This is a genomic window from Sphingomonas radicis (assembly GCF_051400635.1).
Lineage (GTDB): Bacteria > Pseudomonadota > Alphaproteobacteria > Sphingomonadales > Sphingomonadaceae > Sphingomonas.
The window spans coordinates 1-109,410 of record NZ_JBLFFG010000003.1 but is presented as its reverse complement, the minus strand read 5'-3'; the positions used below and the strand labels follow the sequence as shown (position 1 = coordinate 109,410).

The following is a 109,410-nucleotide window of genomic DNA, read 5'->3' as shown; positions in this document are numbered from 1 at the left end:
GCCGGGTTCAGGCCTCGATAGTGTAGTTGAGGAAGTCGGGCATCGGCCCGTTCCAGCCGTCGTCGGGCCCGTCGTCGGAAGACTGCGAGGCACGGCGCCCGCCGCGGCGAGGCTCTTCTGCGGGCTTGCGGACAGGTTTTTCCGCCGCCGCCCGCGCTGGCTTCTCTGCGCGTTCCTCGGCGGGCCTTTCCTCGGCCCTCTTGCGGCCGCCGCGCTCGCGCTTCCTGGGTGCGGCTTCCTCGCCTGCGTCGCGCTCGCGCCGCTTGCGCGGTTCAGGCTTGGCGGCTTCGTCGCCCTCGGCAGCCGCGGGCTTGCCCACGCGCTCGATCTTCTGGCCGGTGAGCTTCTCGATCTGCGCGATGTTCTCGGCGTCCTCGGGAGTCACCAGCGTATAGGCGGTGCCCGTCGCGCCCGCGCGGCCGGTGCGGCCGATACGGTGGACATAGTCGTCGGGATGCCAGGGCGCATCGAAGTTGAAGACGTGGCTCACGCCCTTGATGTCGAGCCCGCGCGCCGCGACGTCGGAAGCGACGAGGATGTTGACGTCGCCCGCCTTGAACCGGTCGAGCTCGGCGATGCGCGCCGACTGATCCATGTCGCCATGGATCTCGGCCGAGCGGAACTTGTACTTCTTGAGGCTCTTGTTGAGCTCGCGCACCGTGGTCTTGCGGTTGCAGAAGATGATCGCGGTACGGACCTCCTCCTGCTCGAGCAACGCCCGCAGCGTCTTGCGCTTCTCGAAGCCGCTCGCGGGCACTTCGACGATCCGCTGGGTGATGTTGATATTGGTCGACGCGGGGCGTGCGACCTCGATCGTCTTGGGATCGTTCAGGAACTTGTCTGCCAACTTCTTGATCGGCGGCGGCATCGTCGCCGAGAAGAGCAGGGTCTGACGGTTCTTGGGCAGCCTGGTGCAGATTTCCTCGATGTCGGGGATGAACCCCATGTCGAGCATCCGGTCCGCCTCGTCGATCACCAGCAGGTTGCATCCGGTGAGCAGGATCTTGCCGCGGCCGTACAGGTCCATCAGCCGACCCGGCGTGGCGATGAGGACGTCGACGCCCTTCTCCAGCGCCTTTACCTGATCGCCCATCTGCACGCCGCCGATGAGCAGCGCCATCGAGAGCTTGTGGTGGACGCCGTACTTCTCGAAATTCTCGGAAACCTGCGCAGCGAGCTCGCGCGTCGGCTCGAGGATCAGCGAGCGCGGCATCAGCGCGCGGGTGCGCCCTTCGCCCAGGATGTCGATCATCGGCAGGACGAAAGCGGCGGTCTTGCCCGTGCCCGTCTGGGCGATGCCGATCAGATCGCGGCCCATCAGCACCGACGGGATCGCCTGCTTCTGGATCGGAGTCGGATCGGTATAGCCCGCGGTGGTCACCGCACGCAGAAGGTCGTCAGAAAGGCCGAGATCGGCAAAGCTCATGCGGTTTTCCGGAAAAGGGCGCAGTTTCCCACGCCGCCAAAGCCTTCACGCGCTTGCGGATTTGCTCGCCGATGTCAAGCCGCAGCGGCGATCAAGGAGCGGCCCAAGCCGATTTTGGGAAGCTGAAAAGCGCGCCTAATCATTCGGCTCCAGCGTCACCAGCTGATCGACGCCGCACGCGCGGCCCGAGCGCGAACGAATGTAATCGCGGCCCGCGCACATCTTCTTGTCCTCGGTCGCCTTCATGTAGAAGCCCGAATAAAAGCCCAGTGCGGGGCAGTTCTTGCCCAGCTTGGCCCGAAGCTGCGTTCCGTCCTTGAGCAGCAGGTCGACGCTGTCGAAGCGATTGACCGTGAAGCCGGCGACTCGCTCCATCTTCACGCAGTCCCAGCTCTTCTTTTCCTTCATCGCGGGGCGCGATTCCGAGCGGAGGATCACGGTGGTGGAGGTCACGCTCACCCGCGGCACATGCACGGTCACGCGCTGCTGCATCAGCCCGGCAGCCGTTTCCCAGTCGATCGGGTTCACGGCCGGAGTGGCCGGAGCAGCGAGCAACAGCAGGAAGCCGGAAGCGGCAGTCAGCGGATTCGGCATGGCGGGCTTTGCTTCTAGGGCACAGGTTTGAACGGTGGATGAACTGGCATGGAGCGTGCTAATTGCCCGCCACCATGACTCCAGCACAAGCCCGGCTCGTCGAGCAAGTCCGCGAACGCTTCGGCCCCAAGGTCGCGATCACCGATTCCCAGACCATCGAGCCCTGGCTGACCGACTGGCGCGGCCGCTTCCATGGACAGGCACCCGCGATGTTCGCGCCCGGCGACACCGGGGAAGTGGCGACGATCGTGCGGCTGGCGGGCGAGGCAGGCGTGCCGATCGTGCCGCAGGGCGGGAACACCGGTATGGTCGGCGGGGCGACTCCGCCCGCGGACGGGTCCGCGCTGCTCCTCAGCACGCGGCGGATGAACCGCATCCGATCGCTCTCGGCCGAGAACAACTTGGCGGTCGCCGAGGCGGGGGTGATCCTCGCCGATCTGCGCAGCGCCGCCGAGGCGGAGGGGCGTCGTTTTCCGATGGACCTCGGCGCGCGCGGCAGCGCCACGATCGGTGGCCTCGCTTCGACCAACGCGGGGGGAACGCAGGTGCTGCGCTTCGGCACGATGCGGAGCCTGATCGCGGGTGTCGAGGCCGTGCTGCCCGACGGATCGATCCACGACGGGCTGGCGGCGCTCAAGAAGGACAATCGCGGCTATGATCTGAACCAGCTGCTGATCGGCGCCGAAGGGACTTTGGGCATCGTGACCGCGGCGGCGCTGCGGCTGGTGCCCGGCGTCGCAGCGCGGGCGGTCGCCTGGGTGGGGCTCGAAAGCCCGGCGAGCGCGCTTGCGCTGCTGCGTGCGATGGAAGCGCGTACCCAGACGATCGAGAGCTTCGAGATCATTCCCGATGCAACGCTCGCGCTGGTGCTCGGCCATGTCCCCGGCAGCCGTGCGCCGCTCGACACCCGCCATCCCTGGCACGTGCTGATCGAAGCAGTCACCACCGATCCCGGCGACGAGGCGCCCGCCGCGCTGCTCGAACGGCTTCTTGGTACTGCACTCGAGCAGGGGCTGGCAGGGGACGCGGTGATCGCTGCCAGCGAAGCGCAGGCCGAAGCCTTCTGGCGCATCCGCCATTCGATCTCCGAGGCCGAGCGTGCGGCTGGCCCCGCACTCCAGCACGACATCTCGGTGCCCGTGGAGGATATGCCGCGCTTCATGGTGGAGGGCGGCGCGGCGGCCGAGGCGCGCTTCCCGGGTACGCACGCTGTTGCCTATGGCCATCTCGGCGACGGCAACGTCCATTTTCATGTCCGCGCGCCCGCGGGGATCGATCCCGCCCGCTGGTATTCCGAGGAGGGGCCGGCGATCACGCGATTCGTCCACGACATGGTGGTGGCCGCCGGCGGATCGATCTCCGCCGAGCACGGGATCGGCCAGATGAAACGTGCCGAATTGGAACGGCTTAGCTCGCCCGCACGGATCGCGGCGCTCAGGGCGATCAAGGGCGCGCTCGATCCGCGCGGGATTCTCAATCCCGGCAAGCTGGTGGCGCTTGCGCCCGACGGTCGCACGCCATAGACCTTCGCGGAATCATTTCACCTAATCTGCATTCATTCCAGGAGAGTATGATGGCCAGCGCGCCACAGCAGTCGCTTCCGCTTTTCTATAACCGCATCGAGCCGCTTTCGAGCCAGGTGCACAGCGAATTCCGCGTCCGCAGCACGGACAAGGCCCTGTTCCTGGCGAAGCAGCATGCGGTGCCGGTGACGGTGGAGGAATTTCCGCTGGTGCAGCGCTACATGCCGATCGTCTTCTCGGTGGGCGACGACCCCGTTCCGCTCGCGCTGATGGGCCTGAACGAAGGCGTGAACACCTTCTTCGACGAGGAAGGCAAGCTCATCGACCCGAACTTCTACGTTCCGGCCTATGTCCGCCGCTATCCCTACCTCCTCGCGCGGCTCCGTCCGGACAGCGACGAGCTGTCGCTGTGCTTCGATCCGACCTCGGAGACGATCGGCGCGTTCGAGGAAGGCGAGAAGCTGTTCGAGGATGGCGAACCGAGCCAGCTCACCAAGAACATCCTCCAGTTCAACGAGCAGTTCGAGCAGGCGGGTGCCCGCACCTCGCTGTTCATGAAGGAGCTCAAGGAGCTCGACCTGCTGATCGACGGCGAAGTCTCGATCCAGCCTGAGGGCGCGGCGCAGCCGTTCGTCTATCGCGGCTTCATGATGGTCGACGAGAAGAAGCTGAACGAACTGCGCGGCGACCAGCTGCGCAAGATCGTGCAGAACGGCATGCTGCCGCTCATCTATGCGCACCTCTTCTCGCTGTCGATGATGCGCGACATCTTCGGGCGCCAGATGCGCGCGGGCAAGATGCCCGAGCCGCAGCTCGTCAATCCGGCCTGACCTTCTTCCCTCTCCCCTCCCGAGGAGGGGAGAGGGCTGCGCAGCAGCCACGGGAGCTTCGCTCCGCTCTACCCCTCTCCAACCTCCGCTAGGCGCTGAAGCGCCAAGCTCCGGTATCCTTTTCCCTATCAAGGGAGAGGAAATTGTAGGCAGCGCTGGCGCGCTCCATGTAGCCGCCAAGCCGCCATTTATCCGCCGCGACAACGCACCGGTACGCATGGCCGCCGGTCGATTCACAACGGCTGATCGCTCCGCGGGCACGGCCGCCCGAACTCGTCGCTTGGCCCTTGAACTCCCTGGAGTCTCACTTATATTCGTCTTGTACGGCTTCGTGTCCCCCCTTTCGCGGGGTCGTACGGCACGCCCTCGGGCGTGTCTCCTCCCTGAACCTTGGCCACCTCGTGCCTAGTGCACGAGGTGGTTTTTTTATGCGCTCATTCGGCGGCGATGGCGCCGGGAAGCGCCTCGTCGGCGACGGCGTCGACGATGCTCCGCAGCAGCGCCGCCGTGGAGGGGAGGCCGGGGCCGGGGCCGTCCAGCGCTGGATCCAGATACAGCGTCCGATCGAACTCGAGCTGAATCGCGTGGATTCCGCCCTGCGGATCGGCGTGGCGCTCCAGGATATAGCCGCCCGAATAAGGCGCGTTGGCCGCAGTCGCCACGCCGTGCGCGCGCGCGACGGCTTCGATCCGTCCCAGGAAGCGCGCCCCTGCGGACTTGCCGAATCGATCGCCGAGCACGAGCCGGGGCGCCGTTGCCGCGGCGCCGAGCGGGGGCATCGAATGGACATCGAGCAGCACCGCGATGCCGAACCGCGCGCGCGCCGAGGCCAGCGCTGCGCCGAGCGCCGCGTGATAGGGGCGATGGTCCGCCGCGATCCGCGCTTCCACTTCCTCGCCACACAGCCGCCGCTGCCATATGTCCCCCGAATTGCCGGCCCGCCGCGGCACCAGCCCCAGGCCGCTGCGCAGCTTGGCCGAGAGCGGCTGGCCCGGGTACAGGGCGCCGTCGTCGAGACGGGGGTCGCGTTCGTGCTCCGCGCGGTTGAGATCGATCCAGGCGCGCGCGCGCTGCGCCAGCAGCAGCGTCTCGGCGCCGCGCGCATCGAGCGCCAGAGCGTCGGCATAGCGATCCTCGAGCACGCGGAGCGCCGTGAGCGGCACCCGGATCGCCGAGCGGAGCGGAAGCGGATAGTCGCGCCCCGCGTGCGGCACCGAAAGCACCACCGGCGTGATCGGCTCCAGCGGCCCGAATCGCGCGAAGGAAGGGGGCGGCGTCACGGCCCATGCCTATCACGAGACGCTGTTGCGGCAATGGTTTGCGGCCAAACGCGCTGGAAAATCTTAAGGCGTTGGCGCATAAGATGAGGCCCTGTGACTGGCTAGGTAGGTCGATGATCCGTATTCTGCTGGCCGAGGATGACCGCGTGATGCGGGAATACCTCACCCGTGCGCTCGAGCGCTCGGGATATGCGGTCAGCGCCGTCGATCGCGGCACCGAAGCGATTCCGCTGCTGGAGGCGGAGCGGTTCGATCTGCTGCTGACCGATATCGTGATGCCCGAGATGGACGGGATCGAGCTCGCCCAGCGCGCGAGCGAGATGGCGCCGGAGATGCGCGTGATGTTCATCACCGGCTTCGCCGCAGTGACGCTCAAGGCGGGCAAGCAGGTGCCCCAGGCGCGTGTTCTCTCGAAGCCGTTCCACCTGCGCGACCTGGTGCTCGAGGTCGATCGGCTGTTCGAAGCGGAGAATGTCGGGCTCAATTGATTTTTGGCGCATTCGAGTGCTTGCGCGCCGCACCAAGCCTCGCTAAAGGCCGCGCTCCCGGAGGGCGTGTAGCTCAGTGGTAGAGCACTGTGTTGACATCGCAGGGGTCGCAAGTTCAATCCTTGCCACGCCCACCATTCAAAAGGCTCGTCAGGCTAACGCCTGGCGGGCCTTTTTGCTGAAGCCGGCCGGATAGGCGGATTTGGGCGCCCCGCGCGGGCGCACGAATGCCGGCCCCCGGCCTTCGCCGGGGAACCGTCAGGGTAGCGACAGGCAGCGCGGCACGCCGGCCGCGCGCACCTCAGATGTGGAGCGCGCGTCCGTAGGCGCCGAGCACGGCCTCGTGCATCGTCTCGCTGATCGTCGGATGCGGGAACACCGTCTCCATCAGCTCGGCCTCGGTGGTCTCCAGCGTCTTGCCGATGGTGTAGCCCTGGATCATCTCGGTGACTTCGGCGCCGATCATGTGCGCGCCGAGCAGCTCGCCGGTCCTGGCGTCGAACACCGTCTTCACGAAGCCCTCGGGCTCGCCGAGCGCGATCGCCTTGCCGTTGCCGATGAAGGGGAAGTTGCCCACCTTCACCTCATAGCCGGCTTCCTTGGCCTTGGCCTCGGTGAGGCCGACGCTGGCGATCTGCGGGTGGCAATAGGTGCAGCCCGGGATGTTGCGCGGGTCCATCGCGTGCGGGTGCTTGCCGGCGATCGCCTCGGCAGCGATCACGCCCTCGTGGCTTGCCTTGTGCGCGAGCCAGGGCGGCGCGGTTACGTCGCCGATCGCATAGAGGCCGTCGACGTTGGTCTTGCACGCCGCATCGGTGACGATGTGGCCGCGCTCGGTCTTCACGCCCAGCGTTTCGAGGCCGATGTTCTCGGTGTTCGGCACGATGCCGATCGCGACGATCACATGGCTGAACTCGGACACGGTGACCTTGCCGTCCTTGTCCTTGATCGATGCCTTCACGCCGGTGCCGGTGACCTCGAGCTTGTCGACGCCGGTCGAGGTCAGGATGGTCATGCCTTGCTTCTTGAACGCCTTCTCGAGGTGCGCCGAAATATCCTTGTCCTCGACGGGTACGACTCGGTCGAGCATCTCGACGATGGTCACCTCGGCGCCCATGTCGTTGTAGAAGCTGGCGAACTCGACGCCGATCGCGCCCGATCCGATGACGAGCAGTTTCTTCGGCATCTGGGGCGGAGTCATCGCGGTGCGATAGGTCCAGATGCGCTTGCCGTCGGCCTTGGCGAAGGGCAGGTCGCGGGCGCGGGCGCCGGTGGCGACGATGATGTTCTTGGCAGTCAGCTCGGTCGTCTTGCCGTCCTCGGCGGTGACGGTGAGTTTGCCCTTCCCGGTCAGCTTGCCGGTGCCCATGTGCACCGCGACCTTGTTCTTCTTCATCAGGTGCGTGACGCCCTGATTGAGCTGCTTGGCCACCCCGCGCGAGCGCTTGACCACCGCTTCCAGGTCGGCGCTGATCTTCTCCGCGGCCAGCCCGTAATCCTTGGCGTGCTGCATATAATGGTAGATCTCGGCCGAGCGGAGCAGCGCCTTGGTGGGGATGCAGCCCCAGTTGAGGCAGATGCCGCCCAGCAGCTCGCGCTCGACGATCGCGGTCTTGAGCCCGAGCTGGCTCGCCCGGATCGCAGCAACATAGCCGCCGGGTCCCGATCCGAGCACGATCACGTCATAGGATTCAGCCATTGGGTCTTTCCAACTCTCTGCTTGTGTCTCAGCTTTCGGCCGCAACCGGCCGCGGCTTGCGGTTCTCGTCGATCGCGACGAACACGAACTGCGCCTGGGTGACCAGGCAGCTCTCCTCGGCGTGGCGGGCGCGGCGCCAGGCGGCGACGTCGATCGTCATCGAAGTGCGGCCGACGCGGACCAGATCGGCATAGACCGACACTTCGTCGCCCACCGCCACCGGCGCGTGGAATTTCATTCCCTCCACTGCGATCGTGACTGCGCGGCCCTTCGAATGGCGCGAGGCGACGAGCCCCGCGGCCATGTCCATCTGGCTCATCAGCCAGCCGCCGAAGATGTCGCCATAGGGATTGGCGTCGGCGGGCATGGTGGTCACCCGGATCGCAGGCTGGCCGTCGGGGCGTGTGAGCTCATCCATTCGCGTTGTTTCCCCTGCTGCGGGCGAGCCGCTTGCGATCGATCGCATAGGCGCGGCGCATCGGGCTCACGCCCATCAGCACCACCGCGACCATGCAGGCATAGGCGACCAGCCAGATATCGTCGGTCGCGCGCGGATAGGACCAGGCGGCCGCCCAAGCGATCAGCACCGCGGCGACCAGGCCGATCGCGATGTGGATCACTTCGATGAGGAGGCGCACGCCGCCGGGCCCCTCAGGCGATCATGCCCATCGGGGCTTCGACCAGCTCCTTGAACAGCTTCATCAGCGCCGCGCCGTCGGCGCCGTCGATCGCCCGATGATCGAAGCTGCCGGTCACGCTCATCACGGTCGCGATCTGCAGCGCGTCGTCGACTACATAGGGGCGCTTCTCGCCTGCGCCGATCGCCATGATCATGGCCTGCGGCGGATTGATCACCGCGTCGAACTGCTTGATCCCGAACATGCCCATGTTGGAGAGGCTGGCGGTGCCGCCCTGATACTGCTCGGGCTTGAGCTTGTTGTCCTTGGCCAGCGCCGCGAGCTCCTTCATCTCGGTCGAGATGGCGGAGACGCTCTTGTTGGCCGCGTCGCGGATGATCGGCGTGATCAGGCCCGAGGGCGTCGACACCGCGACCGAAACGTCGGCGCGGCTGTATTTGATCAGCTTGTCGCCGGCATAGGTGACGTTGCATTTGGGGCTCTGGATCAGCGCGACGCCCAGCGCCTTGATCAGCAGGTCGTTGACCGAGAGCTTCACGCCACGCGGATCGAGCGCCTTGTTGAGCTCGCTGCGCAGCTTGAGCAGCGCGTCCAGCCGGATGTCGACGGTCAGATAGATATGGGGGATCGTCTGCTTGGCCTCGGTCAGGCGGCGCGCGATCGTCTTGCGGATGTTCGAGAGCTTCTCTTCCTCGTGCGGGATGCTCTCGTCGTACCACACCGGCTTGTGCTCGGCGGGCGCGGCGGCAGCAGGTGCAGCGGCTGCGGCAGGCGCGGCGCCGGGCTGGGCGGCGGGGGCAGCGCCCGGCTTGGCGCCTTCGATATCGGCCTTGACGATGCGGCCGTTCGGTCCCGAGCCGGTCAGGCCCGACAGATCGACGCCCTTTTCGGCGGCGAGGCGCTTGGCAAGCGGGCTCGCCTTGACGCGGTCACCGCTCGCAGCGGCGGGAGCGGGCGAGGGGGCCGGCGCGGCGGCAGGCGCCGGAGTCGGTGCAGGCGCGGCTTCGGCCTTGGGCGCGGGCGCCGGAGTGGGTGCGGGGCTCGCAGCCGGAGCCGCAGCCGATACGTCCTCGCCTTCGCCGGCGATGATCGCGATCACCGTGCCGACCTTCACATTGTCGGTGCCCTCGGCGACCAGGATCTTGCCGATCGTACCTTCGTCGACTGCTTCGAACTCCATCGTCGCCTTGTCGGTCTCGATCTCGGCGAGCAAGTCGCCGGACTTGACCGTGTCGCCTTCCTTGACGAGCCACTTGGCGAGGGTGCCCTCTTCCATCGTGGGTGAAAGCGCCGGCATCTTGATTTCGATCGACATGGAGTTTCCCGTCGTTAGGTCCTGGGGATGAGGATGGCCCTCCTTTGCCGCGGCATTCCCTAGGGTCAAGGGGCTTGGGCTTGCGCGAGCGCCATTGGCGGGGCAGCTAACGCGTCGAACAGGGGATTTCTTACGATGCGTACCTATCTGGTGGTGATCGACGAGAGCACCGAATCCGAGATCGCGCTGCGCTTCGCCGCGCGCCGCGCCGTGAAGACGGGCGGCAACGTCGAGATTCTCGCGCTGATCCCCAAGCCAGACTTCGTCCAATGGGGCGGCGTGATGGCGACGATCGAGGAAGAAGCGCGCCAGCGCGCCGAGGCGCTGGTCGCGCGTGCCGCGGGCACCTTGTTCACCGAATCGGGGCTCAACCCTTCGATCACGGTGCGCGAGGGCGACGGCGCCAAGGTGGTGCGCGAGATGATCGCCGCGAATCCGGAGATCGCCGCGCTGGTGCTCGGCGCCGCACCCAGCGGCGCGCCGGGGCCGCTGGTGACGCACTTCACCGGCGCAGACGCGGGCAGCTTCAGCGTACCGGTGATGATCATCCCCGGCTCGCTCGACGTTGCGGCGATCGACCGGTTGAGCTGAGGGGGGCCTTCCTGCGAGGGAGTGGTGACGTTTTTACGCTCCCTTCGTCACCCCGGCCTTGTGCCGGGGTCCACTGCACAGCCGGATAATGGCGGCGCGGCTCCCCCAGAAACCTCATCGCCAGCACTGCTTGACCCTGTGGACCCCGGCACAAGGCCGGGGTGACGAGGTAGGTGGGATGAAGTCAGCATCCCCACGAACCGGCTTGAACCGCGCGCGCCGAGCCGCCACGCTCACGCAATGCGCATCCTCCTCCCGCTCCTCCTCCCGCTACTCCTTGCCACCCCCGCCGCCGCGCAGGACCGTCCCGACCCCGCCCGCCTCAAGGTCGATGTCGAGAAGCTGGTGAGCTTCGGCACGCGCCACACGCTCTCCTCGCCCGATCACCCGACGCGGGGGATCGGAGCGGCGCGGCGGTGGTTCGGGGCGGAACTTTCGCGGATCGGCGATGCGTGCGACTGCATCGAAATCGCCAACATCGCGCGCGGCTTCACCAACGCGCGTGCGCCGAACGGCGTCGGTGTCGTGAACGTGCTCGGCTTCCAGCGCGGCACCGATCCCAAGCGGGTCGTGATCGTGATGGGTCACATCGACAGCCGCGTGAGTGACGTCATGAATGCAACCGCCGATGCGCCGGGTGCGAACGACGATGCTTCGGGCGTGGCGCTGGTGCTGGAGGCAGCGCGTATCCTCTCGAAGGAGAAATTCTCCGCGACGATCGTCTATGCCGCGCTTTCGGGCGAGGAGCAGGGGCTGTTCGGCGGCCAGCTTCTGGCGGAAACTGCGAAGGAGAAGGGCTGGACCGTCTCCGCGGTGCTCAACAACGATATCGTCGGCAACACGATCGGCCAGAGCGGCGAACGCGTCGCGGACCGGGTACGGGTGTTTTCCGAAGGCATCCGCGAGGTCGAGCCGATCGAGGCGCAGCTAGCGCGCCGCGCAGACGGTGGCGAGGATGACGGGCCGTCACGCGCGCTCGCCAAGGCGATCGACAAGGTCGCGGGAACGGTGCCGGATGGGCTCGACGTGTTCCTCGTCCGCCGCACCGATCGCTTCGGCCGCGGCGGCGATCATTCGCCTTTCCTCAAGCTGGGCTACCCCGCGGTGCGCTTCACCGTGGGCGTCGAGAATTACGACCAGCAGCACCAGGACCTGCGCACCGAGAACGGCAAGGTCTATGGCGATACGGTCGACAAGATGGACTTCGAGTATCTGGCGAAGGTGACTGCGATCAACGTCGCTACGATTCGCCGGCTGGCCAAGGCCCCGGCCGCGCCCGCGAGCGTGACGATCGGCGGCGCGCTCTCGACCGACACGAGCGTCAAATGGGCAGCCGTGCCGGGCGCGGCCGGCTACCGCATCCACTGGCGCCGCGCCGACGCGCAGGACTGGACGAACCACTTAGACGTGCAAGGCACCGAAGCGGTGCTCGAGAAGGTGATCGTCGACGATCACTTCGTCGGCGTATCCGCGCTCGCCGCGGACGGATCGGAGAGCCTGGTGACCTTCGGCGGGCGGCGGTGATCTGACAGGGCATCTTCTCCCGTTCGCCCTGAGCCTGTCGAAGGGCGCTATCCAGACGGCTCGCCTAGAGTTTGATCCACCCGAGTTGAAGCAAGCGGTTCCCCGGCGAAGGCCGGGGCCCAGTTGCAACACCCCCAACGAAGCGCGGGGCGCTCTCCAGAGCGCGGCGATACTGGGCCCCGGCCTTCGCCGGGGAACCGCTCGAATCAAATGAATTTGACTTTAGCGTGCGCCCTTCGACAGGCTCAGGGCGAACGGGGTTTCCGTCCCCGATGACCGATCGGCTACCCGCCCAGCCGCGGCGCCAATATCCGCATCAATGCCTCGCACCCTGCGGCATCGCCATGGTCGAACCGCGCCGGAATCGGACTATCGAGATCAAGCACGCCGATCAGCTCGCCCTGGTGGACGATAGGCACCACTAGTTCGGACCGGCTCGCCGCATCACAGGCGATGTGCCCGGGAAAGGCGTGGACGTCCTCCACCAGCTGCGTCTCGCGCGTCGCGGCGGCGGCACCGCACACGCCCTTGCCGAAGGGAATCCGGATGCATGCCGCCTTGCCCTGGAACGGCCCGAGCACCAGCTCGCCGCCCAGGTTGCGATAGAAGCCGGCCCAGTTGAGATCGGGCAGATACTGCCAAATCAGCGCGGAGACGTTGGCCATGTTGGCAATCGCGTCCGGCTCGCCCGCGGTAAGCGAATCGAGCGCGGCGGCGAGGTCGCGGTAGAGATCGGACTTGCTGCCCGAAGCGATGTCGAAAGCGTACATGCACCCGCATGTAGGCGCAGCCGTGCGCTAGCGGGAGGGGTATCATGCAGCGTCATCCGGCTGCGGCCGAGGCCACTTGCAAAATAGGATTTCGCTTGCTCTGCTCAACTTGCCGGCTCGCCCGGCCGCTCTTTGATAGCTGCGCCACGGGCGCGAAATAATATTGCGAGATGAATCGCGTTTCCGCCAAAAGAGTCAAAACTGGAGGGGCGCGCCGGTCAATCCAGCCGCACCTTGCCGCGCCCGGCCTTCACCTCGCTGCGACCCTTCTTGGCGTCGACGCGCCGCGCCTTGGCGGCCTTGCTCGGCTTGGTCTTGATCCGCCTGGCCTGGCGCTCGTGCGCCTTGTCGATCAGCTCGGCCAGGCGCTCGCGGGCGTCGGCGCGGTTGGCCTCCTGCGTGCGGAATTTCCGGGCCGTGATCACCAGCTCGCCCGCTGACGTCAGCTTGGTGCCGGCAAGCACCTTGAGCTTCTGATAGGCATAGGGCGGCAGGCCGAGCTTGAAGACGTCGACGCGCAGCTGCACCGCAGTCGCGACCTTGTTGACGTTCTGCCCGCCCGGACCCGAGGCGGCGAGGAACTTCTCCTCGACGATCGCCTCGTCCGGGATTTCAGCCACGGCCGAAGCCGGCGTTGTGGAAGCGCACCGGCAGCGGCGCCTCGGCATGAACAGCGGGCTTGCCATCGCGCGGCACCGTCAGTTCCGCGGCATGGAGCATCACCGCGGGGCCGCCCTTGCCATAGACCGGGTCGCCCAGGATCGGCACGCCCAGCCCTTGGGCGGCATGGACGCGGATCTGGTGCGTCCGCCCGGTCTCGGGGAAGAAGGCGAGCATCGCCTTGCCGCCGACGCGCTCGACCACTTCCCAGCGGGTGCGCGCGGGCTTGCCCTTGGCGTCGCCGGTCATTCGCCAGCCGGTCTCGGCGGTGGAGACCTTGATCAGCGGCAGATCGATCTCGCCGCGGTCCTCGGCAGGCTCGCCGTCGAGGATGGCTAGGTAGCGCTTGACCACCGTCCCCGCTTCGAACGCCTGGGAGAAGCGCTTGTGCGCCTTGGGATTGCGCGCGAGCAGCAGGCAGCCGCTGGTGTCGCGGTCGAGCCGGTGGACGGGCAGGGGCAGGCGCTGGAAGCCGAAGGTCAGCTGGCCGAGCAGATCCTCGAGACTTTCGGAGCGATCGCGGGGGCGGTCGACCGGCAGGCCCGCGGGCTTGTCGATCACGATCGCTTCGCCGTCGATAAAGAGTACGCGGTCCTGGAACATGCCGCCCCCATGCCACCGCGCGCGTGCGAGCGCCAGCATGGGTCTGCCATATGCTGCCATCCGTTCGCGCTGAGCTTGTCGAAGCGCCGTTCTCCACTTTGCGCCGACGGTCCAGAGAAGAGCTGCCCTTCGACAAGGTTTGACAGGGCAGGAATGATGATCCTTTTGCTCGATGCCGCGTTTTCGCTGCCGATGCCCATTCCGGGAGCGTTATGAGGTTGCGCGTGCGTCGTTCGGCCCTGGCCCTTCTCCTCCTCTTCCCCTTTCCCTCCGCCGCGCCTGCCCAGGAACAGGCCGCGCCCCCCGCCAAGGTGGTGCGCCTCTACAATCACCTTCCCTATGGCCAGGCGAACCCCGCCATCCTGGTGCCGGTCACCAGCCTTCCCGGCTGCACGCTCGCCTATGATGCCGCCGCCGATCTCGAGCGCCTGCTCGCCGCCGCGCGGGGCGAGGGTATCGATCTGGGCGCTGTGTCGTGCTTCCGCTCGATCGAGCACCAGCGCCGCGTGTTCTGCGGCGGGGCGATCGACTGCGGCTCGATCGCGGCGCTGCGGGCGCGCTTCATCGCGCCGCCCGGGCACAGCGAGCATGCCACCGGCTATGCGATCGACTTTGTCCAGCGCAACACCGGCTGCCGCGCTGCCGAGCAATGTTTCGCCCTGACCCCCGCCGGCAAATGGCTGATGCGGCGCGGGCCCGATTTCGGGTTCGAGCTCTCCTTCCCTGCCGGCAACAAGCAGGGCGTCGGCTGGGAGCCGTGGCACTGGCGCTGGGTCGGCCGCAGCAGCGACATGGGGCTGCAGGCACAGGCCGCGCGCTCGCGGTTCGCGACGGCGCACGCCAGCTTCCCGGCCCAGCCTGCCGTCCCGCGCCCGCAAGCGAAAGCGGCGGCCGGGCATTCGCCTGACCGCCGCTCCGTCGATACCGCGCGGGGAGGGGGAGGTTACGCGGTTTCGAGCTCGCCGGCTGTGGACGCGGCGATCTTGTTGGCCAGCTCGGCGATGCGGCGGCCCTGATAGCGGGCGCCGGCAAGCTCGACTTCGCTCGGCAGGCGGCTGCCGTCGTTGTCGGTGATCGTCGTCGCGCCATAGGGTGAGCCGCCCTTGACCTCGTCGACGCCGTTCTGCTCGGCGAAGCCATAGTCGAGACCCACCACCGTCATGCCGAAGTGCAGCAGGTTGGTGAGGATCGAGAAGAGCGTCGTCTCCTGCCCGCCGTGCTGGGTGGCAGTCGAAGTGAAGGCGCCGCCGATCTTGCCGACGAGCTGCCCTTGGTACCAGACGCCTCCGGCGCGATCCCAGAACGCCGCCATCTGGCTCGCCATTCGCCCGAAGCGGGTCGGTGCCCCGACGATGATGCCGTCGTAGTTGGCGAGCTCGTTGACGTCCTCCAGCACCGGGTGGCTGGTGTCGGCGACGAAGCCTGCCGCGGCCACCACCTCGGCGGGAGCGGTTTCGGGAACGCGGCGAACATCGACCTCGGCGCCGGCACTGCGGGCGCCCTCGGCGACGGCATCCGCCATCTTCGCCAGATGGCCGTAGGAGGAATAGTAGAGAACGAGGATCTTCGACATGCGATGTCTCCCTTCAAAATGGAGCCGTCATCCCGGCGGAAGCCGGGATCTCATGCGGCCTGAGACCCCGGCTTTCGCCGGGGTGACGATTGGTGGTTATTCCGCGTCGACCAGGACGATCTCGGTGTCTTCCAGCGCCTTGATGGTGACGGTCTGCCCGCCCGAGAGCGCCGCGCCGTCGCGGGCTTCGAAGCGCTGGCCGTCGATCTCGATCGCACCCACGGCGGGGACGAGATAGGCATGCCGCCCGTCGCCTACTGTGTGCTCGACGCTCTCGCCGGCCTTGAGCGTCGCCCCGAGCACCCGGGCGTCGGCCCGGATCGGCAGCGCGTCGCTGTCGTCGGCAAAACCGCTGGCCAGTGTGACGAACTTGCCCGAGCGGTCGCCCTTGGGGAAAGGCTTGGCGCCCCAGCTGGGCTGGCCGCCGGTCTCGCGCGGCAGGATCCAGATCTGGAACAGCGTCGTCGTCTCGGGCTCCAGGTTGTATTCGGCGTGGCGGACCCCGGTGCCCGCGCTCATCACCTGGATGTCGCCGGCGCCGGTGCGACCCTTGTTGCCCATCGAGTCCTGGTGGGTGATCGCGCCCGAGCGGACATAGGTGATGATCTCCATGTCCTTGTGCGGGTGCGGCGGGAAGCCCGAGTTGGCGGCGATCTCGTCGTCGTTCCAAACCCGGATCGTCCCCCAGCCCATGCGGGCGGGATCATGGTAGTTGGCAAAGCTGAAATGGTGACGCGCGTTGAGCCAGCCATGGTCGGCGTGGCCCAGGCTTTCGAAGGAGCGTTTCTCGATCATCGCTGATCTCCCATCTGGTGTTGCCGCCAAGATAGGCGTTGCGATTGGTGCGTAAATGGAAACGTTGGAAACCGATCGTTTCCGATGTATGAAAGGCGTAGAAGGTGGGAGGTTGAATGAAGCTGCCGGATTTCGAAGCCTGGGCTGCCTTTGCCAGCGTGGTCGAGCATCGTTCGTTCAGCGGCGCCGCGGTTGCGCTCGGCGTTTCCAAGGCGACCGTCTCGAAGGCGATCAGCCGGCTGGAGCAGCGGCTGGGGACGACCTTATTCCACCGCACATCGCGCCGGCTGACGCTCACTGAAAGCGGACGGGCGCTATCCGAACGTGCGCAGCGGATTCTGGCCGAAGGTGTCGCGGCAGAGGAGGCTGCGCTCGAATCGGCGAGCGCCCCATCCGGGCTCGTCCGCGTCGCGGCGCCGCTCACTTTCGGGATCACCCATGTCGGGCCAGCAGTCGCCGATTTCCTTGCCGAAAATCCCGGGATCAAGATCGAGCTGTGCCTGTCCGACGCGCGCGTCGACATCGTCGCCGAGGGATTCGACATCGCGCTCCGTATCGCCAATCTGCCCGATAGTTCGCTGCGTGCGCGGCGGCTCGGGGCGATCCCGGGCCATATCGTCGCCTCGCCGGCCTATTTCGCGCGGCACGGGCGGCCCCGGCATCCCGCCGATCTCGCGAGCCATGCCTGCTTCGCCTACACCAATCTGGCCAACCCCGATGTCTGGCGCTTCCGCCGCCCGGGCGGCGAGGAAGCGGTGGTGCGGATAGAAGGACCACTCGCCACCGACAGCGGCGACGCGATGCTCCCGGCGCTGCGTGCCGGACTGGGCATAGCGTACCTGCCCGAGTTCCTGGTCGGCGAGGACCTGCGCGCCGGGACGCTCGAGGCGGTGCTGCAGGAATGGACTTCGGCGCCGGTGGCGCTCCACCTGCTGACGCCACCGGGTACGCTCCGGCCTGCGCGCGTCGAGACGCTGATCGACTTCTTTACCGAGCGCTTCCGCACGCTTTGCGAGACCGCCCAAAACCCTGCTCAGCGTTCGCACGTTCATACGTAATAGTCCGTGTAAGGAATTCCCCGCGACTCGTGGATTCAGGCCGGTTAGGACGAAATTAACCTTTTGCCTTCAGAGGTGCTTAGGTTAATGAATCGTCCAGCGCGTCGGCCACGGGGCTCCAACGCGTAGCTTAATGGACAGGGGATACCGGCGATGCGCGTGCTGCTGATCGAGGACGAGCCTTCGACTGCCAAGGCGATCGAGCTTATGCTCGCGGCCGAGGGATTCAACGTCTACACCACCGATCTGGGCGAGGAGGGCTTGGACCTCGCCAAACTCTATGATTACGACATCATCCTGCTCGATCTGAACCTTCCGGACATGCACGGCTATGACGTGCTCAAGAAGGTGCGTGTCGCCCGCGTGCAGACGCCGGTGCTGATCCTGTCGGGCATCAACGAAATGGATTCCAAGGTGCGTTCGTTCGGCTTCGGTGCCGACGATTACGTCACCAAGCCCTTTCATCGCGAAGAGCTGATCGCGCGCATCCACGCCGTGGTCCGCCGCTCGAAGGGCCATAGCCAGTCGGTCATCCGCACCGGCAAGCTCGCCGTGAACCTCGACGCCAAGACGGTCGAGGTCGATGGCGCCCGTGTGCACCTGACCGGCAAGGAATATGCGATGCTGGAGCTGCTCTCGCTCCGCAAGGGCACCACGCTCACCAAGGAAATGTTCCTCAACCACCTTTATGGCGGGATGGACGAGCCCGAGCTCAAGATCATCGACGTCTTCATCTGCAAGTTGCGCAAGAAGCTCAGCATGGCATGCGAAGGCGAGAACTATATCGAGACGGTCTGGGGCCGCGGCTATGTGCTGCGCGAGCTCGAAGGCGCCGAAGCCGAAGAGGCAGTTACCGCCGTCGCCTGATAGGAACCGAAGCGGGGGCTTTGCGAAGGCCGCGGCTGCCATAGGCGCCGCGGCCTTCTTGCATTCACGCGCCCTAGCGGCGACGCACCCGCCGTTCGAGCGCATGTTGCTCGGCACGGGCGAGCAGCGCCTGGAGATCTTCGCGGCTGACGTCGAAGCTCTCGTGCGCCTCGGCGAGCGCGGCGTCGATGTCCTCGGCGAGCAGGCTGGGCCGAACCGGCAGGCTGGCCGGACGATGCGGGTAGCTGTGGCCGGAGATGCGGTGAAAGGCCACGCCCATCACCGCGAGCGCCACGGCGTTGATGCCCACCGGCGCGAGCACGAAATCGGGGCCGAGCCCCGCGCCGAGCACGGGCAGCAGCGCACAGGCGCCGCCGGGCGGATGGAGGCAGCGGAGGAGGGACATGGCGGTGATCGCTAGTCCCACCGCTAAGCCGGCGACCCACGGGCCGTGGCCCAGCAGCGCAGCGCAGGCGAGGCCGACCGCGGCGGAGATCATGTTGCCACCGATCACCGGCCACGGCTGCGCAAGCGGGCTCGACGGCACGGCGAAGACGAGCACCGCCGAAGCCCCCATCGGCGCAACCAGGAAGGGGACGAGCGCATCCGGCGTCTGCGCCACCGAGCAGACGAGCGCAGTGATCGCGATGCCGGCGAACGCGCCTAGGCAGGCGAGCAGCCGGTCGCGCCAGTTGGCCCCGGCCAACAGGAGGTGGATCTTCTTCACGGGTTCAGCTGTGGGTCTTCGAAAGGTCCGCGGAGATCAGGAGGGTCGGCAGCGTGTGGCGGTCACTTGCGCTGCCACACGCGGTTCCCGCCGACCCAGGTCTCGAGCACCTGGGTGCCGCGCAGCTCGGCAGGCGAGGCGAGCAGCGGATCGCGATCGAGGATCAGGAAGTCGGCGCGCATCCCCACCGCGAGACGGCCGATCCGGTCCTCCGCAAAGCCCGCGAAGGCGGCGCCGGTGGTGAAGGCGGCCCATCCCTGCTCGCGCGTCACCGCTTCCTGCGCGCGCCAGCCGCCGAGGGGCTGGCCGTCGGCGTCCTGGCGCGTGAACGAAACTGCCCAGCCTGCCCACGGATCGGCGCTCTCGACCGGATAGTCCGATCCGAACGCCAGCTTCGCGCCGTTCTGGAGCAGCGAGCGCCACGCATAGGCGCCCGCGAGCCGCGCCTCGCCGAGCCGCGCTTCCGCCATCGCCCGGTCCGATGTCTGATGCACCGGCTGGACGGAAGCAATCACGCCCAGCCTGCCGAAACGCGCGAAATCCTTGGGATCGATCACCTGCGCATGCTCGATCCGCCAGCGGCGATTGTCCTTGTAGGTCTGCGAAAGCACTTCGATCGCGTCGAGCGCCTGCTGGTTGGCGCGGTCGCCGATCGCGTGGACGGCGATCTGGAAGCCGTCCATCGATCCGCGCGCCATCAGGTTGAGCAGCTGGTCGTCGGCCAGGAAGCCAAGCCCCTTCTCCCCGGGCGCGTCGGCGTAATCGGCCTTGAGCCACGCGCCGCGCGAGCCCAGCGCGCCGTCGGTGTAGAGCTTGATGCCGCCCATCCGCAGCCGATCGTCATAGAGCCAGGGGGTGGGTGCCTGGCCACCGATCGCCAGCGCAGTCTCCACGCCCGAGGCATAGCTCATGATGCGAACCTTGAGCAGGCCGAGGTCGCCCATGCGACGATAGGTCGTCCAGTCGTCGACCGATGTGCCCATGTCGGCGGTGGCGGTGATGCCGAGTGCGAGCAGCCGGTCCTGTGCCGCCAGGAAGGCGGCGTTGCGCTCGCGCGGCGTCGGCTGGGGCAGCACCTTCGTGACCAGCGCCATCGCCCCGTCGACCAGCACGCCCGTGGGCTTGCCGCCCGCGGCACGTTCGATCCGTCCGCCGCTCGGATCCTTGGTCGCCGTCGTGATTCCGGCGACCGCCAGCGCGCGGCTGTTCGCCCAACCCGCATGTCCGTCGATCCGTTCGAGCCACACCGGTCGGTCGCCGACTGCGGCGTCGAGTTCGGCGGCGGTCGGGAAGCGGCCGAGCTTCCATCGTTCCTGATTCCATCCGCCGCCGATGATCCATTTGGTCGGATTGGCGGCGGCATAGGCGCGGATCTTGGCCAGCGCTTCGTCGAGCGAATTGGTCGCCGAGAGGTCGAGCTGGAGCAGCTGGTAGCCGAGCCCCATCACATGGCCATGGGCGTCGATCATGCCGGGGACGAGCGTCTTGCCGCCCATGTCGATCCGCCATTCGAGCTTCTTGGGGCGCCGTTCCTTGCCCGTCAGGAACCGCGTGATCTTGCCGTCGCTCCGGAAGAGGATCGCCCTGAAGCGGACCACCTGGCCCTTTTCGTCCAGCGTCATGCCATTGACGTTGTCCACCATCCCCTCGGCGCGGGCGGCAGGAGTGAGGAACAGCGCCGCGATGGCCGCGAGCGGGGCCAGCAGACGGCCGGACAGGTTCGTTTTGCGCATAGACCCTTGCGCATAGGGCCTGTTCCCCCGTGGCGCCAGATGGTCTAGGCGGGACCAGTTATGGCAACCAAAGCAGCTCCGGCGGCCGCGCCGCTCCCCGTCACGATCGAAGACGTCCGTGCAGCGCAGGCGCGTATTGCGGGCCAGATCGTGCGGACGCCCACTTTGGTGAGCAAGACGCTGTCGGAGCTGACCGGCGCGACCGTCTATCTCAAGTTCGAGAATCTGCAGTTCACCGCCGCCTATAAGGAGCGCGGGGCGCTCAACACCCTGCTCCAGCTCGACGAGGCAGCGCGTGCCAAGGGCGTGATCGCGGCGTCGGCGGGCAATCACGCGCAGGGCCTTGCCTATCACGCGACGCGGCTCGGCATCCCGAGCACGATCGTGATGCCCAAGAACACCCCCACGGTGAAGGTCACCCAGACCGAGGGCCACGGCGCGAACGTGGTCCTCTACGGCGAGACCTTCGACGCCGCCTATGCGCACTCGCGCGAGCTCGAAGCGGAGATGGGGTTCACCTTCGTCCACCCGTTCGACGATCCGCGCGTGATCGCCGGGCAGGGGACTGCGACGCTCGAGATGATCGAGGATGTTCCCCATCTCGACACGCTGGTGGTGCCGATCGGTGGCGGTGGGCTGATTTCGGGCGCGGCGACCGTCGCCAAGTCCGAGGGCCGCAACATCGAAGTGATCGGCGTCCAGGCCGAGCTCTACCCGTCGATGTACAACCGCCTCCACCATACGGACATGCCCTGCGCGGGCGACACGCTGGCCGAGGGTATCGCGGTAAAGGAGCCGGGCGGCATCACCTCCAAGCTGGTCGAGGCGCTGGTCGACGACATCATCCTGGTCGGCGAGCGCCGGCTCGAGGAGGCGGTGAGCCTGCTTCTCCAGATCGAGAAGACCGTGGTCGAGGGGGCCGGCGCGGCGGGGCTGGCGGCGCTGCTCACCGAGCCCGAACGCTTCCGCGGGAAGACTGTCGGCACGATCCTGTGCGGCGGCAACATCGACACGCGGCTGCTCGCCAACGTGCTGCTGCGCGATCTCGCTCGCTCAGGCCGTCTCGCGCGCCTGCGCATCCGCCTCCAGGACCGTCCCGGAGCGCTGTTCCACGTCGCCCGGATCTTCCACGAGCAGGGCGTGAACATCATCGAAGTCTATCACCAGCGCGTGTTCACGACGCTGCCTGCCAAGGGGCTGATCACCGACATCGAGTGCGAGACGCGTGATCGCAATCACCTCGATCGGCTGATCACTGCGCTGCGCCGCGCGCAATATGAAGTGAGCCAGGTCGAACTCGCCTGAACGCGACGATCCGACGAAACGAATCGCTTCCGCGGTGAGTTGAGTCTGGCGGCGATTCACGGTGCCCGACGCCCAGTGTATTCTGCCTTGGAGATAGTCTGTCCGCGCGTTCCGGCGCTGCGGCTCGTTGACGGATGCGGTTAATGTCCCAGCTCCGCGCACATGCGCGTTCGCAGCTAAGTCTTTGTTTCGCTTCCGATCGTTCTACTTGCGGCATTAACCTTCTTTTATAGTAAACCCGCTTTTCATCATGCTCGCGGCGCTCCATAGTCGCAGCGACGGACCAATTCCGGGCCGGCTGAGAGGGGCGACAGAGCGGTGACTGCACTTTCCCGTTTTCCGCGTTTCTTCGTGACGAGCCCGAGTCCATGCCCCTATCTTCCGGGGCGCCAGGAGCGGAAGATCTTCACCGAGCTTTCGGGCCAGCACGCGACCGAGCTCAACGACGCGCTCGGCCGCATCGGTTTCCGCCGCAGCCAGTCGGTCGCCTATCGGCCGAGCTGCGCGGGCTGCACCGCCTGCGTCTCGGTGCGTGTCGTGGCCGACCAGTTCCGCCCTAACGCCAGCCAGCGCAAGCTCCTCAAGCGCCATGCCGATCTCGAGGTTACCGCCTGTAAGCCCTGGGCGACCGAGGAGCAGTTCGAGCTGCTCCACCGCTACCTGCAGACGCGCCATCCCGGCGGCGGCATGGCGGCGATGGACGAGAACGACTATGCCGACATGGTCGAGCAGTCGCCGGTCAGCTCCTATGTGATCGAATATCGCGAGCCGTCGATCGATGGCCGCGGGCGGCTGGTAGGTGCCTGCATCACCGATCAGCAGGCCGACGGCCTCTCGATGATCTACAGCTTTTTCGAGACCGGAGACGAGACGCGCCCCTCGATGGGCAACTTCATCATCCTCGATCACATCCTGCGCAGCCGCGCGGCGGGCCTGCCCTATGTCTATCTCGGCTATTGGGTGAAGGGATCGGAGCGGATGGCGTACAAGACGCGCTACCGCCCGATCGAAGTGCTGGGCCCCAACGGCTGGTCGCTGCTCGCCGACGAAGACGTGGCAACGGGGATGCCCGAGCCCAGCCGCGTAGCGGCGCTGGCCTGAGGGGCGGGCGCCCCGTTTAGGGATATCCTCCGTTCGCCCTGAGCCTGTCGAAGGGCGGGCTTCCACAAATTGGTTGCTTGCGGATGACGCCCTTCGACAAGCTCAGGGCGAACGGGTGGTCTTGCGGGCGATCCGCTCGACGTTAATCCGAGCTTTCAGGCCGCGTATTTCACCGAGCAGCCATAGGGGCGCGTCTCGGCCACCGAGACCGGCTTGCCTGCCTTCATCTCCCCCAGCGCCGCCAGCACATGGTTGCGCGCCTTGGCGATGTCGGCGGTATCCGCGGTCGCCCGATCGTCGATCCCGCCCTTGTAGACCAGCCTGCCGCTGCCATCGATGATGTACATGTGCGGTGTCGTCTTGGCGCCATAGACTTTGCCGATCAGCCCCTTGGGGTCGAGCACATAAGTCGTCGGGCTGGCCTTTTCGTCGGTAACGAATTTCTTCGCCTCGGGTCCGGTCATATAGCCCTGCTTGTCGGGCGCGCCCGAATTGACCGTCAGCCACACCACGCCCTGGCTTTTCGCCGCGGCCTGGGTCTTCTGCATGTTGCCGCTGTCGTAATGCTTCTGCACGAAGGGGCAGCCCGGGTTGTTCCATTCGAGCACCACGGTCTTGCCGCGATACTGCGAGAGCTCCACGACATTGCCGTTCATGTCATAGGCTTTGAAATTGGGCGCCGCTGCGGCAAGCTCCGGCTCGGCCGCAAGCGGTGCAGCAAGAATCGCGGCGCCGGCGGCAGCAAGGCCGGCCAACATCCATCTGCTCATCCAGCATCTCCTCTTTCAGCCCCGCTCGCGAGGTCGCGCAGCATTGCCTGCGTCAGGATCTGGGGCAGGACCTGCGGTGCGTCCTCGCTCGGCTTGTACCACAGATAGAGCGGAACGCCTGCACGATTGTGCTGCTCTATGAAGCGCCCGAGCGCAGGATCGCCGTTGGTCCAGTCGCCGACGAGCACCGCTACGTTGCGATCGGCAAAGGTCCTGGCGATGTCCGCGGTCTCGATCACGGCCTTCTCGTTGACCTTGCAGGTCACGCACCAGTCCGCGGTGAAATAGGCGAAGACGGGCCGCCCGCTCGCCCGCAGCTCGGCCAGCCGCGCTTCGCTGAAGGGTTCGGCGCCGGCGATCGCGGGGGCTGCGGTTCCCGGGGCAGCGGGGCGCACCAGCGCCAGCGAAGCGAGCGCGAGAAGCAGCAGCGGCACCGCCGGAAGCCAGGCATGGCCCGCCGCGCGCGTCTGCTGCCGCCCGGCCCACCAGAGCCCCAGCGTGGCGAGCATCGCGGCGCCCAGTCCGATCGTCATGCCGCTCACGCCTGCCTGCTGGCCGAGCACCCAGGCGAGCGCGAGCGCGGTGGCGAACATCGGGATCGACAGGATCCGGCGCAGCGTCACCATCCAGGCGCCGGGTCTCGGCAGCCGCCGGCGCAGCGCCGGCACGAAGCCGAGCAGCAGGAAGGGCAGCGCGATGCCCAGCCCAAGTCCGGCGAAAACGGCGAGCGCGGCGGGCCAGGGCAGCACCAGCGCGGCGCCCAGCGCAGCGCCCATGAACGGGCCGGTGCACGGCGTCGCGACGAAGGCGGCGAGCGCGCCGGTCGCGAAGGCGCCGCCGGTGCCCTTGGCCGCCGCACGGTTGACCAGCCCCGGCGCATTGATCTCGAACAACCCGGCAAGATTGAAGGCGATCGCCGTGACGAGCAGGAGGAGGAGCAGGATCACCCGCGGGTCCTGGAGCTGGAACGCCCAGCCGAGGCTCGCGCCGCCCGCCCGCAGCGCCAGCAGCGTGCCGCCGAGCGCCAGGCACACCAGCACCACGCCCCCGGTATAGGCCAGCGCCTCGCCGCGCGGATTGCCCTCGGCATCATTCGCCTTGGCGAGGCTCAGTGCCTTGAGGCTCAGGATCGGGAAGACGCAGGGCATGATGTTGAGCAGCAGCCCGCCCAGCACCGCGCTTGCGAATGCGATCAGCGCCGCACTCCAGGGCATCGCCGCGGGCGCTTCACGTGCGGGTGGTACGCTGCCAGGCACCGCGCGCACCGAAAAGCCCTGCGCTCCGAAGGCGAGCACGCCCTCGATCGGCCCCGGCGCGCGCTTGCCCACGGTCTCGATCACGATCCGGTCGCCGTCACGCGCGGCCTTCTGCGGCGCGGCATAGTCGAGCGCGCCATCCGTCACCGGGTAGAAATAGGGCTCGCCTTCGGTTCGGGCGCTGGCCGGCCACGGCACGGCGACGCGGAAGACCTTGTTCTCGACCTGATAGGTCGCCTGGCTGCCCAGCGGCCGGGGCAGTGCGGCGCGCCAGCCGTCGAACTGGCGCCGCCGCTCAGGGCTGACCGCGCCGTCGCCGATCTGAAGCGTGGTCGAAAGCTCGGCCTTCTCTGGCACGCAGATCTCGTCGGTGCAGACCAGATAGTCGAGTTTCACGCGCACAGGGAAAGCGCCGCTCGCGCCTGCCGGCACCTTGAGCGTCACCAGCGGCGCGAACGGGTGCTCGTAGACATAGTTCATCAGCCCCGCGATCAGCAGGCGCTGCGGAACCGGATAGCGGATCTCGCCTGCGCTGGCGCCCTGCGGGAGCGTCCATTCGGCGCGCGCGGGCAGGCCGGCGTCGCCGGGGTTGCGCCAATAGGCGTGCCAGCCCTTCTCGGGAGTCGAGGCGAAGGCGAGCGTGATTTCGCTGCCGGCTGCCGGGCGATCGGTCTCGGCAACCAACTCGATTTGAACATGGCGAGCGTTGCCGGGCGCCTGCGCGCGTGCAGACTGGCCCAGAACCAGCAACAGCAGCGCCATCAATCCGAAACCAAGCCTAGCCATGGAGCGACCTTGCCGAGGAATTGCTGTTCGCCCAATAGCAGTCCGGTTCCATTTGCACACGCCGGGAAGGGTCCCCGAAATGAAGTTGTTCCGCCCGATCGCCGCCGCTGCGGCGCTGCTCTCTGCCGCGCCCCTCGCTGCGCAGGAGGCCGCGTCTCCCGCCGGGCAGGCTGCGCCGGCCGCACCGCCCAAGCTCCTGGTGGTGATTTCGGTCGATCAGCTGTCCGCGGACCTCTTCGCACAATATCGCGGCCAGTTCACTTCGGGGCTCGCCCGGCTGCTGTCGGGTGCTGTTTTCCCGGAGGGCTATCAGACGCACGCTGCTACCGAGACTTGCCCGGGCCATTCGACGATCCTCACCGGCGCCCGGCCGTATCGCACCGGCATCGTCGCCAACGATTGGACCGACTTCAACGCACCGCGGGCGGACAAGACCGTCTATTGCGCCGAGGACGAGGGCGTGCCGGGCAGCGATTCCGGAAATTACGTCGTATCGGACAAGCATCTGAAGGTCTCGACGCTCGGCGAATGGATGAAGGCCGCCAACCCGGCGACTCGCGTGGTCTCGGTCGCGGGCAAGGATCGCGCGGCGGTGATGATGGGCGGCCACCAGATCGATCAGGCCTGGTGGTGGAAAGACAGCAAGTTCGTCTCGTTCGTCGGCCGCACCACGCCGACGCTGGTCGAGCGGATGAACGGCTATGTCGCCGCACGGATCGCCGAGGCGCAGGAGCCCATGGAACTTCCCGAATTCTGCCGCGCGCGCAGCCGGGCGGTCACGCTTCCCGGCGGGATGACCGTGGGTGACGGCCGCTTCGCGCGCGCCGCGGGCGACGCCAAGGCCTTTCGGATCTCGCCCGAATTCGACGAAGCCGTGCTCGCGCTGGGCGCAGGAATCGCTGCCGACATGCAACTGGGCCAGGGCGCCCAGACCGATCTGTTGATCCTCGGCGCCTCGGCCACGGATTATGTCGGCCATGCCTATGGGCCGGGCGGGGGCGAGATGTGCCTCCAGCTCTTCGCGCTCGACCAGGCGCTCGGCAAGCTCTTCGGCGTGCTCGACCAGACCGGCGTCGACTATGCCGTTGCGCTGACCGCCGACCACGGCGGCAACGACATCCCCGAGCGCGGGCCGGCGGCGGACGGAATCACGCCCTCGCGCGCCGATCCGGCGCTCCGCGCGAACGCCATCGGCGACGAGATCGCGAAGCAGCTCGGGCTTTCGGCTTCCCCGCTGACGGGAGGCGTGTTCGGCGACATCTATGTCGATCCCAAGCTGCCTGCCGGCCAGCGGGAGACCGTGCGTAAGCTGGCGATCCGCCGCTATGCCGCGCACCCCCAGGTCGAAGCCGTTTATACGCGCGAGCAGATCCAGGCGACGCCGCTCGCCACGAGCGCGCCGGAGAAGTGGTCGATTCTCGAGCGGCTGCGCGCCTCGTTCGATCCCGAGCGTTCGGGCGATTTCTACGTCGTGCTCAAGCCGCGCGTGACCCCGATCCCGGTTCCGCGTGCGGGCGGGGTTTCGACCCACGGCACCGTCTGGGACTATGACCGCCGCGTGCCGATCCTCTTCTGGCGCAAGGGGATGCAGGGTTTCGGGGCGCAGCGCTCGGCGGAGACGGTGGATATTGCGCCGACCCTCGCCGCACTGATCGGCCTCAAGGTGCCGGTGGAGGTCGACGGCAAATGCCTCGACCTGGACGCCGGCCCCGGCGACAGCTGCCGGAAGTAGTTTTTTCCCCTACAATCCTCCCCCGCCAGGGGGAGGTGTCAGCCGCGGGCTGACGGAGGGGGCGGATGCCAGAACGCATCAGCCGGCGTGCTTCCTCCCCCTCCGTCGCGCTTCGCGCGCCCCCTCCCCTGGCCGGGGAGGATAGGTTCAACGTCAGCCCTTCAGCATCTTGATGATGCCCGAGAAGTCGAGCGTCGCGCCTTCGCCGTTGACGAACTTCTCGTAGAGCTCGGCGGCACGCGCGCCCATCGGCGTCTCGGCGCCCGTGGCCTCAGCGGCCTCCATCGCCAGCTTCAGGTCCTTCAGCATCAGCGGCGCGGCGAAGCCGCCCTGATAGTCGCGATCGGCCGGACTCTCCGGGCCGACGCCGGGCACCGGGCAATAGCTGGTGATCGACCAGCTCTGCCCCGTGCTCACCGAAGCGATGTCATAGAAGCGCTGCGGGTCGAGCCCCAGCTTCTCCGCGAGCGCGAAGGCCTCGCAGGTCGCGATCATCGTCGCGCCCAGGATCAGGTTGTTGCAGATCTTGGCTGCCTGGCCCGCGCCGCTCGCGCCGGCGTGGATGACGGCCTTGCCCATGTCGGTGAGATAATGTTCGGCCTGCTCGAAGGCCGCCGCGCTGCCACCGACCATGAAGGTGAGCGTGCCGGCGTTGGCAGCGGCGATCCCGCCCGAAACCGGCGCGTCGACCGCCGCAAGCCCGTGGTCGCTCGCCGCCCGGGCGATGCGCCGAGCGGTTTCGACGTCGATCGTGGAGCAGTCGATCAGCACCGCGCCCGCGGCTGCGTTAGGCAGCACGCTCTCGCTATATACTTGATCGACGTGCTTGCCGGCGGGCAGCATCGTAATCACGGCCTCCGCGCCGTCCACCGCCTCGGCCGCGCTACCCGCGGGAAGGCACCCGGCCTTCTTCGCGCGATCGAGCGCCTCCGCCGAAAGGTCGAAGGCACGCACGTCGTGCCCCGCCTTGGCGAGGTTGGCGGCCATACCGCCGCCCATGTTGCCCAGCCCGATGAATGCTACGCGTGCCATGTCACTTCCCCGTCCATTTGCCCGGGCGCTTCTCGACGAACGCCGCCATTCCTTCCTTCTGGTCGGCGGTGCCGAACAGCGCGTGGAACAGCCGGCGCTCGAAGGCGACGCCCTGCGCGAGCGTGGTCTCGTACGCGGCGTTGACCATTTCCTTGTTCGCCAGCACCGCGAGCGGCGCCATCGACGCGATGCTCGCGGCGGTCTTGACCGCTTCGTCGACCAGCTCGGCGGCGGGGACGATGCGGCTGACCAGCCCGGCACGCTCGGCCTCGGCGGCGTCCATCATCCGGCCGGTGAGGCACATCTCCATCGCCTTGGCCTTGCCCACCGCGCGGGTGAGGCGCTGCGACCCGCCCATGCCGGGGGAGACGGCGAGCTTGATTTCGGGCTGGCCGAACTTCGCGCTGTCGGCGGCGAGGATGAAGTCGCACATCATCGCCAGCTCGCACCCGCCGCCCAGCGCATAGCCGGCGACCGCGGCGATGATCGGCTTGCGGGTGCGGGTGAACGCGTCCCAGCCGGCGAAGAAGTCGTGGCCGTACATGTCGGCAAAGCCCTGCGCCTGCATCTCCTTGATATCGGCGCCCGCGGCGAAGGCCTTCTCGCTGCCGGTGATCACCGCGCAGCCCTGCGAGGGATCGGCGTCGAATGCCTTCATCGCGGCCAGCAGCTCGTCGAGCACCTGGCTGTTGAGCGCGTTGAGCGCCTGCGGGCGATCGAGCGTCACCAAGGTGACGGCGGCGCGCTTCTCGACGCGGATGCTTCCGTACGACATCAATTCCTCCCTTCGTCATCCCGGCGGAAGCCGGGATCCGGAGCGCCCGGCGGTGGGACCGCCGACTCTGGGCCCCGGCTTCCGCCGAGGTGACGGTTAATTTTCATTCCGGCGTCCACGCTTCGCCTTCGGGCATCGGCGCGAAAATGCTGTCGAGCAAGGCGTCGCTCACACCCTCGGGCGTGGCGGGGTTCCATTTCGGCGCATTGTCCTTGTCGAGGATCACCGCACGCACGCCTTCGATGAAATCGGGGCGTTGCGAAACGCGCGATGCGACGGCGAATTCCTGTACCATCTCGCTGGCGAAGTCGGCCCTGCGCGCGCCTTCGCGCAGCAGCCGGAGCGAGACCTTGCACGCCTGCGGCGACTTGGTGCGCAGCGTCTCGAGCTCTTTCCTCGCCCATTCGTCCTCGCCCGCCTCGGCCTCGAGCGCAGCGATTATGTCCTCGAACCGGTCCGAGGCGAAGGTGCGGTTGATCGCCTGGTGGTTGCGCACGATCCGCGCATCGGGGGCCGGGGAGGAAAGCGCGGACAGCACGGCTTCCACCGACGCGGGATCGGCGGCGATGCGCGCCTTGGCCTCGTCGAGCTTGTCGGAATGGAGATAATGCGTCGCCAGCCCCAGCGCGACGCATTCGGCGCCGTCGAGCCGCGCGCCGGTGAGCGCGATGAACTGGCCGACGCGCCCGGGGAGGCGCGACAGGTACCAGCCGCCGCCGACGTCGGGGAACAGCCCGATCCCGGTCTCGGGCATCGCGAACTTGGTGTTCTCGGTCGCGACGCGGTACTTCGCCGGCAGCGAGATGCCCACGCCGCCGCCCATGGTGATGCCGTCCATGAACGCGACGATCGGCTTGGGCCAAGTGAACAGCCGGTGGTTCATCCGGTACTCGGTGCGGAAGAACTCGCGCGCCGCGCTGCCGTCGCCCGCGCCCGATTCGGCGATCAGGCGGATGTCGCCGCCGGCGCAGAAGCCGCGCCCCTCGGCGTGGTCGATCAGCACGATCTCGACCGAGTCGTCGCTCGCCCAGCCGGTGATTGCGTCGAGAATCGACGCGCACATGCCCGTATTGAGCGCGTGGAGCGCTTTCGGGCGATTGAGCCGGATGCGCCCGGCGCGGCCTTCGACCTGGGTCAGAACTTCATCGGTCATGTCCAAACTTCTCGAAACTCGCGCTTGTGAGGAAAGAAAATAGCGAAGTTCGTTCTTTCTATGTTCTAATGTTCCATGGCAGATTTGGCGTGTGTAGGACAGTCTTTCGTCACCCCGGCGAAAGCCGGCGCCCGGGGATTCTCTGCCGCACCGCTTTCGGCTCTGGATCCCGGCTTTCGCCGGGATGACGTACGATGCGGCACGCGGGCGCTCATTGCCGCGTGAGCTCGCGGCCGACGATCATCCGCATCACCTGGTTGGTGCCCTCCAGGATCGAATGGACGCGCAGGTCGCGCCAGAAGCGCTCGATCGGATAGTCCATCAGATAGCCGTAGCCGCCGTGGAGCTGGAGCGCGCGATCGACCACCGACGAGCCGGTGTCCGTCGCGAGGCGCTTGGCCATCGCCGCGAAACGCGTCTTGTCGGGCGCGTTGTCGGTCACCTTGGCGGCGGCGAGATAGAGCAGCGCGCGGGCCGCCTCGAGCTCGGTCGCCATGTCGGCGAGGGTGAACTGGGTGTTCTGGAAGTCGGCGATCTGCTTGCCGAACTGCTGGCGTTCCTTGGTGTAGCGGATCGCCTCGTCGAGGCAGCGCTGCGCGCCGCCGAGCGAGCAGGCGCCGATGTTGAGCCGGCCGCCGTCCAATCCCATCATCGCGAAGCGGAAGCCCTCGCCCTCGGCCCCGACGCGGTTCTCGACCGGCACGCGGACGTCCTCGAAGGTCACCTGGCGCGTCGGCTGCGAATGCCAGCCGAGCTTGCGCTCGTTGGCGCCGAAGCTGACGCCAGGCATATCCTTCTCGATGACGAGGCAGGAGATGCCCTTGGGGCCTTCCTCGCCCGTGCGGACCATGGTGACGTAGATCTCGTTCTCGCCCGCGCCCGAGATGAACTGCTTCGACCCGTTGACGACATAATGATCACCGTCCCGCACCGCGCGCGTCTTGAGCGCGGCGGCGTCCGAGCCCGAGCTGGGCTCGGTGAGGCAGTAGCTCGCCATCCGCTCCATGGTGATCAGGCTGGGGAGATACTTGGCCTTGAGCTCGGCGCTGCCGAACCGGTCGATCATCCAGCTCGCCATGTTGTGGATCGAGATGAACGCGCTAGTGGAGGGGCAGCCATAGGCCATCGCCTCCATGATCAGCGCCGCCTCGAGCCGCCCGAGCCCGATCCCGCCGCTCTCCTCCGAAACGTAGATCGAAGCGAAGCCGAGCTCGGCCGCGGCGCGGATCGTGTCGCGCGGAAAGATATGCTTCTCGTCCCATTCGGCGGCGTAGGGCGTGATCGCGTCGGCGGTGAACTGGCGCGCCATCTCCTGGATCTGGCGCTGCTCGTCGGTGAGATCGAATTGAGTGGTCATGGGGTCAACCGATTATGGGGTGGGCAGTGCGGCGTTGTCCAATCCTCCCCCGCCAGGGGGAGGTGGCGCCGAAGGCGACGGAGGGGGCGGATACCAGAAGGTACCGGCGTGCTTCCTCCCCCTCCGACGCGCTGCGCGCGCCACCTCCCCCTGGCGGGGGAGGATTGGGGGAGCGCCACCGACACCGTCACCCCATCGTCGGAATGACGAATGCGTTCTCGCCGGTCACCGATCCGTCGGGCCAGCGCTGGGTGACGGTCTTCACCTTGGTCCAGAAGCGCACGCCTTCCATGCCGTGCTGGTTGACGTCGCCGAACGCGCTGCGCTTCCAGCCGCCGAAGCTGTGATACGCCACCGGCACCGGGATCGGCACGTTGATGCCTACCATGCCCACATTCACGCGCGCCGCGAACTCGCGTGCGGCATGGCCGTTACGCGTGAAGATCGCGACGCCGTTGCCATACTGGTGCTCGCTCGGCAGGCGCACCGCAGTCTCGAAGTCGGGCGCGCGGACGATCTGGAGGACGGGGCCGAAAATCTCTTCCTTGTACGACTGCATCTCCGGCGTGACGCGGTCGAACAGCGACGGGCCGATGAAGAATCCCTTCTCATGCCCCTGGAGCGTGAAGCCGCGGCCGTCGACCACCAGCTCGGCGCCTTCGTCGACGCCGGTCTGGATCCAGTTCTCGACGCGCTGCTTGTGCGCGGCGTTCACCACCGGGCCGTAATGCGCGTCATTGTCGGTCGAGACGCCGACGCGCAGCTTTTCGATCGCCGGGATCAGCTTCTCGCGCAGCGCGTCCGCGGTCTTATCGCCCACCGGCACCACCACCGGCAGCGCCATGCAGCGCTCGCCCGCGGAGCCGAACGCCGCGCCGGAGAGGTCCGCCACCACCTGATCGAGGTCGGCATCGGGCATGACGATGCCGTGGTTCTTGGCGCCGCCCATCGCCTGGACGCGCTTCCCCGCCTCGACGCCGCGGCGATAAACATAATGCGCGATGTCGGATGAGCCGACGAAGCTCACCGCCGAGATCGCCGGATGATCGAGGATCGCGTCGACCATCTCCTTGTCGCCGTGGACGACCTGCAGGATTCCTTCGGGTAGACCGGCCTCGCGCATCAGCTCGGCGAGACGCACAGGCACCGACGGATCCCGCTCCGACGGCTTGAGGATGAAGGCATTGCCGCACGCGATCGCGACGCCGAACATCCACATCGGGATCATCGCCGGGAAGTTGAACGGCGTGATCCCCGCGCCGATGCCCAGCGGCTGGCGCATCGAATAGACGTCGATCCCGGGCCCGGCGCCCTGAGTATATTCGCCCTTCAAAGCATGCGGGATGCCACAGGCGAATTCGATCACTTCGAGGCCGCGCTGAATGTCGCCCTTGGCGTCGGCGATCACCTTGCCGTGTTCGGAGGAAAGCGTGTGGGCGAGCGAATCCATGTTCGCCTCGACCAGCTCCTTGAAACGGAACATCACGCGCGCCCGGCGCTGCGGGTTGGTCGCGGCCCACCCAGGCTGAGCGGCCTGCGCGGCGGCGATCGCCCGGTCGAGATCGGCCTGAGTGCCGAGCGGGACGCGGGCCTGGATCTCGCCGCTGTTGGGATCGAACACGTCGGACGTGCGCGAAGCGCCTCCGCCTGCATGCCCCGCGATGAAATGGTCGATCGTGCGCATCAAAACTCTCCTGCGGCGGGCGCCACGGCCCGACTCGTCGTGTAATTTTATTGCGCAATGGCACAGCCGAATTCGGCTGTCAGCCCCCCGGTCAGGACTTGGTGCGGCCGATCGGCACGGGGAGGAGCCGACCTTGCTCGTCGGGGACGACCATCACCTCGACGCCGAACGCGTCGCGGAGCGGCTGATGCGCGAGCGCCTCGTGCGCCGGGCCGAACGCGACGACGCGGCCTTCTTTCAGCAGCAGCACCTCGTCGGCGGCGCGCGCTGCCTGGACCAGATCGTGGAGCACGATCACCACGCCCATCCCGTCCGCCGCCAATGCGCGAAGCTGGTCGAGCAGGGCGAGCTGATGCACGGGATCGAGGCTGGCGAGCGGCTCGTCGGCGAGCAGCCAGGCGGGAGCGCCGGCGAGCACGCGCGCGAGCAGCACCCGCGCGCGCTCGCCCCCGGAGAGCTGGTGCGCGGTGCGCTCTGCGAGATGCACGGTGCCCGTCGCTTCGAGCGCCGACTCGACCGCCGCCCGATCCTCGGCTGACGCACTCGCGAAGGGCGAGCGATGCGGCAGCCGCCCCAGCGCCACCAGCTCGCGGACGCCGAGGTCCCAGTGAACCGAGGGGTCCTGCGGCAGATAGCCGACCAGCCGGGCGCGCTCGCGCGGATCGATCCGCGCGATCTGCCGCGCGCCGAGCCGGACATGACCCGAATCGGTGTCGAGCAGTCCGGCGAGCGCCTTGACGAGCGTCGACTTGCCCGATCCGTTGGGTCCCAGGATCGCGGTCACGCGGCCCGGCTGGAACGTGGCGCCGACGCCGTCGAGCACTCGCCGAGCGCCCAGGCTCACGCGCAGATCGGAGACGCTCAGCTCCATGCCGACCGCCTGAGCTTGAACAGCAGCGCGAAGAAGAAGGGCGTGCCGAGCAGCGCCATCGCTACGCCGAGCCGGATTTCGGCAGCGCCCGGGCTCAGGCGGACGAGGCTGTCGGCGGCGAGCACCAGCGCCGCGCCGCCCAGCGCGCTCGGGATCAGCAGCGCCGATGGCCTGGCGCCGACGATCGGGCGGAGCAGGTGCGGGACGATCAGCCCGACGAATCCGACGACGCCGGTCACCGCCACGCTGGCGCCGACCGCGAGTCCCGCGCCGAGCACGATCAGCATCTGCACGCGCGCGAGCCGCACGCCCATCGATCGCGCGGCCGATTCGCCCAGCGTGAGCGCGTCGAGCGCCCGCCCGGTGAACAGCAGCAGCAAGCACCCGGCGGCGATGAAGGGAAGGGCGAGCCGCACCTCGGCGAAGCTGCGGTCGGTCAGTGCCCCCATGATCCAGTCGATGACCTCGGCGGTCGCGAAGGGATTGGGAGCGATCGAGATGAGGAAGGCAGTGAGCGCCCCGCCCAGGCTGGCGAGCATCGTGCCCGCGAGTATGAAGGCGACGGCGCTGTCGGCGCGCCACGCCAGCCCGGCGAGCAGCAGCATCGACGCGCAGGCGGCGAGCATCGCGCTCGCGAAAACCGTCAGCGGTGCGCTCGCGGCGAAGACGACGATAGCCGCAACCGCACCGAGTGCTGCGCTCGACGAGACGCCTACTACTGCCGGATCGGCGAGCGGGTTGCGCAGATAGCCCTGCAGCACCGCCCCGGTGAGCCCCAGCGCCGCGCCGATCGCGAGACCCAGGATCGCGCGCGGCAGGCGGAGCTCGAGGATGATCCACCAGCGCGGATCGCTCGAGAACCAGGCGGAGAAAGGCACCCAGACCTTGCCTGCCGTCAGCGAGCCGGCGAAGAGCAGCGCGACGAGGGCCGTTAGCAGCGCAAGGAGGAGAGGGCGGTTCATTGCCCCACCTCGCGCCGCACTTCGGCCAGCCGGGTCATTGCCTTGGCGATCACCGGGCCGGCGCAATTGACGAGGCTGCGCGGGAAGCGCGCCTGATGCACCTGTGCGCCCGATCGGGCGAGCGCCCAGCTGCGCATCTGTGCTGCGCGCGAATCGGCGTCGCGGCCGGCGCCGTCGGGCACCAGCATCACGCGCGGCGGATCGGCCACGACATGCTCGATCGGAAGATAGCCGGTGTGCTGGAGCCCATAATGCGCAGCATGGTCGCTGAAGCCGGCCTTGACCATCATCTCGTCGAGCAGGGTGCCGCCGCCCGAGACGGTGTTGCCGCCGATCCAGAGCAATGCGGGAACCGCCGGGCCATCGGTCCGCGCGGCCGCGACTGCCCGGTCGATGCGGGAGACCATCGCTTCGCCCGCGGGCACGGCATCCACCGCGGCGGCAAGCTCGCGTACCTGCGCCCGGCCTTGCTCGATCGTGCTCGCCCAGCCCAGATCGAACGTCCGGATCCCGGCGCGGGCAAGCGCCTCGCGGGTGGAGGACGAAGTGAAGGCGTCGGCGATCACCAGATCGGGCCGCAGCGCGACGATCTCCTCGGCGGTGCCGTTGTTGACGCGGAAGCGGCGCGCCACCTCGGGCGCGATCGAGGAAGCGGCCAAGTCGCGCGAATAATGGCTGATCGCTGTGATCCGCCCGGCGGGCACGAGCTCGATCAGCATCGCGTCGGCGCACGGATTGAGCGAGACGATCCCGCCGCCGCCCGAAGGCGGCGCCGCGCACCCGGCGACGATCAGACACAGGAGCGCGGCGCAGCGCATCAGTCGAGCTTCACGCGCAGTCCGGCATAGGCCGCGCGGCCATAGGTGCCATAGGTCGCGACGGTCTGATATTTCTCGTCGGTCAGGTTCTCGACGCGGCCATAGATTGCGAAGCGGTCGCCGATCGGCATCTCGGCGCGGATGCTGCCCAGCGCGAAGCCGTCGAGCCGAACCGTGTTGCCGGCATTGTCGAAGCTGTCGCCCACCATCGTCACCGTGCCCCCCAGCGAAAGCCCGAACGGCAGGCGATAGTCGGCGGAAATGCTGGCGGTGTCCTGCGGACGGCGCGCAAGCACATTGCCTTCGAAGCCCGCCGAGCGGTTCTCGGTGTCGGTATAGGTGTAGTTGGCAGTGAGGGTGAAGGCCTCCACCGGCTTCAGCGCCAGCTCGATCTCGACCCCCTCAGCGCGGGCGCGTGCGATATTGGCATAGGTGAAGCTCACCATGTCGAAATCGATCTGGTTCTTCGTGTCGCGATGGAACCAGGTTACGCCCAGCTTCGCCGCGCCGCCCAGCGCGCTCTGCTCGATGCCGGCTTCCCAGCTTTCGGCTGTCTCGGGCTGGAGCGTGTCGGTGCCGTAGAAGGGCGCGAACAGCTGGTAGAGCGTCGGCGCCTTGAAGCCCTCGCCATAGCTGGCGCGCAGCAGCGTCGTCTCGAACGGCTTCACCGCGGCGTTGACGCCCCACGTCATGTGGCTGCCGAAGCGGCTGTGATCGTCGTTGCGCACGCCCGCAGTCACAGTCACCTGTTCGATCGGCGTGACGATCGCTTGGCCATAGACGCTGGTGATGTCGGCGCGGAACGTCTCGCTACCGTCGTAGAAGCGCAGATTCTCCTGCTCGGCGCCGAAGGTCAGGCGGAGCTGCTGGGTAAGCCGGGCGTCGCCGCGATATTCGTAGCGCTCGCTGCGCCCGCGATAGAGATAGAGCGGTTCGGCGCCGATGCCCGGATCGTAATTGTCGCGGTTGATGTCGGCGATGGTGAAGGCGAGACGGTTGGCGACGGGGCCGATGTTCGCGAATAGCCCGGCATAGCCGTACAGCTCCTCCGCTTCCGAATATTCGTCGGTGTCGGCGAAGGCGTAGGCCGGCGCGGGATAGCCGTCGAGCTCGGTGCGCGAATTGGCGTAATAGCCGCGCAGATCGACGCCGAAGCCGGGCGCGAACTCGAAGCGCAGCCGCCCGCTGGCATTATATTGGCGATATCCGTCCGCTTCGGTGCCATCTGCCGCCTGCGAGACGCCATCGGTGCGGAAATAGCCGCCGGTCAGCGCGCCCTGGAAGCGATCATTCCCGCCCGCGATCGCGGCGTTGGCGGAGATCTGATCGGCATAGCCATATTGGGCGTTGGCGCGCGCGGCGATGCCGTCGATCGGAGCCTGGGTTACGACATTGACCACGCCGCCGATCGCCTGGCTCCCCCAGATCACCGAATTGGGACCGCGCAACACCTCGACGCGCTCGATCGAGCCGGTCAGCAGATTGCCGAAGTCGAACGCGCCGGCAGGCGAGGAGGGATCGTTGGCGCGCACGCCGTCGATCAGCACCAGCGTCTGCGCATCCTCGGCGCCGCGGATGCGGACCGCGGTCACGCCGCCCGGGCCGCCGTTGCGCGTGGCAGTCACGCCCGGCGTGGTGGCGAGCAGGTCCGAAAGCGATACGGTCTGGCGTGTCTCGATCGTTTCGCGGTCGAGCACGGTGATCGAGCGGCCGGTGGTCTCGGCCTCCTGCTCGACGCCCGATGCGACGACCACGATCTGGTCGTCTTCGGACTGGGCATGCGCCACGGCCGGCAGCAGCGCGGCGGAGGCATAGAGAAACAGCTTCAACTTGGTCACGGCAAAGACACCTCGTCTGGGGTCGTCTTGCCGGAATTGGCGCGGCGACCCGGTTAAACGGTGTCGCTCACGCGAGGGGCATGCCCTCGTTCGCCCGGTGCACCCCGCCCGCGCAAAGGAATCGACTGTGACTGGCAGGTCTCCTGGCTCCCGGGTCACTACATGCGCGCCCGCCTTCCCGGATGTGCTCCAGTGGCATGATGGCGCGAATGCTCGCCGGTTACAGTTGCGGGGGCAGCCTCGGGTTCGAACCGAGTTCCCATTTTCATCCCCTCGCGGGGACACCTGTCACGGCGCGAGCTTCTAGATGCGCCGCGAACGGGCGGCAAGCGGAGAAAAATCCATTTTGTCTCGGTAGTGTAACCAACGGTCAAGACAGCCTTTACCATCGCCCGCCTAGGCCCGCCGCATGCGTCACACAGCGTTTGCCTTTGCCGACTCCTCCCCCGCACCGTCGCCAGCGCCCCTGGTCGGACTCACGTCCGAGGAGGCTGCGCCGCCGTCGTTGACGCTCAATGATCCGTTGCTGCACGCAGTCGACATCTTCAACGGCGATACCGAACTGCGCCTGATCCCCGTGGTCGACGCGCAGCAGCGCCCGATCGGTGCAATCTTCGAGAAGGACGTGCGGCGGCTGCTGCTCAATCCCTTCGGCCACGCGCTGATGCGCAACCCGAGCTACGGCGACGGCGTGCTGCGCCACCTGCGTTCGTGCCCGGTCGCGGAAGCGACACAGGGGATCGCGGCACTGATCGATGCCTATCGCGCCGCCAACGGCACCGAAGGCATGATCCTCACGCTCGGTGGAAGGCTTCACGGGCTGATCGGCAATCGCCGGCTCGTCCATCTGGCCGCCGAACGCGAGCAGCGCGCGAGCGCCGCCCGGATCGCGCGTGCCGAGCATATCGAGCGCGCCAGCGAGCGGTTCGAAGCGCAGATCGCGACGCTTGCGGGCGCGATGGACCAGCTTGCGGCCGAACTCCAGACGAGCGCCGGCGCAACTGCCGAGCGCGCGACCGACTTGGGCGACCGGGCAGTCGCAGTCGCCTCGGCCGCCGCCCAGACGAGCGGCAACATGACCGAGATCGCCGCGCGGGGCCACGATCTCGCCCTCTCGCTGGGGGCAATCGCCGAAAGCTCGAGCGAGGCGCAGGCCGCTGCTGCCACCGCATTGGACCGAGTCGCCACCGGCAGCGTGCGCACCCGCGAGCTGCTCCGCTCCGCCCAGTCGATCGACTCGGTGATCGGGCTGATCACCGAGATCGCCAGCCAGGTGAACTTGCTCGCGCTCAACGCCACGATCGAAGCGGCACGTGCGGGGGAGGCGGGGCGGGGATTCAGCGTCGTTGCCAATGAAGTGAAGCAGCTTTCGGCGCAGACCGGAACGGCGGCGGCGCGGATCGCGGCGCATGTCCACGAAATCCGCCAGAACGTGGACCATGTGGCCGAAGGCCATGAGCAGGTGGAGCGCGCGATCGAGGCGATGGCCGGTCTCGCCTCCGGCGTCCGCTCGGCGGTTGCCGCGCAGGAAGCCGCGACCCACACCATCGCCCGCAACGTCGGCGAGGCGGTGCAGGCGAGCACGGCGATCCAGCAGGACGTGGAGGCGATCGGCGACACCTCGCGCGCCGCATCGCACCAGGCCAACGACATGCGCGCGCTCGCCGAACGGCTGCGCGCCGACGCAGGCGTCCTGTCGGCGCAACTCGGAACTTTCCTTGCCGAACTCCATCGCGCTTGATCCTTCGTCGGCCGAAACGGAACGACCCGTGGCATGGGCGCGTTGAGCAGCCCCGAGGAGGACGCCTGCATGAAGCACTATCTGATTCTGGGGCTCGCCCCGGCGCTCGCGCTAGCCGCGTGCGGTGATTCGACCCCGAACACCGCCGACGGCATGGCCACCAACATGGACGACATGAACATGGCCGGCATGGACATGACCGGCGACAATATGGCGGGCATGGAAACCAACATGGCCGCCGAAGTCTCGCCGGCGCAGCGCTTCGCCAACGATGTCGGCGCAAGCGACTATTATGAAGTGGAGGCCGGCAAGCTCGCCCAGGAGAAGGCCCAGAACCAGGCGCTAAAGGACTTCGGCCGGATGATGGTCGACAACCACACCCAGTCGACCGAGAAGCTGAAGGCTGCGGGCGCCAAGGCCAATCCGGCGATCGTTCCCAATCCTGCCCTCACTGCGGAGCAGGAAACGAACCTCGCCGCGCTACGCGCCGCGGAGGGAGCCGCGTTCGACGAGGCGTACAAGACCCAGCAGGTCGCCGCGCACGAAAAGGCGCTCGCGCTCGTCCAGGGCTATGCCGCCGACGGCGATGTGCCCGAGCTCAAGAGCTTCGCGACCGACGCGCAGAAGGTGATCCAGGAGCATCTGACCAAAATCAGGGGCATGTAGGAGCCTGCCGGTCAGCCACGGTCACGCGCTGTTTCAGGCGGCCTGATCGGTGGCTGCGGCAAGGTTCACCGCAGCTACCGCACGCGGGCCCGGCTGCGCGGCCGCGTCCATCGCACCGACATGCTTCATGCGGCCGTCGATCGACCCGCCCGTCTCGATCGTGATGCTCTCATATTCGACGTCGCCGACGATGCGGGCGCTGTTCTCGATCGTGAGCGTGCGGACGCGAACCATGCCTTCGATCCGGCCGGCAAGGCGGGCAGTGTCGGCGGTCAGGTTGCCGCAGATCAGGCTGTCCTTGCCCTGGGTGACGTTGCCGCCGGTCACGTCGCCGTCGACTCGGCCTTCGATGTGGAGGTCGGCCGGCGTGGCGACGTTGCCGGTGACTGCCACCTCGGGCCCAAGCACCGAGAAGGGTCCGCGGGCGCGCCCGCGATCCTGCGACGGAACGGGAGCAGCCGGACGTTCCTTGCGCGCATTGCGGTTGTTCAACATGATGCTTGCTCCCCAGCTCGGAAAAACGAGTCCCCGCGGCCGATTAGCATAGCCGCGCGCCTCCCGCAGAGTCCAAATGCGGCGAATCGAGCTGCATCGCGCGCGCCTCCGGGCTATTCTGGAAGCATGAAGAAGCGGTTTCCGCCTCGTGGCGAACACCGTGGCGCCCATTGACCGGCTGCAGGACCATCGCTATAGGCGCCCCCGTTCCGCGAGGAGGGCAATGCGCCCATATCCCTTCGGAACAATGAGCTGAACGTTGCTGGAGACGCAATGGCCCGGGGGGTCGAAGAACACCCGGGGCCTTTTCGTATTCTCTCTTCAGGGCTCCAGCAAAGTAACCGCCGGATCATCCGGTAACGCAAAAGGTGAAGGGCTTCATGCCGACGATCAACCAGCTGGTCCGCAAGGGCCGCGAACCGCAGAAGGCCAAGTCGAAGGTCCCTGCGATGGAGCAGAACCCGCAGAAGCGCGGCGTCTGCACCCGTGTGTATACGACGACTCCGAAGAAGCCGAACTCGGCGCTCCGCAAGGTTGCCAAGGTCCGCCTGACCAACCAGCGCGAAGTCATCAGCTACATCCCCGGCGAGGGGCACAACCTGCAGGAACACTCGGTGGTCCTGATCCGCGGCGGCCGTGTGCGCGACCTTCCGGGTGTGCGCTACCACGTGCTGCGCGGCGTGCTCGACACGCAGGGCGTCAAGGATCGCAAGCAGAGCCGTTCGAAGTACGGCGCGAAGCGTCCGAAGTAAGCAGCCAAAGTAAGCCCCGGACGGGTTCCGGATCAGCTGAAGTTTGTAAAGGAAGTTCAAGATGGCTCGTCGTCGTCGTCCCGAAAAGCGGGAAATCCTGCCTGATCCCGTCTACGGGGATGAGGTTCTGTCCAAGTTCATGAACTCGGTGATGCTGGACGGCAAGAAGTCCGTCGCCGAGAACATCGTCTATTCGGCGCTGCAGACCGTCGAGCAGCGCGCCAAGCGCGAGCCGATCGGCGTGTTCCACGAGGCGCTGAACAACATCAAGCCGGGCATCGAGGTCCGCAGCCGCCGCGTCGGCGGTGCGACCTATCAGGTCCCCGTCGAGGTGCGCCCCGAGCGTGCCCAGGCGCTTGCGATCCGCTGGCTCATCGCCTCGGCCCGCAACCGCAGCGAGCACACCATGTCGGCCCGCCTCTCGGGCGAGCTGATGGACGCCGCCAACAACCGCGGCAACGCGGTGAAGAAGCGCGAAGACACCCACCGTATGGCCGAGGCGAACCGCGCCTTCAGCCACTACCGCTGGTAAAAATCGCACCTATATCCTGGGGAGCCGCCGAAAGCGGCTCCCCAAATCGCTAAGGAACCAACGATCATGGCCCGCAGCCATCCGCTCGAGCGTTACCGCAATATCGGTATCATGGCGCACATCGACGCCGGCAAGACGACGACGACCGAGCGCATCCTCTATTACACCGGCAAGTCCTACAAGATCGGCGAAGTGCACGAAGGCACTGCGACGATGGACTGGATGGAGCAGGAGCAGGAGCGCGGGATCACGATCACGTCCGCCGCTACGACGTGCAAGTGGCGCGCCGAAGAGGGCAAGGGCGAAGAGCATCTGATCAACATCATCGACACTCCCGGCCACGTCGACTTCACGATCGAAGTCGAGCGTTCGCTGCGGGTGCTCGACGGTGCGGTCGCGTGCTTCGACGGCGTTGCCGGCGTGGAGCCGCAGTCGGAGACCGTCTGGCGCCAGGCGGAGAAGTACAAGGTTCCGCGCATGTGCTTCGTCAACAAGCTCGATCGCACCGGCGCCAGCTTCGAGCGCTGCGTCGACATGATCAAGGATCGCCTGGGCGCCCGCCCGGCCGTGCTTTATCTCCCGATCGGCATCGAGGGCGGCTTCAAGGGCCTCGTCGATCTGGTCGAGAACCGCGCGATCATCTGGCTCGAGGAGTCGCTGGGCGCGAAGTTCGAATATCAGGACATCCCCGATGACCTGAAGGACGCCGCCGCCACTGCGCGCGCCGAGCTGATCGAGATGGCCGTCGAGCAGGACGACGATGTCATGGAAGCGTATCTGGAGGGCAACGAGCCCGACACGAAGACGCTCAAGAAGCTGATCCGCAAGGGTACGCTCAACTTCTCGTTCGTGCCGATCGTCTGCGGCTCGGCGTTCAAGAACAAGGGCGTCCAGCCCCTGCTCGACGCCGTGGTCGATTATCTGCCCAGCCCGCTCGACATTCCCGACGTGCAGGGCGTGAAGCTCGACGGCGAGACCCCGGACACGCGTCCTGCCTCGGACACCGCGCCGCTGTCGCTGCTCGCGTTCAAGATCATGAACGATCCGTTCGTCGGCACGCTCACCTTCGCCCGCATTTATTCGGGCACCCTCACCAAGGGTCAGTATCTGAACTCGGTGAAGGACAAGAAGGAGAAGATCGGCCGTATGCTCCTGATGCACGCGAACTCGCGTGAGGACATCGAAGAGGCACGCGCCGGCGACATCGTCGCGATCGCGGGTCTCAAGGAGACCACGACGGGCGACACGCTGTGCGATCCGCAGCACCCGATCATCCTCGAGCGGATGGAGTTCCCCGAGCCCGTGATCGAGCTGTCGGTGGAGCCGAAGACCAAGGCCGACCAGGAGAAGATGGGCCTCGCGCTCAACCGCCTGGCCGCCGAGGATCCCTCGTTCCGCGTTTCGACCGATCATGAGTCGGGCCAGACCATCATCAAGGGGATGGGCGAGCTCCACCTCGAGATCCTGGTCGATCGCATGAAGCGCGAGTTCAAGGTCGAGGCGAACGTCGGCGCACCTCAGGTGGCTTATCGTGAGTATCTCGCGAAGAAGGTCGACATCGACTACACCCACAAGAAGCAGTCGGGTGGCTCGGGTCAGTTCGGCCGCGTGAAGGTCACCGTCGTTCCCGGCGAGCGCGGTTCGGGCTTCCAGTTCTTCGACGAGATCAAGGGCGGCAACATCCCGCGCGAGTATATCCCGTCGGTCGAGAAGGGCTTCCGCGAGACCGCCGAGACGGGTTCGCTGATCGGCTTCCCGATCATCGACTTCGAAGTCCACCTGACGGACGGCGCGTACCACGACGTCGACTCGTCGGCGCTGGCGTTCGAAATCTGTGCCCGCGGCGCAATGCGCGAAGCGGCGCAGAAGGCCGGCATCAAGCTGCTCGAGCCGATCATGAAGGTCGAAGTCGTCACTCCGGAGGATTATCTGGGCGACGTCATCGGTGACATGAACTCGCGCCGTGGCCAGATCCAGGGTACCGACACGCGCGGCAACGCGCAGGCGGTGACTGCGATGGTGCCGCTCGCGAACATGTTCGGCTACGTGAATCAGCTCCGCTCTTTCACCCAGGGCCGCGCGAACTACTCGATGCAGTTCTCGCACTACGACGAGGTTCCCGCGAACGTCGCCGAAGAAGTGAAGGCCAAGCTGGCCTGAGGCTGGCGCAATCCAAAATGAACCGCTATGGGGCCGCGTTCTCGCGAATCCCCGTGGTGGTCCGGGAAATTTGATCAGAAGGTAGGAAACAATGGCGAAGGCAAAATTCGAGCGGAACAAGCCGCACCTCAACATCGGCACCATCGGTCACGTCGACCATGGCAAGACCTCGCTGACCGCGGCGATCACCAAGGTGCTGGCGGAAAACGTCGCGGGTAACGCGGCTGTCGACTTCGCCAACATCGACAAGGCTCCGGAAGAGCGCGAGCGCGGCATCACCATCTCGACCGCGCACGTCGAGTATGAGACCACCAACCGTCACTATGCGCACGTCGACTGCCCCGGCCACGCCGACTATGTGAAGAACATGATCACCGGCGCGGCGCAGATGGACGGCGCGATCCTCGTGGTCGCCGCCACCGACGGTCCGATGCCGCAGACCAAGGAGCACATCCTGCTCGCGCGTCAGGTCGGCGTGCCGACGATGGTCGTGTTCCTCAACAAGGTCGACCTGGTCGACGACGAGGAAATCCTCGAGCTGGTCGAGATGGAAATCCGTGAAGAGCTCAGCAAGCGCGAGTTCGACGGCGACAACATTCCGATCATCCGTGGTTCGGCGACTGCCGCTCTCTCGGGCTCGGACGACAAGCTCGGCAAGGACGCGATCCTCGCGCTCATGGCGGCGGTCGATGAGTCGATCCCGCAGCCGGAGCGTCCGCTCGACAAGCCGTTCATGATGCCGATCGAAGACGTGTTCTCGATCTCGGGTCGCGGCACCGTGGTGACCGGCCGCGTCGAGACCGGCATCGTCAAGGTTGGCGAGGAAGTCGAGATCGTCGGCATCCAGGAGACCGTCCGCAAGACCACCGTCACCGGCGTCGAGATGTTCCGCAAGCTGCTCGATCAGGGCGAGGCCGGCGACAACATCGGCGCGCTGATCCGCGGCGTGGGCCGTGACGAAGTCGAGCGTGGTCAGGTTCTGGCCAAGCCCGGTTCGATCAAGCCGCACACCGACTTCCAGTCGGAAGTGTACGTCCTGTCGAAGGACGAGGGCGGCCGTCACACGCCGTTCTTCGCGAACTATCGTCCGCAGTTCTACTTCCGCACGACCGACGTGACCGGCACGATCGAGCTGCCCGCGGGCACCGAGATGGTCATGCCGGGCGACAACGTCGCGCTGGGCGTCAAGCTCATCGCGCCGATCGCCATGGACGTCGGCCAGCGCTTCACGATCCGCGAAGGCGGCCGCACCGTCGGTGCAGGCGTCGTCGCCTCGATCGAAAAGTAAGCTGAACTAAAGGCACCGCCCGGCACCCTCGAAAAACAGGGTGCCGGGCGTTGCTTTTTTATGAGGGCGCCTGTAATGGCGCTCCTCCAGTTTTTGGGTTGAACAGCAAGAGCCTCGACTACGAGGCCCGCTCTTTCGCATTGGTAGGGACATGGAAACGCAGAATATCCGTATTCGCCTGAAGGCGTTCGATCACCGAGTGCTCGACCAGGCGACCGGCGACATCGCCGACACTGCGCGCCGCACCGGCGCTCTCATCCGTGGCCCGATCCCGCTTCCGACCAAGATCGAGAAGTTCACGGTCAACCGTGGCCCCCACATCGACAAGAAGTCGCGCGAGCAGTTCGAAGTGCGCACCTACAAGCGCATGCTCGACATCGTGCAGCCGACTCCGCAGACGGTCGATGCGCTGATGAAGCTCGACCTGGCTGCCGGCGTCGACGTGGAAATCAAACTGGCGTAAGCCGGTTCGTCGCATCTCTCTTGGTAGAGGGGTGGACAGGGAAGCGCTGCTGACGTAAAGGCGCGCCTCCACGAGATTCGCGCTTCCTCCCAGGGGGGATTCGCAGGAGTTCCTCGACCGGATCGTCCCGATCCAGCGCAAGGAACCGAGGGCGCCGCGGGCGCACTCAGAACGACATAGGGATACCGCCGGCCTCTTCGGAGTGTCCGGGCCTGCGTCCCCCGTCGCCCTTCCTCCTGAGGAAGGGTTCAGCCCGGACGGGGGCTCGCATCATTTTCGGGCTGAGGCACGCACCCGAGGGAATAGTCCCGAGGGTGCCTCTGTATAGGAGCATTGGATCATGCGCACTGGCGTGATCGCGAAGAAACTGGGGATGACCCGCCTGTTCCAGGACGACGGCCGCCACGTGCCGGTCACCGTTCTGGCGCTCGAAGGCGTGCAGGTCGTCTCCGTCCGCGAAAAGGATCGTGACGGTTACACGGCCGTCCAGCTCGGCGCCGGCAAGGCGAAGAGCAAGAATGTCGCCAAGCCGCAGCGCGGCCACTTCGGCAAGGCCGAAGTCGAGCCCAAGGCGGTTGTCGCCGAATTCCGCGTCGAGGAAGACGGTCTGCTCGAAGTGGGCGCCGAAATCTCGGCCGACCATTATGTCGCCGGCCAGTTCGTCGACATCCAGGGCCGTACGCAGGGCAAGGGCTTTGCGGGCGGCATGAAGCGCTGGGGCTTCGGCGGTCTGCGCGCCACCCACGGCGTCTCGGTCTCGCACCGTTCGCTCGGTTCGACCGGTCAGCGGCAGGATCCGGGCCGCGTCTTCAAGAACAAGAAGATGGCCGGCCACATGGGTGACAAGTATCGCACCCAGCAGAATCTGGAAGTTGTCGGCACCGACGTCGAGCGCGGCCTGATCTTCGTGAAGGGCTCGGTGCCGGGCTCGAAGGGCGGCTGGCTGTTCGTCAAGGACGCGGTGAAGGTCGCCCGTCATGCGGATGCGCCGTACCCCGCCGGCCTGAAGGCCGTCGCGAACAGCAACGAGGCTCCCGCCGAAGCGCCCGTCGAGGCCGCTCCGGAAGCCACCGAAGGCCAGGAGGGCTAAGTGAAGGTCAAGGTTCAAACCCTCGACGCCAAGGCATCGGGCGACATCGAGCTCAAGGACGAGATTTTCGGCCTCGAGCCCCGCGCCGACGTCCTGCATCGCGTCGTCACCTGGCAGCTCGAGAAGCGTCGCGGCACCGCCCGCGGCACTCGCGAGCGCGCTGATGTCGCTCGCACCGGCAAGAAGTTCGGTCGCCAGAAGGGCGGCGGTACTGCTCGTCACGGCGATCGCCGCGCACCGGTGTTCATCGGCGGTGGTAAGGCGCACGGCGCTCGCGTTCGCGACTTCAATCCGTCGCTGAACAAGAAGATCCGCGCGCTCGGCCTCAAGATGGCCCTGTCGAGCCACGCCAAGGCGGGCTCGCTGATCATCCTCGACACGTTCGAGGGCGAGAAGACCAAGGCCGTCAAGGATCAGTTCGCCAAGCTCGGCTTCGGCAAGTCGGCGCTGATCATCGACAACGAGCGCGGCAACGGCTTCCTCGCAGCGCGCAACCTGCCGGGCGTCAACGTGCTGCCGGCGATCGGCGCCAACGTCTACGACATCCTGAAGCACGACACGCTGGTTCTCACCCGCGCTGCCGTCGAGAGCCTGGAGGCGCGCTTCAATGGCTAAGAAGCAGAAAGCAGCGGTCGACAACCGTCACTATGACGTGATCGTCGCCCCGCACATCACCGAAAAGTCGACGCTCGTCTCCGAGCACAACGCAGTTGTGTTCAAGGTCGCCGGCGACGCCACCAAGCCCGAGATCAAGGCTGCCGTCGAGGCGCTGTTCTCGGTCAAGGTCACTGGCGTCAACACGATCGTCCAGAAGGGCAAGACCAAGCGCTGGAAGGGTGCTCCCTACCGCCGCTCCGACATCAAGAAGGCGATCGTCACCCTCGCCGAGGGTGATCAGATCGACGTGACGACGGGAATCTGAGGCAATGGCACTCAAGAATTATAATCCGACGTCGCCTGGCGTTCGTGGCCTCATCCTCGTCGACCGTTCGGGCCTCTACAAGGGGCGCCCGGTCAAGGCGCTGACCGAGGGCAAGACCAAGACCGGCGGCCGCAACAACAAGGGCCATGTGACTTCGCGCGGCATCGCGGGCGGTCACAAGCAGCGCTATCGCATCATCGACTTCAAGCGTCGCAAGTGGGATGTCGAGGGCACTGTGGAGCGGATCGAATATGATCCCAACCGCACCGCCTTCATCGCGCTCGTGGCTTATGCCGATGGCGAGCAGGCTTACATCATCGCTCCGCAGCGCCTCGCTGTTGGGGACAAGGTGATCGCCGGCCGCAAGACCGACGTGAAGCCGGGCAATGCCATGGAGCTGGGCCAGATGCCGGTCGGCACCATCGTCCACAATGTGGAGATGAAGCCGGGCAAGGGCGGCCAGATCGCGCGTTCGGCGGGCACCTATGTCCAGGTCGTCGGTCGTGACCGCGGCATGGTCATCGTCCGTCTGAACTCGGGCGAGCAGCGCTACATCCATGCGAATTGCATGGGCACGGTTGGTGCGGTGTCGAACCCCGACAACCAGAACCAGAACCTCGGCAAGGCCGGCCGCAATCGCTGGCTCGGCAAGCGCCCGCTGACCCGCGGCGTCGCCAAGAACCCGGTCGACCACCCGCACGGCGGTGGTGAGGGCCGGACCTCGGGCGGCCGTCATCCGGTCACGCCGTGGGGCAAGCCGACCAAGGGTGCGCGCACCCGCCACAACAAGGCGACGGACAAGATGATCATCCGTTCGCGTCACGCCAAGAAGAAGGGCTAACCGCTCATGGCTCGTTCCGTCTGGAAGGGTCCTTTCGTGGACCTCCACCTCCTGAAGAAGGCGCAGACCGCGCAGGAGACCAACGCGCGTGCGCCGATCAAGACCTGGTCGCGCCGCTCGACGATCCTGCCCGATTTCGTCGGCCTGACCTTCAGCGTCTACAACGGCCGCAAGTTCGTGCCGGTGTCGGTCAACGAGGACATGGTGGGCATGAAGCTGGGCGAGTTCGCTCCGACCCGCTTCTTCCCCGGTCACGCCGCCGACAAGAAGGGTAAGCGCTAATGTCCAAGCCTCAGGCACCCCGCAAGGTCGGCGACAAGGAAGCGCTGGCCGTCGCGACCCAGATCCGCGGCTCGGCGCAGAAGCTGAACCTCGTCGCGGGCCTCATCCGCGGCCGCAAGGCCGGCGATGCGCTCAACATCCTCGCCTTCTCCAAGAAGGCGATGGCGGTCGATGCGCGCAAGGTGCTGGCCTCGGCCATCGCCAACGCCGAGAACAACCATAACCTCGACGTCGACGCGCTCGTTGTCGCCGAGGCGTCGGTCGGCAAGTCGATCACGATGAAGCGCTTCGCGACCCGCGGCCGTGGCAAGTCCACCCGCATCCTGAAGCCGTTCAGCCGTCTTCGCATCGTCGTCCGCGAGCAGGAAGAAGCATAATGGGTCACAAGAGCAACCCGATCGGTCTGCGTCTCCAGATCAACCGCACCTGGGACAGCCGCTGGTTCGCCGAGGGCGCCGACTATGGCCGCCTGCTCCTCGAGGACCTCAAGATCCGCAAGTACATCGTCGAGACGCTGCCCCAGGCTGCGATCTCGAAGGTGGTGATCGAGCGTCCGGCCAAGCTGTGCCGCGTGTCGATCTACGCTGCCCGTCCCGGTGTCATCATCGGCAAGAAGGGCTCGGACATCGAGAAGCTGCGCAAGACGCTCGGCGCGATGACCTCGTCGGACGTGAGCCTGAACATCGTCGAGATCCGCAAGCCGGAAATCGATGCCAAGCTCGTCGCGCAGGGCATCGCTGACCAGCTCGAGCGCCGTATCGCGTTCCGCCGCGCCATGAAGCGCGCCGTCCAGTCGGCGATGCGCCTGGGTGCCGACGGCATCCGCGTCGCTTGCGGCGGCCGTCTCGGCGGCGCCGAGATCGCGCGTTCGGAAGGCTATCGCGAGGGCCGGGTGCCGCTGCACACGCTGCGCGCCAACCTCGATTACGCCACCGCCGAAGCCCACACCGCCTATGGCGTGTGCGGCGTCAAGGTTTGGATCTTCAAGGGCGAGATCCTGGGTCACGACCCGCTCGCTCAGGACCGTCTGATGCTCGAGGCGCAAACCTCGGGCGTGCGCCCTGCGCGCGACGACCGCCGCTAAGGGAGTAGAGAGAAATGCTGCAACCGAAGCGCACCAAGTTCCGCAAGGCGTTCAAGGGCCGCATCCATGGCGACGCCAAGGGCGGCACTGCGCTCAACTTCGGGTCCTATGGCCTGAAGGCGATGGAGCCGGAGCGGATCACCGCGCGCCAGATCGAGGCGGCTCGCCGCGCGATCACGCGTCACATCAAGCGTCAGGGCCGTTTGTGGATCCGCATCTTCCCGGACGTTCCCGTGTCGTCGAAGCCGGCCGAAGTCCGCATGGGCTCGGGCAAGGGTTCGCCGGAATTCTGGGTGGCCCGCGTCAAGCCCGGCCGCATCCTGTTCGAGCTGGACGGCGTTCCCGGCCCGCTCGCGGCGGAAGCGTTCGAGCGTGCCGCGATGAAGCTGCCGATCAAGGTCAAGGTCGTTGCCCGCCTCGGCGACACCTCGCACCTGGAGGGTTGATACAATGACCAAGGCTACCGATCTCCGGGCCAAGACCGACGACCAGCTCGCCGACGAGCTGGGCAACCTGAAGCGCGAGGCGTTCAACCTTCGCTTCCAGGCCGCGACTTCGCAGCTCGAAAAGCCGAGCCGCGTTCGCGAGGTCCGTCGCGACATCGCCCGCATCAAGACGCTGCAGTCCGAGCGCTCGCGCTCGGCTGCGAAGTAAGAGGACCGAGACCATGCCGAAGCGCGTGCTGACCGGGAACATTGTCTCGGACAAGGGCGACAAGACGGTCGTCGTGCTGGTGGAGCGGAAGGTTAAGCACCCCCTCTACGGCAAGATCATCCGTCGCTCGAAGAAGTACCACGCCCATGACGAGGGCAACGAATACAAGGCGGGCGAGACCGTGCGCATCGAAGAGACCGCACCGATCTCCAAGCTGAAGACTTGGAAGGTGATCGAGCGGGTGAATACCCACGCGACCCCCGCCAAGGCCGATAACGCCTAAGGTCTTCGGACCTGATTTTTAACCGGAACCACCGGGCCAAGGTCAAACTGGGTCCCGGCAGGCCAGACGAGAAGGAACCGGATCGATGATCCAGATGCAGTCCAATCTCGACGTCGCTGACAACAGCGGCGCGAAGCGGGTGCAGTGCATCAAGGTGCTGGGCGGCTCGAAGCGCCGCTTTGCCGGTGTTGGCGACGTCATCGTCGTCAGCATCAAGGAAGCTGCCCCCCGCGGCAAGGTGAAGAAGGGCGACGTTCACCGTGCGGTGATCGTTCGTACCGCCAAGGATGTCCGCCGCGCCGATGGCTCGGTGATCCGTTTCGACGGTAACGCCGCGGTGCTGGTCAACAAGAACGAGGAGCCGATCGGCACTCGTATCTTCGGGCCGGTGGTTCGCGAGCTGCGTTCGCGCGGCTTCATGAAGATCATTTCGCTCGCGCCCGAGGTGCTGTGATGGCTGCTGCCAAGATCAAGAAGGGCGATCAGGTCATCGTTCTGTCCGGCAAGGACAAGGGACGGACCGGTGAGGTCGTCAAGTCGCTGCCCAAGGACGGCAAGGTCGTCGTCTCGGGCATCAATGTCGCGGTGCGTCACCGCAAGCCGAGCCAGACCAACCCGCAGGGTGGCCTGGAGCGTTCGGAAGCGCCGATGCACGTCTCGAAGGTCGCGCATGTGACCGCCGACGGCAAGCCGACGCGCGTCCGCTTCGAAGAGCGCGACGGCAAGAAGGTCCGCGTCGCGGTCAAGACCGGGGAGGTCATCAATGGCTGATAGCTATACTCCGCGCCTCAAGAAGCTGTACGACGAGAGCATCGCCAAGGCGATGACCGAGAAGTTCGGCTACAAGAACGTCATGGAAGTTCCGCGGATCGAGAAGATCGTGCTGAACATGGGCGTTGGCGAGGCCACCCAGGACAAGAAGAAGGTCGAGCAGGCCGCTGGCGAGATGGAGCTGATCGCAGGTCAGAAGCCCGTCATCACCAAGGCGAAGAAGTCGATCGCACAGTTCAAGCTGCGCGAAGGCATGCCGATCGGCTGCAAGGTGACTCTGCGCCGCGAGCGGATGTACGAGTTCCTCGATCGTTTCGTCACGATCGCGCTGCCGCGCGTTCGCGACTTCCGTGGGCTGAACCCGAAGAGCTTCGACGGACGCGGCAACTATGCCTGCGGCCTCAAGGAGCAGCTCGTGTTCCCCGAGATCAACTATGACCGCATCGACAAGGTGCGCGGCATGGACGTGATCGTCACCACCACCGCCAAGACCGACGACGAGGCTCGCGAGCTTCTGCGTCTCTTCGGCTTCCCGTTCCCGCAGGAAAATGCGGACGGCGAAGCGAAGCAGGCAGCGTAAGGGAAAGAGAACTTAAGTCATGGCGAAACTGAGTTCGATCAATAAGAACGAGCGTCGCAAGCAGCTGGTGAAGAAGTACGCCGGCAAATATGCGAAGCTCAAGGCGATCGCGAACGATGAGAGCCTCGATGATACCGAGCGTCTCATCGCGCGCCTCAAGATGGCCGAGATCCCGCGGAATGGTAACCCCACCCGCATCCGCAATCGTTGCGAGCTGACCGGTCGTCCGCGCGCTTACTATCGCAAGTTCCGTCTCGCTCGTGTGATGCTGCGCGATCTGGCCAACAAGGGCCTGATCCCGGGTCTCACGAAGTCGAGCTGGTAAGGATCACGAAGATGGCAGTGACCGATCCCCTGGGTGATATGCTCACCCGCATCCGCAACGGCCAGCGCGCGCGCAAGGACTCCGTCCTGACGCCTGCGTCGAAGCTGCGCGCCCGCGTGCTCGACGTGCTCCAGCGCGAAGGCTATATCCGCGGATATTCCGAAGAGCAGATGGGCCCGGCTGCGGGCATCCGCATCGAGCTCAAGTATTTCGAGGGCCAGCCGGCGATCAAGCACGTCGCGCGCATCTCGAAGCCCGGCCGTCGCGTCTACTCGGGCAGCCAGGAGCTGCCGCGGGTCCGCAACGGCCTCGGCATCACGATCGTCTCGACGCCTCGCGGCGTTCTGTCCGACGCGGAAGCGCGCGAGCAGAATGTCGGCGGCGAAGTGCTGGCGGAGGTGTTCTGATGAGCCGCATCGGCAAGAAGCCGGTCACCGTACCGGCAGGCGTCACCGCCTCGATCGAAGGCAAGACGCTCAATGTGAAGGGCCCCAAGGGCGCCCTGAGCCTCGCGATGCGCGAAGAGATCAGCTACACGCTCGAGGACGGCGGCATTTCGGTGCAGCCGGCCAACGAGACCAAGCAGGCGCGTGCCTTCTGGGGCATGCAGCGCACGCTCGTGCAGAACCTGATCACCGGCGTGACCGAGGGTTTCTCGAAGAAGCTGCTCATCACCGGCGTCGGCTATCGTGCCAATTCGCAGGGCAAGGTGCTCAAGCTGCAGCTCGGCTACAGCCATGATGTCAACTTCCCGATCCCGGAAGGCATCGAGATCAAGACGCCCGATCAGACCACGGTCGAGATCTCGGGCATCGACAAGCAGAAGGTCGGCCAGGTGGCCGCGGAAATTCGTCGTTGGCGCAAGCCCGAGCCCTACAAGGGCAAGGGCATCAAGTACGACGGCGAGTTCATCTTCCGTAAGGAAGGGAAGAAGAAGTGATCAGCACCAAGGGTCTTTCGCTTTTCGCGAAGCGTCGCCGCCGCAATCGTACTGCGCTTCGGGCGCGTGCGGGTGGCCGTCCGCGGCTTTCGATCCATCGCTCGGGCAAGCACATCTATGCCCAGGTGATCGACGACACCCAGGGTCGCACCGTTGCCGCCGCCTCGACGCTCGACAAGGACGTCAAGGGCAAGACCGGCGCGACCATCGCGGCCGCTCAGGATGTCGGCAAGCGTGTTGCCGAGGCTGCCAAGGCCGCAGGCATCACCCAGGTCGTCTTCGACCGCGGTGGCTTCCTCTATCATGGCCGCGTCAAGGCGCTGGCCGATGCCGCTCGTGAGAGCGGACTGGAGTTCTGAGAATGGCTGACGAAACCAACCAGACGGCGCCGGAAGGCGTCGAGGTCCAGGAAGCCGGCGCTCCCCAGGAGCAGCAGGCTCGTGGCCGTGGTCGCGGTCGTGGCGGCGACAACCGTGGCGGTGGCCGCGGCGGCCGTGACGGCAACCGTGGCCGTCGCGACGATCGTCGCGGCCAGGGCGGCGACGACGGCGGCGAAGAGCTGATCGAGAAGCTGGTCCACATCAACCGCGTCTCGAAGACGGTGAAGGGCGGCAAGCGCTTCGGCTTCGCGGCGCTGGTCGTCGTGGGCGACGGCAAGGGCCGCGTCGGCTTCGGCCATGGCAAGGCGCGCGAAGTGCCGGAAGCCATCTCGAAGGCGACCGCGGCTGCCAAGAAGGCAATGATCCGCGTTCCGCTGCGCGAGGGTCGCACGCTGCATCATGACGGCAACGGCCATTTCGGCGCGGGCCGCGTGACGCTGCGCTCGGCCCCGCAGGGTACCGGCATCATTGCCGGCGGTCCGATGCGCGCCATCTTCGAGAGCCTCGGCGTTGCCGATGTCGTGACCAAGTCGGTCGGCACGTCGAACCCCTACAACATGATCCGCGCCACCTTCGAAGCGCTCGGCGAGCAGACCTCGCCCAAGAGCGTTGCGCAGCGTCGCGGCAAGAAGATCGCCGACCTGCTCGGCCGCGGCGGCGCCGACAAGGGCGTTGCCGAGGCGGAAGCCGCGGCAATCGCGGAGTAACGAGCATGGCGAAGATCAAGATCAAGCAGATCGGCTCGCCGATCCGCCGCACCAAGGATCAGCGCGCGACGCTGATCGGCCTGGGCCTGAACAAGATGCACAAGGTCAGCGAGCTCGAGGACAGCCCCGAGGTCCGCGGCATGATCCGCAAGCTGCCGCACATGGTCGAGATCGTGGAGGGCTGAGCCCTTCATCGATCCGGAATGAAATCGAGGGGCGGTAGGCGACTACCGCCCCTTTTTCGTGGTGCGAACCCGTAACGCCCGTCTCGCTTGCAATGTAGGATTTCGCCTGCTTGGTTCGCCGAGCTCTTTGAATCGTCGATCCAGCTCCATGCGCCCCGCCGGCACGTGCGTCGGGTCGCTTGCGCCGAGATCGCACCGCGTACCTACCTATAGCCTCCCGCCGCGTCGATGTCGCCGCGCGTGGGCGCGCCGGTGCCGCTTCGCAGGCGCGTCGTGGTGGTTTCGCAGGCGCATCCGGCGAAAACCCGCGGCAGTGTCAACCTTGTGTCAAGTTCGGCCCGAAGCGCAACATAAGGGGTGACAAATTCCGATCCCGCCGCTATGCGCCCCGCTTCCTTTCCATCAGCGCGACAAAAGCGAAAGCGAGTGCACGACATGAAACTCAACGATCTCCACGACAACGAAGGCGCCCGTCATCGCCGCATGCGCGTCGGACGCGGCATCGGTTCGGGCAAGGGCAAGACCGCGGGCCGTGGCCAGAAGGGCCAGAAGAGCCGCGAGGGCGTCTCGATCAATGGCTTCGAGGGCGGCCAGATGCCGCTCCACATGCGCATCCCGAAGCGCGGCTTCAACAACATCTTCGCCAAGGACTATGCCGAGGTGAACCTGGGCGCGATCCAGAAGGCGATCGACTCGGGCAAGCTCACCGCGACCGACATCGACCAGGCTGCCCTGAACGCAGCGGGCCTGACCCGTGGCGGCAAGGACGGCGTCCGCCTCCTCGCCAAGGGCGAGCTCAAGGCCAAGCTCAACTTCACCGTCGCCGGCGCGTCGAAGAGCGCGATCGAGGCGGTCGAGAAGGCCGGCGGCAAGGTGACGATCCCCGAGATCGTTCCGGCAGCCGACAAGCACAAGGCCAAGCACCGCTCGGTGCAGAAGGTCATTGCCGCTAAGAAGGCCGGCAAGCAGGGTTGAACTCTCGAAGGGGGAGCGTCGCTCCTCCTTCGTTCGTGCTTGGACGATCTCAGCACGAACGGATGAGGGGCCGGCGCCGCATTGCCCTTCAGGCCGTAGGACTTATATGAGCGGCGGGGGCGGCGAACGCTTACCCGCCGCTTTTGTTTCCGGGACGATAAACGCACATGGCATCCGCAGCCGATCAACTCGCCTCCAGCATCAGCCTCGCGAAATTCTCGCAGGCGACCGAACTCAAGAAGCGCCTGTGGTTCACGCTCGGTGCGCTGATCGTGTTCCGCATGCTGAGCTACGTGCCGCTCCCCGGCGTCGATCCCACTCAGCTCAACCTGCTCGCGCAGCAGACCTCGGGCGGCGTGCTCGACTTCTTCAACAATTTCACCGGCGGCGCATTGAATCGCATGTCGATCGTCGCGCTCGGCGTGATGCCTTACATCACTGCCTCGATCGTGGTGCAGCTCGCGACCTCGCTGAGCCCCACGCTCAACGCGATCAAGAAGGAAGGCGAGAGCGGCCGCAAGCGGCTCAACCAATATACCCGCTACGGCACGGTCGCGCTCACGGCGATCCAGGGCTGGTTCATCGCGGTCGGGCTCGAGAGCTTCGGCGCGAGCCAGGGGCTCCAGGCGGTGGTGGTCGACGGCATGGTCTTCCGCATCGGCGCAGTGATCTCGCTGGTCGGCGGCACCATGTTCCTGATGTGGCTGGGTGAGCAGATCACCAGCCGCGGCATCGGCAACGGCATCTCGCTGATCATCATGGCGGGCATCGTCGCCCATCTGCCGACCACGCTGGTCCAGCTCTTCGAATCGGGCCGCACCGGCGCGATCGATCCGCTGCGGATCGCGATGATCCTGGTTGCGGTCGCCGCGCTCGTGCTCCTGATCTGCTTCATGGAGCGGGCCCAGCGCCGTATCCTGATCCAATACCCCAAGCGCCAGACCGCGCGTGGCGTCCAGGCCGAGCGCAGCCACCTGCCGCTCAAGCTCAACACCGCCGGCGTGATCCCGCCGATCTTCGCTTCGTCGCTGCTGCTGCTGCCGCTGACGATCACCCAGTTCGCCGGCAACATGACCGCGGGCGAGAGCTGGTGGGGCGATTTCGTGATCAGCCTCAACACCTGGCTGCGCCACGGCTCGCCGATCTACATGGCGCTCTACGGCATCGGCATCGTGTTCTTCTCCTTCTTCTACACTGCCGTGGTGTTCAATCCGGAGGAGACCGCCGAGAACCTCAAGCGCTACGGCGGCTTCATCCCCGGCATCCGCCCGGGCAAGAACACCGAGACCTATTTCGATTATGTGCTGACGCGCATCACCGTGATCGGCGCGGCCTATCTCACCTTCATCTGCCTGGTGCCCGAATTCGCGATCTCGTCGCTCGGCGGCACCTTCCTGATGGGCGGCACTAGCCTTCTGATCGTGGTCAACGTAACGATGGACACGGTGACGCAGATCCAGTCGCACCTGCTGGCGCACCAGTATGGCGATCTGATCAAGAAGGCGAAGCTGAAGGGCCGCATGCGCTGAACGCGCAGCGACAGACAGGGGACAGTCTGACGTGAATATCATCCTGTTGGGCCCTCCGGGTGCGGGCAAGGGCACCCAGGCGAGTCGGCTCGAGGCCGAGCGCGGCATGGTGCAGCTCTCCACCGGCGACATGCTGCGCGCCGCCGTCAAGGCGGGCACGCCCACCGGCCTCAAGGCGAAAGCGGTGATGGAAGCCGGCGAGCTCGTTTCGGACGAGATCGTCTCGGGCATCATCGGCGAGCGGCTCGACATGGCCGATACCGAGAAGGGCGCGATCTTCGACGGCTATCCGCGCACCGCGGCCCAGGCGCAGTCGCTTGAGGCACTGCTTTCGGAGCGCGGCCGCAAGCTCGATTATGTGATCGAGCTGGTGGTCGACGAGGATGCGCTGGTCGAGCGGATCACCGGCCGCTTCACCTGCGCCCAGTGCGGCGAAGGCTATCACGACCGGTTCAAGCAGCCCAAGGCCGAAGGCACCTGCGACGTTTGCGGCGCGCACGAGTTCAAGCGCCGCCCCGACGACAATGCCGAGACGGTGCGCACGCGCATGGCCGAGTATCGCGCCAAGACCGCGCCGATCCTGCCCTTCTATGAAGCCAAGGGGCTCGTCCGCCGCGTCGACGGCATGGCCGACATCGAGGTTGTCGGTGAGCAGATCGACGCGATCCTCGACGGGAGAGGCTGACGGAACTAACCTCCTCTGCCGGGCAGCAGGGGGAGGGTTCGATGCGCAAGACAGGAATGGCGTTCGCCGCGCTGGCAGTGGCGGTACCGGCATCCGCTGATGTTGTCAGCTCCGGCGATTCCGGGTTCACCAGCCGCCACAGCCTGAGCATCGCCGCGCCGCCTGCGAAGGTCTGGGAAGCGCTCGTTCATCCCGAGCGCTGGTGGCAGGGCGATCACACGTACAGCGGCGACGCCGCCAACCTCAGCCTCGAACTCCGGCCCGGCGGCTGCTGGTGCGAGAAGCTTTCGAGCGGCGGCGTCGAGCATATGCGCGTCGTCTATGTCGCCACCGGCGACACGTTGCGCATGGTCGGCGGCCTCGGTCCGCTTCAGGCCATGCCCGTCACCGGGGTGATGACGATCATCCTGGAGCCGGGTGGCGGGGGGACCAAGCTCGTCGGCAGCTATGCGGTGGCGGGGCAGGGCCTCACCGGCATCGCGGCGCCGGTAGACAAGGTCCTCGCCACCCAATGGTCCCGGCTCAAGGCCGCGGCGGAGCGCTGAACGCCTTTGGCTTGGCGCGCCCGCAACGTTCGTGTATGTTGCGAGTTCCGGCAAAAACGCACGGGGCGCTTGACTCTGCCCCGGCGGCTGCATATGTCGCCCATCTTCCGAAACACCGGTTGTCCCGGCGGCGCTTGCATGCGCTCGTCGTGCCACTGCATTTTCGGAGCAACGCGACGAGATGGGACGCATAGCTGCCATGCTGCGTCCCGTGGAGCTGGGAGAATAAATTTCATGGCACGTATTGCGGGTGTCAACATCCCGACCAACAAGCGCGTTCTGATCGCGCTTCAGTACATCCACGGCATCGGTGCGACCAAGGCCAAGGAAATCACCGAGAAGCTGGGCATCGCACCAGAGCGCCGCGTGCAGGACCTGTCGGACCAGGAAGTGCTGCAGATCCGTGAGGCGATCGACGCCGGCTACACCGTCGAGGGCGATCTTCGTCGCGAAACTGCGATGAACATCAAGCGCCTGATGGACCTGGCCTGCTATCGCGGCCTGCGTCATCGCAAGGGCCTTCCGGTCCGCGGCCAGCGCACGCACACCAATGCGCGCACCCGCAAGGGCAAGGCCAAGCCGATCGCCGGCAAGAAGAAGTAAACCGTCCGGGGGACGGTTTACTCCGCAGGGCGCCCGCCGCCCCGCGAGTGACCACCCCATTTAGGGATAAAGGTCAAAGACATGGCACGTGAACCGCAGCGTATTCGCCGTCGCGAACGCAAGAACATCACCGCCGGCGTCGCGCATGTGAACGCCAGCTTCAACAACACCATGATCACCATCACCGACGCGCAGGGCAATGCGATCTCCTGGTCGTCGGCCGGCATGATGGGCTTCAAGGGCTCGCGCAAGTCGACTCCTTACGCCGCTCAGGTCGCCGCCGAGGACGCAGGCCGCAAGGCTGCCGAACATGGTGTTCGCACCCTCGAGGTCGAGGTCAAGGGTCCGGGTTCGGGCCGCGAGTCGGCGCTTCGTGCGCTGCAGGCGGTCGGCTTCCAGATCACTTCGATCCGCGACGTGACGCCGATCCCGCACAACGGCGTCCGCCCGTCGAAGCGCCGTCGCGTCTAAATCCTGCTTGTGCCGCGGGCCCTGAGGCGGGTCTGCGGTCTTGCAGCAGTTACCTGGCGGGATGGCCTCAAGTCCCGCCCAACATGAGGAAAGCCCGTGTCGGTCAACGCTAAGAACTGGCAGGAACTCAAGAAGCCCAACGGCCTCGAGAAGAAGCCCGGTGGCGATCCCAAGCGCAAGTCGACCTTCGTCGCCGAACCGCTCGAGCGCGGCTTCGGCCTGACGCTCGGCAACGCGCTGCGCCGCGTGCTGCTCTCGTCGCTCCAGGGTGCGGCGGTCACTTCGATCAAGATCGAGAACGTGCTCCACGAATTCTCGTCGCTGGCCGGCGTCCGCGAGGACGTGACGGACATCGTCCTGAACGTGAAGCAGATCGCGATCCGCATGCAGGGCGAAGGCCCGAAGCGCCTCCAGCTGTCGGCCACCGGCCCGGCGGAAGTGAAGGCGGGCGATATCGCGGTCTCGGGCGACATCGAAGTGATGAACCCCGAGCTGGTGATCTGCCACCTCGACGACGGCGCGACGCTCAACATGGAGCTCACTGCCGATACCGGTAAGGGCTATGTCCCGGCCGTCGCGAACCGCCCTGCGGACGCGCCGATCGGCCTGATCCCGATCGACGCGCTGTACAGCCCGGTCCGCCAGGTCTCGTACAAGGTCGAGAACACCCGCGTCGGCCAGGAGCTCGATTACGACAAGCTAACGCTGTCGATCGAGACCGACGGCACGATCACGCCGGAAGACGCGCTCGCCTATGCGGCGCGCATCCTGCAGGACCAGCTCGCGCTCTTCGTCCACTTCGACGATTCGGCACTCACCCGCGCGGCCGCTCCGGCGGCGGGCGGGGTTGCTGCGGCTCCCGAGGCTGGCGGCGACGCTGCGCAGATCAACCGCTATCTGCTCAAGAAGGTCGACGAGCTGGAGCTTTCGGTCCGCTCGGCCAACTGCCTCAAGAACGACAACATCATCTACATCGGCGATCTGGTTCAGAAGACCGAGGCCGAGATGCTGCGCACGCCGAACTTCGGCCGCAAGTCGCTCAACGAGATCAAGGAAGTCCTTTCGAGCATGGGTCTCCGCCTGGGCATGGAAATCCCCGGCTGGCCGCCCGAGAACATCGAAGAGATGGCCAAGAAGCTCGAGCAGGAAATCATGGGCTGAGCCGCACGGGATTAGCGCGAGCTAATCCCGAGACGGCGCAAGCCCGGCCGGCGGGCCGGCGAAGCCGAACCCGTCCGACGACGCGGGATTTATTCCCGCGTCGGGCCCTTCACGGGGTGAGTTTACGGGATCCCGGCTTCGCCGGGGTGACGGAATATTGGGTGGGCCACCGTCCCCACCTGGTCTGGGGTTCCGTGACACGGCCCCTTAACGAACGAAGGAAGAAATCATGCGCCATCGCGTAGGCGGCCGTAAGCTTCAGCGGACCTCGGCCCACCGCATCGCCCTGTTCCGCAACATGGCCGCGGCTCTGATCAAGCACGAGCAGATCACCACCACCGTCGCCAAGGCGAAGGAGCTTCGCCCCTATGTCGAGAAGCTGGTGACGCTGGCGAAGAAGGGCGGTCTTTCGAACCGCCGTCTGGCCCACGCCCGTCTGCTCGACGACGCGCAGCTCACCAAGCTGTTCGACGTGCTGGCCGCGCGCTACGCGGACCGCAACGGCGGCTACACCCGCATCATCAAGGCCGGCATCCGCAAGTCGGACGCGTCGCCGATGGCGATCATCGAGTTCGTCGACCGCGACGTCTCGGCAAAGGGCCAGGATTCGGGCCCGGTGCTGGGGGATGAGGATTTCGACGAAGCAGCCTGATCGCTTCTTCGTCCACGGACAAGAAAGGGCGGCGGCACTATGGTGCGGCCGCCCTTTTCCTTGCGAAGCCGTCCGAATCCCGCCATCTCCGCCCTCCACGTCGAGGCGCAACGATGGCTGTCTTCTATCACCTCCTCGCCAACAACCTTGTCGCGAGCATCACCAATTTCACGGTGTGGTTCGCGATCACCTTCTGGGTCTTCCTGGAAACCCGCTCGGTGTTCGCCACGGGGATGATCGCGGGCATCTATCTGGTGCTCACCGCGGGACTGGGCATCTGGTTCGGCAGCCTCGTCGATCATCACACCAAGAAGCGCGTTATGATGGCGTCCAGCGCGGCTTCCTTCGTGCTCTATGCCGTCGCGCTTGCGGCCCATGCGCTGGTTCCCGAGCGGCTTTTCGGGAAGGTGGCGAGCCCGATGCTCTGGGGCTTCGTGTTGCTGGTCATGTTCGGCGTGATCGCGGGCAACATCCGCAACATCGCGCTGCCCACCCTCGTCACCGCGCTCATTCCGGAGGATCGACGCGACAAGGCTAATGGGCTGGTCGGCATGGTCACCGGCATCGGCTTCCTCACCACCTCGGCGATCAGCGGCTTCCTCGTCGCCTGGGGCGGCATGGTCGCGACGCTGGGATTTGCGCTGGCGCTTTCTTTCCTGGCCTTCGCGCACCTGCTGTTCGTGCGCCTGCGCGAACCTGAGCGAGAAGCTTCGGTCGATACACACCGCGTTGATCTCGCCGGTACGATCCGCGTTGTCGCGGGCGTGCCGGGGCTCTTCGCACTGATCTTCTTCGCCGCGTTCAATAATCTCCTGGGCGGCGTCTTCATGGCGCTGATGGACGCCTATGGCCTTTCGCTCATGCCCGTTCAGCAATGGGGACTGCTCTGGGCGTTCATCTCCTGCGCTTTCATCCTCAGCGGCATCGTCATCGCGCGCACCGGGCTCGGCGCCAATCCACTGCGGACGCTGTTGCTGGTCAATTTGATCCTCTGGGCGGTGGCGAGCGTGTTCACGCTCCAGTCCTCGATCCCTCTGCTCGCGGCGGGCTGCTTTGTCTGGATGTTCCTCGGCCCCTATGCGGAGGCGGCCGAGCACACGACGCTGCAGAAAGTCGTGCCGTTCGAGCGCCAGGGGCGGGTGTTCGGTTTCGCCCAGTCGGTCGAGCAGGCCGCTTCGCCGCTGACCGCCTTCCTGATCGCCCCACTGGCCCAGTTCGTCTTCATTCCCTTCATGACCACCGGTGCGGGCGCCGACGCGATCGGCGACTGGTTCGGCCGCGGCCCCGAGCGCGGCATCGCGCTGGTCTTCACCATCGCAGGGCTGCTCGGTGTGCTGACGACGATCGTAGCGTTCAATTCGCGCTACTATCGCCAGCTCTCCGCCGCCTACGCCCGCGGCGCGGATCAATAGCGGGGATCGTCGCTTCCCGCTAAACCCCGCCCACTCGAATCCCGGAGAGTGCACTCATTATGTCCAAGCCCGCCTATCCCCACACCCGCCGTGACGATCTGATCGAAGAATTGTTCGGCGTGGCGGTCGCGGATCCCTATCGCTGGCTCGAGAATGATGTGCGCAATGACTCCGAGGTCGCCGCCTGGGTCGCCGCGCAGAATGAAGTGACCGACGCCTATCTGGCGAGCCTTCCCGGCCGCGAATGGTTCCGCACCCGGATCAAGCAGCTCTTCGACTATGAGCGTTTCGGCGTCCCGGTGAAGAAGGGCGGCCGCTATTTCTACATGCACAACAGCGGCCTGCAGAACCAGGCGGTGCTCTATGTGCGCGACAGTCTCGACGGCCCCGGACGCGTGCTCATCGATCCCAACGGCTGGTCCGAGGATGGGGCGACGGCGCTTTCGGAATGGATGCCGTCGGAAGACGGCCGTTACGTGCTCTACGCCGTGCAGGACGGCGGAACCGATTGGCGCACCGCGCGCGTGCTCGATGTCGAAACCGGCAAGGACACCGGGGATCTGGTTCATGGCATGAAGTTCACGCTCGCTGCCTCCTGGGCCAGGGACGGCAGCGGCTTCTTCTACTCGCGCTATCCCGAAGTCGCCGAGGCCGAGAAGTTCCAGGCGCTCAACGAGAACCACAAGGTCTATTTCCACCAGCTCGGCAATCCGCAGTCCGCTGATCGGCTGATCTACGAGACGCCGTCGACCCCCAGCCGCAGCCACTATGCCCAGGTCACCGACGACGGCGAGTGGCTGGTGATCACCACCAGCGAAGGCACCGACGACCGCTACGAGATCACGCTGGCCGATCTGCGCGACCCGGCGTGGCCGACGCGCACGATCATCCATGGGCTGAACCATCATTGGTCGCTGGCGGGCAACAACGGCACGCGCTTCTACTGGACCACCAACCAGCGCGCGCCGCGGATGCGCGTCGTCACGATGGACGTCGAGACGAACGACCATCCGGAGGCGCACGAACTGGTGCCGCAGGACTCCGCGACGCTCGAAGGCGCGACGATCATCGGCCGCGTGCTGGTCGCCAGCTATCTGGTGGATGCGCACACCGAGGTGCGCCGCTTCGCGCTCGATGGCTCGCCGCTCGAGCCCGTCGCGCTGCCCGGTATCGGCACCGCCTCGGGCTTCGGCGGCGAACAGGGCGATCCGGAGACCTTCTTCGCCTTCACCAGCTTCAATGCGCCGACGACGATCTACCGTCACAATGTCGCGACCGGCGAGAGCACCGCCTGGGCCACGCCCAGGCTATTGTTCGATCCCGCCGATTATATCGTCGAGCAGCGCTTTTACGCCTCGAAGGATGGCACCCGCGTCCCGATGTTCGTGGTGCACCACAAACGCGTGACCGGCGCCGCACCGACGCTGCTCTACGCTTATGGTGGGTTCAACATTCCGGTGACGCCGGCCTTCTCGGCCTCGCGTATCGCCTGGATGGAGCAGGGCGGTGTGCTTGCGGTCGCCAACATCCGCGGCGGCGGCGAATATGGCAAGGCGTGGCACGACGGTGGCCGCCTCGCCAACAAGCAGAACAGCTTCGACGATTTCATTGCGGCGGGCGAATATCTGATCGCGCAGGGGATCACCGGCAAGGGTCAGCTTGCGATCCAGGGCGGCTCCAACGGCGGGTTGCTCGTGGGCGCGGTGGTCAACCAGCGCCCCGATCTCTTCGCCGCCGCCCTGCCTGCGGTGGGGGTGATGGACATGCTCCGCTTCGATCGCTGGACGGCCGGTCGCTATTGGGTCGACGATTATGGCCATCCATCGAAGGAGGAGGACTTCCACCGCCTCCGCACCTATTCGCCCTACCACAACGTCCGCGGCGGGCGCGCCTATCCGGCGATCCTCGTGACGACCGCCGACACCGACGACCGGGTCGTGCCCGGACACAGCTTCAAATATACCGCAGCGCTCCAGGCAGCGGAGATCGGCGACAAGCCGCACCTTGCCCGGATCGAGACGCGCGCGGGCCACGGCGCGGGCAAACCCACCGACAAGATCATCGAGGAGGCTGCCGACGTCTGGGCCTTCGCGGCGGAGTGGACCGGGCTGGAGGTCAAGTCGCGCTGATCGGCGCGGCAGTGGGGAACGGGCGCGGGCCGGGGCGCGTTGGCGCTGGCATGCTCGACCTGCGCCTCGCCTGCGCCGTTCCGCTGCTGCTCGCAGCCTGTTCGGATCCAGCTCCCACCTCGGCCTCGCAGAATACGACGGTGACCGGCCCTGCGCCGCCCCTGGTCGAGAATACGGCGGTACCGGAAGCGGAAGCCACACCCGAGGTCCAGCCGACGCCCGGCAACGGATCGGTAGAGACGGTCGGCGGCGACGGGTCGCAGATCGTGCTCGCTCCGCTCGATGCCGGCGATTCCGAGGGGCTCGACGGCGAACTCGGCTGCAGCTTCGCAGAACGGAAAGATGCACCCTCGCTGCTGATCGCCCGCGCAGATGTCGGTAAGGAGGCGCGCCCCTTCGCGGCGGTCCGCAACGCGGGTGTCCTCGAAAGGCTCGCAGCCACCGCGGCCGGAGGGTTCGGCGCGATGGAAAAGGGACTCACCTTCGGCGGCAAGGGCCTCACGGTGCGAGTAACGCCGGAGGCGCGCGTGCCGACGGGCGATGAGAGCGTCGCGCAGCGTGCCACCCTGCTCGTCCAGCGCGCCGACGGCGCCGAGCGCCGTATCGCGGGCCTTTGGACCTGCGGACCCTGACCGCAGCGGCTTTACAGCGCGGGCGTCGCTCCTTATCGGCCAGCCATGACGCGAGAGCACACCGACTCCATCCTCATCGTCGATTTCGGAAGCCAGGTCACCCAGCTGATCGCGCGCCGCGTGCGCGAGGCGGGGGTCTATAGCGAGATCGCGCCCTTCACCTCCGCGGCCGAGGCATTCGAGCGGATGAAGCCCAAGGGGATCATCCTCTCGGGCTCGCCGGCCTCGGTGCTCGACGAGGGCAGCCCGCGCGTTCCGCAGGAGATTTTCGACAGCGGCTTGCCGGTGCTCGGCATCTGCTACGGCCAGCAGGTGATGATGCACCAGCTCGGCGGCACGGTGACGCTGGGCGACAGCGGCGAGTTCGGCCGCGCCTTCATCGAGATCGGCGATAGCTGTGAGCTGTTCGACGGAATGTGGGCCGAGGGCGAGACGCACCAGGTGTGGATGAGCCACGGCGACAAGGTCGCCGACCTCGCGCCGGGCTTCCGCGCCGTCGCGGCCAGCCCCGGTGCCCCCTTCGCGGTGATCGCCGACGACAAGCGCCGCTATTATGCGATGCAGTTCCACCCCGAAGTGGTCCACACGCCCGACGGGGCGCGACTGCTGGCCAATTTCGTCCGCCACGTCTGCGGCCTAAAGGGTGACTGGACGATGGCCGAGTTCCGCTCGGCCAAGATCGCCGAGATCCGCGCGCAGGTGGGCAAGGGCCGGGTGATCTGCGGCCTTTCCGGCGGCGTCGACAGCGCGGTCGCCGCGGTGCTGATCCATGAGGCGATCGGCGACCAGCTTACCTGCGTCTTCGTCGACCACGGCTTGATGCGCTCGGGCGAGGCTGATCAGGTCGTCAGCCTGTTCCGCGGCCACTACAATATCCCGCTCGTCCATGTGAACGCCGAGACCCTGTTCCTGAGCGGTCTGGCCGGAGTCACCGATCCGGAGGCCAAGCGCAAGTTCATCGGCAAGACCTTCATCGACGTGTTTGAGGAGGAGGCGCGCAAGATCGGTGGCGCCGAGTTCCTGGCGCAGGGCACGCTTTACCCCGATGTGATCGAGAGCGTCAGTTTTACCGGTGGCCCCTCGGTGACGATCAAGAGCCATCACAATGTCGGCGGCCTGCCCGAGCGGATGAACATGAAGCTGGTCGAGCCGCTGCGCGAGCTGTTCAAGGACGAGGTCCGCGCGCTCGGCCGCGAGCTCGGCCTGCCCGAGGTATTCGTCGGCCGTCACCCTTTCCCGGGGCCGGGCCTGGCGATCCGCATTCCGGGCGAAGTCACCAAGGATCGTTGCGACATCCTGCGCAAGGCCGATGCCATCTACCTCGAGGAGATCCGCAACGCCGGGCTCTACGACGCGATCTGGCAGGCGTTCGCAGTGCTGCTTCCCGTCCGCACCGTCGGCGTGATGGGCGACGGGCGCACTTATGACTATGTCCTTGCGCTTCGGGCGGTGACGTCCACCGACGGCATGACCGCGGTCGCCTTCCAGTTCCCCGGCGATTTTCTGGCACGGGTTGCGACGCGCATCGTCAACGAAGTCCGCGGCATCAACCGGGTGACCTACGACTACACCTCGAAGCCGCCGGGCACAATCGAGTGGGAATGAAGGGAGTTCGGTCGCGCACTGCTCGAGTTTAGCGCGCGACCGCCAGTCTTCGGCATCGATCACACGGTCGTAGCCCGATTATTGCTCCTTCTTGAACAGATCCTGGAAGATGAGCGGGCCCCAGGTGCGGTCGCGTGCGTGCACCAGCGCGCCGCCCTCGCCGAGCTTTCCCAGCGTGACGGGGGCAAATCCGAGCTGTTTGGCCAAGGCCGCGACTGGAGCGATCGCGTCCTCGTCGTCGCTCGACAGAAAGACGACCCGGTGGCCGCCCTCGACGACCGGATCGGTAGCTAGGGTGGCCGCAATCAAGTGGTTGAAACCTTTGACGAGTCTGGCGCCGGTGAACGCCTTGGCGACGAAGGCGGAGGACGGGAGGCCGTCCAGCTCTTCAGGGGAAACGCCAAAGGTGTTCGTCGCGTCGATGATCGTCTTGCCTTCCCAGCTCGGCAGGGCCTTCGCGAGCTCGCGATGCTCCCAGAACGGGATTGCCAGGAGGATCGTGTCGGCCTCGAGCGCATCCTGCAGCGACCTGGCGACGACCGTGGATCCGATCGCCCGTGCCTGCGGCGCCAACGCCTCGGGCGGCCGGCGACTCGCGACGGCTACCTCGATGTTCTTGCGGGCGAAGGCGTGGGCGAGGGCCTGGCCAATACTGCCGAATCCTACAATTGCGTAGCTCATGGTACTTCTCCAATCGGTGTTGATATCGCTTCCCGGCCCTGGGCGGCGCCGGATTGTCGCGTCAGAGTTGCGCCAGGCCGCCGTCGACGGCGAGCTCGCTGGCAGTCATGAAGCTGCTGTCGGACGACGCGAGAAAGGCAGCAGCCGCCCCGATCTCCGCCGGCTCGGCCATGCGCTGGAGCGGGTTCATCGAGGCGAATACCTTCAGACCCTCCTCGCCTATCGCTGCCTTCGCGAGTTCGGTCGCCGTCGGCCCGGGCGACAGCACGTTTACCCGGATGCCGGTGCCCTTCAGATCCTCCGCCCAGCTCCGCGCGAGGTTGCGCACTGCCGCCTTGCTCGCGCTATAGGCGCTGAATGCGGGGGCGCCCGTGGTGCCAGCGCTCGACCCCGTCAGGATGATCGAACCGCCTTCGCCCATCAGCGGCAGCGCCTTCTGGACCGTGAAGATCGTACCCTTCACATTGGTGTCGAAGGTTTCGTCAATGTGCTCGGCCGTGATCTCCCCAAGCGGAAGCAGGCTCCCCATCCCGGCATTGGCGAAAACGATGTCGAGGGCTCCGCGCTCGGCCTTCACCGCCGCGTAGAGCCGGTCGAGATCGGCCAGGTCGGAGACCGATCCCTTCACCGCGCGGGCATTGGACCCGAGGTCCGCCACAGCGGCGTCGAGCGCTTCCTGCCGGCGGCCGAAGATGAAGACGAAGGCGCCCTCCTCGATGAAGCGCTTTGCTGCGGCGCGGCCGATGCCGGTAGCGCCACCCGTGATGACTGCAACCTTACCCTCGAGCTTTCCCATGACTTATCCTTTGCTCCGTCCTTGATCGTTCGGGGGTGTCCCCGAGAACCGCAACATGGGTCGGCCGGAGTCAGGCGTTGAGTGCGGAAGCGCGCACATCGGTGGTGCAAAATCGATCCGTTAGGCTATGATTCCTCCCGTATTGCTGTTCGATCTGTTAGGCATGAGCTCTTTGGAAGGCGCACCCTGCGGTGCGGGATTGCACCATGATCGACTGGGATGACGTTCGCTACTTTCTTGCCATCGCGCGCGGAGGCTCGGTGCGGGCCGCCGCCGAGCGCCTCGGTGTGAACCACGCGACCGTGCTGCGACGCATCGCCCAGCTCGAGAAACGCCTCGGGGCGCACATGTTCGAAAAGCTGCCTTCGGGTTATCGCCTGACGGCTGCAGGCGAGGAGGTCGTCGAACTCGCGGAACAGATGGAGACGTCGTCGCATCAGCTGGAGACGCGCGTCTTCGGGCGCGACCAGAGCGTGCGCGGGCGTCTGCGGGTGACGCTGGCGCCGCCTCTTGCGACACACCTGCTCATGCCGGACTTCGCCGATTTCGCGCGTCTGCATCCGGATATCGAGATGGACATCCTGTCGTTCGGCGACCTGGCGAATCTGACCAACCGGGAGGCTGATGTCGCAATCCGCGTCGTCTACGACCGCAAGACCCTGCCGCTCAATCTTCACGGCCTGAAGGGACCGGAGCTGTTTGGCGCCGTCTACATGTCCCGCGATCGCCTAGCCGCATGGCGAGCGGGCGCGCGGGAACCCGTCCGGTGGATCGTCATCAGCGCGCATGGAGTTCCGGATTGGGCCAGCGAGGGTGAGGTCCGCACCACAGGGGTTCCCTTCAGGATCACCGACGCCGGGGCGCAGATCGCTACAGTACGGCAAGGGCTCGGGATCACGACGCTGCCATGCTTCGTCGGAGATGCCGACCCCCTGCTGGTGAGGGTGCCGGGTACGGATCTGCACCTGTACGGAACGCTCTGGCTTCTCACCCAGGGGGAGACACGCAAGACCAAGCGCGTGCGACTCTTTACCGAGTTCATATCCCACAGGCTCGCGGCCTATGCGCCGCTTCTCGCCGGGCTGTCTGTATCGCGCGACTGATGTGTGGCAGGTCGCCGGCGAAGCTTGCCGCAATCCGGTCGGAAGTCGACCTGCTTCAAACCCTGATTGCTACGCCTGCGTCGTGGTGCGACAACGTTTCCGAAAGGGGAGCCGATGATAACCAGGTCCAGGCTTGCGGCTCTCGCCGCATTAGTGCTCACCGCATGCGTGCCCGAGCAGTCGGCGAACAATTCAGCTGCGGCTGGTATCGCCATGGAGGGGAACGCCGCGGAAATGATCGTGCCGCAGCCTCGGGAAGCTGCGAATGGTGCCGCGGGCGCAGCCGCGCTCAATCTCGCGCCGGATGGGCTCACGTTCGTGCTCGAAAGCGGGGCGTCGCGACACCTGCCGTTCGGAACGCCTCGTGAGGCCGTTTTGCGCGCAGTTGGTGCCACGGTCGGAGAGCCGAAGAGCCGGGAAGTCGATAAGGAATGTGCCGGGGGACCGCTGGAGAGCATGGAATTCGAAGGTGGCCTGGGGCTCTCGTTCAGCGAAGGGCGGTTCATCGGCTGGGGCCTGAGCAGTCGCGAAGACGGTCGTTATGCTACCGCGGCGGGGATCGGGCTGGGCTCGACGCGCCAGCAGGTCGAGGACGCAATCGTGATTGAAGTCGAGCAGACCCCGCTCGGGCACGAATTCCACTCCGGCACGCTATCAGGGTTGCTGAGCTCGCTCGCGCCCACGGGACAGGTCACGGCGCTTTGGGCTGGAACGACCTGCCGGTGATTGCACTCGCCCAGCCGCACGATGAGGAGGCGGTGGTCGCCTTGTGGCGCGCGTGCGATCTCACGCGCCCATGGAATGATCCGCACGCCGATTTTCGCCTGGCCTTGAGTAGCGGTAGTTCCACGGTGCTCGTCGCGCAGGATGCGGAGGTGCTCGGCGGCGCCGTGATGGTCGGGTTCGACGGGCACCGCGGCTGGGTCTATTATCTCGCTGTCGCATCGCACCGGCGCGGGCAGGGGCTCGGGCGTGCCATGATGGCGGCCGCGGAGGACTGGCTGCGCGCGCGGGGCGCACCCAAGATCCAGCTGATGGTGCGCGAAGATAATGCAGTCGCGCTCGGCTTTTACGAGACGCTTGGGCTCGAGCGGCAGAAGGTTGTCACGCTCGGCCGTTTCCTAGAGGAGGGCGCATGAGCGTCACGGTTTACGGCATCAAGAATTGCGACACGATCAAGAAGGCACGCGCCTGGCTCGACGCCAATGCCGTCGCCTATGATTTCCACGATTACAAGACTGCCGGCATCGACGCCGCACGGCTCGCCCGCTGGATCGAAACCGTGGGCTGGGAGCCGCTGCTCAACCGCGCAGGCACTACGTTCCGCAAGCTGCCCGAGGCGGACAAGCAGAACCTCGACGCGGCCAAGGCAAGCGCGCTGATGCTGGCGCAGCCGTCGATGATCAAGCGCCCCGTAGTCGAATATCCGGGCGGGCTGCTGGTCGGCTTTGCGCCGGAGCGATTCGCCCGCGCGCTGCTCTGAGCCGCCCCGGCGCTGCGCAGGTGGTGAGTTGATTGATTCTGCGTTACAATCGCTCCCTTAGGACAAATCGCCTAGGGGGAGGGTCGCATGGCTTCCTACGTTCGGCAAAAGCCGGCGGGCTGGTTCAATCTCGTCGCGCTGCTTCTGGTCCTGTGGGGCGTCGCTGGCTGCGCGTCGCTCTACGCGCACATGGTTTACGGCCCCGCGATCAATCCTGATGCCACCGAGTGGGACCGCGCTTATTATGCTGGCTTGCCGGGCTGGTTCACCTGGATCTATGCAGCGGCGGTGCTCGGTGGGCTGCTCGGATCGATCGCGCTGCTGATGCGATCGAAGCTGGCGAAGCCGCTCTTCGTGGTCTCGCTCGTCGCGGTGGTCGTCCAGTTCGGCTGGGTGTTCCTCGCGACCGACCTGCTCGCGCACAAGGGTGTCGCGTCGACGCTGCCCTTCCCGCTGTTCATCGCAGCGGTGGCGGTGCTGCAGATCTGGCTCGCGGGCTACGCCGAGCGGCGCGGCTGGATCAGTTGACGCGTTTTTCGTTCCGCATGCAGCCAAGCAATGTACGCTCGCGCCCGTGGCTGGCGCACTGCGCGTCAGGCAGCTAGGTAGGCGGGCATGTCCACCTACACGCTCGACACCGCCACCAGCCGCGCCAATCCCACGCCCGCGCCGATGAAGCGACTTACCGTGCCCTCGATCCGCGATCGCAAGGGAAAGGAGCCGATCGTGATGCTCACCGCGTACACGACGCGGATGGCGCAACTGCTCGATCCGCATTGCGAAGTGCTGCTGGTCGGCGACAGCCTGGGGCAAGTGATCTATGGTCTGCCGTCGACGCTCCCGGTAACGCTCGAGATGATGATCGCGCATGGCGCGGCGGTGGTGCGGGGCAGCTATCATTCGGTGGTGATCGTCGACATGCCGTTCGGCAGCTACGAAGCCAGCCCCGAGCGCGCGTTCGAATCCGCGGCGCGCGTGCTTGCTGAGACCGGCGCGGCGGGGGTGAAGCTCGAGGGCGGCACCGCCATGGCGCCGGTGGTGGAGTTTCTCACGCGTCGCGGGATTCCAGTGATGGGGCATATCGGCCTCACCCCGCAGTCGGTGAATGCCTTGGGCGGCTATGGCGCGCGCGGACGCAGCAATGCCGAGCATGCCCAGATCATCGACGATGCACGCGCGATCGCGGATGCCGGTGCGTTCGGGATCGTCGCGGAGGGCGTAGTCGAGAGCCTCGCGAACGAGATAACCGCGGCCGTGAGCGTGCCGGTGATCGGAATCGGCGCTTCCGCCCAGTGCGACGGGCAAGTGCTCGTCACCGAGGACATGCTCGGCCTCTTCGAGCGCACGCCGCGGTTCGTGAAGCGCTTCGACGATCTCGCCGGCCGCATTTCCGCCGCGGTCGAGACCTATGCCGCCGATGTCAGGTCCCGGGCTTTCCCGGGTGCCGAACAGGTCTATCCGGCCCGCGACTGAGCGACTAGCGAGCACGCTTCCTTTAGGCGGTGCCCGCGGCTAAGGTCCGCGCCCGCACACACCCATGGAGTCAATCTTGGCGCTTCCTCCTTCCGGTACAACTGACGAAGCCTTTATGCGCGAAGTCGACGAGGAGTATCGCCGCGAGCGGCTGCTCTCGGTCTGGCGCAACTATGGGCGCTGGATCATCGCGGCCGTAGTGGTCGCGCTGATTGCGTTCGCAGGCTTCCTCTATTGGCAGCACCACAGCGCCCGCTCCGCGGGCAAGACCGGCGAACAGTACGACGCCGCGCTTCGGCTCGCGCAGGAAGGGCAAGTCGACAAGGCTTCCGCCGAGTTCGACAAGCTTGCCGCCGGCAAGGACGGCTATGGCGCGATGGCGCGGATCGCCCAGGGTAATCTGCTGCTCCAGAAGAACGACGCCAAGGGCGCCGTCGCCAAGTTCGCCGCGGTTGCGGGCGATCAGTCGATCGAGAAGCCGTTTCGCGATCTTGCGCTGATCCGCCAGTCGGTCGCCGAGTTCGACAGTGTGAAGCCGCAGGTCATCATCGATCGGCTCAAGCCGCTCACCGATCCGAACTCGCCGTGGCTCGGCACTGCGGGCGAATTGGTGGCCGCCGCCTATCTTAAGGCAGGCGATCGCAAGGCTGCGGGCCAGCTCTACGGCCAGATCGCACAGGGCGGCGAGAAGGTACCTGAGTCGATCCGTGCACGCGCGGTTCAGCTTGCCGGCGTATTGGGTGTCGACGCCATCGACCAGTCGAAGGAAACCAAGGCTCAATGAACAAGAAGGTGAGGGTGGCTGCCGCTCTCGCGGTGCTCGCAATGGCGAGCGGCTGCGGGATATTCAAGGGTGGTGGCAAGAAAACCCCGGTGCTCGGCGAGCGTGTGCCGATCCTGGTGTCGGAGAACGACATCAAGGCGGACCCGACCCTTGCGGCTGTCGAGGTGCAATTGCCCGCGCCGGCGGCGAACGACGGATGGCGTCAGCCCGGCGGCAATGCGGCCAAGTCGATGGGGCATCTCGCCCTGAGCAGCACGCCGTCCCGCATCTGGTCGAAGGATGTCGCCAAGCCCTCCAAGCGTGAACGCCTGGCCGCAGCGCCGGTGGTCTCCGACAACCGGCTGTTCGTGATGGACACCGACGGCGGACTCCACGCCTATGCCGCCGATACGGGCGCCGAACTGTGGAGCGTCGCCACCGCGAAGGACGAAGGCAACCAGGCCGCGCGGTTTGGCGGCGGTGCCAGCGTCGAGGGCGAACGCGTCTTCGCGACCAACGGTCTGGGCGACGTAGTGGCGCTCAATGCCGCCGACGGCGCCGAGATCTGGCGCAAGCGCCCCGGTGGCCCGCTGCGTGGTTCGCCGTCGCTCGCCAACGGCAATATCTATGTCGTGACGCAGGACAACCAGCTCTTCGCGCTGTCGCAGGAGAATGGCGAGATTTCGTGGAACGTCTCTGCGAGCCTGGAGACGCAGGGCGTGTTCGGCGTGGCCGCGCCCGCTTCGGCGCAGGGCACGGTGGTGGCGGGTTTCTCGTCCGGCGAGCTCAACGCCTATCGTTACGAGAATGGCCGTTCGCTATGGGCCGACGTGCTGTCGCGCACCAGCATCTCGACGTCGGTTTCGTCGCTGTCGGACATCGATGCGGAGCCCGTGATCGATCAGGGCCGCGTTTATGCCGTCGGCCAGGGCGGACGCATGGTCGCGATGGACATCGCCACCGGCAACCGCATGTGGGAGCAGAATATCGCCGGTATCTCCACGCCATGGGCCGCGGGCGAATGGCTGTTCGTGGTCACCGATGATGCGCGGCTGATGTGCATCGCGCGCGGCGGCGGCAAGATCCGCTGGATCGCGCAGCTTCGGAAGTTCCGCAACGAGAAGAAGTCCAAAGGGCCGATCTCGTGGGTCGGGCCGGTGCTTGCGGGCAACCACCTCGTCCTCGCCAATACGGAGGGGCAACTCGTCTTCGCGTCGCCCACCGATGGCAGCATCGCTTCGACGATGGACCTCAAGGAGTCAGTGACGCTGCCGCTCGTCGTGGCGAACAGCACGCTCTATATCCTCAACGACAAGGGCGAGCTTTCGGCCTATCGTTGAACGCTCCGTCTCCTTCGGGAGGCGACGGATCGATATTTGGCGGGCGGGGCCGGTGCCTCGCCCGCCATGTTTTTTCCGGCGACTGCGATGTGCTGCCGCCGCTGTTTCCCAGCCTCTCCCCATTGTGGAGGGGAGATGCTAACGGAATTCCCATGCCCCTTCCCACTGTCGCAATCATCGGACGGCCTAATGTCGGCAAATCGACGCTGTTCAACCGGCTGGTCGGCAAGCGCCTCGCGCTCGTCGACGACCAGCCCGGCGTGACCCGCGACCGGCGCGAGGGCGAGGCCAATCTGCTCGGGCTCGAATTCCGGGTGATGGACACCGCGGGCTATGAGGACGAGGACGTCGCGACCTTGCCCGGGCGCATGCGCGCGCAGACCGAGGCCGCGGTGCGCGAGGCCGACGTCTCGCTGTTCCTGATCGATGCGCGCGCAGGGGTAACTCCGCTGGACGAGGAGATCGCCCGCTGGTTGCGCAGCACCGATCGTCCGGTGGTGCTGATGGCCAACAAGGCCGAGGGCAGGGCCGGCGAGTCCGGCATCCTGGAAGCGATGGCGCTCGGCCTCGGCGATCCGATCCCCTTCTCGGCCGAACATGGCGAGGGCGTCGTCGACCTGTTCGAGGCACTGCTGCCGCATGTCGAGCGCGACGAGGAAGAGGAAGCCGAGGATCCCGAGGCCCCCGATGCGCCGCTCAAGCTGGCGATCGTCGGTCGGCCCAATGCCGGCAAGTCGACCCTGGTCAACAAGCTGCTCGGCGAGGAGCGGATGATCACCGGGCCCGAGGCCGGAATCACGCGCGATTCGATCGCGATCGACTGGGAATGGCCGGATGAGGAAGGAAATCTCCGGCCGGTCCGCCTGATCGACACTGCGGGGATGCGCAAGCGGGCGAAGGTCGAGGAAAAGCTCGAGAAGCTCTCGGTGATGGACGCGATGCGCGCAGTCGACTTCGCCGAAGTCGTCGTGCTGCTGCTCGATGCGACCCGCGGACTAGAGGTGCAGGACCTCAAGATCGCCGATCGCGTGCTCCAGGAAGGCCGTGCGCTCGTCATCGCGCTGAACAAATGGGACGTCGCGGAGAACGCCTCCAGCCTGTTCAACGGCGTCAAGGGCGCGCTCGATGAGGGGCTGGCGCAGGTCAAGGGCGTGCCGTTGCTCACCGTCTCGGCGGCGACCGGCAAGGGGCTCGACGTGCTGATGCGCGTCGCCTTCGAGACGCGCGACGCCTGGTCGCGCCGCGTATCGACAGGCCAGCTCAACCGCTGGTTCGAGCGCGCGATCGAGGCCAATCCGCCCCCGGCCCCCGGCGGCAAGCGGATCAAGCCGCGCTACATCACGCAGAATAAGTCGCGCCCGCCCAGTTTCGTGCTGTTCGGCACCCGCGTCGACCTGCTGCCGATGAGCTATCAGCGCTACCTGATCAACGGGCTGCGGCGTGAGTTTGATTTCGGCGCCGTTCCCGTGCGGCTGACGCTGCGCGCGCCGCGCAACCCCTTCGACCGCGAGCGCGAGTGACGAAATAGTTACGCTGGCGCAACTGCTGTCAACGAGCTGTTTACCCCCGGACGATTAATCTGCGGCCGTGCCCGCGAGGTGCGCGGATGGGGAATCGACGTGACGACCGGCAACGAGCTGCTGATCGATTGGGCTGCTTTTGCGCAGGCGCGCTCCGATCTGGGGGCCAATTTCGTTCGGATCCTCGGCTATTTCCGCGAGGACGGAGTCAAGTCCGTGTCGCGGATCGAGGATGGAATGCGCGCGCACAATGCCGCGGCGATGGTGATCCCGGCACACACGCTGAAGGGCGAATCCCGCCAGTTCGGCGCGGACCCGCTTTCCGAGCTGGCTGAGACGATCGAGATGATGGCGCGCGCCTGCGTCGAGCGGCAGGACACGCCGGACGCAGTGCTCGAGCACGTCGTCCGGCTGCGGCCGCTGTTCGAGACGACCCTGTCGCTGCTGGAGCGCGAAGCCAATCCGCTGGTATCGCGCCGCCCGGCCGGTTTCGGACGGCGGCCGGCCGCCTGATCGGAAGGCATCCATTTCCCGGACGACGGCTTGATCTTGCTGAGTACGCCTGGGGTATCTCGCTGAGATGGTAATCCCGTTCGCCCTTCGACAAGCTCAGAACGGTGATGGCTCAACTTGACGAGGATAGCCTCTAGCTCGCGTCTTCGGCCTTGCTGTTGAGCTGGATGTAGTTTTCCAGGCCCATCCGGGCGATCATGTCGAACTGGCGCTCCAGCGTGTCGACATGCTCTTCCTCGCTTTCGAGAATGTCAGCAAAGAGATCGCGGCTCACATAGTCGCGGACGCCCTCGCAATGCTGGATCGCGTCCTTGAGCACCGCGATCGCCTCGACCTCCACGGCCAGGTCGGCGTGCAGGATCTCCTCCACCGTCTCGCCGATCCGCAGGCGGCCGAGCAGCTGGAAGTTGGGAAGGCCTTCGAGGAACAGGATGCGCTCGGCCAGCTTGTCGGCGTGCTTCATCTCGTCGATCGACTCGTGGCGCTCGAGCTCGGCGAGCTTCCGGATGCCCCAATTGTCGAGCAGCCGGTAATGCAGCCAATATTGGTTGATCGCCGTAAGCTCGTTCTTGAGCACCTCGTTGAGATATTCGAGAACTCGCGCGTCGCCCTTCATCGTCTGCACACCTTTGTTTGAACAGGTGCGCAATTCTAGCGGTCAAAGCGACTTCAGAACAGCAAAAACCGCAGAAATCTGCGGTTTTTCTAATTGCGAATGTTACGCAGCCGCGCGTTCTGCCTTGATGATTTCGCGGGCGAAGGGGACGCACTGGCCGCATTTGAGCTGACAACCCAGCGCGCGATAGGCCTGCCCGGTGCTGCAGGCACCACCCCGGGCAGCTTCGCGCACTTCGCGCTCACGAATTGCATTGCAAACGCAGACGACCATCGGGTGACCTCTCCACTCGATGCTCTGCGTAGGGCTACTGCGAGCGATTCGCAAGCATATTGCGAGGCGTTTGCATTAGATAGATTCCCGTGTCCGGCGCATCGGCTGGGCCTTGCCGCGCGCAAGGCTGCGCCAGAGCCACTCGAACGGCCCGTAAGCGAATCGATCGAGCCAGGGTTTCGACCAGAGCAGCATGCCGCCGCAGACCAGCGCGACCACCGGATAGAGCTGCCAGCGCGACAGGTGGCCGAACCAGCCGAAACCATAGCCGTAGAACAGGGTGGTGCAGATCAGGCTCGTCGCCAGATAGTTGGTGAACGCCATCCGCCCTGCCGCAGCGATCCTGGTGGTGAGCGGTCCGCCGGGGCGCACCAGCAACAGAATCAGGCAGGCCCAGCCGATGATCATCGGCGGGCGGAACAGCGTTGAGACGAGCATGCTGCAGGCCGCGACCGAGAAAAGGCTGAACTTCTCCGCGACGAGCCAGGCCGCCATCGCGAGATAGGCGGGAAGGCCGATGCCGAACCCGATCAGCAGCCATTTGCGATAGCGCATGCGGTCCCATGCGCCGGTGAGGAGGCCGCTGCGGAACGCGGCCATGCCGAGCAGCATATAGCCGAGCGTCTCCCAGCCCACGAACAACAGGCCTTGCAGTGGCGACCAGCGGTCCTTGAGCCAGCGGTGCTCGACGATGCTCCACCACGTTCCGCGATGCTGCGCGAGCTCGGCGGCGAGCGCCTGCCGACTGGGTACGCCGAACCCGCTGTTGAAGTCCGCAAGCGACCGCGCGGCGGCACGAACGACTGCCGGATCGGCGCTTGTCAGCTTGGCCTGAGCGTCGGCGATGCTCGCCACCATCAGTCCCATGAGCGCGAACTGGATCAGGATCAGAACGATCCCCAGCGTTACCAGCCGCCGCACCTGCATCCGGCGGCAGGCGAAAGCGATCATGCCGACCAGCGCATAGAGATTGAGGATGTCGCCCCACCAGACCAGCCACAGATGCGCGAGGCCGAAGAGCAGCAGCCAGACCATCCGGGCATAATGGACGCGCGCAGGGCTTTCGCCCTTCGCTTCGGCACGCTCGATCACCAGCAGCATCGATGCGCCGAACAGGAACGAGAAGAGGCCGCGCATCCGCCCGTCGAACAGCACGAAGTTGACGAGGTAGACGGCAAGGTCGGCGCCCTGCGCGCCGCCATATGCCTCCGGATTGAAATAGGCCGCGCGGGGCATTGCGAAGGCGACGATGTTGAGCAGCAATATGCCCATCACAGCCACGCCGCGGACGGTGTCGAGGGAGAGGATGCGGTTCGCGGGGGCGGGCGTCATCGTTCCCGCCGCCCGCCCCGTGCGACCAGCCCGAACACCAGGCCGACGAGCACGACATGCGCGAAGAGCTGCTTGGCGATCTCCACCGGTTCGGAGCTCGGGAAGGGAGCGCCGAAGCGAAGGGGCAGTACAAGGCCGTACATCACCAGCCAAAGCCCCACGCCGTAGGCCGCGCCGGCGAGCAGCGGATGCGCGCGGACTGAGGCAAGCCGCGCATGTGCAAGCATGAATATGGCAGCCATCGCCGCCATGATCACGAAATGGACGAGCAGCCCGGTCGCGGCACCGGCAGCGCCCCATTGGGAGGCGCCGGGGAAGGGGCCGCTGGCGACTGCACGTAGCATTCCGGCGACTGGTCGCCCAGCCAACAGCGTGTCGGCCGCCGCCCATGCGATGTCCAGCGTGCCTGCTGTCAGGGTGGCGGTGAGAATCCTGCCCCCCATGCTCCCACCTTTTGTCGCCCGCTCCTCTCGCGTCATTGGCAGTGCCCCCAATTTGAGATCAAGCTACAGCCAGCTTGCGATCTCCTCCAGCGACTTCTTTTGGACCGCGCTCACCGGAATCGTGGCGTCGTCCGCCGGATGGCCCGCGACGATCATCATCACCGGCCGCTCGCTGTCCGGCCGCTGGCACACACGGTTTAGGAAGCGCATGGGAGCCGGAGTATGGACCAGAGTCGCGACTCCGGCCTGATGGAGCGTCGCGAGAAGCAGGCCGCAGGCGAGGCCCACGCTCTCCGTCACATAATAGTTGGGAGACTGCTCGCCCGCGCCGTTCACGAGGTAACGCACCGCGAAGACGACGATCAGCCAGGGGGCTTGCTCGATGTAGGGCTTGTCGGGCCGGGTCCCGAGCGGCGAGAGCGCCTGGAGCCAGCGGTTGCCTGCCCGGCCGCTGTAGAAGGCGCGTTCTTCCTCCTCGACGGCTACGCGGATCGTGGTCTTTGCCTCGGGAGAGGCGACGACGCAGAAGTGCCAGGGCTGGCGGTTCGCACCGCTCGGCGCGGAGCCCGCTGCCCGAAGAGCCGCCTCGATCACTTCGTGCGGGACGGGGCGATCGCTGAATGCCCGGCAGCTGCGCCGCGCCCGAACCAAATCGCTGAACGCGGTCGCCCGGGCGATGCGTTCGGCCTCGTCCATTTCCGGATACGGCCGCCAGGGCAGCGCTTCATGTTCATGCATATGTGCTCCGGCGAGAGCCATGCCAGCGATCTGCGCAGAGCGAAACCCGGTATTTTTCCGGTTTGTGTCAGCGTAGCTGATTGGGAAATATGAGCTTTAGGGCGTTCCAATGCTCATCGACGGAACAGCTGTGGCTGGCCGCCAGCCCCGCCGAGCCCGCGAGCTCGCGTACCGTGGCTTCGTCCAGGTCGGTCTCTGCGCCCGCCGTGCCCGGCCAGGAAACCCAGATGAAGCCATTGGGAGCGATCAACTGGCGCAGCGCCGCGAGTTCGTGCTCGATCCGGGCGCGCTCGGTGCCGAACAGCCATACGCACTGCAGCCCTTCGGTGGCGGCGCGTTCCTCTTCAACGCCTCGCGCTTCCGGATCGACTGCCCGGCGAATATGCTCGGGCATGTTGTGGAACCAGCAGCGGATGCCGCGCTTGAGCCCGATCCGCTCGGCGAGCTGCGTGCCGGAAGAGCCTTCGGTCATCGTCGTGCCTCCGCTGCGGCTGAGGCGACCATCCTGCCCGAATTGGGACGGGACGGAAAGCCTCAGGCCAGCGCGGCGTCTTCGCCCATCAGGTTCGGGAAGAACCCTTCGTGCGCGACGCGCAGATCGGCGAGGCTGACGGTCCAGTCGCCCTCGTCGAGCTCGAAGATGATCCGGTCCTTGATCGTGCGCCCGAGCGGATCGGCGGGGACGTTCGCCTTGTGCGCGGCGACCATGAAGTCGGCGAGGCACGAATCGCACACGGTGACGATGTAGAGCCCCTGGTCCTCACCGAACAGCGAGCCGGCGACGCCGAAGGGCTGGGGCTCGTTGACCAGCACGCCGATGTTCGACGCCAGCGCCATCTCGGCGAGTGCAACTGCCAGACCACCGTCCGAAACGTCGTGGCACGCGGTGATCGCGCCGGACTGGATCTGCTCGCGGATGAAGTCGCCGGTGCGGCGCTCGGCGGCGAGATCGACCGCCGGGGGCGGGCCTTCCTCGCGGCCGTGGACTTCGCGCAGCCAGATCGACTGGCCGAGCTCGCCGCCGCGTTCGCCGACTGCGATCACCGTGTCGCCGGTGCCCTTGAAGGCGATGGTGCAGCTCTTCGACCAGTCGGCGAGCAGGCCGAGGCCGCCGATCGCCGGGGTGGGGAGGATCGCCGAGCCGCCGCCGGTCGCCTTGGATTCGTTGTAGAGGCTGACGTTGCCCGAAACGATCGGGAAGTCGAGCGCACGGCACGCCTCGCTCATGCCCTCCAGGCAGCCGACGATCTGACCCATGATCTCGGGGCGCTGCGGATTGGCGAAGTTGAGGCAGTTGGTCACTGCGAGCGGGTTCGCGCCGACCGAGGTCAGGTTGCGCCACGCCTCCGCCACCGCCTGCTTGCCGCCCTCGACCGGATCGGCAAAGCAATAGCGCGGGGTGCAATCGGTGGTGATCGCCAGGCCTTTCTGCGTGCCGTGGACGCGGACTACTGCGGCATCGCCGCCCGGGCGCTGGACGGTGTCGGCGCCGACCATGTGGTCGTACTGCTCCCAGATCCAGCGGCGGCTTGCGATGTCCGGCGAGCCCATCAGCTTGACCAGGTCCGCGGCGGGATCGGTGCTTTCCGGCACGTTCGCGAGCGGCGCGGGCTTGGGGGTGGGGACGTGCGGGCGATCGTAGAGCGGCGCTTCGTCGGCGAGCGGGGCGAGCGGGATGTCGGCGACGACATCGCCCTTCCACTTGAGCACCATCCGGCCGGTGTCGGTGACATGGCCGATGACGGCGAAGTCGAGCTCCCATTTGCGGAAGATCGCCTCGGCGAAATCCTCGCGGCCGGGCTTGAGCACCATGAGCATCCGCTCCTGGCTTTCCGACAGCATCATCTCGTACGGCGTCATGCCGGTCTCGCGCTGCGGCACATCGTCCATGATCAGCTCGATGCCGACGCCGCCCTTGCTGGCCATTTCGACCGAGGACGAGGTGAGGCCCGCGGCGCCCATGTCCTGGATCGCGACGATCGCGTCCGATGCCATCAGCTCGAGGCAAGCTTCGATCAGCAGCTTCTCGGTGAAGGGATCGCCGACCTGGACGGTGGGGCGCTTCTCCTCCGAATTCTCGCCGAAATCGGCCGAGGCCATGGTGGCGCCGTGGATGCCGTCGCGGCCGGTCTTCGAGCCGACATAGACGATCGAATTGCCGACGCCCGACGCGGCCGAATAGAAGATCTTGTCGGTCTGGGCGACGCCGACGGTCATCGCATTGACCAGGATGTTGCCGTCATAGGCGGGGTGGAAATTGACCTCGCCGCCCACCGTGGGAACGCCGACGCAATTGCCATAGCCGCCGATGCCGTGGACCACGCCGGCGATCAGGTGGCGCATCTTGGGGTGATCGGGACGGCCGAAGCGCAGCGCGTTCATGTTCGCCACCGGCCGCGCGCCCATCGTGAACACGTCGCGCAGGATGCCGCCGACGCCCGTCGCCGCGCCCTGATAGGGCTCGATGTAGCTGGGGTGGTTGTGGCTCTCCATCTTGAAGATCGCCGCCTGGCCGTCGCCGATATCGACCACGCCCGCATTCTCGCCGGGGCCGCAGATCACCTGGGGACCTTCGGTCGGCAGCTTCTTCAGATGGATGCGGCTCGACTTGTAGCTGCAGTGCTCGGACCACATCACCGAGAAGATGCCGAGCTCGGTCAGGTTGGGCTCGCGGCCCATGGCGTGCAGGACGCGCTCATATTCTTCGGGCGAAAGGCCGTGCTCGGCGACGATCTCAGGCGTGATCTGGCTCATGGCCGCAGCCCTTAGCGACGGAGCGGGGCGGGGGCTAGGGGTGGATCGAAAAGCCGCGCGGCGGACTCGCTTCGGGTGTATGATCCGCGGACTCGCAATCAGGAGAGGACAGATGAGCGTCAACCTGGTTCCCGAGGGCTATCGCAGCGTCATTCCCTATCTGGTGGTCGACGATGCCGCGGCGGCGATCGACTTCTACGTCAAGGTGTTCGGCGCCACCGAAGTCATGCGCATGGAGAAGGACGGCAAGATCGGCCATGCCGAGCTCGCCATCGGCGACTCGCACATCATGCTCGCCGACGAGCATCCGGAGATGGGCTATCGCGGCCCCAAGGCGTTCGGCGGCAGCGCGATCACCGTGATGGTCTATCTGCCCGATGTCGACGCGGCTTTCGCCCGCGCGATCGACGGCGGAGCGACGGCCGAGCGGCCGGTCGAAGACCAATTCTACGGCGACCGGTCGGGTACGTTCGTCGATCCCTTCGGCCACCGCTGGAATGTTGCGACTCACGTCGAGGACGTGACGCCGGAAGAGATGGAACAGCGGATGGCAGCGATGGCCAGCGAGGCCGGCTAAGTAGCGTCGGCCTTCGGCCGGGGCAGCCCAGTTTTGACTCTTTTCACGGAAACGCGCTCAATCTCGCAATATTATTGCGTCCGCGAGCGGTGTTCATATCGAGATGTCAAAGAGCGGCGTGTAGAACCCGACCGGTCGAGCAGAGCAGGCGAAATCCTACTTTGCAAGCGCTCGCGAGCATGTCGATTGCGACCGCCTTCAGCCCCGTGGCTGGCGGAGCCGCCGGAACAGGCCGCCGCTCGCGATCGGCTCGAACAAATCTTCGGGATTCTCGGGATCGAGCACTTCATGGTCGGCGAGCCATGCGGTCACTTCATCGAGGTTCGGAGTTTCATAGGGCCGGAGGGTGCGGCCGTCGCGGTGGCGGAGCAGCTCGATCGCAGCGATCAGCGAGCCCGTGGACCCGATGGCGTGCACGACATCCGCGCGTTCGCAGCCGAGATGCTCCGCGAGCAGACCGTCGCGGATCTCGGCAATGCGCGCGCACCGCGGGTCACCGTCGGCGCATTCGATCGTCACGTCGCATTCGGTATCGAGCCGGAGCGAGCGATTGTTGAAGTTCGACGATCCGATGCGCAGGATGGTGTCGTCGATCGCCAGCACCTTGGCATGGACGTAGATCGCTTCGCCGCCCGCGGTGAAAGGATGATAGATTCGCAGCCGATCGTGGGTGTCGCGCCGCCGTAGCGCCTCGACCAGGCGCGCGCGGGCAGTATCCATCGCCAGCTGCTCGAGCCAGCCGTCGGCGTCCTTCGGATTGATAATGACGATCTCGGGGCCATCGGGCTCGTCCAGCCGCCGGGCGATCGCCTCGGCGATCCGGCGCGAAGCGAAATATTGGCTTTCAGCATAGATCGTGCGCTTCGCCCGGCCGATCAGGTCGAGGTAGAGCTGCTCGATCTCATGCGCGGCCTCCACGCCCTCCATCTCCGGCTGAGTCCGCGAGATCGCCGCGGGCACATCGGTGAAGTCTGGCGTGAGGCATTCGGGCCAGCAGGGGCCATGATCCCCCGGCACCGGGATCGGCTTGCCGCCGGATAGCGTCCAACGCTCGCGGCACAGCTCGCCCAACGCCTTAGCGACCGGCCCTTGCAGGGCAGTGGTAGCGTCGTGCCAGGGCATATAGTCGCTGCCGTCCGGGTCCACCCGGCGCGGCTCGTCATCACGGTGCGCGCGCGTGTCCCAGCGGCTCGCCGTCATGTCGATGCCGCCGCAAAAGGCGAGGCAATCGTCGATCACGACGATCTTCTGGTGGTGCGACGCGCCCGGCGGATGGCGGCTGTCGAGCCGCGGGTGGATTCGCGGATGGAGCATCCAGCGCATCGTCGTGGTGAGCGTGGTCGGGCGCAGATAAGTCTTCAGCGCGCCCATGTCCCATCGCAGCAGATAGATCTCGAGCCCCGGGGTTCGCCGTGCCAGCCAGGTGATGAACGGGCCGACCTGCTCGGGCGCGTCAGGCGCTTCGTCGCTGCGCTCCGCGAGACGGATGCGCGCATCGAAATCCCAGCCGATCAGAAGGACCTGGTGCCGCGCCTTGAGCATCGCATCGCGCGCGGCGCGAAAATAATCCTCGGCGTCGATTATCACGGTGACGCGATCGGCATGCTCCACTCGCCAGGCATTGTGGCCTGGCCGGACGATGCCATCGGCGGTCACGCGCCGGTCGTCACAGGATTTCGCGGACCTTCTCGGGCGGACGGCCTAGCCGCACGCCCTTTTCAGTCGCGACCAACGGGCGTTCGATCAGGATCGGATCGGCCGCCATCGCATCGAGGATCGCGTCGTCCGATGCGTCCTTGAGCGCTTTTGCGCCTTCTTCGGCCTTGCGCAGGCCGTCGCGCGGGCTGATGCCGGCGCGGGCATAAAGCGCGGCGAGCGCGTCGCGCGAGGGCGGCGTCTTCAGATACTCGACGATCTCGACTTCAATCCCCGGAGTTCCTTGGAGGATCGCCAGCGCCTCGCGCGATTTGGAGCAGCGCGGATTGTGCCAGATCGTCGCCTTCATTCCAGGTCCCGTTCATGCTGAGCTCGTCGAAGCACCGTTTCGCTTCTCATCGTCCTGGTGGCATCGCCCTTCGACAAGCTCAGGGCGAACGGTGGGGAGCGGTTACTCCCCTTTTGCCAGCCACTCTTCCAGCCACTTGATCGTATAGTTGCCCGACTGGAAGTCGGGCTCGTCGAGCAGCGCCTGGTGGAGCGGGATCGTCGTCTTGACGCCCTCGACCACGAATTCTTCCAGCGCGCGGCGCAGACGCATGATGCACCCTTCGCGCGTGCGGCCGTAGACGATCAGCTTGGCGATCATCGAGTCGTAATAAGGGGGGATCCGATAGCCCGAGTAGATGCCGCTATCGACGCGGACGTGCATCCCGCCCGGCGCGTGGAAATGCGCGATCTTGCCCGGCGAGGGCGCGAAGGTCTTCGGATCCTCGGCGTTGATGCGGCATTCGATCGCGTGGCCGCGGAACTCGATATCTTCCTGGCGGACCGAAAGCCCATGACCTTCGGCGACGCGGATCTGCTCGCGGACGAGATCGAGGCCGGTGATCATCTCGGTCACCGGATGCTCGACCTGGAGGCGGGTGTTCATCTCGATGAAGTAGAAGTGCCCGTCTTCCCACAGGAACTCGATCGTGCCGGCGCCGCGATAGCCCATGTCGGCCATTGCTTTGCTGACGATCGCGCCCATGCGCTCGCGCTCCTCGGGCGTGATGACCGGCGACAGCGCTTCCTCGAGCACCTTCTGGTGGCGGCGCTGGAGCGAACAGTCGCGCTCGCCGAGGTGGATCGCGTTGCCGTTGCCGTCGCCGAACACCTGGAATTCGATGTGGCGCGGATTACCGAGATATTTTTCGAGATAGACGGTGGCGTCGCCGAACGCGGCCTTGGCCTCGCTGCCCGCCTGGAGCATCTGCGCTTCGAGATCGGCGGGGTTGTTCACGACCTTCATGCCGCGCCCGCCGCCGCCCGACGCGGCCTTGATGATCACCGGATAGCCGGCCTTTTCGGCGATGGCCTTGGCCTCGGCGATGTCGCTGATCGCACCGTCCGAGCCCGGGACGAGCGGCAGGCCGAGCGCGCCCGCGGTGCGCTTGGCCTCGATCTTGTCGCCCATCGTGCGGATATGCTCGGGCTTGGGACCGACGAAGAGCAGGCCGTGCGCCTCGACGATCTCGGCGAACTGGGCGTTCTCCGAGAGGAAGCCATAGCCGGGATGGATCGCGTCAGCGCCAGAGATCTCGGCGGCCGAGATGATGTTGGGGATGTTGAGGTAGGATTCGCCCGCGGGCGGAGGCCCGATGCAGATCGCCTCGTCGGCAAGGCGGACGTGCATCGCGTCGCTGTCAGCGGTCGAGTGCACCGCGACCGTCTTGATTCCCATCTCGTGGCACGCGCGGTGGATGCGCAGCGCGATCTCGCCACGATTGGCGATAAGGAGTTTCTTGATTTCAGGCATTTTGCGGCTTCCGAAACCTACCGTTCGCCCTGAGCTTGTCGAAGGGCTGTTTTTCTACGGTCGCGAAGAAGAACGGTGCTTCGACAAGCTCAGCACGAACGGACTGGGGAGTCATTCCACCACTACGAGCGGCTGGTCGAACTCGACCGGCTGGCCGTTCTCGACGAGGATCGCCTTGACGGTGCCGGCGGCGGGCGCCTGGATTGGGTTCATCACCTTCATCGCTTCGATGATCAGCAGCGTGTCGCCCGCGGCGACCTTGTCGCCGACCGTGACGAACGCATTCGCCTCGGGATTGGGCCTCAGATAGGCGGTGCCGACCATCGGCGACTTGACGGCGTTGACCGCCGCGGCCGGGGCGGCGGCTTCCGCAGCTACGGGGGCCGGAGCGGCGGGGGCCGCCGCCGGGGCGGGCGCGGCATAGTGCGCGGCCGGCGCGGCGGTCACGGTCCGCGCGACGCGGACGCGGCGTTCGCCGTCTTCGACTTCGATTTCGGTGAGCTGAGTCTCGTCGAGCACCGCGGCGAGCTGGCGGACCAGCTCGATATCCACGTGCATCGCCCCTTGTTTCTTATCTTCGGCCATTGCGACCCTTCGTTCGATGAAAGCGCGCGCTCATGTCAGAGACGCGCGGCGGCTTCAAGCGCAAGCATGTACGAAAGCGCCCCGAACCCGGCGACGGTTCCGCGCGCCGCGCGGCCGACGTATGAGCGGTGCCGGAAGGGCTCGCGCGCATGCGGGTTCGAGAGGTGGACTTCGATCACCGGCGTCGTGATGCTCTTCACGGCATCGTGCAACGCGACCGAGGTATGCGTGTACCCGCCCGGATTGAGGATGACTGCCCTGGCGCCCCGGGCCTGCGCTTCGTGCAGCCAGTCGATGAGGTGACCCTCGTGGTTCGACTGGCGCATGTCGATTATGAGGTCGAGCGCGTGCGCCCGATCCTCGAGCTGGCCCGCGATGTCGTCCAGCGTGTCCGACCCGTAGATCTCAGGCTCGCGCAGCCCCAGCAGATTGAGGTTGGGACCGTTCAAGACATAGATCGTATCGGCCAAGGATCAGGCTTTCGGTTGCGGGCATTGCTGGCGCCTCCCTATATGACCCCGCGTTCCCGATCAAATCCAAGGCGTACCTCAATGCACACCGACGGCACCGTAACGATCCGCGTCAATGGCGAGCACAAGCGCGTTGCGGCCGGACTCAGCATCGCGCAGCTCGCCGAGGAGCTGGGGCTGGTGCCCGAGAAGCTCGCCGTCGAGCGCAACCTGGAGGTGGTGCCGCGCTCGACGCTGGGGCAGGTGATCGTGGAAGACGGCGACGAGCTGGAGATCGTGCATTTCGTGGGCGGCGGCGATCATGCGCGGCCGGTGGACGAGGACACCTGGACCGTCGCGGGCAAGACCTTCCGCTCGCGGCTGATCGTCGGCACCGGCAAATACAAGGATTTCGAGCAGAACGCGGCGGCGGTCGAGGCCTCGGGCGCCGAGATCGTGACCGTCGCGGTGCGGCGGGTGAACGTGAGCGATCCCAAGGCGCCGATGCTCACCGACTATATCGATCCCAAGAAGATCACCTATCTGCCCAACACCGCCGGCTGCTTCGACGCCGAGAGCGCGATCCGCACGCTGCGGCTGGCGCGCGAAGCCGGGGGGTGGGATCTCGTGAAGCTCGAAGTGCTGGGCGAGGCGCGCACGCTGTATCCCGACATGGTCGAGACGCTGCGTGCGACCGAGGTGCTGGCGAACGAAGGCTTCAAGCCGATGGTCTATTGCGTCGACGATCCGATCGCCGCCAAGCGGCTGGAGGACGCCGGCGCAGTGGCGATCATGCCGCTGGGCGCGCCGATCGGCTCCGGGCTGGGCATCCAGAACCTCGTCACGATCCGGCTGATCGTCGAGGGCGCCAAGGTGCCGGTGCTGGTGGACGCTGGCGTGGGCACCGCGAGCGACGCGGCGGTGGCGATGGAGCTCGGCTGCGACGGCGTGCTGATGAACACCGCGATCGCCGAGGCCAAGGACCCGATCCTGATGGCGACGGCGATGAAGCTGGCGGTCGAGAGCGGCCGGCTTGCCTATCGCTCGGGCCGGATGGCGAAGCGGCGCTATGCCGATCCGTCGAGCCCGCTCGCCGGGCTGATCTGAGCGCCGCAGCGGAACATCCGTTCCGCGCCGGCCGTTGATGCCAGCAACCGAAGACCCGCTGCGCGTTCCGCGTGCGGGTCCGCTAGGAGACTGGAATCATGGGCGAACTCACCGACAAGATCAAAGGCAACCTCAACGAGGCCGCCGGCAAGATCAAGCAGCAGAGCAACGATCCCGAGACCCGCGACGAGGGCGCCGCGCAGGAGATCAAGGGCAAGGGCGAGCAGTTCAAGGGCAAGGTGAAGGGCGCGCTCGGCGACGATATCTGAGCTCGCTCCTCGCGACGAGGAGAGGGGCCGCTCCGGGAGACCGGGGCGGCCCTTTTCGTGCGGCGCTAACGGCTGCGGATCGCCGATACGGTGGTCGCCGGAGTAATGAACTCAATGTCGGTCTTGAGATGGAGCAGCTTGAGGCCGGGCTGGGCGAGCGCCCGATCGAGCGCGGGGGCGAACGCCTCGGTTGTCTCCACTGTCTCGGCCCAGCCGCCATAGGCGCGGGCGAGCGCGGCGAAATCGGGGTTGCGCAGCGCCGTGCCTGATAGGCGCGCGGGATATTCGCGCTCCTGGTGCATGCGGATCGTGCCGTAGGCCGAATTGTCGACCACGATCACCAGCAGGTCCGCATCGTGCTGGACGGCGGTGGCGAGCTCCTGCCCGTTCATCAGGAAATCGCCGTCGCCTGCGACCGCGATCGCCATACGATCGGGAAAGCGCAGCGCAGCGGCGACGGCTGCCGGCACGCCGTATCCCATCGCACCCGCGGTCGGCGCGAGCTGGCTCGGCTGGGGGCCATAGTGCCAGTAGCGATGCCACCAGCCCGAGAAGTTGCCCGCGCCGTTGCAGATGATCGCGTCCCCGGGCGCGATCCGCTCGCGCATCGCAGCGACGCACATCCCGAGATCGAGCACCACGCCGTCGCGGGGCCTGGGGGTGGACCATTCGAGCCATTCGGTATGGGCTTCGGCACCGGCGAAGGTCGGCAGATCGATTTCTTCCTCGGCCGCAAGGGCTACCGCGAATTCGAACGGTCGCGCGCAGATCGGCAGATCGGCGAGATAGGTGCGGTTGAGCTCGTTCGGGTCCGGGTGGACATGAATCAGCGTCTGGCCGGGATGGTCGGGCGTGATCAGTGTATAGCCATCGGTGGTCGCCTCACCCAGCCGAGCGCCGACGACGAGCAACAGATCGGCGTCCTTGATCCGCTGGACCAGCTTTGGATTGGGGCCATAGCCGAGATTGCCTGCCCAGACCGGGGAATTGTTCGGGATGGAATCCTGGCGCCGGAACGCGCCAGCCACCGGCAAGCCGATGCGTTCGGCGAACTTGGCGAAGTCCTGCCCGGCTTCCGTATCCCAGCCCGCGCCACCCACGATCGCAATCGGGCGCTCGGCCGCGCGGAGCTGCTCGAACAACAAATCGAGCTCATAGGGATCGGGGGCTTGAAGGGGTGGTGCCAGCTCCGGCCGGTCCGCCGCCTCGACCACATCACACAGCATGTCCTCGGGCAACGCAATCACCACCGGCCCCGGCCGTCCGCTCGTCGCCACGTTCCATGCCCGCGCGACATATTCGGGGATGCGGCGCGCATCCTCGATCCGGGTCGCCCATTTGGCGAGCGGGGCGAACATCGCGGGCAAATCGACTTCCTGAAAGCCCTCGCGGTCGCGCATGTCTCGGTCGACGTCGCCGATGAAGAGGAGCATCGGCTGCGAATCCTGGAAAGCGACATGCACGCCGATGCTCGCGTTGGTCGCACCCGGCCCGCGCGTCACGAAGCAGACGCCCGGCCGTCCCGTCATCGCCCCGTCGGCGCAGGCCATGAACGCCGCGCCGCCCTCCTGTCGGCACGTCACCACATCGACTTGCGGGGTGTCGTGCAGCGCGTCGAGCACGGCGAGGAAGCTCTCGCCCGGCACGTGGAAGATACGGTCGCAGCCCTGCGCGACCAGATTGTCGACGAGGATCCGGCCCCCGGTTCGTTTCGCGGTCATGGCATATCTCTAGACCGGCAAGGCCGGGCGGCGTAACCCCTTGCGCCATGCTGATCATTGGCAATCACGTCTCGCCCTATGCCCGCAAGGTATTGGTCGCGTTGGATCACAAGGGCGTCGACTATGAGATCGACCCCATCGTACCCTTCTACGGCACCGACGAATTCACGCGGGTGAGCCCGCTTCGACGCATCCCGGTGCTGATCGACGGCGATCTGGTGCTCAACGATTCGACGGTGATCGCCGAATATATCGAAGAGCGCTGGCCCGAGCCGCCGCTGATGCCCCGATCGCCAGAGGACCGGGCGAAGGCGCGCTGGATGGAGGAATTCGCCGACAGCCGCTTGGGCGACCTGATCATCTGGCGGCTGTTCTACCAACGCACGATCGTCCCCTTCGTGTGGAAGCGCGAGCCCGACGAGGCACTGATCGCGCGGACGGTGGAGCGGGATCTTCCGCAAGCGCTCGACTGGATCGAGGCGCGCGCGCCTGCCGAGGGTTTCCTGTTCGACCATGTTTGCACCGCCGACATCAGTTTCGCCTGCTTCTTCCGCAACGCATCGCTGGTGGGCTACGAGATCGATGCCGAGCGCTGGCCCCGGACGGCGGCGTGGATCGCGCGAGTGAACGCAGTGCCGGCGTTCGAGGGAACGATGAAGTTCGAGCGCGCGACCTTCGGCGTGCGCTCGGCCGATCGGGCGGAGGCGCTGCGGGCCGCGGGTGCGCGGATATCCGAGAAGAGCTACGGCGGCACGGTGCCGCACCGCAGCGTTATGCTGAACGACGGGCCCGCCGCCACCTGAGCAGAAAAAAGGGGCCGCGCGAGCATCCCCGCGCAGCCCCCTCTCAGCAGGTGCTTCGGATCAGAAGCGGATGCCGATGCCGGCAACTACCTGGTCGCGGTTCAGGTCCAGTTCCTCGTAGCGCGAGTAGCGATACTCGACCTTGCCGTAGAACTTGCCGAAGTTGCGCTCGACGCCGGCGCCGAAGCGATAGCCGTCGGTGGTCGTGCCGCCGAGGCCCTCGACGTCGAAGCGGGCGTTGGTGAAGCCGGCCTTGCCGTAGATCAGGTTCGCGCCGCCGAAGACGAAGCCGACGCGGCCGCCGACATAAACGTCGCGACCGGCAGTGACGCCCGCTTCCTCGGTGGTCGCGCCGAGGATCTCGGTCTCGGCGCCGATCACGGCGTTGCCGATCTGATGGTCATAGCCGAACGCGCCGCCATAGGCGAAGCCGTCCTGGCCTTCGCCGCTGCCGCCGACGTGATCCCAGCCGGCCACCACTTCGGCGCGCGGGCCGGTGAAGGTGCCATCCTGAGCAAGAGCGGGGGTTGCGGTCGCGGCCACCAGGGCGAGCGCCGTCGTTGCGAGAATTCGCATGGATTTTCCTATCTTTGGACTTTGTTTTTTCAGGTTCGGATGGCCATCCAAGGGCTCAGATAGGCCTCCATTTCGCAGGTGCAATATGGCAATTTAATTACGCTCAAAGTGTGACTCTTTTGCCACAGCGCCAGATTCGTACAAAAGTTGAAAAGCGATTCAGGTTCGCTTGACCCGGCCTTGCGCACCGGATTATCGCCGGAGCAGGTCAGGAGAGAATCGCCCCATGAAGAAGCTCTACCCCAACGCCGAAGCAGCGCTGGAAGGGCTGCTGTTCGACGGCATGACGCTCTGCGCCGGCGGGTTCGGCCTGTGCGGCATTCCCGAGCGGCTGATCGACGCGATCCAGGCGTCGGGCGTCAGGGATCTCACCATCGCATCGAACAACGCCGGCATCGACAACGAGGGGCTAGGCAAGCTGCTGCGCTCGCGCCAGGTCAAGAAGATGATCTCCTCCTATGTCGGCGAGAACAAGGAGTTCGAGCGGCAGTATCTGGCAGGCGAGCTCGAGGTGGAATTCTGCCCCCAGGGCACGCTGGCCGAGCGCTGCCGCGCAGGCGGGGCGGGCATTCCGGGCTTCTACACCAAGACCGGCGTCGGCACGCAGGTGGCCGAGGGCAAGGAGGTCAAGGTTTTCGACGGAGAGGAGTATATCCTCGAGCGCGGCATTCGCGCCGACCTGTCGATCATCAAGGGCTGGAAGGCCGACGAGGCGGGCAACCTCATCTTCCGCAAGACCGCGCGCAACTTCAACCAGCCTATGGCGACCGCGGGGCGCATCTGCGTCGCCGAAGTGGAGGAAGTGGTGCCGGTGGGCAGCCTCGATCCCGACGCGATCCATTTGCCGGGCATCTATGTGAAGCGGCTGATCCTGGGCGCGCCCTACGACAAGAAGATTGAGTTCCGCACCACCCGGCCGCGTCCGGAAGCCGCCGAGGCGGCATGATACGCGTCAGGGGGCTGCGCAGCGTCGCGGCTGCGGCGGGGACAGGCGCGCTGCTTTCGGGCTGCGCAGCGATGGTCGCCGCGCCGGTGGTGGCAGGCGCGGGGATCTACAAGTCCTCGCAGGATCGGTCGCGTGCACGCGACCGCGATACGCCAGCGAGCCAGGCGCCGCAGCCGGGGCAGGTCTATACCGCGCCCGACGGCACCAAGGTGCAGGTCACCGGTCTCGACGCACTGCCGCCGCCGAGCGGGGTGGCGCCCGCTCCGGCCGTTGCCGCGGGTGGCAAGGTTCCTCCGGAGATGCAGTATCTCTACGGTTCGGGCGAGGCGGCGGCGCTCAGCCTCCAGAGCTATCAGGCGTTGTGGAATTTCCTGAAGGTCGAGATCGGCTACCGGCGCCACAAGGCGGAGATCCGCTCGGTGCTGCTCTCACCTGGCTCGACGCTGGAGAATCCGAAGTTTGATCTCTGTGGCAAGCGCCCGCTCGCAGTGGTGCTCGACGTCGACGAGACGGCGCTGCTCAACCTGGGGTTCGAGGCCGATACCGCGGCGCGCGGCGACGCTCCCTATGATCCCGGCCGCTGGGGACGCTTCGAGCAGACCGGCGTCGACAAGGTCGTGGCGGTCCCGGGCGCAGCCGAAGCGCTCGCCGCCGCGCGAGGCGAGGGGATCACCGTGGTGTTCAACTCGAACCGCTCGCTGGCCTCCGCTGTCCAGGCTCGCGCCGCGATCGAAGGCGCCGGGCTCGGCCCCGCGGTGCTCGGCGACACGCTGTGGCTGAAGGCTGAAGGCGAGACCGGCAAGGACGCGCGCCGCTGGAAGATCGCCGAGCGCTATTGCGTAGTCGCAATGGCCGGCGACCAGCTCGGCGATTTCAGCGACCTGTTCAACGCCCCCCAGCTCTCGGTACGCGCCCGCCGCAACAGCGCGGGCGAGACGATGATCGCGCAGCTCTGGGGCGCCGGCTGGTTCATGCTACCCAACCCGGTCTACGGCACCGGACTGAAGGGCGGCCTCGACGACGTTTTCCCCACCGACAAGCGCTGGACCGATCCGCAGGAGAAGAAGTGATGTCCCCGGAGACCAAGGGCTGGACCCGTGACGAAATGGCCGCGCGCGCCGCGACGGAGCTCAAGGACGGCTTCTACGTCAACCTGGGCATCGGCATTCCCACGCTGGTGGCGAACCATATCCCCGCGGGGGTCGAAGTGACGCTCCAGTCCGAGAATGGCATGCTCGGCATCGGGCCCTTCCCCTATGAGGGCGAAGAGGACCCCGACCTGATCAACGCCGGCAAGCAGACGATCTCCGAGCTGCCGAGCTCGGTCTATTTCTCGTCGTCGGACAGTTTCGCGATGATCCGCGGCGGGCACATCGATCTGACCGTGCTCGGCGCGATGGAAGTGAGCGAGAAGGGCGACATCGCCAACTGGATGATCCCCGGCAAGATGATCAAGGGCATGGGCGGCGCGATGGACCTGGTCGCGGGCGTCAAGAAGATCATCGTGGTGATGGAGCATGTCTCCAAGAACGGCGATCCGAAGTTCATCCCCGAATGCACGCTGCCGCTGACGGGAAAGAACGTGGTCGACATGATCATCACCGATCTCGCGGTGTTCGCGCGCGCCGATCACGAGTCGCCGTTCCAGCTGATCGAGCTGGCGCCGGGGGTCACCGAGGAGGAAGTCGCGGCGAAGACCACGGCGGAGTATGAGGTGGCGCTCGCCCACGCGGTCGTTTGACCTTTACCGTCACCCCGGCCTTGTGCCGGGGCCCACTCAGCCGCACCGGCTGCCGTACCGCCTCTTGTCTGGCGCCTGTCTCCCGGTGGACCCCGGCACGAGGCCGGGGTGACGAAGGTTTTTCGGGTAGTAACCTCATTTGACGCTAGGTCGCCATGGGCGTAGCCTTGCGTCATGCTGGCATGGTTCCGGCGCCGCTATCTCGACCTGTTGGGCTCGATCTACATCTACAACGAGCACCGCGGGTACACGAGCATCGACCGCGTCCTGGAGGCAGTGCGGGCGCGATCCCCCGACGATGCCGCGCTGATCGCGGCGATCGAGAAGCACCGCGCCGACGAGCGCAAGCACTACCTCATGTTCAAGCGCTGGTTCGAGCTGCAGGGGAAGATGCCGCTCAGGGTCGATCGCACCTGCGGCCATATCGATCGCTTCGTCGAGATCATGTTCCGCCGGACGATCGACGAGCTCGACACCGGTGCGATCATCGCCAGCGACGCACAGTTCGAGAAGCTGTGCCGGGTGATCTCGCTCACCGAGCAGCGCGGCTACAAGCAGGTCGATATCCTGCTTCGCCACCCGCTGGTGCGGGACGACAAGGTGCTGATGAAGATCTTCCGGATCATCGAGAAGGACGAGCCGAGCCACTGGGCGCCCTATGACGGCTGGTTGAAGGCCAACGGCAAACGCGATCCCGCGTGGTGGGAGCGCGCGATCGACAGCTTCATCCACTCCGAACTGCTCTTCCTCAAGCTGCCTGCGCTCTTCCTCAACCCCCGGCTGAAGCGGCGGACCGACTGGGCTGATGCGGAGGACCCGGCCGAGGCGAAAGCGTCGCCGCTGCCGGCACTCGCCTGAGCCGCCGTCCCGGCTTTCGTCGGGGCGATGGCTGGGGCATAGCGCGCGCATGCGTATCCTCCTCACAGGTTCCTCCGGCTGGCTCGGCCGATTCCTTGCGCCGATGCTGCGGGCGCGCGGCGACACGGTGGTGGGGCTGGACGTGGCGCCGGGCGTCGACACGCAGGTGATCGGATCGGTCGCAGACCGCGCGCTGGTCGACCGCGTTTTCGCTGAGCATGGAATCGAGGCCGTGATCCACGGCGGCGCGCTCCACAAGCCGGACATCGTGCGTTACCCGGCGCAGGCGTTCGTCGACGTCAACGTCACCGGGACGCTCAACCTGCTCGAGGCGGCGCGGGCGGCCGGGCACGACCGGTTCGTGTTCACCTCCACCACTTCACTGATGATCAGCCAGACGATCCGCGACGAGCATGCCGACGAGGCGGTGTGGCTCGACGAAGCGAGCGGGCCGCTGGAGCCGCGCAACATCTATGGCGTCACCAAGCTTGCGGCCGAGCAGCTCTGCCGGCTCGCCTGGCTGGAGAGCGGGATGGCCTGCGTCGTGCTGCGCACCAGCCGCTTCTTCCCCGAGGAGGACGACACCCATCGCGCTCTCTCGGGCGAGAACATGAAGGCCAACGAACTGCTCCACCGCCGGCTGACCGTGGAGGATGCGGCGCGTGCGCACGTGGTTGCGCTCGACAGGGCGGCTGACGTGGGCTTCGGCACCTTCATCGTCTCGGCGCCCACGCCCTTCCTGCCGGAGGACTGCGCCGAGCTGAAACACGACGCCGCTGCCGTAATCGCACGCTATTTCCCCGATGCGCCCAAGTTATACGCCGCAAAAGGCTGGGAATTACCTGGTTCGATCGGACGTATCTATGACGCATCGCTTGCCGAGCGGGTCCTCGGTTTTCGGTGCGAGACCAGTTTTACTGCGGTTCTGGATGCCTTGCGGAGAAGCGAAACGCTCCCGTTCGCGCACGATCCGCATTATGTCTCGCCCAAGGAAGCAACAGGCGCCGCGTAATCTTTCGCCGCTTCCGGTTCGCTTTTCCCCGTTAAGTTTATGATCTTCCTCGGGGGAGGGGAATATGCGCTGGATAATCCGCGGCCTCGTCGGGCTGGCCGCACTTGTCGTGCTGGTTCTAGCAGTGGTCTATGGCGGGTCCGAATGGGTCCTGCGGCGGGCGCATGCCGTGCCGACCGAAAGCGTTGTCGTACCCATCGATGCGGCGTCGATCGCGGAGGGCGGGCGCATGGCGCGGATCGCCAATTGCCGCGACTGCCATGGCCAGAGCGGCGAGGGGAAGCTGCTGTTCGAGGCGCCGGGGCTCGGCCGCATCGCGCCGCCGTCGCTCGCCAAGGCCGCTGCGACGATGACCGACGAGGACCTCGTCCGCGCGATCCGCTACGGCGTGCGCAAGGACGGATCGTCGCTGATGATCATGCCGACCTATGCGCTCGGCCACATCTCGGACGAGGACATGGGGCGGATCATCGCCTGGATCCGCACGCTCAAGCCCGGCCCGAAGGATTCGACTGCGACCATGTCCTACGGCCCGATCGGCCGCGCGCTGATCCTCGCGGGCAAGCTGCCGCCGATGGCGACCGCGGGCAAGGTCGCTCCTGCGGCGCGGCCCGCGGACATGGGCCGCTATGTCGCCGATTTCGCCTGCCTCGCATGCCACAAGCTGCACCAGGAGGGCGTGATGGAGGACGGCAACACCAAGGTGCCCGCGCTCGCGCCGGTCGTCGGGGCCTATGATCCGGCGCGGCTCAAGACGCTGCTGCGCACCGGCGTCGGCACCAAGCCCGACCACGGAATCATGAGCGTGGTGGCTCGCGAGAGCTTCGCGGTGCTCACCGATCCGGAGATCGACGCCATCCAGACCTATCTCAAGGTCGAGATGGACAAGGCGCCGCCGCAATAGCCCCTCCCCCGCAGGGGCTTGGCGGGGGAGCCCGAGCACGCATGGGCTCCCCCGTCTTACGCTCGGCCGATAGCTCGCCTTGGCGACGTAAAATTGCGGAATGGGTTGCCGGGGCGCAATATCGGATTAGATGGCCCCATCATGGCCAGTAAACCGCTCACCCTGTACGAGAAGATCTGGGCCGATCACGTCGTGGAGCGCCGCGACGACGGCACCTGCCTCATCTACATCGATCGCCACCTCGTCCACGAAGTGACGAGCCCCCAGGCTTTCGCCGGCCTTCGCGCCGCCGGCCGCGCGGTGCGCCGTCCCGATCTCACGCTCGCGGTTCCGGACCACAATCTTCCCACCACGCCGCGGGTCGATGCCGCGGGTGCGCCGCTGCCGATCGCCGATCCGGCGAGCGCGGGGCAGCTTGCGGCGCTGCGATCGAACGTCGCCGAGTTCGGTGTGCCCTATATCGACGCGCTCGATGCGCGGCAGGGGATCGTCCATGTCGTTGGGCCGGAGCAGGGCTTCACGCTTCCCGGCACCACGCTCGTCTGCGGCGACAGCCACACCTCGGCGCACGGCGCGCTGGGCGCGCTGGCGTTCGGCATCGGCACCAGCGAAGTCGAGCATGTGCTGGCCACCCAGACGCTGCTGCTCCAGCAGATGAAGACGCTGGAGATCCGCGTCGACGGCAGCCTGGGCTTCGGAGTCAGCCCCAAGGACGTGGTGCTCGCGATCATCGGCAAGATCGGCGCCGCGGGCGGCACCGGCTATGTCATCGAGTTCACCGGCGAAGTGATCCGCGCCATGTCGGTCGAAGGGCGGCTGACCGTGTCGAACATGTCGATCGAAGGCGGTGCGCGCTCGGGGCTGATCGCGCCCGACGAGACGACCTTCGCCTATCTGAAGGGCCGTCCGCTCGCTCCCAGCGGCGAGGATTGGGACAAGGCCGTCGCCTATTGGCGCACGCTGCCCACCGATGCCGGCGCGCGCTACGACCGCATCGTCCAGCTCCACGCGACCGACATCGCGCCGTCGCTCACCTGGGGCACGAGCCCCGAGGATGTGGTGCCGATTACCGGCGCGGTCCCCGATCCCCAGAGCTTCGCCGATCCCTCCAAACGCGTGGCCGCGCAGAAGTCGCTCGATTACATGGACCTGGCGCCCGGCATGGCGATGCAGGACATCGGCATCGAGCATGTCTTCATCGGATCGTGCACCAACAGCCGGATCGAGGATCTGCGCGCCGCCGCCGCGGTGGTGAAGGGACGCCACATCGCCGATCGCATCCGCCAGGCGCTGGTCGTGCCGGGCTCGGGTCTGGTCAAGCGCCAGGCCGAGGCCGAGGGGCTCGACCGCATCTTCACCGAGGCCGGTTTCGAATGGCGCGAGCCGGGCTGCTCGATGTGCCTGGCGATGAACCCCGATAAAGTGCCCAGCGGCGAACGTTGCGCTTCAACTTCCAACCGGAATTTCGTAGGAAGACAGGGGCCGGGAGCCCGTACCCACCTGTTGTCGCCGGCCATGGCGGCGGCAGCGGCGGTTACGGGGCGCTTGACCGACGTCAGGGATCTGGTGTCGGCGGATGCGTGAGGGGGTTTTTGATGAAGCGGGCGCTGGTGGCATTGATTGCGGGAACGGTGCTGTGCGGCCTCGCCGCGGCCTATGCGAGCGCGGTGGAGAGCCAGCCGGCGCTGCGGGCGCAGGCACCGGCCGTCTGATCGTCGCGCCCGGTCAAGCCGGGCTACCACTTTTCGCCGAGAGTATTCGCTGATGGAACCCGTCCGCCAGGTCGAGGGGCGCGCCTATCCGTGGGGTGCCAAGAACATCGACACCGACATCATCATCCCCGCCCACTGGCTCAAGACCACCACGCGCGAGGGCCTGGGCAGGGGCGCGTTCGAGACGGTGCGTGCGCAGCCCGGCAACGTGTTCGACGATCCGCGCTACGCCGGCGCGCCGGTGCTGGTCGCCGGCGACAATTTCGGTTGCGGCTCCAGCCGCGAGCACGCCGCCTGGGCGCTTGCCGATATGGGCATCAAGGCCGTGATCGCGCCCAGCTTCTCCGACATCTTCTCCGGCAACGCCTTCAAGAACGGAATCGTCCCGGTGGTGCTGCCGCAGGAGGCGGTCGATCGGCTGGTCGAAGTCGCGAAGACCGACGAGATCACCGTCGACCTCGAGACGATGACCGTCACCACGCCCTTCCAGGATCGCTTTCCCTTCGAGCTCGATGCCTTCCGCCGTGCCTGCCTGATGCAGGGGCTGGACGAGATCGGTATGACGCTGGCAAAAGATACCGAGATTTCGAAATACGAATCCGGTGTCGCCGCGGCGCGGCCCTGGATCACGGGGAGAGGCGGGCATGAAGGCACTGCTGTCGAAGGCGCCGGGCGGACCTGATACTCTAAGCCTGGAGGACGTACCCGATCCTGTTCCGGGCGCGGGGCAGGTGCTGGTCGCAGTCAAGGCCTGCGCGATCAACTATCCCGACGTCCTGATCATCGAGGACAAATACCAGTTCAAGCCGCAGCGCCCCTTCGCGCCGGGCGGGGAGATTTCCGGCGTGGTCGAGGCGGTGGGCGAGGGGGTCAGTGTCCTTGCGCCGGGCGATCGCGTGCTCGGCGTGATCGGGCATGGCGGGCTGGCGGAGAAGGTCGTGGTGGACGCGGCCCGGCTCCAGCGCCTGCCCGAAGGGCGGAGCTTCGAAGAGGGCGCGGCGCTGCTCCTCACCTATGCCACGACGATCCACGCGCTGGTCGACCGCGGCAAGCTGCGGCAGGGGCACACGCTGCTGGTGTTGGGCGCGGCCGGCGGCGTGGGGCTGGCAGCGATCGAGCTCGGCAAGGCGTTCGGCGCGACCGTGGTCGCGGCGGTTTCCTCCGAGGAGAAGGCAGCGGCGGCCACAGCCGCGGGCGCTGATCGCACTTTGGTCTATCCGCGTGGGCCGCTCGACAAGGACGCGTCCAAGGCGCTCGCGGAGGCGTTCAAGGCTGCGGTCGGGCCGCAGGGTGCCGACGTGATCTACGATCCCGTGGGCGGCGACTATGCCGAGCCCGCGCTGCGCGCGATCGGCTGGGAGGGGCGCTATCTGGTCGTCGGCTTCCCCGCGGGCATCCCGCGGCTGCCGCTCAACCTGACGCTGCTCAAGAGCTGCGACGTATGTGGGGTCTTCTGGGGCGCCTTTGCTGCGCGCGACCCCCAGGCCAACCAGGCACATGTCGAGCGGCTGTTCCGGCTGTGGAGCGAAGGCCGGATCGCGCCCCGGGTGACCGAAACGTTCGGCCTGGAGGACGGCGGCAAGGCCATCGCCAAGATGGCGGCGCGCCAGGTGATCGGAAAGGTCGTGGTGAAGGTGGCGGGCTGACTTATCCTCCCCCGCCAAGGGGAGGTGGCGCGCGAAGCGCGACGAGGGGGCGGAAGCACGCCGGCTGGTACGTTCTGGCATCCGCCCCCTCCGTCAGCCTGCGGCTGACACCTCCCCCTGGCGGGGGAGGATTCGCATATCGATACGGCTCGAAGTCCGGAACGCCGGACTCATCACCCGTTGCCTTGCCCCCATCGCCCTCCTATCTCGGGCCGAACGGCACCAAAGGGGCTTGAGGACCACATGACGACTTTCGACGATCGCGAGCGGGCGTTCGAGGCGAAGTTCGCGCGCGACGAGGAAATGGTGTTCCGCGTCACGGCGCGGCGCAACCGGCTGCTGGGCCAGTGGGCCGCGGCGAAGATGAACCTCACCCCCGAAGAGACCGACGCCTATGCCAAGGCAGTGGTGCAGGCCGATTTCGAGGAAGCCGGCGACGAGGATGTGATCCGCAAGCTGCTGAGCGACCTGCTCGCCGCCGGAATCGAAGTGGACGAGACGAGCATTCGCCGCGCGGTCGAGGAGCAGACCGTCGAAGCGCGCCGCCAGCTGATGGAAGCCAAGTAAGATGCCGATGGCCGCGACCGATATCGAGGCGCTGATCAAGGCAGGCATCCCCGATGCCCGCGTCGAGATCACCGACCTTGCCGGCGACGGCGATCATTATGCCGCGCGGGTGGTGAGCCCGATGTTCAAGGGCATGCCGCGGGTGCGCCAGCACCAAGCGGTTTATGCCGCGCTCGGCGATCGGATGGGCGGGGTGCTCCACGCGCTCCAGCTCACCACCGAAGCGCCAGTCGAGGAGTAAGACAAGTGACCGACGAAGTGCAGGACCGGATCAAGGGCCTGGTGGACAGCAACGACGTGCTGCTCTTCATGAAGGGCAGCCCGCTGTTCCCGCAGTGCGGCTTCTCCAGCCGGGCAATCGCGATCCTCAACCATCTGGGCGTGGAGTTCGAAAGCGTCGATGTGCTGCAGGACCAGGGCGTCCGCCAGGGCATCAAGGCCTTTTCGGACTGGCCGACGATTCCGCAGCTCTATGTGAAGGGCGAGTTCGTCGGCGGATCGGACATCATGATGGAGATGTACGAGAGCGGCGAGCTTCAGCAGCTGCTGGCCGATAAGGGGCTCGTGGCCTGAGCGAGGCAAATTCCCCTCCCTGCAAGGGAGGGGTCAGGGGTGGGTAGGAAAAGGCCGGGCTCGATGCCCGGCTTTTTGCTTATCCGGGGCGTCCTGGGCCAGTTGAACCTCCCCCCGTTCGCCCTGAGCTTGTCGAAGGGCGGCCATCCGCGAGCGAATGGCGGGTGCGAAGCGCCCTTCGACAAGCTCAGGGCGAACGGGGTGGTGAACGGTTTCTCCCGCATGCAGGCCGAGGCTCCTCTCCCGTGGGCGAGGGGCCTTTTTTGCGCGACTCGCATATCGATCTGCTGGAAACCCGGGTCGGGTGGGCCGCCGCGAGACCGGTTGGAAGCGGCCGCCCACCCTGGAATGAAGCGTATGAAACGCTACGGGTGCCTGCAACGATGCACTGCGCGTGCCAGTTCCCGCAAGCCATGATTTTCTGCGTCTCTCGATGGTTAAGGACCATTTGCGGCGAGCACCGGTTGTAAGCCTTTCCGACAGTTGCGTTGCCGTAAGGAGCCGCAGGCGACGCAGCGTTCCCGGCAGTCGTTCAGCCACGGTTCAGGGTATTGACTACAGACGTAATCATCACGATTACAGTAGTAGTCGAAGGGGAGATCGATGACCGAACGCATCAGCGATGCCGAGCATGCCGTGATGGAAGTGCTCTGGGACGAGTCGCCGCTGACGGCGCAGGAAGTCGCCGAGCGCGTGCCCGCCGAACGCGACTGGAGCGCCAACACGGTCAAGACCCTGCTCGGCCGCCTGCTCGCCAAGAACATCATCGCGCACGAGGAGGATGGCCGCCGCTACCGCTATCGCCCGCTCGTCGCGCGCGGGGACTATGTCGCCGGGGAATCGCGCAAGCTGATGGACCGGCTGTTCGGCGGCCGCCTCACGCCGCTGGTCGCGCACCTCGCCGAGCGCGACGCGATCACCGATCAGGACATCGCCGAGATCGAGGCTCTTCTGAAGGAGCTCAAGCAATGATCGCCTGGGCATTGGAGACCTTCGTCGCCACCACGTTGCTGATGCTGCTGGTGCTCGCGATCCGCGCGCCGGTGCGCAAGGTGTTCGGCGCCCATATGGCCTATGCTCTGTGGTTGTTGCCGGTCGCGCGCCTGCTCCTGCCGCCCTTGCCCCAGAGCTGGCGGGAGCAGGCCGCGGCACCCGTCGCCGCGGCGGGCGACGTCATCACCTATTACATCGTCGAGCCGATCGCCGGTCCGGCCGAACCGATGGCCGTGGCCCCGGGTGCCTCGATCGACTGGTTGATGCTGGGGATGATCGCCTGGGCCGTCGGCGCGGCGATCTTCCTCGCCTATCATTTGATCGCGCACCGCCGCCATTGCCAGACGCTGCTCCGGCGCGCCCGCATCGACCGCACGGTGGCCGAGGGCCGGGTGCGCGTGATCGAAACCGACGCCGCGCATGGACCGCTCGCCTTCGGCGTGTTCCGCAAATACGTGGCCTTCCCGCGCGACTTCGCCGAACGCTACGACGAGCAGGAGCGCGACCTCGCGCTTGCCCATGAGCTCTGCCACCACGTCCGCGGCGATCTGATCGCGAACTGGATCGCGCTCGTCTTCCTCGCCATCCACTGGTTCAATCCGGTCGCCTGGAGGGCTTTCCGCGCCTTCCGTGCCGATCAGGAAATGGCCTGCGACGCCCTCGTGCTCGCCGGCCGCGCCCAGGCACTGCGCCATGCCTATGGCCGTGCGATCGTCAAGTCCGCGCATGGGGGTGCGGTCTCGGCGGCATGTCACTTGCACACGATAAACGAAGTCAAAGGGAGGTTACGCATGCTTGCGAAGACGCGGAAGAATTCCCCCATCCGCCTTGCGGCCGGTCTCGCCGGAGTGAGCGCGCTGTCGCTCGCCGCGCTGGGGCTGACTGCCTCGGGCACCCAGGCGGCCGAGAAGATCAGGGACAAGGTCGAGACCAGGCTGGGCATCGATCTGGAGCAGGCCCAGCCCGCGCCGCCGGCTCCGCCCGCCGCCGCCGAGCTCCCGGCCCCGGCCGCAGCGCCGGCCGCGCAAGCTGCGCCAGCCCCGCAGGCGGCGCCCGCGGCTCCCGAAGCGCCCAAGGTCCAGCGCCACGTCTATCGCTTCAACGACGGTGAAGCCGGCAAGGACGGCAAGCAGGTCCGCAAGATCGTGATGGTCCAGGCCGACGGCCAGACGCGCGAGATCGAGATGCCCGATCCCGATGCGATCCGCGCATCGATCCCCGAGATCCGCGACGGCAATTGCGGCAAGGACGGCAAGGCCCATGTCGAGCAAAGGACCGAGGGCGACAAGAAGATCATGATCATCTGCTCCGATCGCATCGAGATGGCGAGCGTCGATGCCGAGCGGATGGCGCGCGTCCACAAACGCCTCGGCATGGAAAGCGCGATGATGGGCCTGCGCCAGGCGCGCCGCGCGATCGAAACAGAGTCGCACATGACCGCTGACGAACGCGCCAAGGCGCTCAGGGGCATCGACAAGGCGATCCGCGAGCTCGAGGAAACCAAGTCGAGGGACTGACGAGAGGGGAGGGGTATTCCCGCGATCTCCCAAGCGTTCGATCGCGGGAACGCCCTTCACGGCGGGGCTGGCTGAACTCCTTCGCAGCCAGCCCCGTTTCGTGTCCGGCCGGCGGCGCGCCCTTGCCTTGCCGGGCCGCAGCCGCCATTTCGGCAGGATGATCGAAGCCCCCACCGGCGAAGCGATGGCGGTCGGTCCGCTGGTCACGCGGGTGCTGGCGCCCAATCCGTCGCCCTTCACCTACACCGGCACCCAGACCTATCTGGTCGGCGCGAGCGAACTTGCGGTGATCGACCCCGGTCCCGACGATCCCCGCCACCTCGACGCGCTGGTCGCCGCGATCGCCGGACGGCCGGTCACCGCGATCCTGTGCACCCACACCCACCGCGACCACAGCCCCGCCGCCGCCCCGCTCAAGGCGCTGACTGGCGCTAGGATCATCGGCTGTGCCCCGCTCACGCTCGAAGATGCCGGGCCGCGCGCCGATGCGGCCTTCGACACCAGCTATTCGCCCGACCAGGTCCTGGCCGACGGCGAAAGCGTGGCAGGCCCCGGCTGGACCTTGACCGCTGTGGCGACCCCCGGCCACACCTCGAACCATCTCGCCTTCGCACTGCCGGAGGCGGGCGCGCTCTTCACCGGGGATCACGTCATGGGCTGGTCGACCACGGTCGTCGCGCCGCCCGACGGCGACATGGCCGCCTATTTGGACAGCCTCGACAAGCTGATGCGCCGCGACGACCGCATCTATTATCCCGCGCACGGCGATCCGATCGAGAATCCCCAGCGCTTCGTCCGCGGGCTGATGGGGCACCGCAAGCAGCGCGAGGGCCAGATCTTGCGGCTGCTGCGCGCGGATGTCGGCACGATTCCCGAGCTGGTCGAGCGCATGTACGTCGGGCTCGATCCGCGGCTCGTCGGCGCGGCGGGCCGCTCGGTGCTCGCGCACCTGATCGACCTGGAGGCGCGCGGCCTGGTCGCGCAGCGCGGCGACGACTGGCGGATGGCGGCGTGAACCGGCGCTGGATCAGGATCGGCGTCGTCGCTGTGGCGATCGCGCTCGCGGTGGGCGCCGGGCTCTGGATCGTCGGCGAGGTCGTGAAGCGCCAGTTCGCCGGGCCCAGCCCGGTCACGGTGGCGCAGGCGAGCCTTCAGGGGCTGCGCGAGCAGAACCGGCTCTCCACCTTCGCCGCGCGCTATGTCGCGGTCGTCACGTCGAAGCAGAGCCGGCTCGGCCTCAGCGCGCAGAAGACGCTGATCATGCCCGGCATGGTCCGCTACGAAGTCGATCTCTCGAAGCTCCAGCAGCGCAACCTCGAATGGGACGCCGCATCCAATCGTCTGACGGTCACGCTCCCGCCGATCGAGGTCGTCGGCCCGCAGGTCGATATCGACAATATCCAGGAATATTCGGAAGGCGGCATATTGATGCGGCTGACCGACGTCGAAGGGAAGCTCGACGAAGCCAACCGCAAGGCCGGCCAGCAGGAGCTGATCCGCCAGGCGCGCGCGGAAACACCGATGAAGCTCGCGAAGGAGGCGACGCGCCGAGCCGTCGAGCGCAGCTTCGCGATGCCGCTCAAGGCAGTGGGGCTCGACGCGAGGGTGGAGGTCTATTTCCCCGACGAGCGCCGCCGCACCAGCGACGAGGTGTGGGACGTCTCGCGAAGCCCGGAAGATGTCGTCGCCAACAAATGGTGAAGCTTTGTGCGTTTCAGCAAAGCTGAAACGGTTGCCGCACAGCGAAGCTGAAAACGATCTCGCGCGGCTTGATCCGCGGCGCCCGCGCCTCCATGTGCGCTGGGACATCATTTGGGTGAGGGAAGATGGACGCACGCAACGGCATCGGCGGCAGCCTCGCGGGGCTCGATCTTCGCGCGGAGATCGACCGGCTGCGCAAGGAGCGCAACGCCGTCATCCTCGCCCATTACTATCAGAAGCCCGAGCTTCAGGACCTGGCCGACTTCGTCGGCGACAGCCTCGACCTCAGCCGCAAGGCAGCCGAGACCGACGCGGACGTGATCGCCTTCTGCGGCGTGCGCTTCATGGCCGAGACCGCCAAGATCCTGTCGCCCGACAAGATCGTGGTGCTGCCCGACATGAACGCCGGGTGCAGCCTCGAGGACAGCTGCCCGCCCGAGCAGTTCGCCGCCTTCCGCGCCGCGCACCCCGATCACATCGCGCTCACCTACATCAACTGTTCGGTCGAAGTGAAAGCGCTGAGCGACATCATCGTCACCAGCTCGTCGGCCGAGCGCATCCTCGCGCAGATCCCGCCCGAGCAGAAGATCATCTTCGGGCCCGATCGCAACCTGGGCGGCTATCTCACCCGCGTCACCGAGCGCGAGATGCTGCTGTGGCCGGGCGTGTGCATCGTCCACGAGGCGTTCAGCGAGACCGAGCTGCTCAAGCTCAAGGCGCAGCATCCCGGCGCGCCGATCGCCGCGCACCCCGAATGCCCGCCGCACATCCTGGATCATGCCGACTATGTCGGGTCGACGCGCGGCATCCTCGAATATGCCCAGTCCTTCCCGGGCGACACGCTGATCGTCGCGACCGAGCCGCACATCATCCACCAGATGGAAAAGGCGCTGCCGGAGAAGAATTTCATCGGCGCGCCCGGTGCCGACGGCAACTGCAACTGCAACATCTGCCCCTATATGGCGCTCAATAACATGGAGAAGCTCTACCTCGCGCTCCGCGACCTCGAGCCGCGGATCGAGATCGAGGAGGAGATGCGCCTCAAGGCCAAGAAGAGCCTCGACCGGATGCTCGAAATGGCCAGCGCCAGCGTCGGCTATGGCGATCTCGGCCCGGTGCGCGTGACCGGCGACTGACGCCGGCGCTTCGCCTGCGCCATCCTGGCGGGCGAATACATCTTTCAATATTGGGTAAACCGGCTGCCGCAGAGGCACGCGGAATGGTCGCGCGCTCGCATTTCGGTGCGCGTTCTGCCCGCCTACGTGGAAATACTTCAGAAAAAATGCACGCCTGCGCGGAAACGCGTCCTGGCGCTCGCTCTATAATGGAGATGGCCGTCTGCTCGTCCATTTTCGCTGCGGGACCGGTCAGGAGAATAATTGGGTTCGGCAGCGCCGGCCCGCAGAAGTCATTGGAGCCCCGACGTGTCGTTATCCAACCAGCCCATCTCGCGAAAGCTCGCCGGGGCTTTTGCTGCGCTGATCATCGTTTTTGCGATCGTCGGGAGCTTCGTCTTCTCGAGTCTTGCTACGCTCAGCGGCGCAGCGGAGGACAAGGAGCGCTCGCTCGAAGCGTTGCGGCAATCTCAGACGATCCTGACGCAGGTGCTGGAGCAGCAGAACGCCGCGCGTGGCTTTGCCCTTCTCGCCAAGGACGAGTTCCGCAAGACCTATGACGAGAACGGCGAGAAGATCTTCAAGACGATCGATGCGTTCAAGGAAAAGTCCACCTCTCCGGAACAGCATCAGCGCGCCGATCAACTAGTTTCGGCGATCAAGGAATTGCGGGTCAAGCTCGACAATGTGATCGAGCTGGCGCGCAACCCAGCCACCCGCGCCCGGGCGGGCGAGCTGTCGGGCGTCAAGATGCTGGGCGACATCCGCCCGGTGATTGCCGACATCCAGAAGATCCAGACGGAGCGCGTCGAGACGCGGATCCAGGCGGAAGCCGATGCACAACGGGCTGCGAAGTTTGCGATCTGGCTCGGCGGCTTCATCGCTGTGGCCCTCGCCGGAATGTTCGGATGGCTGCTTTCCCGGACGGTCGCCAAGCCGATCCGCGAGATGACGCAGACGATGAATACGCTCGCCGCGGGCAACAACCGCGTCGACGTGCCGGGCACCGATCGCGGCGACGAGATCGGCGCGATGGCGAAGGCGGTGCTGGTGTTCCGCGAGGCGGCTGTCGAGAAGGA

The 109,410-nt window shown here is 66.5% G+C and carries 123 protein-coding genes, 1 tRNA gene and 1 riboswitch; of the genes, 82 read left to right on the top strand and 42 right to left on the bottom strand.

Going from position 1 to position 109,410, the window contains the following annotated elements:
* Positions 1-7: 7 nt before the first annotated feature.
* Positions 8-1,426: a DEAD/DEAH box helicase gene (locus ACMGDH_RS12895; protein WP_436828365.1), complete on the bottom strand. Its 1,419-nt coding sequence runs from the start codon at positions 1,424-1,426 to the stop codon at positions 8-10.
* Between the two features lie 135 nt (positions 1,427-1,561).
* Complete coding sequence (locus ACMGDH_RS12890; protein ID WP_436828364.1) at positions 1,562-2,020, bottom strand: hypothetical protein; 459 nt, start codon at positions 2,018-2,020, stop codon at positions 1,562-1,564.
* 74 nt (positions 2,021-2,094) lie between these two features.
* On the opposite strand from ACMGDH_RS12890, the gene ACMGDH_RS12885 reads away from it, so the two are divergent.
* Both ACMGDH_RS12885 and ACMGDH_RS12880 read left to right on the top strand, forming a co-directional pair.
* Positions 2,095-3,543, top strand: a complete 1,449-nt coding sequence (locus tag ACMGDH_RS12885; protein ID WP_436828630.1) for an FAD-binding oxidoreductase — start codon at positions 2,095-2,097, stop codon at positions 3,541-3,543.
* 50 nt (positions 3,544-3,593) lie between these two features.
* Entirely contained in the window at positions 3,594-4,373 is a 780-nt protein-coding gene (locus tag ACMGDH_RS12880) for a SapC family protein (protein WP_436828363.1), read from the top strand.
* A gap of 434 nt (positions 4,374-4,807) precedes the next feature.
* Here ACMGDH_RS12880 and ACMGDH_RS12875 read toward each other — a convergent pair whose 3' ends face one another.
* Positions 4,808-5,653, bottom strand: coding sequence for an N-formylglutamate amidohydrolase (locus tag ACMGDH_RS12875; protein ID WP_436828362.1), 846 nt, complete (start codon positions 5,651-5,653; stop codon positions 4,808-4,810).
* A gap of 113 nt (positions 5,654-5,766) precedes the next feature.
* On the opposite strand from ACMGDH_RS12875, the gene cpdR reads away from it, so the two are divergent.
* Together cpdR and ACMGDH_RS12865 are read left to right on the top strand one after the other, a co-directional pair.
* A complete protein-coding gene (gene cpdR, locus ACMGDH_RS12870) occupies positions 5,767-6,141 on the top strand; it encodes a cell cycle two-component system response regulator CpdR (RefSeq protein WP_436828361.1) in 375 nt (124 codons plus the stop codon).
* Between the two features lie 62 nt (positions 6,142-6,203).
* A tRNA-Val gene (locus ACMGDH_RS12865) sits at positions 6,204-6,278 on the top strand.
* Between the two features lie 164 nt (positions 6,279-6,442).
* Here ACMGDH_RS12865 and lpdA read toward each other — a convergent pair.
* The 4 genes from lpdA to ACMGDH_RS12845 are packed head-to-tail and all read right to left on the bottom strand — an operon-like array spanning position 6,443 to position 9,793.
* Positions 6,443-7,840, bottom strand: a complete 1,398-nt coding sequence (gene lpdA, locus ACMGDH_RS12860; protein WP_436828360.1) for a dihydrolipoyl dehydrogenase — start codon at positions 7,838-7,840, stop codon at positions 6,443-6,445.
* Positions 7,841-7,868: 28 nt separating this feature from the next.
* On the bottom strand, positions 7,869-8,258 hold the full coding sequence (locus ACMGDH_RS12855; RefSeq protein ID WP_436828359.1) for an acyl-CoA thioesterase: 390 nt from the start codon (positions 8,256-8,258) through the stop codon (positions 7,869-7,871).
* Positions 8,251-8,478 (bottom strand): hypothetical protein, encoded by a 228-nt coding sequence (locus ACMGDH_RS12850; RefSeq protein ID WP_436828358.1) that lies wholly within the window; start codon positions 8,476-8,478, stop codon positions 8,251-8,253. Before ACMGDH_RS12850 ends, ACMGDH_RS12855 begins: the two co-directional genes overlap by 8 nt.
* 13 nt (positions 8,479-8,491) lie before the next feature.
* The gene (locus tag ACMGDH_RS12845) at positions 8,492-9,793 is read right to left on the bottom strand and encodes a pyruvate dehydrogenase complex dihydrolipoamide acetyltransferase (protein WP_436828357.1); all 1,302 of its coding nucleotides are present in this window, start codon (positions 9,791-9,793) and stop codon (positions 8,492-8,494) included.
* Between the two features lie 135 nt (positions 9,794-9,928).
* Between ACMGDH_RS12845 and ACMGDH_RS12840 the strand changes: the two genes are divergently transcribed.
* Both ACMGDH_RS12840 and ACMGDH_RS12835 read left to right on the top strand, forming a co-directional pair.
* The gene (locus tag ACMGDH_RS12840; protein WP_436828356.1) at positions 9,929-10,384 is read left to right on the top strand and encodes a universal stress protein; all 456 of its coding nucleotides are present in this window, start codon (positions 9,929-9,931) and stop codon (positions 10,382-10,384) included.
* A 240-nt stretch (positions 10,385-10,624) separates the two neighbouring features.
* Positions 10,625-11,908, top strand: coding sequence for a M20/M25/M40 family metallo-hydrolase (locus ACMGDH_RS12835; RefSeq protein WP_436828355.1), 1,284 nt, complete (start codon positions 10,625-10,627; stop codon positions 11,906-11,908).
* A gap of 284 nt (positions 11,909-12,192) precedes the next feature.
* On the opposite strand, the gene ACMGDH_RS12830 is transcribed toward ACMGDH_RS12835, so the two are convergent.
* The 3 genes from ACMGDH_RS12830 to ACMGDH_RS12820 form a co-directional block, all read right to left on the bottom strand.
* Positions 12,193-12,678, bottom strand: coding sequence for a GAF domain-containing protein (locus ACMGDH_RS12830; protein ID WP_436828354.1), 486 nt, complete (start codon positions 12,676-12,678; stop codon positions 12,193-12,195).
* 218 nt (positions 12,679-12,896) lie between these two features.
* The gene (gene arfB, locus ACMGDH_RS12825; RefSeq protein ID WP_436828353.1) at positions 12,897-13,298 is read right to left on the bottom strand and encodes an alternative ribosome rescue aminoacyl-tRNA hydrolase ArfB; all 402 of its coding nucleotides are present in this window, start codon (positions 13,296-13,298) and stop codon (positions 12,897-12,899) included.
* Entirely contained in the window at positions 13,291-13,941 is a 651-nt protein-coding gene (locus tag ACMGDH_RS12820) for an RluA family pseudouridine synthase (RefSeq protein WP_436828629.1), read from the bottom strand. Before ACMGDH_RS12820 ends, arfB begins: the two co-directional genes overlap by 8 nt.
* 224 nt (positions 13,942-14,165) lie before the next feature.
* Here ACMGDH_RS12820 and ACMGDH_RS12815 point away from each other — a divergent pair, with 224 nt between their 5' ends.
* Positions 14,166-14,957 carry a M15 family metallopeptidase gene (locus ACMGDH_RS12815; protein ID WP_436828352.1) on the top strand — a complete coding sequence of 264 codons (792 nt, stop codon included), beginning with the start codon at positions 14,166-14,168 and terminating at the stop codon, positions 14,955-14,957.
* Here ACMGDH_RS12815 and wrbA read toward each other — a convergent pair.
* Positions 14,885-15,514, bottom strand: a complete 630-nt coding sequence (wrbA, locus tag ACMGDH_RS12810) for an NAD(P)H:quinone oxidoreductase (protein WP_436828351.1) — start codon at positions 15,512-15,514, stop codon at positions 14,885-14,887. The genes ACMGDH_RS12815 and wrbA overlap by 73 nt on opposite strands.
* Before the next feature lie 96 nt (positions 15,515-15,610).
* Positions 15,611-16,309, bottom strand: coding sequence for a pirin family protein (locus tag ACMGDH_RS12805; protein ID WP_436828350.1), 699 nt, complete (start codon positions 16,307-16,309; stop codon positions 15,611-15,613).
* A 116-nt stretch (positions 16,310-16,425) separates the two neighbouring features.
* Here ACMGDH_RS12805 and ACMGDH_RS12800 point away from each other — a divergent pair, with 116 nt between their 5' ends.
* Both ACMGDH_RS12800 and ctrA read left to right on the top strand, forming a co-directional pair.
* Positions 16,426-17,367, top strand: a complete 942-nt coding sequence (locus ACMGDH_RS12800) for a LysR family transcriptional regulator (protein ID WP_436828349.1) — start codon at positions 16,426-16,428, stop codon at positions 17,365-17,367.
* A 153-nt stretch (positions 17,368-17,520) separates the two neighbouring features.
* Entirely contained in the window at positions 17,521-18,234 is a 714-nt protein-coding gene (gene ctrA / locus ACMGDH_RS12795) for a response regulator transcription factor CtrA (protein WP_436828348.1), read from the top strand.
* A gap of 73 nt (positions 18,235-18,307) precedes the next feature.
* Here ctrA and ACMGDH_RS12790 read toward each other — a convergent pair whose 3' ends face one another.
* Positions 18,308-18,961 (bottom strand): HPP family protein, encoded by a 654-nt coding sequence (locus tag ACMGDH_RS12790; protein WP_436828347.1) that lies wholly within the window; start codon positions 18,959-18,961, stop codon positions 18,308-18,310.
* Positions 18,962-19,023: 62 nt separating this feature from the next.
* Positions 19,024-20,694: an amidohydrolase gene (locus ACMGDH_RS12785; protein ID WP_436828346.1), complete on the bottom strand. Its 1,671-nt coding sequence runs from the start codon at positions 20,692-20,694 to the stop codon at positions 19,024-19,026.
* Between the two features lie 60 nt (positions 20,695-20,754).
* Here ACMGDH_RS12785 and ACMGDH_RS12780 point away from each other — a divergent pair, with 60 nt between their 5' ends.
* Together ACMGDH_RS12780 and ACMGDH_RS12775 are read left to right on the top strand one after the other, a co-directional pair.
* On the top strand, positions 20,755-21,999 hold the full coding sequence (locus ACMGDH_RS12780; protein ID WP_436828345.1) for a threonine ammonia-lyase: 1,245 nt from the start codon (positions 20,755-20,757) through the stop codon (positions 21,997-21,999).
* Between the two features lie 318 nt (positions 22,000-22,317).
* A complete protein-coding gene (locus ACMGDH_RS12775; RefSeq protein ID WP_436828344.1) occupies positions 22,318-23,100 on the top strand; it encodes an arginyltransferase in 783 nt (260 codons plus the stop codon).
* Positions 23,101-23,255: 155 nt separating this feature from the next.
* Here ACMGDH_RS12775 and ACMGDH_RS12770 read toward each other — a convergent pair whose 3' ends face one another.
* Positions 23,256-23,870 (bottom strand): redoxin domain-containing protein, encoded by a 615-nt coding sequence (locus ACMGDH_RS12770; RefSeq protein WP_436828343.1) that lies wholly within the window; start codon positions 23,868-23,870, stop codon positions 23,256-23,258.
* The gene (locus tag ACMGDH_RS12765; RefSeq protein ID WP_436828342.1) at positions 23,867-25,912 is read right to left on the bottom strand and encodes a protein-disulfide reductase DsbD family protein; all 2,046 of its coding nucleotides are present in this window, start codon (positions 25,910-25,912) and stop codon (positions 23,867-23,869) included. Before ACMGDH_RS12765 ends, ACMGDH_RS12770 begins: the two co-directional genes overlap by 4 nt.
* 79 nt (positions 25,913-25,991) lie before the next feature.
* Here ACMGDH_RS12765 and ACMGDH_RS12760 point away from each other — a divergent pair, with 79 nt between their 5' ends.
* The gene (locus ACMGDH_RS12760; protein ID WP_436828341.1) at positions 25,992-27,644 is read left to right on the top strand and encodes an alkaline phosphatase family protein; all 1,653 of its coding nucleotides are present in this window, start codon (positions 25,992-25,994) and stop codon (positions 27,642-27,644) included.
* A 153-nt stretch (positions 27,645-27,797) separates the two neighbouring features.
* On the opposite strand, the gene mmsB is transcribed toward ACMGDH_RS12760, so the two are convergent.
* From mmsB to ACMGDH_RS12715, 9 genes are all read right to left on the bottom strand, one after another.
* Positions 27,798-28,676: a 3-hydroxyisobutyrate dehydrogenase gene (gene mmsB, locus ACMGDH_RS12755; RefSeq protein ID WP_436828340.1), complete on the bottom strand. Its 879-nt coding sequence runs from the start codon at positions 28,674-28,676 to the stop codon at positions 27,798-27,800.
* A gap of 1 nt (position 28,677) precedes the next feature.
* On the bottom strand, positions 28,678-29,451 hold the full coding sequence (locus tag ACMGDH_RS12750) for an enoyl-CoA hydratase (RefSeq protein WP_436828339.1): 774 nt from the start codon (positions 29,449-29,451) through the stop codon (positions 28,678-28,680).
* 103 nt (positions 29,452-29,554) lie between these two features.
* Complete coding sequence (locus ACMGDH_RS12745) at positions 29,555-30,604, bottom strand: enoyl-CoA hydratase/isomerase family protein (RefSeq protein WP_436828338.1); 1,050 nt, start codon at positions 30,602-30,604, stop codon at positions 29,555-29,557.
* 211 nt (positions 30,605-30,815) lie between these two features.
* Positions 30,816-31,961, bottom strand: coding sequence for an acyl-CoA dehydrogenase family protein (locus ACMGDH_RS12740; RefSeq protein WP_436828337.1), 1,146 nt, complete (start codon positions 31,959-31,961; stop codon positions 30,816-30,818).
* Between the two features lie 187 nt (positions 31,962-32,148).
* Complete coding sequence (locus tag ACMGDH_RS12735; protein WP_436828336.1) at positions 32,149-33,645, bottom strand: CoA-acylating methylmalonate-semialdehyde dehydrogenase; 1,497 nt, start codon at positions 33,643-33,645, stop codon at positions 32,149-32,151.
* A gap of 91 nt (positions 33,646-33,736) precedes the next feature.
* A complete protein-coding gene (locus ACMGDH_RS12730) occupies positions 33,737-34,516 on the bottom strand; it encodes an ABC transporter ATP-binding protein (RefSeq protein ID WP_436828335.1) in 780 nt (259 codons plus the stop codon).
* Complete coding sequence (locus ACMGDH_RS12725) at positions 34,507-35,478, bottom strand: FecCD family ABC transporter permease (RefSeq protein ID WP_436828334.1); 972 nt, start codon at positions 35,476-35,478, stop codon at positions 34,507-34,509. Before ACMGDH_RS12725 ends, ACMGDH_RS12730 begins: the two co-directional genes overlap by 10 nt.
* Positions 35,475-36,296, bottom strand: coding sequence for an ABC transporter substrate-binding protein (locus ACMGDH_RS12720; protein ID WP_436828333.1), 822 nt, complete (start codon positions 36,294-36,296; stop codon positions 35,475-35,477). The genes ACMGDH_RS12725 and ACMGDH_RS12720 overlap by 4 nt, the downstream gene beginning before the upstream one ends.
* Positions 36,296-38,134 carry a TonB-dependent receptor plug domain-containing protein gene (locus ACMGDH_RS12715; RefSeq protein WP_436828332.1) on the bottom strand — a complete coding sequence of 613 codons (1,839 nt, stop codon included), beginning with the start codon at positions 38,132-38,134 and terminating at the stop codon, positions 36,296-36,298. Before ACMGDH_RS12715 ends, ACMGDH_RS12720 begins: the two co-directional genes overlap by 1 nt.
* A 116-nt stretch (positions 38,135-38,250) precedes the next feature.
* Positions 38,251-38,438: riboswitch (cobalamin riboswitch) on the bottom strand.
* 105 nt (positions 38,439-38,543) lie between these two features.
* On the opposite strand from ACMGDH_RS12715, the gene ACMGDH_RS12710 reads away from it, so the two are divergent.
* The gene (locus ACMGDH_RS12710; protein ID WP_436828331.1) at positions 38,544-39,875 is read left to right on the top strand and encodes a methyl-accepting chemotaxis protein; all 1,332 of its coding nucleotides are present in this window, start codon (positions 38,544-38,546) and stop codon (positions 39,873-39,875) included.
* Between the two features lie 69 nt (positions 39,876-39,944).
* Positions 39,945-40,541, top strand: coding sequence for a DUF4142 domain-containing protein (locus tag ACMGDH_RS12705; RefSeq protein WP_436828330.1), 597 nt, complete (start codon positions 39,945-39,947; stop codon positions 40,539-40,541).
* Positions 40,542-40,574: 33 nt separating this feature from the next.
* Here ACMGDH_RS12705 and ACMGDH_RS12700 read toward each other — a convergent pair whose 3' ends face one another.
* Complete coding sequence (locus tag ACMGDH_RS12700) at positions 40,575-41,036, bottom strand: bactofilin family protein (protein WP_436828329.1); 462 nt, start codon at positions 41,034-41,036, stop codon at positions 40,575-40,577.
* A gap of 380 nt (positions 41,037-41,416) precedes the next feature.
* Here ACMGDH_RS12700 and rpsL point away from each other — a divergent pair, with 380 nt between their 5' ends.
* The 36 genes from rpsL to guaA all read left to right on the top strand — a co-directional run bounded on the left by rpsL (position 41,417) and on the right by guaA (position 67,674).
* Positions 41,417-41,788, top strand: coding sequence for a 30S ribosomal protein S12 (rpsL, locus tag ACMGDH_RS12695; protein WP_019831557.1), 372 nt, complete (start codon positions 41,417-41,419; stop codon positions 41,786-41,788).
* A 61-nt stretch (positions 41,789-41,849) separates the two neighbouring features.
* Positions 41,850-42,320: a 30S ribosomal protein S7 gene (gene rpsG, locus ACMGDH_RS12690; protein ID WP_436828328.1), complete on the top strand. Its 471-nt coding sequence runs from the start codon at positions 41,850-41,852 to the stop codon at positions 42,318-42,320.
* A 66-nt stretch (positions 42,321-42,386) separates the two neighbouring features.
* Positions 42,387-44,480 carry an elongation factor G gene (gene fusA / locus ACMGDH_RS12685; RefSeq protein WP_436828327.1) on the top strand — a complete coding sequence of 698 codons (2,094 nt, stop codon included), beginning with the start codon at positions 42,387-42,389 and terminating at the stop codon, positions 44,478-44,480.
* Between the two features lie 91 nt (positions 44,481-44,571).
* The gene (gene tuf / locus ACMGDH_RS12680) at positions 44,572-45,768 is read left to right on the top strand and encodes an elongation factor Tu (protein WP_436828326.1); all 1,197 of its coding nucleotides are present in this window, start codon (positions 44,572-44,574) and stop codon (positions 45,766-45,768) included.
* A gap of 151 nt (positions 45,769-45,919) precedes the next feature.
* A complete protein-coding gene (gene rpsJ / locus ACMGDH_RS12675; RefSeq protein WP_029936463.1) occupies positions 45,920-46,231 on the top strand; it encodes a 30S ribosomal protein S10 in 312 nt (103 codons plus the stop codon).
* Between the two features lie 340 nt (positions 46,232-46,571).
* Positions 46,572-47,321, top strand: a complete 750-nt coding sequence (rplC, locus tag ACMGDH_RS12670) for a 50S ribosomal protein L3 (RefSeq protein WP_436828325.1) — start codon at positions 46,572-46,574, stop codon at positions 47,319-47,321.
* On the top strand, positions 47,322-47,936 hold the full coding sequence (gene rplD / locus ACMGDH_RS12665) for a 50S ribosomal protein L4 (protein WP_436828324.1): 615 nt from the start codon (positions 47,322-47,324) through the stop codon (positions 47,934-47,936).
* A complete protein-coding gene (locus tag ACMGDH_RS12660; protein WP_436828323.1) occupies positions 47,929-48,243 on the top strand; it encodes a 50S ribosomal protein L23 in 315 nt (104 codons plus the stop codon). The genes rplD and ACMGDH_RS12660 overlap by 8 nt, the downstream gene beginning before the upstream one ends.
* A 4-nt stretch (positions 48,244-48,247) precedes the next feature.
* Positions 48,248-49,084: a 50S ribosomal protein L2 gene (gene rplB, locus ACMGDH_RS12655; protein ID WP_436828322.1), complete on the top strand. Its 837-nt coding sequence runs from the start codon at positions 48,248-48,250 to the stop codon at positions 49,082-49,084.
* Positions 49,085-49,090: 6 nt separating this feature from the next.
* Positions 49,091-49,366 carry a 30S ribosomal protein S19 gene (gene rpsS, locus ACMGDH_RS12650; protein ID WP_029936458.1) on the top strand — a complete coding sequence of 92 codons (276 nt, stop codon included), beginning with the start codon at positions 49,091-49,093 and terminating at the stop codon, positions 49,364-49,366.
* Positions 49,366-49,743, top strand: coding sequence for a 50S ribosomal protein L22 (rplV, locus tag ACMGDH_RS12645; protein ID WP_296616820.1), 378 nt, complete (start codon positions 49,366-49,368; stop codon positions 49,741-49,743). Before rpsS ends, rplV begins: the two co-directional genes overlap by 1 nt.
* Positions 49,743-50,450 carry a 30S ribosomal protein S3 gene (gene rpsC, locus ACMGDH_RS12640; RefSeq protein ID WP_436828321.1) on the top strand — a complete coding sequence of 236 codons (708 nt, stop codon included), beginning with the start codon at positions 49,743-49,745 and terminating at the stop codon, positions 50,448-50,450. The genes rplV and rpsC overlap by 1 nt, the downstream gene beginning before the upstream one ends.
* 14 nt (positions 50,451-50,464) lie before the next feature.
* Positions 50,465-50,896, top strand: coding sequence for a 50S ribosomal protein L16 (gene rplP / locus ACMGDH_RS12635; RefSeq protein ID WP_086128647.1), 432 nt, complete (start codon positions 50,465-50,467; stop codon positions 50,894-50,896).
* Positions 50,897-50,900: 4 nt separating this feature from the next.
* Positions 50,901-51,104 carry a 50S ribosomal protein L29 gene (rpmC, locus tag ACMGDH_RS12630; RefSeq protein ID WP_436828320.1) on the top strand — a complete coding sequence of 68 codons (204 nt, stop codon included), beginning with the start codon at positions 50,901-50,903 and terminating at the stop codon, positions 51,102-51,104.
* Positions 51,105-51,117: 13 nt separating this feature from the next.
* The gene (rpsQ, locus tag ACMGDH_RS12625; RefSeq protein ID WP_436828319.1) at positions 51,118-51,387 is read left to right on the top strand and encodes a 30S ribosomal protein S17; all 270 of its coding nucleotides are present in this window, start codon (positions 51,118-51,120) and stop codon (positions 51,385-51,387) included.
* A gap of 85 nt (positions 51,388-51,472) precedes the next feature.
* Entirely contained in the window at positions 51,473-51,841 is a 369-nt protein-coding gene (rplN, locus tag ACMGDH_RS12620) for a 50S ribosomal protein L14 (RefSeq protein ID WP_029936452.1), read from the top strand.
* A complete protein-coding gene (gene rplX, locus ACMGDH_RS12615) occupies positions 51,841-52,158 on the top strand; it encodes a 50S ribosomal protein L24 (protein WP_436828318.1) in 318 nt (105 codons plus the stop codon). The genes rplN and rplX overlap by 1 nt, the downstream gene beginning before the upstream one ends.
* Positions 52,151-52,738 carry a 50S ribosomal protein L5 gene (gene rplE, locus ACMGDH_RS12610; RefSeq protein ID WP_436828317.1) on the top strand — a complete coding sequence of 196 codons (588 nt, stop codon included), beginning with the start codon at positions 52,151-52,153 and terminating at the stop codon, positions 52,736-52,738. The genes rplX and rplE overlap by 8 nt, the downstream gene beginning before the upstream one ends.
* A 19-nt stretch (positions 52,739-52,757) precedes the next feature.
* Complete coding sequence (gene rpsN / locus ACMGDH_RS12605) at positions 52,758-53,063, top strand: 30S ribosomal protein S14 (protein ID WP_436828316.1); 306 nt, start codon at positions 52,758-52,760, stop codon at positions 53,061-53,063.
* An 11-nt stretch (positions 53,064-53,074) separates the two neighbouring features.
* The gene (rpsH, locus tag ACMGDH_RS12600; protein WP_086128654.1) at positions 53,075-53,470 is read left to right on the top strand and encodes a 30S ribosomal protein S8; all 396 of its coding nucleotides are present in this window, start codon (positions 53,075-53,077) and stop codon (positions 53,468-53,470) included.
* Entirely contained in the window at positions 53,470-54,003 is a 534-nt protein-coding gene (gene rplF, locus ACMGDH_RS12595; protein WP_436828315.1) for a 50S ribosomal protein L6, read from the top strand. Before rpsH ends, rplF begins: the two co-directional genes overlap by 1 nt.
* Complete coding sequence (gene rplR, locus ACMGDH_RS12590; protein WP_436828628.1) at positions 54,003-54,362, top strand: 50S ribosomal protein L18; 360 nt, start codon at positions 54,003-54,005, stop codon at positions 54,360-54,362. Before rplF ends, rplR begins: the two co-directional genes overlap by 1 nt.
* A gap of 2 nt (positions 54,363-54,364) precedes the next feature.
* The gene (gene rpsE, locus ACMGDH_RS12585) at positions 54,365-55,090 is read left to right on the top strand and encodes a 30S ribosomal protein S5 (RefSeq protein ID WP_436828314.1); all 726 of its coding nucleotides are present in this window, start codon (positions 54,365-54,367) and stop codon (positions 55,088-55,090) included.
* Between the two features lie 5 nt (positions 55,091-55,095).
* A complete protein-coding gene (gene rpmD, locus ACMGDH_RS12580) occupies positions 55,096-55,275 on the top strand; it encodes a 50S ribosomal protein L30 (RefSeq protein WP_436828313.1) in 180 nt (59 codons plus the stop codon).
* A gap of 435 nt (positions 55,276-55,710) precedes the next feature.
* Positions 55,711-56,250, top strand: coding sequence for a 50S ribosomal protein L15 (rplO, locus tag ACMGDH_RS12575; protein ID WP_436828312.1), 540 nt, complete (start codon positions 55,711-55,713; stop codon positions 56,248-56,250).
* Positions 56,251-56,417: 167 nt separating this feature from the next.
* Positions 56,418-57,779 carry a preprotein translocase subunit SecY gene (secY, locus tag ACMGDH_RS12570; protein WP_436828311.1) on the top strand — a complete coding sequence of 454 codons (1,362 nt, stop codon included), beginning with the start codon at positions 56,418-56,420 and terminating at the stop codon, positions 57,777-57,779.
* Positions 57,780-57,810: 31 nt separating this feature from the next.
* Positions 57,811-58,464 carry an adenylate kinase gene (locus tag ACMGDH_RS12565; protein WP_436828310.1) on the top strand — a complete coding sequence of 218 codons (654 nt, stop codon included), beginning with the start codon at positions 57,811-57,813 and terminating at the stop codon, positions 58,462-58,464.
* Positions 58,465-58,505: 41 nt separating this feature from the next.
* On the top strand, positions 58,506-59,009 hold the full coding sequence (locus tag ACMGDH_RS12560) for an SRPBCC family protein (RefSeq protein WP_436828309.1): 504 nt from the start codon (positions 58,506-58,508) through the stop codon (positions 59,007-59,009).
* Between the two features lie 234 nt (positions 59,010-59,243).
* Positions 59,244-59,612 carry a 30S ribosomal protein S13 gene (gene rpsM, locus ACMGDH_RS12555; protein WP_436828308.1) on the top strand — a complete coding sequence of 123 codons (369 nt, stop codon included), beginning with the start codon at positions 59,244-59,246 and terminating at the stop codon, positions 59,610-59,612.
* Between the two features lie 81 nt (positions 59,613-59,693).
* Positions 59,694-60,083 (top strand): 30S ribosomal protein S11, encoded by a 390-nt coding sequence (gene rpsK / locus ACMGDH_RS12550; protein ID WP_010545745.1) that lies wholly within the window; start codon positions 59,694-59,696, stop codon positions 60,081-60,083.
* Positions 60,084-60,179: 96 nt separating this feature from the next.
* The gene (locus tag ACMGDH_RS12545; RefSeq protein ID WP_436828307.1) at positions 60,180-61,244 is read left to right on the top strand and encodes a DNA-directed RNA polymerase subunit alpha; all 1,065 of its coding nucleotides are present in this window, start codon (positions 60,180-60,182) and stop codon (positions 61,242-61,244) included.
* Positions 61,245-61,473: 229 nt separating this feature from the next.
* Positions 61,474-61,896, top strand: coding sequence for a 50S ribosomal protein L17 (rplQ, locus tag ACMGDH_RS12540; protein WP_436828306.1), 423 nt, complete (start codon positions 61,474-61,476; stop codon positions 61,894-61,896).
* Positions 61,897-62,009: 113 nt separating this feature from the next.
* A complete protein-coding gene (locus ACMGDH_RS12535; RefSeq protein WP_436828305.1) occupies positions 62,010-63,308 on the top strand; it encodes an MFS transporter in 1,299 nt (432 codons plus the stop codon).
* A gap of 59 nt (positions 63,309-63,367) precedes the next feature.
* Entirely contained in the window at positions 63,368-65,437 is a 2,070-nt protein-coding gene (locus tag ACMGDH_RS12530; protein ID WP_436828304.1) for a prolyl oligopeptidase family serine peptidase, read from the top strand.
* Between the two features lie 50 nt (positions 65,438-65,487).
* Positions 65,488-66,069, top strand: coding sequence for a hypothetical protein (locus ACMGDH_RS12525; protein ID WP_436828303.1), 582 nt, complete (start codon positions 65,488-65,490; stop codon positions 66,067-66,069).
* Between the two features lie 45 nt (positions 66,070-66,114).
* Positions 66,115-67,674, top strand: a complete 1,560-nt coding sequence (gene guaA / locus ACMGDH_RS12520; RefSeq protein WP_436828302.1) for a glutamine-hydrolyzing GMP synthase — start codon at positions 66,115-66,117, stop codon at positions 67,672-67,674.
* Positions 67,675-67,752: 78 nt separating this feature from the next.
* Here the strand turns inward: guaA and ACMGDH_RS12515 are convergent, their stop codons facing one another.
* Both ACMGDH_RS12515 and ACMGDH_RS12510 read right to left on the bottom strand, forming a co-directional pair.
* A complete protein-coding gene (locus ACMGDH_RS12515) occupies positions 67,753-68,355 on the bottom strand; it encodes an NADPH-dependent F420 reductase (protein WP_436828301.1) in 603 nt (200 codons plus the stop codon).
* Positions 68,356-68,416: 61 nt separating this feature from the next.
* A complete protein-coding gene (locus ACMGDH_RS12510; RefSeq protein WP_436828300.1) occupies positions 68,417-69,151 on the bottom strand; it encodes an SDR family NAD(P)-dependent oxidoreductase in 735 nt (244 codons plus the stop codon).
* 206 nt (positions 69,152-69,357) lie between these two features.
* Here ACMGDH_RS12510 and ACMGDH_RS12505 point away from each other — a divergent pair, with 206 nt between their 5' ends.
* From ACMGDH_RS12505 to ACMGDH_RS12460, 10 genes are all read left to right on the top strand, one after another.
* The gene (locus ACMGDH_RS12505; RefSeq protein WP_436828299.1) at positions 69,358-70,254 is read left to right on the top strand and encodes a LysR family transcriptional regulator; all 897 of its coding nucleotides are present in this window, start codon (positions 69,358-69,360) and stop codon (positions 70,252-70,254) included.
* A 234-nt stretch (positions 70,255-70,488) separates the two neighbouring features.
* The gene (locus ACMGDH_RS12500; protein ID WP_436828298.1) at positions 70,489-70,980 is read left to right on the top strand and encodes a hypothetical protein; all 492 of its coding nucleotides are present in this window, start codon (positions 70,489-70,491) and stop codon (positions 70,978-70,980) included.
* On the top strand, positions 70,977-71,393 hold the full coding sequence (locus tag ACMGDH_RS12495) for a GNAT family acetyltransferase (RefSeq protein WP_436828297.1): 417 nt from the start codon (positions 70,977-70,979) through the stop codon (positions 71,391-71,393). The genes ACMGDH_RS12500 and ACMGDH_RS12495 overlap by 4 nt, the downstream gene beginning before the upstream one ends.
* Positions 71,390-71,737, top strand: coding sequence for an ArsC family reductase (locus ACMGDH_RS12490; RefSeq protein WP_436828296.1), 348 nt, complete (start codon positions 71,390-71,392; stop codon positions 71,735-71,737). Before ACMGDH_RS12495 ends, ACMGDH_RS12490 begins: the two co-directional genes overlap by 4 nt.
* Positions 71,738-71,824: 87 nt before the next feature.
* Complete coding sequence (locus ACMGDH_RS12485) at positions 71,825-72,265, top strand: hypothetical protein (RefSeq protein WP_436828295.1); 441 nt, start codon at positions 71,825-71,827, stop codon at positions 72,263-72,265.
* 87 nt (positions 72,266-72,352) lie between these two features.
* A complete protein-coding gene (panB, locus tag ACMGDH_RS12480) occupies positions 72,353-73,210 on the top strand; it encodes a 3-methyl-2-oxobutanoate hydroxymethyltransferase (protein ID WP_436828294.1) in 858 nt (285 codons plus the stop codon).
* A gap of 115 nt (positions 73,211-73,325) precedes the next feature.
* Complete coding sequence (locus tag ACMGDH_RS12475) at positions 73,326-73,994, top strand: tetratricopeptide repeat protein (RefSeq protein ID WP_436828293.1); 669 nt, start codon at positions 73,326-73,328, stop codon at positions 73,992-73,994.
* Positions 73,991-75,313 carry a PQQ-binding-like beta-propeller repeat protein gene (locus ACMGDH_RS12470; protein WP_436828292.1) on the top strand — a complete coding sequence of 441 codons (1,323 nt, stop codon included), beginning with the start codon at positions 73,991-73,993 and terminating at the stop codon, positions 75,311-75,313. The genes ACMGDH_RS12475 and ACMGDH_RS12470 overlap by 4 nt, the downstream gene beginning before the upstream one ends.
* 152 nt (positions 75,314-75,465) lie before the next feature.
* Positions 75,466-76,833 carry a ribosome biogenesis GTPase Der gene (der, locus tag ACMGDH_RS12465; protein ID WP_436828291.1) on the top strand — a complete coding sequence of 456 codons (1,368 nt, stop codon included), beginning with the start codon at positions 75,466-75,468 and terminating at the stop codon, positions 76,831-76,833.
* A gap of 99 nt (positions 76,834-76,932) precedes the next feature.
* Positions 76,933-77,346, top strand: a complete 414-nt coding sequence (locus ACMGDH_RS12460) for an Hpt domain-containing protein (RefSeq protein WP_436828290.1) — start codon at positions 76,933-76,935, stop codon at positions 77,344-77,346.
* Between the two features lie 133 nt (positions 77,347-77,479).
* Here the strand turns inward: ACMGDH_RS12460 and bfr are convergent, their stop codons facing one another.
* The 7 genes from bfr to purL all read right to left on the bottom strand — a co-directional run bounded on the left by bfr (position 77,480) and on the right by purL (position 83,502).
* Entirely contained in the window at positions 77,480-77,962 is a 483-nt protein-coding gene (bfr, locus tag ACMGDH_RS12455; RefSeq protein ID WP_436828289.1) for a bacterioferritin, read from the bottom strand.
* 102 nt (positions 77,963-78,064) lie between these two features.
* Positions 78,065-78,235 carry a (2Fe-2S)-binding protein gene (locus ACMGDH_RS12450; RefSeq protein ID WP_436828288.1) on the bottom strand — a complete coding sequence of 57 codons (171 nt, stop codon included), beginning with the start codon at positions 78,233-78,235 and terminating at the stop codon, positions 78,065-78,067.
* A 75-nt stretch (positions 78,236-78,310) separates the two neighbouring features.
* Positions 78,311-79,567, bottom strand: coding sequence for a DUF418 domain-containing protein (locus ACMGDH_RS12445; RefSeq protein ID WP_436828287.1), 1,257 nt, complete (start codon positions 79,565-79,567; stop codon positions 78,311-78,313).
* On the bottom strand, positions 79,564-80,010 hold the full coding sequence (locus ACMGDH_RS12440; protein WP_436828286.1) for a hypothetical protein: 447 nt from the start codon (positions 80,008-80,010) through the stop codon (positions 79,564-79,566). The genes ACMGDH_RS12445 and ACMGDH_RS12440 overlap by 4 nt, the downstream gene beginning before the upstream one ends.
* Positions 80,011-80,073: 63 nt before the next feature.
* Positions 80,074-80,748: a nitroreductase family protein gene (locus tag ACMGDH_RS12435; RefSeq protein WP_436828285.1), complete on the bottom strand. Its 675-nt coding sequence runs from the start codon at positions 80,746-80,748 to the stop codon at positions 80,074-80,076.
* Between the two features lie 67 nt (positions 80,749-80,815).
* Entirely contained in the window at positions 80,816-81,220 is a 405-nt protein-coding gene (locus ACMGDH_RS12430) for a DUF3052 family protein (RefSeq protein WP_436828284.1), read from the bottom strand.
* Between the two features lie 62 nt (positions 81,221-81,282).
* The gene (gene purL, locus ACMGDH_RS12425; protein ID WP_436828283.1) at positions 81,283-83,502 is read right to left on the bottom strand and encodes a phosphoribosylformylglycinamidine synthase subunit PurL; all 2,220 of its coding nucleotides are present in this window, start codon (positions 83,500-83,502) and stop codon (positions 81,283-81,285) included.
* Positions 83,503-83,614: 112 nt separating this feature from the next.
* Between purL and ACMGDH_RS12420 the strand changes: the two genes are divergently transcribed.
* Entirely contained in the window at positions 83,615-84,079 is a 465-nt protein-coding gene (locus ACMGDH_RS12420; RefSeq protein WP_436828282.1) for a VOC family protein, read from the top strand.
* A 198-nt stretch (positions 84,080-84,277) separates the two neighbouring features.
* Here the strand turns inward: ACMGDH_RS12420 and ACMGDH_RS12415 are convergent, their stop codons facing one another.
* The 5 genes from ACMGDH_RS12415 to aroQ all read right to left on the bottom strand — a co-directional run bounded on the left by ACMGDH_RS12415 (position 84,278) and on the right by aroQ (position 88,591).
* Positions 84,278-85,735, bottom strand: coding sequence for a phospholipase D-like domain-containing protein (locus tag ACMGDH_RS12415; protein ID WP_436828281.1), 1,458 nt, complete (start codon positions 85,733-85,735; stop codon positions 84,278-84,280).
* 10 nt (positions 85,736-85,745) lie between these two features.
* Positions 85,746-86,084 (bottom strand): arsenate reductase (glutaredoxin), encoded by a 339-nt coding sequence (gene arsC, locus ACMGDH_RS12410; RefSeq protein WP_436828280.1) that lies wholly within the window; start codon positions 86,082-86,084, stop codon positions 85,746-85,748.
* Between the two features lie 102 nt (positions 86,085-86,186).
* Entirely contained in the window at positions 86,187-87,536 is a 1,350-nt protein-coding gene (gene accC / locus ACMGDH_RS12405) for an acetyl-CoA carboxylase biotin carboxylase subunit (RefSeq protein ID WP_436828279.1), read from the bottom strand.
* Between the two features lie 111 nt (positions 87,537-87,647).
* The gene (gene accB, locus ACMGDH_RS12400; RefSeq protein ID WP_436828278.1) at positions 87,648-88,121 is read right to left on the bottom strand and encodes an acetyl-CoA carboxylase biotin carboxyl carrier protein; all 474 of its coding nucleotides are present in this window, start codon (positions 88,119-88,121) and stop codon (positions 87,648-87,650) included.
* Positions 88,122-88,156: 35 nt separating this feature from the next.
* The gene (gene aroQ, locus ACMGDH_RS12395; protein WP_436828277.1) at positions 88,157-88,591 is read right to left on the bottom strand and encodes a type II 3-dehydroquinate dehydratase; all 435 of its coding nucleotides are present in this window, start codon (positions 88,589-88,591) and stop codon (positions 88,157-88,159) included.
* Between the two features lie 81 nt (positions 88,592-88,672).
* On the opposite strand from aroQ, the gene thiS reads away from it, so the two are divergent.
* Both thiS and ACMGDH_RS12385 read left to right on the top strand, forming a co-directional pair.
* Positions 88,673-89,677, top strand: coding sequence for a sulfur carrier protein ThiS (gene thiS, locus ACMGDH_RS12390; protein ID WP_436828276.1), 1,005 nt, complete (start codon positions 88,673-88,675; stop codon positions 89,675-89,677).
* 98 nt (positions 89,678-89,775) lie between these two features.
* Positions 89,776-89,946 carry a CsbD family protein gene (locus tag ACMGDH_RS12385; RefSeq protein WP_436828275.1) on the top strand — a complete coding sequence of 57 codons (171 nt, stop codon included), beginning with the start codon at positions 89,776-89,778 and terminating at the stop codon, positions 89,944-89,946.
* A gap of 65 nt (positions 89,947-90,011) precedes the next feature.
* Here the strand turns inward: ACMGDH_RS12385 and ACMGDH_RS12380 are convergent, their stop codons facing one another.
* Positions 90,012-91,667: a thiamine pyrophosphate-binding protein gene (locus ACMGDH_RS12380; protein ID WP_436828274.1), complete on the bottom strand. Its 1,656-nt coding sequence runs from the start codon at positions 91,665-91,667 to the stop codon at positions 90,012-90,014.
* Between the two features lie 47 nt (positions 91,668-91,714).
* On the opposite strand from ACMGDH_RS12380, the gene ACMGDH_RS12375 reads away from it, so the two are divergent.
* Entirely contained in the window at positions 91,715-92,470 is a 756-nt protein-coding gene (locus ACMGDH_RS12375; RefSeq protein WP_436828273.1) for a glutathione S-transferase family protein, read from the top strand.
* Between the two features lie 60 nt (positions 92,471-92,530).
* Here ACMGDH_RS12375 and ACMGDH_RS12370 read toward each other — a convergent pair whose 3' ends face one another.
* Positions 92,531-93,046, bottom strand: a complete 516-nt coding sequence (locus ACMGDH_RS12370; protein WP_436828272.1) for an outer membrane protein — start codon at positions 93,044-93,046, stop codon at positions 92,531-92,533.
* A gap of 226 nt (positions 93,047-93,272) precedes the next feature.
* Here ACMGDH_RS12370 and ACMGDH_RS12365 point away from each other — a divergent pair, with 226 nt between their 5' ends.
* The 18 genes from ACMGDH_RS12365 to ACMGDH_RS12280 form a co-directional block, all read left to right on the top strand.
* The gene (locus ACMGDH_RS12365) at positions 93,273-93,992 is read left to right on the top strand and encodes a CoA transferase subunit A (protein ID WP_436828271.1); all 720 of its coding nucleotides are present in this window, start codon (positions 93,273-93,275) and stop codon (positions 93,990-93,992) included.
* The gene (locus tag ACMGDH_RS12360; RefSeq protein ID WP_436828270.1) at positions 93,989-95,062 is read left to right on the top strand and encodes an HAD family acid phosphatase; all 1,074 of its coding nucleotides are present in this window, start codon (positions 93,989-93,991) and stop codon (positions 95,060-95,062) included. The genes ACMGDH_RS12365 and ACMGDH_RS12360 overlap by 4 nt, the downstream gene beginning before the upstream one ends.
* Entirely contained in the window at positions 95,062-95,733 is a 672-nt protein-coding gene (locus ACMGDH_RS12355) for a 3-oxoacid CoA-transferase subunit B (RefSeq protein WP_436828269.1), read from the top strand. Before ACMGDH_RS12360 ends, ACMGDH_RS12355 begins: the two co-directional genes overlap by 1 nt.
* Positions 95,734-95,907: 174 nt before the next feature.
* Positions 95,908-96,591 carry a ferritin-like domain-containing protein gene (locus tag ACMGDH_RS12350; RefSeq protein WP_436828268.1) on the top strand — a complete coding sequence of 228 codons (684 nt, stop codon included), beginning with the start codon at positions 95,908-95,910 and terminating at the stop codon, positions 96,589-96,591.
* Positions 96,592-96,640: 49 nt separating this feature from the next.
* Positions 96,641-97,603 carry an NAD-dependent epimerase/dehydratase family protein gene (locus ACMGDH_RS12345; RefSeq protein ID WP_436828267.1) on the top strand — a complete coding sequence of 321 codons (963 nt, stop codon included), beginning with the start codon at positions 96,641-96,643 and terminating at the stop codon, positions 97,601-97,603.
* A gap of 64 nt (positions 97,604-97,667) precedes the next feature.
* A complete protein-coding gene (locus ACMGDH_RS12340; protein ID WP_436828266.1) occupies positions 97,668-98,507 on the top strand; it encodes a cytochrome c in 840 nt (279 codons plus the stop codon).
* Positions 98,508-98,648: 141 nt separating this feature from the next.
* Positions 98,649-100,091 (top strand): 3-isopropylmalate dehydratase large subunit, encoded by a 1,443-nt coding sequence (leuC, locus tag ACMGDH_RS12335; RefSeq protein ID WP_436828265.1) that lies wholly within the window; start codon positions 98,649-98,651, stop codon positions 100,089-100,091.
* A gap of 180 nt (positions 100,092-100,271) precedes the next feature.
* Positions 100,272-100,901: a 3-isopropylmalate dehydratase small subunit gene (leuD, locus tag ACMGDH_RS12330; protein WP_436828264.1), complete on the top strand. Its 630-nt coding sequence runs from the start codon at positions 100,272-100,274 to the stop codon at positions 100,899-100,901.
* Positions 100,864-101,865, top strand: coding sequence for an NADPH:quinone oxidoreductase family protein (locus ACMGDH_RS12325; RefSeq protein WP_436828263.1), 1,002 nt, complete (start codon positions 100,864-100,866; stop codon positions 101,863-101,865). Before leuD ends, ACMGDH_RS12325 begins: the two co-directional genes overlap by 38 nt.
* A gap of 243 nt (positions 101,866-102,108) precedes the next feature.
* Positions 102,109-102,432 carry a DUF1476 domain-containing protein gene (locus tag ACMGDH_RS12320; RefSeq protein ID WP_436828262.1) on the top strand — a complete coding sequence of 108 codons (324 nt, stop codon included), beginning with the start codon at positions 102,109-102,111 and terminating at the stop codon, positions 102,430-102,432.
* 1 nt (position 102,433) lies between these two features.
* Positions 102,434-102,673 carry a BolA family protein gene (locus ACMGDH_RS12315; protein WP_436828261.1) on the top strand — a complete coding sequence of 80 codons (240 nt, stop codon included), beginning with the start codon at positions 102,434-102,436 and terminating at the stop codon, positions 102,671-102,673.
* 5 nt (positions 102,674-102,678) lie between these two features.
* Entirely contained in the window at positions 102,679-103,005 is a 327-nt protein-coding gene (gene grxD / locus ACMGDH_RS12310) for a Grx4 family monothiol glutaredoxin (protein WP_436828260.1), read from the top strand.
* A 603-nt stretch (positions 103,006-103,608) separates the two neighbouring features.
* Positions 103,609-103,977 carry a BlaI/MecI/CopY family transcriptional regulator gene (locus ACMGDH_RS12305; RefSeq protein ID WP_436828259.1) on the top strand — a complete coding sequence of 123 codons (369 nt, stop codon included), beginning with the start codon at positions 103,609-103,611 and terminating at the stop codon, positions 103,975-103,977.
* Positions 103,974-105,515 (top strand): M56 family metallopeptidase, encoded by a 1,542-nt coding sequence (locus tag ACMGDH_RS12300; RefSeq protein ID WP_436828258.1) that lies wholly within the window; start codon positions 103,974-103,976, stop codon positions 105,513-105,515. Before ACMGDH_RS12305 ends, ACMGDH_RS12300 begins: the two co-directional genes overlap by 4 nt.
* 157 nt (positions 105,516-105,672) lie before the next feature.
* The gene (locus ACMGDH_RS12295) at positions 105,673-106,530 is read left to right on the top strand and encodes an MBL fold metallo-hydrolase (RefSeq protein ID WP_436828257.1); all 858 of its coding nucleotides are present in this window, start codon (positions 105,673-105,675) and stop codon (positions 106,528-106,530) included.
* Positions 106,527-107,216, top strand: coding sequence for a DUF4230 domain-containing protein (locus ACMGDH_RS12290; protein WP_436828256.1), 690 nt, complete (start codon positions 106,527-106,529; stop codon positions 107,214-107,216). Before ACMGDH_RS12295 ends, ACMGDH_RS12290 begins: the two co-directional genes overlap by 4 nt.
* A gap of 125 nt (positions 107,217-107,341) precedes the next feature.
* Positions 107,342-108,352 carry a quinolinate synthase NadA gene (gene nadA, locus ACMGDH_RS12285; protein WP_436828255.1) on the top strand — a complete coding sequence of 337 codons (1,011 nt, stop codon included), beginning with the start codon at positions 107,342-107,344 and terminating at the stop codon, positions 108,350-108,352.
* A gap of 288 nt (positions 108,353-108,640) precedes the next feature.
* On the top strand, positions 108,641-109,410 hold a 770-nt coding region (locus ACMGDH_RS12280), incomplete at its 3' end, for a CHASE3 domain-containing protein (RefSeq protein WP_436828254.1).

Coding starts and splice junctions, on each gene's coding strand:
- ACMGDH_RS12895 (WP_436828365.1), bottom strand. CDS start 1,426: ATGAGCTTTGCCGATCTCGGCCTTTCTGACGACCTTCTGCGTGCGGTG.
- ACMGDH_RS12890 (WP_436828364.1), bottom strand. CDS start 2,020: ATGCCGAATCCGCTGACTGCCGCTTCCGGCTTCCTGCTGTTGCTCGCT.
- ACMGDH_RS12885 (WP_436828630.1), top strand. CDS start 2,095: ATGACTCCAGCACAAGCCCGGCTCGTCGAGCAAGTCCGCGAACGCTTC.
- ACMGDH_RS12880 (WP_436828363.1), top strand. CDS start 3,594: ATGGCCAGCGCGCCACAGCAGTCGCTTCCGCTTTTCTATAACCGCATC.
- cpdR (WP_436828361.1), top strand. CDS start 5,767: ATGATCCGTATTCTGCTGGCCGAGGATGACCGCGTGATGCGGGAATAC.
- lpdA (WP_436828360.1), bottom strand. CDS start 7,840: ATGGCTGAATCCTATGACGTGATCGTGCTCGGATCGGGACCCGGCGGC.
- ACMGDH_RS12855 (WP_436828359.1), bottom strand. CDS start 8,258: ATGGATGAGCTCACACGCCCCGACGGCCAGCCTGCGATCCGGGTGACC.
- ACMGDH_RS12845 (WP_436828357.1), bottom strand. CDS start 9,793: ATGTCGATCGAAATCAAGATGCCGGCGCTTTCACCCACGATGGAAGAG.
- ACMGDH_RS12840 (WP_436828356.1), top strand. CDS start 9,929: ATGCGTACCTATCTGGTGGTGATCGACGAGAGCACCGAATCCGAGATC.
- ACMGDH_RS12835 (WP_436828355.1), top strand. CDS start 10,625: ATGCGCATCCTCCTCCCGCTCCTCCTCCCGCTACTCCTTGCCACCCCC.
- ACMGDH_RS12830 (WP_436828354.1), bottom strand. CDS start 12,678: ATGTACGCTTTCGACATCGCTTCGGGCAGCAAGTCCGATCTCTACCGC.
- ACMGDH_RS12820 (WP_436828629.1), bottom strand. CDS start 13,941: ATGTTCCAGGACCGCGTACTCTTTATCGACGGCGAAGCGATCGTGATC.
- wrbA (WP_436828351.1), bottom strand. CDS start 15,514: ATGTCGAAGATCCTCGTTCTCTACTATTCCTCCTACGGCCATCTGGCG.
- ACMGDH_RS12805 (WP_436828350.1), bottom strand. CDS start 16,309: ATGATCGAGAAACGCTCCTTCGAAAGCCTGGGCCACGCCGACCATGGC.
- ACMGDH_RS12800 (WP_436828349.1), top strand. CDS start 16,426: ATGAAGCTGCCGGATTTCGAAGCCTGGGCTGCCTTTGCCAGCGTGGTC.
- ctrA (WP_436828348.1), top strand. CDS start 17,521: ATGCGCGTGCTGCTGATCGAGGACGAGCCTTCGACTGCCAAGGCGATC.
- ACMGDH_RS12785 (WP_436828346.1), bottom strand. CDS start 20,694: ATGCGCAAAACGAACCTGTCCGGCCGTCTGCTGGCCCCGCTCGCGGCC.
- ACMGDH_RS12780 (WP_436828345.1), top strand. CDS start 20,755: ATGGCAACCAAAGCAGCTCCGGCGGCCGCGCCGCTCCCCGTCACGATC.
- ACMGDH_RS12770 (WP_436828343.1), bottom strand. CDS start 23,870: ATGAGCAGATGGATGTTGGCCGGCCTTGCTGCCGCCGGCGCCGCGATT.
- ACMGDH_RS12765 (WP_436828342.1), bottom strand. CDS start 25,912: ATGGCTAGGCTTGGTTTCGGATTGATGGCGCTGCTGTTGCTGGTTCTG.
- ACMGDH_RS12760 (WP_436828341.1), top strand. CDS start 25,992: ATGAAGTTGTTCCGCCCGATCGCCGCCGCTGCGGCGCTGCTCTCTGCC.
- mmsB (WP_436828340.1), bottom strand. CDS start 28,676: ATGGCACGCGTAGCATTCATCGGGCTGGGCAACATGGGCGGCGGTATG.
- ACMGDH_RS12750 (WP_436828339.1), bottom strand. CDS start 29,451: ATGTCGTACGGAAGCATCCGCGTCGAGAAGCGCGCCGCCGTCACCTTG.
- ACMGDH_RS12745 (WP_436828338.1), bottom strand. CDS start 30,604: ATGACCGATGAAGTTCTGACCCAGGTCGAAGGCCGCGCCGGGCGCATC.
- ACMGDH_RS12740 (WP_436828337.1), bottom strand. CDS start 31,961: ATGACCACTCAATTCGATCTCACCGACGAGCAGCGCCAGATCCAGGAG.
- ACMGDH_RS12735 (WP_436828336.1), bottom strand. CDS start 33,645: ATGCGCACGATCGACCATTTCATCGCGGGGCATGCAGGCGGAGGCGCT.
- ACMGDH_RS12730 (WP_436828335.1), bottom strand. CDS start 34,516: ATGGAGCTGAGCGTCTCCGATCTGCGCGTGAGCCTGGGCGCTCGGCGA.
- ACMGDH_RS12725 (WP_436828334.1), bottom strand. CDS start 35,478: ATGAACCGCCCTCTCCTCCTTGCGCTGCTAACGGCCCTCGTCGCGCTG.
- ACMGDH_RS12720 (WP_436828333.1), bottom strand. CDS start 36,296: ATGCGCTGCGCCGCGCTCCTGTGTCTGATCGTCGCCGGGTGCGCGGCG.
- ACMGDH_RS12710 (WP_436828331.1), top strand. CDS start 38,544: ATGCGTCACACAGCGTTTGCCTTTGCCGACTCCTCCCCCGCACCGTCG.
- ACMGDH_RS12705 (WP_436828330.1), top strand. CDS start 39,945: ATGAAGCACTATCTGATTCTGGGGCTCGCCCCGGCGCTCGCGCTAGCC.
- ACMGDH_RS12700 (WP_436828329.1), bottom strand. CDS start 41,036: ATGTTGAACAACCGCAATGCGCGCAAGGAACGTCCGGCTGCTCCCGTT.
- rpsL (WP_019831557.1), top strand. CDS start 41,417: ATGCCGACGATCAACCAGCTGGTCCGCAAGGGCCGCGAACCGCAGAAG.
- rpsG (WP_436828328.1), top strand. CDS start 41,850: ATGGCTCGTCGTCGTCGTCCCGAAAAGCGGGAAATCCTGCCTGATCCC.
- fusA (WP_436828327.1), top strand. CDS start 42,387: ATGGCCCGCAGCCATCCGCTCGAGCGTTACCGCAATATCGGTATCATG.
- tuf (WP_436828326.1), top strand. CDS start 44,572: ATGGCGAAGGCAAAATTCGAGCGGAACAAGCCGCACCTCAACATCGGC.
- rpsJ (WP_029936463.1), top strand. CDS start 45,920: ATGGAAACGCAGAATATCCGTATTCGCCTGAAGGCGTTCGATCACCGA.
- rplC (WP_436828325.1), top strand. CDS start 46,572: ATGCGCACTGGCGTGATCGCGAAGAAACTGGGGATGACCCGCCTGTTC.
- ACMGDH_RS12660 (WP_436828323.1), top strand. CDS start 47,929: ATGGCTAAGAAGCAGAAAGCAGCGGTCGACAACCGTCACTATGACGTG.
- rplB (WP_436828322.1), top strand. CDS start 48,248: ATGGCACTCAAGAATTATAATCCGACGTCGCCTGGCGTTCGTGGCCTC.
- rpsS (WP_029936458.1), top strand. CDS start 49,091: ATGGCTCGTTCCGTCTGGAAGGGTCCTTTCGTGGACCTCCACCTCCTG.
- rplV (WP_296616820.1), top strand. CDS start 49,366: ATGTCCAAGCCTCAGGCACCCCGCAAGGTCGGCGACAAGGAAGCGCTG.
- rpsC (WP_436828321.1), top strand. CDS start 49,743: ATGGGTCACAAGAGCAACCCGATCGGTCTGCGTCTCCAGATCAACCGC.
- rplP (WP_086128647.1), top strand. CDS start 50,465: ATGCTGCAACCGAAGCGCACCAAGTTCCGCAAGGCGTTCAAGGGCCGC.
- rpmC (WP_436828320.1), top strand. CDS start 50,901: ATGACCAAGGCTACCGATCTCCGGGCCAAGACCGACGACCAGCTCGCC.
- rpsQ (WP_436828319.1), top strand. CDS start 51,118: ATGCCGAAGCGCGTGCTGACCGGGAACATTGTCTCGGACAAGGGCGAC.
- rplN (WP_029936452.1), top strand. CDS start 51,473: ATGATCCAGATGCAGTCCAATCTCGACGTCGCTGACAACAGCGGCGCG.
- rplX (WP_436828318.1), top strand. CDS start 51,841: ATGGCTGCTGCCAAGATCAAGAAGGGCGATCAGGTCATCGTTCTGTCC.
- rplE (WP_436828317.1), top strand. CDS start 52,151: ATGGCTGATAGCTATACTCCGCGCCTCAAGAAGCTGTACGACGAGAGC.
- rpsN (WP_436828316.1), top strand. CDS start 52,758: ATGGCGAAACTGAGTTCGATCAATAAGAACGAGCGTCGCAAGCAGCTG.
- rpsH (WP_086128654.1), top strand. CDS start 53,075: ATGGCAGTGACCGATCCCCTGGGTGATATGCTCACCCGCATCCGCAAC.
- rplF (WP_436828315.1), top strand. CDS start 53,470: ATGAGCCGCATCGGCAAGAAGCCGGTCACCGTACCGGCAGGCGTCACC.
- rpsE (WP_436828314.1), top strand. CDS start 54,365: ATGGCTGACGAAACCAACCAGACGGCGCCGGAAGGCGTCGAGGTCCAG.
- rpmD (WP_436828313.1), top strand. CDS start 55,096: ATGGCGAAGATCAAGATCAAGCAGATCGGCTCGCCGATCCGCCGCACC.
- rplO (WP_436828312.1), top strand. CDS start 55,711: ATGAAACTCAACGATCTCCACGACAACGAAGGCGCCCGTCATCGCCGC.
- secY (WP_436828311.1), top strand. CDS start 56,418: ATGGCATCCGCAGCCGATCAACTCGCCTCCAGCATCAGCCTCGCGAAA.
- ACMGDH_RS12560 (WP_436828309.1), top strand. CDS start 58,506: ATGCGCAAGACAGGAATGGCGTTCGCCGCGCTGGCAGTGGCGGTACCG.
- rpsM (WP_436828308.1), top strand. CDS start 59,244: ATGGCACGTATTGCGGGTGTCAACATCCCGACCAACAAGCGCGTTCTG.
- rpsK (WP_010545745.1), top strand. CDS start 59,694: ATGGCACGTGAACCGCAGCGTATTCGCCGTCGCGAACGCAAGAACATC.
- rplQ (WP_436828306.1), top strand. CDS start 61,474: ATGCGCCATCGCGTAGGCGGCCGTAAGCTTCAGCGGACCTCGGCCCAC.
- ACMGDH_RS12535 (WP_436828305.1), top strand. CDS start 62,010: ATGGCTGTCTTCTATCACCTCCTCGCCAACAACCTTGTCGCGAGCATC.
- ACMGDH_RS12530 (WP_436828304.1), top strand. CDS start 63,368: ATGTCCAAGCCCGCCTATCCCCACACCCGCCGTGACGATCTGATCGAA.
- ACMGDH_RS12525 (WP_436828303.1), top strand. CDS start 65,488: ATGCTCGACCTGCGCCTCGCCTGCGCCGTTCCGCTGCTGCTCGCAGCC.
- guaA (WP_436828302.1), top strand. CDS start 66,115: ATGACGCGAGAGCACACCGACTCCATCCTCATCGTCGATTTCGGAAGC.
- ACMGDH_RS12515 (WP_436828301.1), bottom strand. CDS start 68,355: ATGAGCTACGCAATTGTAGGATTCGGCAGTATTGGCCAGGCCCTCGCC.
- ACMGDH_RS12510 (WP_436828300.1), bottom strand. CDS start 69,151: ATGGGAAAGCTCGAGGGTAAGGTTGCAGTCATCACGGGTGGCGCTACC.
- ACMGDH_RS12505 (WP_436828299.1), top strand. CDS start 69,358: ATGATCGACTGGGATGACGTTCGCTACTTTCTTGCCATCGCGCGCGGA.
- ACMGDH_RS12500 (WP_436828298.1), top strand. CDS start 70,489: ATGATCGTGCCGCAGCCTCGGGAAGCTGCGAATGGTGCCGCGGGCGCA.
- ACMGDH_RS12490 (WP_436828296.1), top strand. CDS start 71,390: ATGAGCGTCACGGTTTACGGCATCAAGAATTGCGACACGATCAAGAAG.
- ACMGDH_RS12485 (WP_436828295.1), top strand. CDS start 71,825: ATGGCTTCCTACGTTCGGCAAAAGCCGGCGGGCTGGTTCAATCTCGTC.
- panB (WP_436828294.1), top strand. CDS start 72,353: ATGTCCACCTACACGCTCGACACCGCCACCAGCCGCGCCAATCCCACG.
- ACMGDH_RS12475 (WP_436828293.1), top strand. CDS start 73,326: ATGCGCGAAGTCGACGAGGAGTATCGCCGCGAGCGGCTGCTCTCGGTC.
- ACMGDH_RS12470 (WP_436828292.1), top strand. CDS start 73,991: ATGAACAAGAAGGTGAGGGTGGCTGCCGCTCTCGCGGTGCTCGCAATG.
- der (WP_436828291.1), top strand. CDS start 75,466: ATGCCCCTTCCCACTGTCGCAATCATCGGACGGCCTAATGTCGGCAAA.
- bfr (WP_436828289.1), bottom strand. CDS start 77,962: ATGAAGGGCGACGCGCGAGTTCTCGAATATCTCAACGAGGTGCTCAAG.
- ACMGDH_RS12450 (WP_436828288.1), bottom strand. CDS start 78,235: ATGGTCGTCTGCGTTTGCAATGCAATTCGTGAGCGCGAAGTGCGCGAA.
- ACMGDH_RS12445 (WP_436828287.1), bottom strand. CDS start 79,567: ATGACGCCCGCCCCCGCGAACCGCATCCTCTCCCTCGACACCGTCCGC.
- ACMGDH_RS12440 (WP_436828286.1), bottom strand. CDS start 80,010: ATGGGGGGCAGGATTCTCACCGCCACCCTGACAGCAGGCACGCTGGAC.
- ACMGDH_RS12435 (WP_436828285.1), bottom strand. CDS start 80,748: ATGCATGAACATGAAGCGCTGCCCTGGCGGCCGTATCCGGAAATGGAC.
- ACMGDH_RS12430 (WP_436828284.1), bottom strand. CDS start 81,220: ATGACCGAAGGCTCTTCCGGCACGCAGCTCGCCGAGCGGATCGGGCTC.
- purL (WP_436828283.1), bottom strand. CDS start 83,502: ATGAGCCAGATCACGCCTGAGATCGTCGCCGAGCACGGCCTTTCGCCC.
- ACMGDH_RS12420 (WP_436828282.1), top strand. CDS start 83,615: ATGAGCGTCAACCTGGTTCCCGAGGGCTATCGCAGCGTCATTCCCTAT.
- arsC (WP_436828280.1), bottom strand. CDS start 86,084: ATGAAGGCGACGATCTGGCACAATCCGCGCTGCTCCAAATCGCGCGAG.
- accC (WP_436828279.1), bottom strand. CDS start 87,536: ATGCCTGAAATCAAGAAACTCCTTATCGCCAATCGTGGCGAGATCGCG.
- accB (WP_436828278.1), bottom strand. CDS start 88,121: ATGGCCGAAGATAAGAAACAAGGGGCGATGCACGTGGATATCGAGCTG.
- thiS (WP_436828276.1), top strand. CDS start 88,673: ATGCACACCGACGGCACCGTAACGATCCGCGTCAATGGCGAGCACAAG.
- ACMGDH_RS12385 (WP_436828275.1), top strand. CDS start 89,776: ATGGGCGAACTCACCGACAAGATCAAAGGCAACCTCAACGAGGCCGCC.
- ACMGDH_RS12380 (WP_436828274.1), bottom strand. CDS start 91,667: ATGACCGCGAAACGAACCGGGGGCCGGATCCTCGTCGACAATCTGGTC.
- ACMGDH_RS12375 (WP_436828273.1), top strand. CDS start 91,715: ATGCTGATCATTGGCAATCACGTCTCGCCCTATGCCCGCAAGGTATTG.
- ACMGDH_RS12370 (WP_436828272.1), bottom strand. CDS start 93,046: ATGCGAATTCTCGCAACGACGGCGCTCGCCCTGGTGGCCGCGACCGCA.
- ACMGDH_RS12365 (WP_436828271.1), top strand. CDS start 93,273: ATGAAGAAGCTCTACCCCAACGCCGAAGCAGCGCTGGAAGGGCTGCTG.
- ACMGDH_RS12360 (WP_436828270.1), top strand. CDS start 93,989: ATGATACGCGTCAGGGGGCTGCGCAGCGTCGCGGCTGCGGCGGGGACA.
- ACMGDH_RS12355 (WP_436828269.1), top strand. CDS start 95,062: ATGTCCCCGGAGACCAAGGGCTGGACCCGTGACGAAATGGCCGCGCGC.
- ACMGDH_RS12350 (WP_436828268.1), top strand. CDS start 95,908: ATGCTGGCATGGTTCCGGCGCCGCTATCTCGACCTGTTGGGCTCGATC.
- ACMGDH_RS12345 (WP_436828267.1), top strand. CDS start 96,641: ATGCGTATCCTCCTCACAGGTTCCTCCGGCTGGCTCGGCCGATTCCTT.
- ACMGDH_RS12340 (WP_436828266.1), top strand. CDS start 97,668: ATGCGCTGGATAATCCGCGGCCTCGTCGGGCTGGCCGCACTTGTCGTG.
- leuC (WP_436828265.1), top strand. CDS start 98,649: ATGGCCAGTAAACCGCTCACCCTGTACGAGAAGATCTGGGCCGATCAC.
- leuD (WP_436828264.1), top strand. CDS start 100,272: ATGGAACCCGTCCGCCAGGTCGAGGGGCGCGCCTATCCGTGGGGTGCC.
- ACMGDH_RS12325 (WP_436828263.1), top strand. CDS start 100,864: ATGAAGGCACTGCTGTCGAAGGCGCCGGGCGGACCTGATACTCTAAGC.
- ACMGDH_RS12320 (WP_436828262.1), top strand. CDS start 102,109: ATGACGACTTTCGACGATCGCGAGCGGGCGTTCGAGGCGAAGTTCGCG.
- ACMGDH_RS12315 (WP_436828261.1), top strand. CDS start 102,434: ATGCCGATGGCCGCGACCGATATCGAGGCGCTGATCAAGGCAGGCATC.
- ACMGDH_RS12305 (WP_436828259.1), top strand. CDS start 103,609: ATGACCGAACGCATCAGCGATGCCGAGCATGCCGTGATGGAAGTGCTC.
- ACMGDH_RS12300 (WP_436828258.1), top strand. CDS start 103,974: ATGATCGCCTGGGCATTGGAGACCTTCGTCGCCACCACGTTGCTGATG.
- ACMGDH_RS12295 (WP_436828257.1), top strand. CDS start 105,673: ATGATCGAAGCCCCCACCGGCGAAGCGATGGCGGTCGGTCCGCTGGTC.
- nadA (WP_436828255.1), top strand. CDS start 107,342: ATGGACGCACGCAACGGCATCGGCGGCAGCCTCGCGGGGCTCGATCTT.